We start from the raw sequence: 115343 nt of genomic DNA, 5'->3' as shown, positions 1-115343 counted from the left end.
TGGCCTCGCTACAGCATAAAGGCGTAACGGCCGTTCAGTATGGCAGCGAAGACGGAAGCGACAACGTGCTGTTTGCGTTCCTGCACAGCCAGATGCTGGGCGAACCGCTGCCGAGACTGCAGCTGACCGGACTGCAAGCCGATCAGTCGTATGCCATTGAGGGATTAACCGGCACATGGAGCGGCAGGGCACTCATGAACATCGGGATTGAGCTGCCGCTGCGCGGGGATTTCGACAGCTTGGTGTATCACATTCAGATCCAAAAATAGTTCGTATATCCCCTGGAACGGAGCGCGCCGCATTGTCTTATAGGCAATGCGGCGTTTTTTTGCCGTCGACTTCCACGTTAACGTCAATGTTATGACTGATATTAGATTACATCATGGACTTAAGGGAGGAACGAAATGTGGATCACCATTATGGGTTTAGCCTTGAGTATGCTAACCAATGTACAGTATCGAATGGCTCCATATTCGCCCTATGGAGGAGCGAGGAGGGGCATACACCATATATTAGGACTACAGCGCACCGTTACAGTCCACTACATATCCAGTCGTACTCGCAGCCAGCTGTCTGTGGTGGCCCTAGAGATGGGGATTACAAAAAGTGTGGTACAGACCAGACGATGCTGGAACGTTCAAAAAAGAAGATTGCAGATAATAAAGCAAACAGCCTTTTCCTTGTGGGTTAGGCCGTTTTTTTTACGCTCTGATATTCAATCTTTGTTTTCAAGTTTGCTAATGCGCTCTTCTAATAGATTTATTCGTTTGTTGAATCTATAAAAAGTTGGGGTAACTCCAATAATAATTAAGATAATAAACAATATATACATACCATACACAGAAAAAACCTCCAATTAATTTAAAAAGTTTCTAATTTCCAGAATAACAAATGTATAGCATTAAACTCAACTATTTACATAAAAAGAAAAAGTGTTAGGTAACATAGACGAGTAGTAATTTCAATATTCAAAATGAGTATCTAAAACATGCTGAAAGTATCGAAAGCGACCCCTAGGCAGGAGTTTTTATTTTGAAGTAGTGGGTTAGTTGTATGCCTAAATACTTCCATTTTATAGTATGATAAGTTATAGCTGTAGATGAAGATTGGGAATTTGAGTTGCTATTCAAACATTTCTCAGATGAGATGGAAGGCAAAATATTAGTTTCCAAATGACCGAGGAAGGAATAGAACATTCATGGACGATAGAAGTAAAGTTCGAAGCTACGTTAAATGATATGGAGTGCTATAGAAGGACAGAAGGATATATAGAAATAACGGATAACAAATTGTATATTGTTGATTATGATTGCCTGACTATGGCTGCGCAATTTAGCGATAATAAGATTCTTAGACGAAAATTGTGCAAACAATAGGATTGCATTGAAGAATGGGATGTATATGGTAGAGATTGTACAATTCTATAATGCTGATAATGACGAACATATTGGTGGCGATAAAATAAATATGTTAATGAATTCTAATGAAATATCAAATTTTGAAGCTAATGCAGATAAAGTAATTTGGTGCAGCTATATTCACTACATACTTCTAGATGATGATAAGGAGATGAGAGCATGACAACAAACACCACCGCGGAACAAATCCGAATTATCGAATATGACCCTTCCTACGCTGGGGCGCTCACTGATATGTGGAACCGCAGCAACGAAAGTTGGGGAGGCGGCACCAGGCAGAGAACGGAGGACGCTGTTCGCCGGGAGATGGAGATTTCGTCCAATCTTCATGCGTTTCTCGCCGTCGATGGTAAGGAGGTTGTCGGCTTCTGTAGTTTCGCCCACTACCGCCATGACGAAGGGGCCCTGTATGTGCCGCTGTTGAATGTTCGGCCCGATTATCACGGCTACAAGGTCGGCCGTAATCTGATCTTGAATGCCGTCCGCAAGACAGTTGAAGCGGGGTGGCCACGCCTAGATCTGTTTACCTGGGCAGGCAACACCAAAGCCGTGCCGATGTACAAGAAATGCGGGTTTTTCTGGGAAAAAAATGATGATTACGTCCACCTGATGAACTTCATTCCGACCATCTTGCAAACCGAAGCGCTCGCTCCTTATTTTGAGGAGCTGGATTGGTATGCAGACAGCACCCGCGAGCTCGTCATCGAGCCGGATGGCCGCCGGGAGCGCGGCTTCGATTTCTTTGAATACACCTGGGGTAAGGGAGATCTCTCCGTGCGAGCGGAATTCGAAAAGTCCGGTCGCGGGCTGACCGCTCTCGACACGCCTGATTATGCAATCTCCACCGAAATCGACGATCACGATCTTGTGTTCTGTTCTGCCTACAAGGTTCGCTATCGAATCAAGAACCGCTCGGCTTCCGAGCTGGCGATTGAGATCAATGGCCAGGACGACAAGAGTATCCGTTTTGCGCTGACTGCTGCACAAACGATCGCTCCGGGAGAGACGGTCATCGTGGAGGGGGAATTCGAGCTTAACCCGGTCCGGGAAGAACTGAATGACAAGAAGACCCATCCCGTTGTCAAGAGCCAATGGGTTATCGGTGGCAAGCGAGCCGAGTTCCGAATAGGCATCGCTCCGAAATTCCCGGTCAAGATGAAGACGGCGCTGCCAGTCAAGGAGCTTTATCCGGGCATTCCGGCCGAGCTGTATCTGAACGTGGAGAACCATTTTGCCTCGGAAGCGGAGTTCGCTTTTGAATGGCCAGAGGATGAATGCGTGGAATGGGCCGATCGTGTCGTACGCTTCACACTTCCAGCTAAAGGAAAAGCCTCTGTCCCGGTATCCTTCATCTTGCGGTCCTACGGACTCTACTCGCGAGAGGTTGGGGTGACGGCAGTTCCGGTTGATCAAAAGGCGGTTTCCTTCACAAGCAAGCTGTCCGTCCTGATGAAGGGAACACACGGCCGTTTCGGTGGGGAAGATGGTGAACAGTGGGTCGCCGTGAACGGTGCATTCTCCCTCCATCTGAGCAAGCATGATAATAACATGTGGATCGATTATCCAGGATCCCACCACAGTTTCTGGTGGAACTATCCGAAGCTGGGTAAGCCGTTTGCAGAAGAATTCTCCAAGAAGCAGGCCAAAGAAGTGAAGATTTACTCAGAAGGGGAGAGTCAGGTACTTGAAGCCCTTTACGAGTCGGAAGACTTCCCCGGCCTGGAGATAAAGTCGGTGGCCAAGCTGTTCGCAAGCGGCATCGCCGAGTTTTATCACGAAATCTGCAACACCAGCAGCAAAGGGCTGGAAGAGAACATGTATCTGCTGACGAATTTTGGTTTCTTCGGCAACAGGCTCATCCTGCCATACCAGGGCCATTATGTGGACATGGGCGATGCTTACTCCAGCGATCCGGATCATTGGGACAGCGCCCAGATCACGGAGAACTGGCTGTTCAGCAAGGAAGAGAACGTCGGTTGCGGCATCTGTTGGGACCCTTCCCTGAAGCTGCTTCGCCCAGAATACCCGCTTGGTCTGGAGCATGATCTTGGCCGAATTTCTGGCGGAGCTGTCGTACGAACGAAGACGACCGTGTTTGCTCTAAACACCTTCGCCAAGTGGTGGGATTTCCGCTGCTTCGCCCGGAAGCTGCGGAACCCGGTCGTACCGATGCTGGACGATCATCTCGAACTGGCGCTTGGCGGCGGAAATCCGTTCTTGGCTGGGCCGCTGAATGCAGAACTTATCGAAAGAAAGATGGTTCCGCTCGCCGGTAGCTTGGAACTGTATGTGCAAAACGGTGAGGAACCGGAGCGGAAGGTTGCCGACATGAAGTTGCAAAAGGAGCAGGACCTTCGTTCCGCGAGCTTTGAGTACTCCCCTGGGGAAAAGCAAGACCCGGAAAATGGCGAATCCGGTTGGAAGGCCCGTGCCGTTTATCGCGGCGAGGATTGGGTTCAGGAGCGGTCGGCTCTCTGGCTTCCCCAAACGGAAGCAGCCGTCGTTTGCGGGCTGGAGGAAGGAGCGGCAGGTCCCGTGTACACAGTGAGCAACGGGATTCTCTCCATAGCGGCTTCCCCTGGCTTTGGCAGCGTCGTGCATTCCCTGAAGCACCAAGGCGAAGAATGGTTGGACAGTTCGTATCCGGAAGCTGCCCCGCGTTCCTGGTGGAATCCCTGGTACGGCGGACTCGGCGTGGACATTCCCGGCATGAGTGGCTTCAGTCGACAGCAGGAGCCGAGAAGTGCGACATGGGCGGAGCTGATGGATGTGCACGGCAACGTCTGGAAGGGACTCCGAATGAGCACTGTCATCGAGAAGCAGGAAGCGAATCGGGGGATCACGATCGACCAGCATTACCTTATGCTGCCTGGTGTCCCTGTTCTCTGCGTGCTGCATTCGGTGACCAACGAAAGTGGCCTGGTTCTGCCGCATTATTCGCTCAGGGATGATAATTTCTTCAAGCCTTCACCAATCTTCTCCGAAGGATGGATGGAAATCCCTGGGGAAGGAAAGTTCCTTCTCGGGAAGCTGGAAGCCGAGCTTCATTTCAAGGGACTCTTGCGAATAGGCGCGGTTTCTCGTCAGAACATGCTGCATATAGTGAATAGTTATCACAATCAGAGTTCATCAGCGTATGTGAACAACAAGGTGTTTAGTCACGATGTGAATCACCATCTTTCACTTCTGAATGGGAAAACCGCCTGGACACAGCCGACTTTTCTGATCTTGGGTCGAATCGATCTGAATTCGGAGGATGTCCGTGACCTTCAGAAGCTGACCTTTACCAATCCTGCCGACGAAAAGGAGATCTTACATGCCGATCATTGACATTCATATTCATCTGTCGGACATCGACAGCTTTCATCAAACAGCGATTGATCAGTCCAAAGTCGATTACACCACTGCCGGACTTAAGGCGGAGTTTGACAAGAACGACGTCATTCTCGGTATTGGAATGGGCGTCACGGAGCAGACCAAGGGAGCCTTTCCTGATTCCAATTCACCTAATCCGATGGGTCTTGACCTGCAAGAAAGCGTTCCACCGTTCCTAATGGAATGCGTCGGCATCAATCCGAACATGCTCACCGGCAAGCACGCCCTAGAGGAGCTCGATAGGATTGAAGCTCGTCTGCAAGTTCCCGAGGTGGCGGGAATAAAGCTATATGCTGGGTACTACCATCATTACGTCTATGACAAAATCTACACGCCGATTTATGAGTTGGCTGCCAAGTACGGCATGCCCGTGGTGATTCATACCGGCGATACTTACTCCATGAACGGATTGCTGAAGTATTCGCATCCGCTTACCGTAGATGAATTGGCCTACCAGCAGCGCGGCGTGAACTTCATGATTTGCCATTTGGGTGATCCCTGGGTGATGGATGCCGCCGAAGTGGTGGCCAAGAACCCGAACGTCTACGCCGATTTGTCCGGACTTGTCGTCGGAGATCGGCCCCATTTTGAACGGTTCATGAACGAACCGCTGTTCATGGACCATTTTCGCCGGGCGCTGGTGTACTGTGATCATTACGAGAAAATGTTGTTCGGAACCGACTGGCCGCTCGCACCGATCGACCTGTATGCGGAATTCGTTCGCAGGCTCGTGCCTGAGCAGCATCATGAGAAGGTATTCTACCAGAATGCCATTGGACTATTTCCGCGTATCAGGCAGCGGATCGCGGCGCTCTGAAAGCATCGGCGACGGCAGTTAGCCCGTCCTACAGCGCGAAATTTCTCGAAACTACCGGATAGAGGCCGCTCTAGAAAGTGCAGTGAAAATGGAGACTACAGCGTGATGGAGCGCCTTCTTCTCGTTCTTTCTAGCCCCTACGCACACTCTCAAGAACAGGTTGATTGCTCCACACTACCTGCATTATCACCCCATCCTTACCGGACGATTTACGGTACTTGAAAACTTCATGTGAATCAATTGTTCTAGGAACTTTTACCGTCAGGGTAGTTTTTTTGTTTGGAAAGAAGATAGTTTATATACTGGGGATAGCCTCGATTATGTTTAACTGTAACCACAAAGGTCGCAGGCCATAATTCCAAACGATGATTTCTTTTTCTGCAACATTTTTTTTAATTATGGCATCAGCACGAAGCAGTGGAAAGGATGAAACGATTCCCGAGAAGCGAATGCGGTCGCCTTTGTCTCCGAATTTCTTCCTTGACGAGAACCAATTCAAGAAATTGGGGACAACACCGATGGTAGGAACGATTCGTACGTGGAGCGTCTCACAACACATAAAGAGGAGAAACCTACCCCTTCCGGGTATCTCGGTACTTGGAAGGGGATTTTCCCATGATTTTTTTGAACAACCGCGAGAAGTAGTAGGGATCTTGGAAGCCGAGACGGTGGCTGATCTCCTTGACGCTCTGGCCGGTCAGGTCCAGATGCTGGCAGGCCCGCTGGATTTTGAGGCGCAGATAGTAATCGATGGGGGAGTAACCCGTCGCTTCCTTGAACCGGAAGGTGAAGTGCGGAATCGACAGATTGGCGTAGGCCGCCAGCTCCTTCAGGCTCACATGGCCCTCCAGATGCTCGGTCATGTACAGAAGCGTCTGCTCCATATCATGTTTATTGTGCTGGTGCAGCCCCCGCTGCGGTTGGAGCCGGGCGAGGCGGATCACGGCCGCCAAGTGGCCGGCGAGCTGTGAGACATGGATGATATGGTTCAGCGTATACCCTTTTTGCAGCAGCTCGTAACTTTCCTGAAACAGCTCCACGATGCTCCTTGACTGGTCGACCGGAACGATGGCGGGTTCGGCTGCGTCGGTAAAGCCCTCGAACAATAAACCTGCATGCGTCCCCTTCATATGCCACCAGTAAATGCTCCAGGGATGAAGTTCCGAGGATGCATATTCATGCGGCGTATCCGGCGGGATGACAACCGCCTGCCCCTTGAGGAGAGAATAGGTTTTGCCGCCGTTCAATCGGTACCAGCCTTCACCTTCCACGCAGTAGATTAAGATGTACGCGCCGCTGCCCTCCGGGCGTTCCCGGTAGTGATGCAGCGCGCGCGGAAAGTATCCGATGTCGGTCACGTGCAGCGGTTCAACAAGCGGATGCCGGGCGGCCTCTTTCATAATATGCTCCGGGAGGACAGTGATTTTCTGGGACTCGAATCCGTCTGGTTTTCGTATGGTATCCATAGCTTTACTATGAATCGGAACGGAATTGTTGTCAATCGGATTGAGCGTCAATAATCAGAACATAATCCATCATCAGCATGATATCGTCAATGGCTCTTCGGCAGGCTGGCTTATAAGATAGAGACATAACGCAGCCAACGCGGATACTAATGGAGGGATGACGACTCATGACAAAACAACGGCAAGTGAGCGTACGGGAAGAGACCGTGGTGATTCCCACGTATGAAGTGGGGAAGCCGGATCTGAACCCGATGTTTTTGGAGAAACGGGTGTATCAGGGGAGCTCGGGGCGTGTCTATCCGCTGCCGGTCATCGATAAAATTTACGATGAGAAAGTAGTAAAGCCCTACCGGATCATTTTCCTTGAAAATGAGTACGTGCAGATTCAGATCATGCCGCAGATTGGCGGCCGCATCTACCGGGCCATCGATAAAACCAACAACTATGATTTTGTGTACCATAATCAAGTGATCAAGCCGGCTTTGGTTGGCCTTGCGGGTCCATGGATATCCGGGGGAATCGAGTTCAACTGGCCGCAGCATCACCGTCCGAACACCTATGGCGAGGTGGAGTGGAACTTAACGGATCACCCGGATGGCAGCAAGACGGTATGGGTCGGCGAGATCGACCGGATGTACGGCACGAAGGTGTCTACCGGCTTCACGCTGTATCCGGGCAAGGCGTATCTTGAAATTCAGGCACAAATGTACAATCGGACCTCGGAGCCGCAGACCTTTCTATGGTGGGCGAATCCGGCCGTAGCGGTCAACGACCATACCCAGTCCGTATTTCCGCCGGATGTTCACGCGGTGTTCGACCACGGGAAACGGGACGTGTCCAAATTTCCGATCGCAACCGGCACGTATTATAAGCAGGACTATTCGGCGGGCGTCGATATTTCCATGTACCGCAACATTCCCGTTCCGACATCCTATATGGCTTATCATTCGGATTACGATTTCGTGGGCGGATATGACCATGGCTTGAAAGCGGGGATTCTGCATGTCGCCAATAAACATATATCTCCCGGGAAAAAACAGTGGACATGGGGGCACGGCGAATTCGGCCAAGCCTGGGATCGCAACCTGACCGATGAAGACGGCCCGTACATCGAGCTGATGACCGGCGTGTATACCGATAACCAGCCTGACTTCACCTGGCTGGCGCCGTATGAGGAGAAAAGTTTCAAGCAGTACTTCATGCCCTATAAAGACATCGGGCTGGTGAAGAACGCGTCCATTGACGCCGCTGTAAATCTCGAAGTTCACGGTCGCAAGGCCGTTGTACATGCTTATGCCACCTCGGTTAGGGAAGAGGCTCGCATTCTGTTGACAGGAGCGGGACGCACCTATTTGGATCGAAAGGTCAAGCTGTCGCCAGCCGATACCTTCCAGGCCGTGATCGAACTAGACCCCAGTGTCAGAGAAGAAGATGTGCGGGTCGCGGTATTCGCTGCGGACGGCAGAGAGCTCATCTCTTACCAGCCCAAGCCGCGTATCTTGGAGCGAACGCCGGACCCTGCCACGGCGATTGGTAAGCCGGAGGACCTGAAGAATACCGAAGCGCTGTTCTTGGCGGGACAGCATCTGGAGCAGTACCGGCACGCGACCTATGAACCGGAAGCCTATTATATGGAAGGTCTTCGGCGCGATGCGGGAGACGTTAGGCTGAACAATGCTTACGGTTTGCTGCTGCTGCGCAGAGGCTGCCTCACGGAGAGTGAAGCTTATTTCAAAAAAGCCATCGAAACCTTGACCCGCCACAACGCCCGGCCATTTGACAGCGAACCGTTCTATCATTTGGGCAAAGCCTTGAAATGGCAAGGGCGTTTGGATGAAGCGTACGCTTATCTGTACAAGTCGGTCTGGTCGGGGGCTTGGCAAGGGGCCGGTTATCTGGCTTTGGCCCAGATTGCTTGCGAGAAGCGGGAATATGAGGAAGCGTTCGAGCTGATCGAACGATCCCTGGCTGCCCAGTACCGTAATTATAAGGCGCGGCATCTCAAGAGTTTCGTCTTAAGAAAGCTGGGGCGCTTAGCGGATGCGGCATCATGGCTTGAGGAAACGCTCAAGCTGGATCCCATGGATGCGGGCGCGATGAACGAGCTGGTAACCGTATATCAAGAACAGAAGCAAGAGGTTGAGAGCCGGCGGGCTTATGAATCGCTTGCCCAGCTCCTGCGCGATGATCCGCACAATTATATCGCCTTGGCTCAGGACTATGCGGATGCAGGCCAATTTGGCGACGCTTTGGATGTGCTGCAGCGCATCGAACGCCTTACGGCATCTGCCGTCTATCCGATGGTTTATTACTACCAGGGCAGTAATCTAATGAAGTTGAACCGGGCGGAAGAGGCATCCGCTTGCTACCGAATGGCCTCGGAAGCCGATCCGTCGTACTGTTTCCCGAATTCCCTGCATGACTACGCGACGCTTAAGCAGGCGATCGGCGTTCAGCGGCAGGATGCGAGAGCGTTGTACTACTTAGGGAATCTGCTGTACGACAAGAAACGTTACGAAGAAGCCATAAGCAGCTGGGAAGCTTCGGTCGCTCTGGATGGCAGCTTCGCTACGCCGCATCGGAATTTGGCGCTCGCTTACTATAACAAGAGGCAGGACCACGACAAAGCATTGACATTCCTGCAAACTGCCTTCTCGCTGAATCCGGCGGACGCCAGGGTCTTCTACGAGCTGGACCAATTGTATAAAAAGCTCGGTCATGCTCCGTCTGATCGCTTGAAAGCGATGAAGGAGCACATGGAGCTGGTCGAGCAGCGCGACGATTTATATCTGGAATATATGACGCTGCACAATACGCTGAATCGTTATGAGGAAGCATTGGCATTGATTCTGAAACGCAACTTTCACCCATGGGAAGGTGGCGAGGGCAAGGTTCCGGCCCAGTATGTAGTAGCCCGGGTGGAGCTTGCGAAGAAGCTGCTTCAGGATCATCGCTATGAGGATGCCGTAGAGCAGCTCCTTGCCGCCAAGCAATATCCGCTCAACATCAATGAAGGGAAGCTCACGGGAGCACAGGAGAATAACATCGATTATTACCTGGGCTGCGCATACGAGGGGCTCGGCCGGTCCGAAGAGGCGGAGGCGTACTTCCTGAAAGCTTCGGAGGGGCTGGATGAGCCCACCAGCGCGATGTATTACAACGATCAGCCGCCGCACATGATTTTTTATCAAGGGGCTGCGCTGCGGAGGTTGGGCCGAGACAATGAAGCTCGCAGCCGGTTTAACAAGCTGATCGATTACGGGGAGAAGCATATATTCGAGCCTCAGAGTATCGATTACTTTGCCGTTTCGCTCCCGGACTTTCTGGTGTTTGATGAAGATCTGGACCGAAGAAACGAAATTCATTGCCGCTACATGATGGGGCTTGGTCAACTTGGACTCGGTGACCGGCAGTCCGCGGAGAACCTGTTCGGGGAGGTGCTGCAGCTGGAGTCTCACCATCAAGGAGCTGCGTTGCATTTGGAGCTTTGCAAGACGTTGATCTAAGAGATCAACACTTTATTCTCAAGGGCCGTTATGAACGGTCCTTGAGAATTTGTGCATTCTGGGTGATGCGTTGACTAAAACGGAGGAGGATTACGATGATGATCTGGAGCAAAGGGATGTCGGATGGATATGAGGTTTGGACAGGGAGGACGGCGGCTATAGAGATGGTCGTGGTGCCTGAACTCGGAAGTAGGGTGATCTCGCTTCGCAATCGAATAACGGGTCGGGAGTGGCTGGTGCAGCCTGCTGGAGTTCTGGAAACGAACGGGTATGCTACCTCCTTCGGAAAGCGGGACGGCAGCGGCTGGGATGAAATGTTTCCTACGATCAATGTCTGCCGGTATCCCGCGTACCCATGGGAAGGAACGGAGCTTCCGGATCATGGCGAGGTATGGTCCATTCCATGGAAAACGCAAAGCGAGGAAGAACAGCTTCACTGCAGCGTGCAGGGAATCCAAATTCCATATCAGCTGCGCAAAACCTACTCCTTCCCTCGTGAAGATACCCTGCGGATCGATTATGCTGTTCATAATCCGAGCCCGTTCCCGTTCACATTTTTGTGGGCTGCCCATCCGTTATTTCAGATCAATGAAGGCATTGAGATCATCGTTCCCGACAAGTTGAGTGAGATCATCGTATCGTACTCGGCTAACGGTCGATTGGGAGAATTCGGCGATATTCGGAAATGGCCGCAGCCATGGGAGGAAAACCCCAATATCCGCTTAAATCGAACCGAGAGCAGGCTTGCGGCAACGGCAGAGAAATTTTATTTTGCCGGTGAGCTGCCGGAAGGGATGGCTTCCATCTACGATCCGGTTGCGGGGGAAGGACTCCGCATGATGTTTCCTACGGAGCAGGTGCCTTACCTAGCGATATGGGCGAATTACGGCGGCTATCAGGGACAGTATCATCTTGCGCTGGAACCCGCGACGGGACTGCTCGATGATCTCTCGTATGCCATGGATCGTCAGGCAGCGGCAGAAGTGCCGGCCGGCGGCACGTATACGTGGTACCTTGAGATGAGCTGGATTGATGAATCAAAGAAGTAGCCAGGTCTGGTTGACCGAAAGTGGACCGACAAATGATTAATCGTAAGCCAATTCACGAATGTGTTGATTGGGATTGTCCGTAAATAATCCGCCGTGATAACAGATCACGTTATGGATGTCATAGTGAGTGAGCTTCTGCAAGGAAAGCTGGGCTGACGCCATGTCATAAGTGGTTGCCGGATCCGGTCCGGCCAGTTGCCCCTCTCTGACGTTCAGCGCATCGGCGGCAATCAAGGTTTTGCTCGGTATGTGATATAAGCTGGTGTGGCCGGGGGTATGGCCAGGCGTATGGATCGCCATGATACCGCCGCCATACGGCAGCACCTCGCCGTCGCGCAAAATGCTGTCTACTCGCGCCGTGGGAGGGTTCTCAAGCGTATGCTTAAACGCGTTCCGCCACTCCGGGGGCACGGTCTCCGGCAGCGATGCCAGCGCTTGCGCGATAGCCTCGGGCGATAATTTGACAAGCCTTGTATCGCCTTCGATATAAGGCTTTTCGATTTCGCTGGCGAACACTTCCGGTTCTTGTTTGCAGTGCTGGATAACGGCAGGTAAACTGCCGATATGATCCAAATCCTGGTGTGTTATAATGATTCTGGTTATGTCCTGAACGGAAAAACCGCAGTCCGATAGTTGATCCTGAATCAGCGGGAACTGACCGGGATAGCCGGTATCGATGAGAACCATATCCTGCTGATCCCATAGGAATGTCGGATGGATCGTTACGATTCGTCCCATCATGGCTGCTGATATTTTCAGCATATGAATGCCTTGATCGATTAGCATGTTATATACCTCCACTATATGGGGATTTCTTCTCCCAAATTCAACTTCCAGAGAAGATTGAGCAGAAGTAGATTATCAAATCAGTAAACGAATGTAAATAGTGAAATATTATATCATAACACAAAAATAATTATTTGTCAATATAAAATTCATTGACTAGAACCCTCGTTACTATATGAAATGTCTGGCCCTGCATACATAGAATGATTCCAAGCCCTAGACTGATCACAAGGCTGGATATCATCTCACTATTGAGGAATATGTAATTGCTGGTATAATCCTTGAAAAGAGAAACGTAGTGACACAGCAGATTGAAGAAGGAGAGGGAGAAGCAATGAATACGATGATTGAACTGGATGACGTAACCTGGAGACGGGAGCAGAAGACCGTTCTTACCGGTGTGGATTGGACCGTACAGCAAGGGGAGCATTGGGCGGTGCTCGGACTGAACGGCTCCGGGAAGACAACCATTTTGAATATGATTAATGGTTACATCTGGCCGACCAGCGGCACAGTTTCGGTGCTCGGGCATCGTTTTGGCAGGGTGGATTTAAGAGAATTGCGTAAATCGATTGGCTGGGTCAGCTCCTCACTGCAGGAAAGAATCCGGCCGAGCGAATCGACGCTGGATGTCGTGATTAGCGGCAAACATGCCTCGATCGGCCTGTATCAGAAGGTGGATGAAGCAGACCGGGAACAGGCCGAGCAGCTTATGAAGGATTTTAATTGTATTCATCTGCTGGGTCGTACATATGAAACTTGTTCGCAGGGGGAGAAGCAGAAGCTGCTGATCGCTAGGGCTCTCATGGCTTCTCCAAGACTGTTGATTCTGGACGAGGCCTGTAACGGGCTGGATTTTCTGTCGAGGGAAGCGCTGCTGTCCAGCATTACGGCACTGGCTTCTAAGCCCGATGCCCCGACCCTGCTGTTCGTTACGCATCATATCGAAGAAATCCTGCCGATCTTCTCGCACTCCTTGCTGATCCGCCGGGGCACCGTCTTCGGGAAGGGGCGTTCCCGGGACATGCTGACCAGCGACAATTTGACCTCGTTTTTTGAGACGCCGGTCGAGGTGAGCTGGCAGAACGATCGGGCCTGGATGTCCATTCCGGACTTGAAATAAATGCTTTTCGCCCGACGATATTCATGGCCTTAGGAGAGTGGATAGGTGTGCTAAGTCAAACCATAGCGAATCAACGTCTCTTCAATCAGCGCATAACAGGTACGAAGCCTGAGAGTCCGGAGCAAGTCGTAAGAGGGCTCGGCGCTGTGCAGGCACAGGATTACCACCAAGCGGTATGGGGAATCGGTCTCCGTACGCAGTCCGCCAAGATATCCGATGTGGAGCGGGCCATGATCGATCGCAACATCGTGCTGACCTGGCCGATGCGGGGGACGATATTCTTTGTGCCTGCCGAGGATGCCAAGTGGATGCTGAAGCTGACGGAATCGCGCTTTCAAACGCATGATAAGAAGAAGCAGGTAGAACTTGAGCTTGACGAAGAAACTCTTGCTCGATGCAGCAGGATCATAGGCGAGGCGCTGTGTGACTGTACCCCTGTATCCCGTCCCAGACTGATGGAGCTGCTGGAGGAAGCAGGGATCAGCACCAAGAATGGTCGCGGTTATTATATTCTCGGATATTTGGGTCGGACCGGCATGATCTGTTTCGGCCCGCATGAAGGCAAACAGCAGAGTTTCGTGCTGCTCGATGAGTGGGTCCCGAATTCAAGGGAGCTGACGCTAGAAGAATCACTGGCGGAGCTGGCGCTTCGCTATTTTACAGGACACGGGCCTGCAACGATTCAGGATTTTGCATGGTGGGTCGGACTAACGCTCACAGACGCTAAACGAGGCTTCGATGCCGTCAAATCAGATCTTCGTTTAGATCTTGTCAACGGCACGGAATACTGGAGCTCTGTTACTACACCGGCCGCTTCTGCTGATACGAATACGGTGGTTCTGCTTCCGGGTTTTGATGAATATTACTTGGGTTACAAGGACCGCAGCGCGATCATAGAGTCCGAGCATGATGCCAAGATCGCTCCCCATCGCAACGGGGTATTTCAACCCATGATGGTCGCAGGAGGAGAAGTGGTGGGTATCTGGAAGCGGGAAATCAAACGCAGCGGCATCGAAATCACGTTTAGCTCGTTCTCGCCAATGAGTGGTCGAGAAGAGGAGATTATGGAAGCTGCCAAGCAATATAGCGATTTCATAGGACAGCCGATTACACGAATAGAATGGAATCTAGCTCTCTAAGCTATTGGCTGAGAGAAAGCTCTTAGGAGGAAGATAATGATGGAGCCGATCATGAAATTGGAATCATTGATTACCGAAATGACGGAGATTGTAACGGCGACGAGTGAGGTGGAATTCAATCTGAAGCTTGCGCCTGATAAATGGTCCAAGAAGGAGATCCTGGGCCATCTTTGCGATTCGGCGGTGAATAACCATATCCGGTTTGTAAAAATTTTGCTCTCCGATTATCCGATTGCCATTCAAGGGTATGCGCAGAACGATTGGGTCCTGGTGAACAATTACCAGGATCAATATGATCAATCGGAAGTGTTGTCGCTATGGCAGCAACTGAACCGGATGATTCTGCGTGTCATGCGCAAAGCTGACTCCTCTGATTTCCAGAAAAAATGTGTGCTGCCCGATAAAACCGAGGTCACGCTGGAGTGGTTGTTTAACGATTATGTTGATCATCTGATCCATCACCTGGAGCAAATCGAACTTTAATGTCTGCAGTAAAAATAGGTGTACGAAATGAAACGGAAGGTGTTCCTCCATGTTCAAAGTGTTGAATCTCGCCATCCGATTTATCTTGGAATTGATTTTATTATTTTCGATAGGTTACTGGGGCTTCCATTATGATACCGGACTCATGGTACAGGTCGTACTCGGTATTGGGCTTCCGCTGCTTGCAGCCGTCATCTGGGGCATGACTATCTCTCCGAAAGCAAGGATCAAGCTGCCGCTTGCCGTCGTGCTCCTTATTGAAATTCTCATATTTGCGACCGCGACTGCTTGCCTGATCGCCTCTGGTTTTGTTACGTTTGCCATCGTGTTTGCTCTTGTGGCACTGGCCAACCGCTTCATCGTGATAAAATGGAGGATGCAGCCGTAGAGATATATTGCAGATTTACATGGAGATTCCTTGTGGGAGGTGGATGAAACGGCTACCATCGGCCTTATTAGACACGGAATAACAGATTGGAATGTTCAGAATAGGGCCCAGGGTCGAAGCGATATTCCTCTTAATGCTGAGGGGAGGCAACAGGCTCAACGAATCGCTAAACGCTTAAAGAAAGCGCCTTGGGAGATCATCATCTCAAGTCCCCTGATCCGTGCAAGAGTTACCGCGCAGATCATTGCTGAAGAAATCTCTGTGCTTGATATCATGGAAGATCAACGAATCTGCGAGATTGATTGTGGACTAATTGAAGGAACCACAGAGGAAGAGAGAGTGGCGACTTGGGGACACTCCTGGCGAGATATGGACTTAGCTATGGAACGTTATGAGGATGTCGCCGAGCGAGGAACTCGGTTTTTGGAGGAAGTGATGCAAGCATATGAGAACAGGAATGTTCTCATTGTGAGTCATGGCGCAGTCATTGGATTATCCCTGCAAAAACTGCTACCCCAGCGGTTTAAAACAACCTATATGGATAACACTTCCTTAACTCTTCTAACCAAGTTCAACGGTGCATGGAATTGCTCCTTATACAACTGCACGAGGCATTTATAAGTCCGCTAAAAAGGCTGCCAGCGTCTGATAATCAGATGGAGGTGGTCTTTTTGTATGGAGTTCGGGTTTAGGTTAAAAGACGAATTAAAGTCACGTCCTTTAGTCGTTCAGGGTGATATGATGGTTGAAAGAAAAGCCTATGTTCCGGCTGTTGGATATCCTCAGTAACGTAGCGAATGGAAAAGCCAGCATGATCATCTAAAATCCTGTAGGAAAAGGAGAATAAACTTATGATTTTGAAGATCGGTATGATTGGTTTGGATACATCGCATGTCTCTATTTTCTCGAAAATGCTGCATGACAAAGCGCATCCCTATTACGTTCCAGGCGCACGGGTTACGGCGGCATTTCCCGGAGGATCACCGGACTTCGATCTCAGCATAAGCCGGGTGGAAGGGTATACGAAGGAACTCGTTGCATGGGGAACCGAAATATTGGATTCTCCGGAAGAAGTCGCCAAACAGGTCGATGCCGTCATGCTCGAAGCGGTCGACGGTAGATCACATCTGCCCTTATTTCGCGCGATTGCTCCTCATTGCCATATGGTATTTATCGATAAACCATTTGCAGTGAACAGTAAGGACGCAATGGAAATCGCCGAGCTGGCGGAGCAGTTTCAGGTTACCGTTATGAGCAGCTCGTCTCTTCGATATGCGCAAGGACTTCAGGAGGAACTGGCTCGCGGCGGAGTCGATGATATCATGGGTGTGGACTGCGCCGGACCGCTTCCCCTTCAACCTACGCAGCCGGGATTTTTCTGGTATGGGATCCACGCGGCGGAGATGCTTTACCGCGTTCTCGGACCCGGATGCCTAAGCGTACATGTCGCCGCGACCGAATTGCATGAGGTATTAACAGCGGTTTGGAATGACGGGAGAGTCGGGACGATTCGAGGCAACCGTGCAGGTAATGATCGCTTTGGGATGACGATTCATCGTACGGCGGCTAGCAGCTTTGTGGACATCATGGCGCATCCGAAACCCTATTATGCGAGTCTGCTGGAGCAGATCATGAAGATGTTCACGACAGGTGTCTCGGACGTTCCTTTATCAGAGACGCTGGAGATCATTCGTTTTCTGGAGGCGGCGAATGTCTCCCGTGAAACGGGTGAAACCCTGAAGTTGGAGGATAGCGATCTAACAGGAAGTAATAAGAATTAACGATATGTTTTGAGGGATGGAGGTTATCTGGGAGGTTGATGCGATCACCTGATAGCCTTTTTGTCCTGAAATTATACAAAATATTCCCATATGAGTGCCTTAAATAGTATGATAGACAGATCACGAAAGTTCAGCAGCTACTCATTAGCCGTGTGGAGAGGTGGTTTTTATGACGTATCATATTCGGGTGAGACCGACAGCGTTGGTGTTTCAGAATGAGCATGTGTTATTGGTCGAGTATGTTGATGAGAACGGATTGCATTACAACTTGCCAGGGGGCGGGGCAGAGCCGGGAGAGTCGATCGCAGAGGGTGCCTTGAGAGAATTGTATGAGGAAACCACGCTGGAAGCACAGACCGGACCCGTTGCATTTGTGTACGAGAATGCTCCGCATAAACAGTCTAGAGATAACATCTCGGGCATCCATACGTTATACATCGTGTTTGAATGTTATCCGCATGAAGGATCGTCCCCAAAACTTCCGGCTGCGCCAGATCCGAATCAAACCGATGTGAAGTGGATTCCGCTCGAGCAGCTGGACGACATTATTTTGTATCCGAATATTAAGAAACACATTATACAGTACGCGCAGGAACGTCGAAATATTGACATGATTGAGGATTATGTATTGGATAAATATGTGTGAATTAAACGGGTGACTAATCGAAGTCAATCTTGGAATAGGAGAAGACAATGGAGATTTTTAATATTGTAGAACTCGCACTTTCCGGACTTAGAAAGCGTTTGGATGAGAATAATATCATGCTAGTCCAAGGGCAACAAGGATATTGTGAGACAGCTCATTTTACGTTTGCAGGAGGTGCTGAGTCCGGGGAAATAAACGAATTTTTTCGTAGTTTAAATCTTTTTGCGCCATGGGACTATAAAGAGTTCCTGTTGAGGCATAACGGAGCCAGATTATTCGAACATCCCCAGTATGGGGGCGGCATTGAGCTGTTCAGCCTGGACGAAATCCGTCGGTACTATGTTAATTATGATTATATCAGCATGATTCCTAACGGATGGTATCCTATTGGTTCGGATAACGGAGATATGTTATTCATCGACTCGAATCAGTGTCATGATAGAACCTCTAATTATCTATACTGGACAGAAATGCTCTTTGTAGATAGTGCAATCGAAATTGAGATGAACTTTGAGCGCTGGTTTGAAAGGCTCTTGATTTGTAACGGGGCCCATTTCTGGGATTGGAAACGTGAAACATCCGAAAGCTATTACCGATATGTGAAGGGCTGTGTTGATAACTATAATACATATGAAGGGAAGAACATCACGCTTGATATAGAGAAAAAAGCTAGAGATTGAGAGGAGACCTTCATGAAATCGCGTGATAAAATGACCCCCTTGATCTTTCTCATCGGATATACCATGTTGCTCATTTACTGGATGATCTGGGGATTTGGGAGGACAACACAGGAGGAATTCAGTTATAATCTGATTCCATTCTCGACGATGGCAAACTATTTTCCCATTCGCAGCTTGGCTTCATTGATCAATATCGTTGGGAATATCGCTGTGTTTGTACCCTTTGGGTTGTTGATTCCTGTTGTATTTCGAATTCGATACGTTAAGATGCTGGGTTTCTTTTTAGTCGGGTTATTCGTGCTCGAAATGGCACAGTTGATCTCGCGGCGAGGAAGCCTGGATGTGGATGATTTTATTTTGAACACGATAGGTGTTACCATTGGCTATGGTTTACTTGGGGTCATCATGAAATTGAGGGGCAGATAACCGCATATTTCGATCATACATAAAATAGTTTATAACAGGCAGCAGAATGGCTTAACTACGATGTAGGGAAGTCATTCTGTTTTTTTTGTTTTTGGCTGATATGTTTTACGAAAGTTACATTCTCAACTTGGACTAGATGAAGTTGAAATGGGGAATTGTGGAAAAAATGTTGTTTGATCAGGAACCGAAGCTTACAATGATATGAGGGATTGGAAAATGTTGTGTGGAAAGGTGTGGTTTTAATGAGGGATTCCGTGTTTAGCAAGCTGACTCATGGCATAGAGTTTTCATATAACCTAAGGGATGATGTAGAATCTTTTCTCATCAAGCATGGAGAGCAGGAAACGTTCGTGCATATCATGAATGTAGTTCGAGAGGCGCTAGACACCCTATGAACAATAAAGCGATGGGCATTATTTTCATCTGTATTTCGGCTTTTTTGTACGGTATCCGGTATTTAACAGCAGCGATTGCGGGGATATACAGTCCTAGGATATTTAAGGACTTGTTATCGGAATTTGGAAAAGGACCGTTGATATTCAGCATCATCAGTTTGATTATTGGTATCTTATGCTTCATGGTTCCAATCATTCGTAAATGGCTAGAGGATGACCTGAACAAGATCAAGCATAACTGGGAGGAGCTTGACCAGCCAGATAACGCCGATAGGAGTCCATAATTGAAGATATCTTGATTTTTAAGGAGGTATATTGATGGGCGAAAACCAAGTGGCCGGCTTTTGGATCCGGCTAGGCGCCAATCTTCTGGATGGAATTATCGTGAGCCTTCCGTTATGGTTCATTGCAGGTTTGATCACTGGGAATTTTGAGAATGAGCCGATCAATAATTTGATTTACGGTTTGTATGCTATGTTGGTGCCCGTGTATTGGAATGGTTATACCATCGGCAAGCGTTTATGCGGGATTCGCATACGCAAATTCGATTTTCTTGAGCCGCCGGGCATAGGAACGATGCTGCTCCGCAACCTCGTAGCGGGAATTGTGTATACGTTAACGTTTGGAATTGGTCTCATCGTGAGTATCATTATGGTTGCGATGCGCGAGGATAAGCGTTCCCTTCACGATTTTATCGCCGGTACGGAAGTTGTGTATGATTAGGGATGAAGGGGTGTGTTCATTTTTTGCGACTACGCATCAACAGACGGCTGACGTTCACCATGATTGTTATGATGATATTGATTTCGGGTTGTTATAAGCAGAGAGTAGGCGACTCCTACGATGCGGAGCGTGTAACGGTAGAAGAAAGGGAAATCCGCGAGACAGACTATATTCAAGTTCCGTATGAGCAGCTTCTATATACCAAAACCGCCTCGGAATTTTCTTGGCAATCCCGTTCGGTTGAGCATCTTGATCCGGATATTCAACAGCTTTATGATGACAGCACAAATAGGGCTCCCGGCGGGTGGGTGCTTAAGGAAACGAGTCAGGAAATTTATATGTTGATTAGCGGAGGACAGCTTCCGTCGGCAAAAGGTTTTCGGATCGCATCCGTGAAGATGACCCGTAAACAGATAGGGGATCCAAAGAATCATCTATATATCACTTTAGCTTCACAAGCAGATGATGGCACGGAGGATTACCCTGGCCAGGCAAGCGTCACATCACTGATCCGAATACCCAAATCAGGCTTACCTCCTGGAGCCGCAATTCAAGGCATTTCCATGACTGGAGTTGATTGGATATCGCGTTTACAGTAAAAGGCATTGTCTTTGATATGGATAATACGCTGCTGCATTCCAGCATTGATTTTGGCGCAATGAAGAGGGACATATACGCTTTTCTAAGCCAACACAGAATCTTGCCTCAAGGTCTGTCCATGGACACCCATACCACCTCAACCATCATAGCTGAAGCAATGAATACGGGGCAGCTGACGGAAGAGCTGAGCTGCATGATGTGGGATATCGCCAAGGATCATGAGATCCAAGGGATGATAGGAGCAAAACTTGAAGATGGAGCTAAGGAGCTCGTCCAGCAATTACATGGACAGCTGCATCTGGCCATTGTGACGAATAATGCGGTAGAAGCAGCGATGACTGCATTGGAAGAGAACCGGATTGCTCATTACTTCGATCTCATTATCGGCAGGGAAGCCATGGGCTTATTAAAGCCTGCACCGGATGGATATATCGCGGTACTCCAGCATTTTTCGCACACTTCCCCAAAGGAGTGGCTGTCCGTGGGTGATGCCTGGGTGGATGGCAAAGCCTCGGAGAGCGCCGGAATCCCATTTATCGCGTATCGCGCGGATATCGCGAGAATGAACCACATGGGTGTTTTTCCGTTTGCCGAGATTCAGCATATACAAGAAGTCATAGGTTATCTTCAGCCGCGTATCACTAAATAAATCTCGGAGGTGCCGTCACTTGTGCTGAGTTTTATAAAAGAAATTCCAGAGGGTATACAGATTGGCAGTGTACACTGCGTTCCCCACAGAGCCGGTATTCTGTCGGGCATGTTGGCCGAGGTTACGTGATGAGATGGTATTTGTCCCATGTGTCTCTGACTTTATTTGTCTGCATCACCCTGATCACACTCTACAGCTTCATGTTTCCACCTGAGGCAGGCAGTCCCTTGCAGGGACTGTCGTATGCGTCGATTCTTCTGTTGTCGCCCGTTGGGATTCTGTTGGCACTCGTTAGCAAACATCGAGGTGAACTCTCGCGAATCCGTATTACAGCCATCGTAGGTCACTCCATGCTGCTATTATTTCTATTTCTATATATGACACTGGGATACCTGATCCTCGGTGTGTAGGAAACCGAGGGACAAGTTATGTCATATTAATGACTCTATAGAATACCTTTACCATCTCCCTTCTCAGAAGTTGTATAATCATGGAAGATGTCTAAATCATAATGACCCAGTCTTGGACCGAGCTGATCTAAGCCTGGGCTTTGTCACATACTGGACGGCTAAGGAGGCATTGCTTCTTGATGAAGAAAAGAGCATATATTACCGACCTGGATGGAACGCTTCTACGATCAGATCAGACACTTTCACCCTATACTAGGGATGTTATCGCGAATGCGCTGGAGCAGGACGTGGTTGTCACTTATGCCACTGCCCGGGGCTATATTAGCGCTCAAAGCGTCGTCTCGGATATCCCCTGGAAGTACCCGCTGATTCTATATAACGGCGCTTTGATATATGACGGGATGAATCGAACGGTAATCGATGGATCCTGGCTTGAACGGGACATCTCGAATGAGATTATCGACGTAGGGAGGAAGTTTGGTATTACTCCTTACTATTTTTCATTGGATGCGGATCATCGTGAGCGTGTTTTGCATGAGACGCTGCGGAGAGAGGGAGAGAAGGCTTTTTATCATAGTCGGCCTCATGATCCGCGATTTATGGAAGTGCAGACCCTGAACTGCCCGCCGAATTACCGGACGCTAGCTCTTACATACATTGGACATTATGAGGAATTGGAGCCGATACGGTGCGAGATTATGGAATTATTCGGTGATGTGATTCATGCTCATATGATGCCGGATTACTACATCCATAACCATTTTTTCCTGGAATTCAGTCATGCCAAAGCAAACAAAAGAGACGGACTCCAATTATGGTCCACCCATATGGGTATAGATCTGGAGAGCACGGTGGTCTTCGGTGACCACATCAATGATGTGGGGCTGTTTGAAGCCGGAGGCACCCGGATCGCGGTGCGAAACGCGCATGAAAGGATACGGCAGCTGGCTGACCATATTATCGACTCGAATGAACTTGATGGCGTTGCCCATTATATCCAGCGACAGATGGAACTGTCGGGAGAGAGTATCATCATATCCACTCCGGGAGGACAACTGTGATGTTGAGAACATCACAGTTCATAAACCCTCTGTCTTATCGAAGTTAACTTTAACCAGCTCGGCAAAAGCGGAAAATGCCTTGTTCCTGAACCGGTCATTGCGCCGGATCAGGCTTGTCGCGGTATGCCGGAAGGCTTCCGGGATCGAGAAGCTGCCCATATCCGCAAATTCTCCGCTCAAGACGGAGGTGGGCAGCAGCGTAGCTGCAAGACCTGATCGTACGATGCCTAATTGGGTCTCTAACGATGAGACTTCGATCATATTGGTCAGCGGAATTCCTTCGCTTAACAGCCAACCTTCGAGAATGCTTCGAAACGGGCAACCCGCCGGTGCAACGGCCCATTTGGTCACCGCCAGATCGGGAAAGGGCTGTTCCTTCGATTTGATCAGCAGCTTAACCTCGTCCTTTTCTACATAATCGGCGACCAGCTTCGGCGGTATGTTTCCTGTCACAAATGCCCCGTCCAACTGATAGTTTAACACTTGGGCAATCAGCTCCGAAGAGCTGCCAGTCAAGAGCGATAGCGCGACGTCCGGGTACATGGTTTGATAGTCTGACAAGGATTTAATGAAATGTCCGCAATGCACCGTATCCACGACGCCAATGGTTAAAGAACCGCTTGGATAAGGCGTTTCCTGTACAGCCCGTACTGCTTCTTCCGACAGATTGAGAATGGAACATGCATAGTCCCGGAACATGCGCCCTTTTTCCGTCAAGGTCACTCCATTGGAGTGTCGGTTAAATAAGGGAATTCCCAGTTCATTCTCGAGCTTTTTGACCCGGGCCGTAACATTGGACTGCACATATCCAAGCTGCTCCGCAGCGCGGGTGATATTCCCTTCATCGGCAATTTTCAGAAAAACCTTCAGATCGGTAAGCTCCATGCAAACCTCCCTCTCTCTCCTTCAGGCATCACTAAAAATGATGACATCATTATTATTTATCATTATACGGTATGCCATTTTTAGATTACAATCACAACGACATCATAAATATTTTCATGCAAATATAGAGTGGAAGGATGTTGGAGGATGAAAAAGGCATGGTGGCTCTTATTATTGGCGGGGGCACTGGAGGTTGTATGGGTATCCGGTTTGAAGCATTCCGATACCTGGTGGCAGTGGATCATTACCATCGCTTCGATTATATTCAGTTTTAAAGTTTTTCTGGACTCTGCGGCTAAACTTCCCATCGGTACGGTATATGTGATCTTCACAGGACTCGGGACAGCCGGTACGGTGCTGGTGGAGATTCTCGTGTTTGGCGAGCAGGCAAATCCAATCAAGCTGCTACTAATTGGCATGTTGGCTGCAGGGGTGTTGGGACTAAAACTGGTCACGAAAGATATGGATAATCAGGCGAAGGAGAGTGGTGCGTAATGGAATGGATCGCTCTGATCGCCGCAGGGTTATGTGAAGTGTTGGGTGTGATCGCATTAAGAAGGGTGAGCCTGACTCGCAGCTTGGGCTCCTACATTTTTTTAGCCTGTTCGCTTGGTTCGAGTTTCCTGCTACTGACGTACGCGATGGCCTTTATTTCCATGGGAACCGCTTATGCGATTTGGACGGGAATGGGGACGGCCGGCAGCACCCTGCTGGGGATGTTTGCGTTTGGAGAACCGAAGGAAGCCCGTCGGGTTTTCTTCATTGCTTTAATCCTGGCTTCAGCGATTGGTCTTAAGATTATTACGTAATCAATCGGGGCGTGTAGAATTTCATAGACCTGTGAAGGATATTGTGATTAGCATATAGAATTTAGATATAGTTTGGTGTTTTGAATCCATGCGATCAGACGCCAGGATGCATTTTTTATATGGGAAAGGACAGGTGTATCTTATGAAATTCAGCGAATATCGCTATGAACGCCCCGACGTAAAAGCTTTTGAGCAAAAGTTTAAAGAACAGCTTAACGCCTTCACCACCGCCAGCACATATGAGGAGCAGGATGAGGCGATGACCCGCATTAACAAACTCCGCAGTGAGATGGATACCCTGAGTCAACTGGTGTACATCCGTCACTCGATTGATACGAACGACGAGTTCTATAAGGCAGAGCAGGATTTCTTTGACGAGAATGGCCCGGTCATTCAGGAATACATAACGGATTATTATCGGGCCCTCGTAGATTCGAAATTTAGAGCTCAGCTTGAGGACAAATGGGGACGGCAGCTGTTCCAGCTGGCAGAGCTTTCCCTCAAAACCTTCAGTCCTGAGATAATCGAGGATTTGCAGCAGGAGAATAAACTGACAACGGAATATACGAAGCTGATCGCTTCCGCCAAAATTCAGTTCGAAGGCGAAGAGCGTACCCTGTCGCAATTGATTCCTTTCCAGCAATCGACGGATCGTAATATGCGTAAACGTGCTATGGAAGCGTCCAGCGGTTTCATGGCTGAGAACGAAGCGAACTTTGACCGTATCTATGATGATCTGGTTAAGGTGAGAACCAAGATTGCCAAGAAGCTAGGATTTAACAATTATGTAGAGCTTGGTTATGCCCGCATGGCCCGCACGGATTATAACGCGGAGATGGTCGCGAATTTCCGTAATCAGGTGCTGGAACACATCGTTCCCGTTGCAACCAAGCTGAAAGAACGTCAGCAGAAACGAATCGATGTGGATCAACTGCTGTACTACGATGAGAACTTCTCATTCAAATCGGGGAATGCAACACCGAAGGGTGATCCGGATTGGATCGTCAACCATGGCGCGAAGATGTATGAAGAATTATCACCGGAAACTCATGAATTCTTTACCTTCATGCAGGAGAACGGCCTCATGGATCTGGTTGCCAAGAAAGGCAAGCAGAGTGGTGGATACTGTACCTATATTAGCGAGTACGGCGCACCGTTTATTTTCTCCAACTTTAACGGGACTTCAGGTGATATTGATGTGCTGACGCACGAAGCCGGTCATGCGTTCCAAGTGTATGAGAGCAGAGGTTTCGAGGTACCGGAGTATGGGTTCCCAACCTATGAGGCGTGCGAAATCCATTCCATGAGTATGGAATTCTTCACATGGCCGTGGATGGACCGCTTCTTCGAGGATGAGGCGGATAAATACCGCTTCGACCATCTCGCAAGCGGACTTATCTTCATTCCTTACGGGGTCACGGTTGACGAATTCCAGCACTTTGTTTATGAGAATCCGGATGCTACGCCGGCTGAACGGAAACAAGCATGGCGTGAGATTGAGCGGAAATATCTGCCGCACCGGAATTATGATGACAATTCCTATCTGGAGCAAGGCGGGTTCTGGCATAAGCAGGGTCATATTTTTAGTTCGCCGTTCTATTATATCGATTATACGCTGGCTCAAATCTGTGCATTCCAGTTCTGGAAGAAGATGCATGAGAATCAATCCGCTGCATGGGCAGATTATCTGAACCTATGCCGTCAAGGTGGAAGCAAGTCCTTCACCGAACTGGTGAAGGTGGCAGGCTTGATCTCCCCATTCGAGGATGGCTGTGTCACTTCCGTCATTGGCAGCATCGAAGCTTGGCTCGACAGTGTGGATGATGCAGCTCTTTAAATCGTAAATAAGTATGGCTAAGACATGCAGGAGAACACGACTGAGTACTTTACTTAGGTGTTCTTCCTGCATGTTTTTAATAGAGAGCATCTCTATATATGCCTTACTCACTTATGGCTCATGAATTAGGAGGATTAAAGCATGATTACATACAAACCGTTAAGCGAGCTTCCGATTCGGGAAGTATCGGAGTTGTGGAATCACTCATTTGAAGGATATATGGTTAACGCCTCGATGCCGCTGGACCGCTTCATAGCCCGTATTGGAAATGATGGTCTGTGCATGGAGAGATCACTCGCTTGTTACATGGATGGCGTACCGGCCGGCATCGTCATGAACAGCTTCCAGGAGGAAGATGGCGTTAAGATTGCACGTAACGGCGGGACAGCGATAGCTCCCGATTTCCGGGGGAAAGGAATCGGCAAAAACATGATGGAGAAAAACGCCGAGCTCTACGAAGAACAAGGCGTCCATCGGGCCTATTTAGAGGCGATCAGCACGAATGCGCCAGCGATCCGTCTTTACGAAAGCGTTGGGTATGAAATCATCGATCGGCTTCTCATCATGACGAATGAACAGTCCATTGAAGAACAGCGTGCACAGGATGCGTCTTTAAGGTATACGCTCGTCAGAAGCCTAGCCGCGGAGGCTGCCTCCGTAGCTTTTTATCGATCCGGTGAAGTCTGGCAGACCGACGCTTCCAGTATCAAGGACGGCGAATGCGTTATTGTATATGAAGGGGAAGAACAGGTGGGTTACGGTTTGTTTAAGCGGGTGTTCGATGCCCAAGGTCGTTTGGCAGCCATTACGCTATTTCGCTGCGAGGCCGCTCCAGGACACCCCGATGCAGAAGCTGTAATGAGGACGGCGGTGCTGGAGATGATACAACCCGGTTATACCTGCAAGCGATCCGCATTTAACATTCGGACTTCGAATCAGGAACTGGTGAACGTGCTGCAGGAGTTTGGATTTACGATCTCGATGGAGCAGGTGCTTATGATTCATGAATACAGCGCTATATAGGTTGTATGAATATGTAAAGTTCGAAAGGAATTGCATGTTATGAGAAAAATCACCGATATGAGCCTGTACCCGACTCTCTCGGATGACATCCATTGGGGCGAAGTGCGAGCTAGGTTTGCCTTTGGCGAAGAAATCGAAGAATCGAAAGTCAGCAATGTCACCATTCTTCCATTTGACGGGGATCGCTGTATTGTTTTTCAGGTTGCGGACGGAAGCTGGGAGCTCCCCGGAGGAACCCTGGAACCCGGAGAGTCCTATATGGATGGACTTAGACGGGAAGTTCGAGAGGAGTTGGGTGCAGAACTCGAGTCGTATCGGGTCTTCGGCCAGTTTCGTTGTGAATCCAGCAGCAAGACCCCTTATCGGCCGCATATTCCCCATCCTCATTTTGTCCGATTGGTCGGTTACGGGGATGTACGCATTGTTGGAGAGCCGCTAAATCCCGAAGATGGCGAGCAGGTCATCGCGGTAGAGGCGGTTGATGTGGAGGAAGCCGTTAAGCGATTTGAAGCGACGGGCAGGCAGGATATTGCAGATCTGTACAAGCTGGCTTATGCCATACGTCAAGCAGATCGTTCGATTTAGCTAAAACGATAGGTTTCATATTAGGTTTAGGGAGGGAACGATTGATGAAAGAAACAACCACCATCTACCTCGTGAGACACGGACAGACCGAGTGGAATGTGCAACACCGATTTCAAGGACATTTGGATTCGCCGCTGACAAAGCTGGGCATTCAGCAGGCGGAATGGCTCGGTGAAGCCTTGCAGCATGACCCTATCGACCTCATTTACTCGAGTACCAGTAACAGAGCATTCCATACAGCCGAGATTATTAGAGGGAACCGAGATGTGTCGGTTACGGCTTGCGATGAATTCAAAGAAATTAATCTGGGCGTCTGGGAAGGACAGACGCAGGAACGGATCGGCGAATTATATCCTCAGCAGCTGGATCATTTCTGGAATCATCCGGAGCTGTTCGGCGCCCCGGGTAGCGAGACTTTTCATGAGGTCAGAGAACGTGCGGTGAACAAGCTTGTCGATATTGTCGCTTCGAATCCAGGCGCCAGCATTTTGCTGGTCACGCATACTGTGGTGGTCAAGCTGTTAATGGCTTATTTTGAAGGGAGAAGCATGGACCGACTGTGGGATCTGCCCTATATTCACCCGACATGCCTGAGCAAGATTGAACTGACCGATGAGGTGCCTTCCATCATCCTTCATGGGGATGTCAGTCATTACAGGGAAGAGCAGGGTGTGTAAGGATCGTTCGCTGGCATGCCGACATTGGATGAAGGAGTTGTGTCAAGACGCTCTATCAATTTATTGCATTGCCTTGCCAGCTGCCTGAGGCTGCCTGAGGTCTGCCTTAGATCCACTTATGTAAGTAGCACAGATGAATCATATGCTCCTTCTGACCTTGATAATATTCGCAACGTTAATAACTGACTTATTCTGGAGTGAAGTGAATGAACATAGGAAGGCTTGTACACGTGTTTTATGATCCCTCAAGGGGGGATTTTGACTCTAGCGATATGGGTAGGAGTATCATAATCAGTCTGTTTTATCCGGCAGAGACTAATGCAGAGAGTCCCGCGGTCTCATCGTACGCTCGATTGTTTGATCCCTGTGCTGAAATAGCACTCGCTAGCCTTAAAGAGATGGGTACGGATGAGGATCATATTAAATCGATAGGAATCCCGGTTGTGAATCAAGTCGAGCCCATATATACAGCAGAGAAACGCCCGGTTATTCTCTATGTTCCTGCCTTTGGGATTGTAAGAGATATGTACATGTTTCAAATCGAAAATTTAGTCAAGCAGGGATTTATCGTGGCAACGATTGGAGCGACTGACGAATCCATGTTTTCTATTTATCCTGATGGTCGCTTTTTCAGACAAGCGGAGAAGATGTCATCCATCGAAAGTACAGATACTGTTCTGTGGGACGAGCTGTTACAGGCAAGAGTGGAGGATATTTTGTATACGGCCGCTCATTTGCAAGAGCTGGAGTCTTGTTTTTCATCTCCATTGATGGATGTGGAACGGATCGGTCTGGTGGGACATTCCTTGGGTGGAGCAGCTGTATTTGAAGCTGTGAAGAGAAAAGCGGATTTCAGGGCAGCGGTTTTGCTGGATCCCAGCTTTCATCTTCTCCATCTGCAGAATAGAGTTGATATCGTAACCCCGTTTTTGGTGATGCGGCAAGAAAAATGTACGCATAAGGAACTCCAACCCCAATTTTCAGAAGCGATCTTGAATCCATTTGTCGATGGGTATAAAGGGTTGTATTATTATTTGTCTGGGTATAAGTCCTGTTTAAAGGTAGAGGGCGCTAATCACATGACCTTCAGTGATGTTCCCCTGTTGTTTAAAGAGGGTGAAGTATCACGGGTTCAAAGGACCATTAGTCTATACGTGACAGCATTCCTTCGTGAGTATGTATCGAATGAGTTACACGAATATGAGGGGCTGTTGCTGAGTGAGACCATGAGTCAGGATGGGGTTTATAAGATTGACCATAAGGGGAACGTGCTGGAAAAAAATGAGGTGTAGACATTGGAACACTTATTTCTGGAGCTGCTGCAGCATTATTTTCATGGACCTGTGCATTCGATCGAGACCGTGCCTTTCGGCATGACGAATGACTCCCGAATTGTCGTAATGAACCAAGGGAAATACGTCGCTAGAATATACAATCGTCATACGAAGAATGAAGAGAGATTGCGGTTTGAGGTTGAATTAACAGCTTATCTGGAGCGTTGTTCCTTATCGTTCGATGTTCCAGGTTTCGCCTCCAGTAAGGATGAAACGAAGTACGTGGTTCTGTCCGACGGTTCCCTGGGCTCCCTGACGCGGTTTATCGAAGGAGAGATCCCTGATCTATCCAGAACTTCCGATGTGATTAGTTACGGGTGGACAGTTGGGGAAATTTCTTATGCCCTTCAGCAATTCGAACCGGATTCCGTTGATGCGGTTTGTCGGGCAATGGTGTTCCATGATTTTTACAACCTTCATTCTCTATCCGATCAGAAGAAAATTGATGAGTTTTTGGCATGCCCTCCTTTTGAGATTGAAGCCGAACAGATAGCTTTACTACAGGGATACTATGAATCTGTGCTTAGCCATGCAGCTGAACTGAATGTACTGCCTAAGCAAATGGTCCATCATGATATCCTCGTTTTTAATCTCTTGATCGATCCCCAGTCCAGGGAGATGAGCGGTGTATTGGATTTTGATTTTGCGGCAAAGGACATCCGGATATGGGAACTATCCATCTGTTTGTAGATGAATATCGAAAAAATATGAGATTAACCCGTGTAGAGATCCAGTGGATTCCCTATATTATGCAGTTATATTATGTTTCATTATTAAGCATCTATATCGGACAGCATTTTGCCGGAAGGAACATCGCCTCCTATTTTCACCTGATGTTGAAGCAACTTCGGATCAGAAAAGAATGGATGGAACGGAACCAACATAAGTTTGTTGAATTGTTGTATTCGCAATGTTTATGAATAATGCTCACCCAAACAACTTCTAGGATGTGACTATGCTGTGAAATTACCTTATAAAATAGGATATGCCGTTACGTTGGTATGGCTGGTTTGGATTGTATACGGGTATGTGAATTACGATGATATGGCAGACCGCGGCCAGTACTTCATCGTCCTGCTGAGTGCCGTGATTGGCATGATCCTGCTTCCGATTTATTTTATATCCGTGCTGCTGTACTATGTTTACAAACGAGGTCCGAAAAAGAAGAAATAAGGGGGCGTAATTTTGAGAGAACGATATCTATATTTGCTCGGAGGACATTCCTTTCAAGCAGAGACGAACAGACAATTTATAGAGCAAGCGGGCGGTTCCAACGCTAGAATCGTTTTATGCATCATGAACAGACCGGGCTGGGAGGAATATGTTCCTCTTTTTCAGCAGATGTGGAAGGAATCGGGTGCCCAGGATGTGACGGTGATTGTCCCTGATGAGGATGGAAAGCTGGACATGGAACATGCCAAACAGGTGTTGACACAGGCTACAGGAATATTTATTGGCGGAGGCAACACGGAGAAATACCATCACTATTACGCGACCGGTCATTTTAAGGAGCTGCTAATCAACTGTTACGAGAACGGCGTTCCAATTGCGGGAAATTCGGCAGGTGCCTTGATTCTTCCGGAGATATGCCTCATATCGCCGCTGGATAATGAACAAAGCGTAATGCTGTTTAAGCAGGGGGTAGGGTTACTTTCGAATGTATTGATCAGCGTTCATTACATGGAGTGGAGCGACCAGTCCAATCTGCTGGAGGGTATGAGAACTAAGAAGGTGAAGCGCGGGATCGGCATCGATGAGCAGGCATGTGCCGTTTTTATCAATGGGCAGCTGGCGTATGCTCTGGGCGAATCCGTCCATGAAGTAATCTTCGAGAATTTTAATGCGGATCAGTATACGATTACAAAGGGGTAGCGGTTTGCATTGGCGTGGTTATACTGCCATTTTACAAAAACGGTTTCTTTTATTATGTCTAACGTATGTTTTCGCACAACGTAGCGGAGAGGACGAAACGATTCCGGACAAGCGAGAGCGGTCGCCTTTGTCCCCGAATTTCATCTTGCTTAGAACCATTCCAAGAAATTTGGGGACGACAGCGATGGGAGGAACGATTCGTACACGGAGCGTCTACGAAAAATAAGCAACTGGGGGAACGTAGGGCATGATCTATCATATGATTTCTAAGGAAGCCTGGAGGGTAGCACGAGAGAGTAGATTGTACAAGCCGCCGAGCTTACAGACGGACCGATTTATCCACTGCTCCACAGAGGAGCAAGTCAGCGGAGTAGCCAATATGTTCTATACAGGCAGGACGGATCTATTGGTGCTGGGTATTCAAGAAGATCAGGTGGATGCGGAGATTGTATATGAGGACTTATATAAGATGAACCAATTGTACCCGCATATTTATGGAGTGCTGAACCTGAATGCCGTCCAGAAGGTGTATCGTCTTGAGCCGGATGAAGATGGGGTATTTACGTTTCAGGCTTCTGCTGAGCTTGAATATAGAGGATAAAGGGATAGGAATATTAGCGTGATACCAAGGAGGGAATGCAATGATACTCGAAGTGGCCATGCTGCAGGTGAAACCAGGACTAACGGCAGATTTTGAACGAAATTTCCAAGTCGCCTCAGGGATCATCTCGAAGATGGAGGGTTATATTCAGCATGAGTTGAAAAGGTGTCTGGAGGATCCACATAAATATGTTCTAATGGTGAAATGGGAGACACTGGAGGATCACACGATAGGTTTTAGAGGATCCGCGGAATATCAGGAATGGAAGGAATTGCTGCACCACTTTTACGATCCATTCCCCGTCGTTGAACATTTTGAAGATGCATAAATAAAGCAACCGTTAAGGCAGGTGTTGGAGATGAGCCTGGAAGAGCTTATAACGGAGATTTACGGCAGTCCGCCGCTAAAGATCGAACTCATGTCGTTTGGCCATACCAATCAGGTATATCGTGTGACATTATCAGCCGAACAAATCATTCTCAGAACCAATCGCAAGCCCGGCGTCCTGGAACATACAGCGGACAATATTGCGATCCTCTCATCATTAGGCTTACCGGTACCGAGAGTAATCCGAACGGATGTATCTATGGAACAGGTTCCCTTTGCTTATATGATACTGGAGCACTTTCCCGGACGGGACCTCCGATATGAGCTTGAGGGAATGACGCATGAACAACTGGCCCAACTTGCCGAACAGATCATTTCATACCAACGCAGCGTGTCAGAGCTTCCCAGGGGCACCGGGTTCGGATGGGTTCCGATCGGGGAGCAGGGACCCTTCTCATCCTGGACGCAGATCATCGATCGTGATATCCGCAATCATATCAATCACATCATCGATGATGTTGCTCCGGAAACCATCGTCCAATTGCAAACCATGAAGCAGCGTTACACGCCGTATTTCGACCAAGTGGAGCCCAACTGTTTCCTTGATGATCTTACGATCAAGAATGTGATTGTAGCCGAAGGCAAGCTTCAGGGCATCGTTGATTTCGACTGGGTCTGCTACGGGGATCCGCTGTACATGATCGCCCTCACCCAGACGGCGGTGGTCTCCGATATTGGAGATCAGGGAATGCCCTACGTGGAGGCGTTATGCAGGCAGTGGGGAGCGAACCGAGAGCAGCGGGCGCTGATTGATTTCTACTCCGTTATTCATGCCCTGCAATTTATCGGCTTTCATCGGAGGGAGCAGAACGATGTCTGCAAACAGCGAATGATCTCATTCATATTAGAAAAAATAAACAGCGATACAAACGAGAACCGCATGAGCTAAGTTAGCCCATGCGGTTCTTGTTATCCGGTCAGGCAGTCGGCGTGAATCCGACCTTTGGTTTGTCTCGTTCCTTGGTATTCACCGAAACGTAACGGATTGCGGTTAACGGTACATACAGCATCTCGTATTCATCCTTGTACCGGATGAATTGTTCGCCTACTTCCTCAAGCGTGCCGCTCCGCACATAACTTCCATCCGTAAAATAAATGCTCACTTCCTGATTCAGCAAACTTTTCAGCATATACGGTCCACTCCTTGTGAATAAAATAAAGTATCGGGGCTAGCGGTGTTGGGCAAAATTTCGAATAGCGTCACAGTTTGGTGACGATATCGTCAATGATCCCGTATTCTTTCGCTTCTTCTGCCGACATAAAATAATCCCGCTCCATATCCTTTTCGACGCGTTCGACGGATTGACCTGTCCGCTCGGATATAATGTGCGCCAGCTTCTCGCGGGTTTTCAAGATGCGTTTAGCCGTAATGGCTATATCGGTGGCCTGCCCCTGTACACCGCCCAGCGGCTGATGGATCATGATCTCGCTGTTCGGCAGCGCGAGTCGTTTGCCTTTGGCCCCCGCCAGCAGCAGGATCGCACCGTAAGAAGCGGCGAAGCCCGTGCAGATGGTGTTGACTTGAGGTTTGATAATCTGCATGGTATCGTAAATGCCAAAGCCCGCAGAAACAGAGCCGCCCGGACTGTTAATGTACATGTGGATATCCTTCTCAGGATCCTCAGCCGCCAGAAACAGCAGCTGTGCAATAATACTGTTAGCGATGGCGTCATCGATGGCTGCACCCACAAACACGATTCGATCCTTCAGCAATCTGGAATAAATATCGTAAGATCGTTCACCCCGGTTGGTTTGTTCAACAACATAAGGAACAATATTCATGGTTTCATCCTCCATATTCGTTAGGTTTTCTGGTTTCAGCAAGTAAACGAAGAGGCAGCCGCAAAAGATACGGAGAAACCACGAAATAAAAATCGAAAATTAAAGTAACGAAATGATGAGTTCGTTCGTTTACATATAAGATATCTTACCGAGATGAGGAAAGGAGTTGGCTTCCGATGACGATATATCGACCGAGCTTCACCCCGCCGGCTGATCTGAGCCTGGAGGAAATGAATGCTACCCTGCACAGATATTGTCTGTCCCTTACAAACTCCTCATGGGATTCCGATGATCTGGTGCAGGACACTTGGATCAAGGCACTGGAGCATATGAAGCAGCGGAGCCATGTCAATCCCGAAGCGCTGCTGCTTCGGATTGCCAAGAATACATGGATTGACCGGGTTCGCCGGGATCAGACCTATAGACGAATCCTGGATGAGAAGCTGGAACACGTCTTACCTAGAGAAGAAGTTTCGAATGAGGACAGCAAACTGAACATCGAGTTCGCTTTTCAATGGCTGCTGGAACACTTGTCGCCCCTGCAGCGAACGGTGCTACTGCTTCGTGAAGTGTATGAATATTCGGTTTCGGAAACCGCGATTAAACTGAAAACGACGGAGGGAGCGGTGAAAGCGGCCCTTCATCGTGCCCACAAAGTGCTGCAATCGCTGGATCGAGAGGAAGAGGAACTTGTATTGGCTATGCCGGAAGAGGAGGAGATGACCCTGAACCTTCGGGCATTGGCAGAGGCATACCAATCCGGGGATGTTGAAGCGGTCGTTAGACTTATTCAATGGAATGGCAGTGAAGCATCAGCGATCGGTTGCATGGTTCCGATGCAGGTTCAAACCCCGAGCGCAAGTTATATGATGTACGGCGGATATTCGTCCGACATGAGAATGGCCGCGTAGAGCGAAGATTCGAGCAGGTTGATCATATACTTACCATAAAGACCAAAGCAGAAGATGCTATGGTCTTTTTCTGTATTGTGAACCTTCAGGCAACATCTTTTTTGGAAAAGATAGCGACCATCAAACACGCAGCGGTTGGTTGATACACGAAGTTGAAGGCTTTTGTAGCATAACAGAACAAAGTTTTTTTGATCAAAACTGTTGACAGCGCTTTCAAATTATTTTTATAATTAAGTTATATCATATTAAGGAATGGTGTTCCGTAATAAGGAACGAAATAAAAAGGGGGCCATGAATTGATTCAGTCAGTAACTAGGGCGCTGGATATACTGGAGTTTCTAAAATTGAATCCCGGAGGTTTAGGTGTTACAGAAATCGCCCAAAAGCTGGACGTAGCAAAGAGTACGGCACATCGGTTGTTAGCTTCGCTTGAAGAGCAGGATTATGTTCAGAAGACGGGAAAGGATAGCATCTACAGCCTGGGATTGAAGTTTATTGAAATGGCAGAGGTCGTTACCGAGAATCTAAAGATTGTGGATATCGCCAGACCATTGATCGAAAAATTAAGTAGAGATACGGGCGAAATCGTCCACCTTGTCATGCTTGATGGAAATGAAGTGTTATACATCGATAAGGTTGAAAACGCTTCAACTATCCGGATTTACTCACAAATCGGTCGCAGAGGCCCATTGTATTGCACAGGGGTTGGTAAAGCGATTTTGGCTTATTTACCGGAGGATGAGGTGGACCAGCTTCTTGCAGGAGTTACGATGCAGCCATTTACCGAGTATACCTTGACCACACCGGAAGAGCTAAAGCAAGAGTTTCAAACCATTCGGGCCAACGCATTTGCGTACGATAATGAAGAGCATGAGAGAGGGATACGCTGTGTTGCGGCACCTATCTTCGACCACACGCAAAAATCCCGTTATGCCATCAGCATTACGGGTCCCATCACCAGAATGTCGGATGATATTCTGCGTGAATACATTCCGTGGACTAAAGAAACAGCCCTGGCGATTTCAAGAAAAATGGGTTTCAATCCAACTAAATCATAAAAACAATAAAAGGGGAGTTCTTATGAAAAAGTACAAATTTGGTTTGATTTTACTGGCGATGTTCGTTGTTTTAACCGCATGCGGCGGGAATGATTCAGCAAAATCCGGCTCGGGTGATACCGGCAAAGGCAGCAACTTTCCGAGTAAACCTGTAGAACTCATTGTACCTTATGCCGCAGGAGGAGGAACGGATACCGTGGCTCGTTCCTTTGCAGATATGGCTAAAAATGACCTGGGCCAGTCCATTGCCGTTGTGAATATGGAAGGCGGCGGTGGAGCGGTTGGTATGCAGAACGGTGCCAAGGCAAAAGCAGATGGTTATAAGGTATCGATGGTAACCGTTGAATTGCTTACACTACCGCACTCCGGTTTGGCTCAATTTTCTCATACGGATTTCAAACCGATTGCGCTATTAAATGAAGATTCAGGGGCTATCACAGTAAAAGCAGATGCCCCATGGAATACGTTAGAAGAATTTATCGCAGCTACAAAAGAAAAAAAATTAAAGGTTGGGAACTCTGGAACGGGTGCGATCTGGCATCTGGCCGCCGCTGCTTTTGAGAAAGAAACGGGTGCCCAATTTAATCACATCCCATTTGAAGGAGCTGCTCCTGCAGTAACGGCCCTGCTGGGAGGACATGTGGATGCGGTTTCTGTAAGCCCTGCAGAAGTTGTTACACAAGTACAAGCAGGTGAGCTTAAAGTATTGGGTGTGATGGCTGAAGAACGTGTCGAGTCTCTACCGGATGTACCTACACTAAAAGAAAGCGGAATTGACCTTTCGATCGGCACATGGCGTGGACTGGCTGTTCCTAAGGATACGCCGGACGATGTTGTGAAAATTCTTGAGGAGTCATTCGGGAAGACAGCTCAAAGCGACGAATTTAAAGAGCAGATCAAAAAGATGAACCTGGGTTACCGTTACGAGAATGGAGAAGGATTCACGAAACTGTTGGAAGAGCAAGATCAGTTATTTGCAGATTTGATTCCGTCATTGAAATTGAATTAACATTCAACAAAAACGAATTGGATAGAAAGAGGCTAGTGATGACTAGCCTCTTCTATCACAAGAGGAGGTGCAGCCCATGACAATGGCCAATCGCGTGATTGGATTTGGATTATTGATCTTGTCGGTGTATGCATGGTTGACAGCAAATGCGTTTCCGTCTTCCAACAGTCTGGGACCTGGCCCTGACTATTTTCCAAAAATAGCTGCCAGCGTATTAGGTGTATTATCGATTCTGCTCATAGGCAGGAAAGAGAAACAAGATGGAGCGGTTTATGCTGTTTCAGGGAAGCCTGCGGTTTTATTGTTTGTAACCGGAATCATCGTCATGATGGTTTACGTCCTGTTCGTGCAGTGGCTGGGGTTCACTGTTTCGTCAGCTTTAGTCACATTTGCTTGGATGATATTGATGGGCATCCGGAAGTGGACGACATTGATTGTGGCGTCCGTTCTAATCAGCGCCGGAATTACTTACGTGTTTGAATTCTTGCTGAGCGTTCCGATTCCGCACGGTATTTTGTATTAAAGGAGGGCTTGGTGTATGGATTTACTGCTTCAAGGATTGGGAAATGTCTTTCAGCCGGAAGTGATTCTCCTTTTAATTGGTGGAGTTATTATCGGAATTATCATCGGTGCTCTTCCAGGATTAACTGCCACAATGGGGGTTGCGTTGTTTCTTCCGGTCACATTCGGCATGGACGCTGTAACCGGGGTTCTGCTGTTGATCGGAGTATACTTCGGCTCAATTTATGGGGGCTCCATTGCGGCTATTCTATTGAATACACCTGGTACGCCGGCTTCGGCCGCGACCGCGCTTGATGGACATGCAATGACGAAGCAAGGTAAAGCAGGTAAGGCTCTGGGGTATGCGGCCATTGCTTCAGGTGTGGGTGGGTTAATTAGTGTTCTCATGCTGATTCTGATAGCTCCTCAACTGGCCGGCGTAGCATTAAATTTCAGTGCTCCTGAAATGTTTGGACTTGCCTTGTTTGGACTCAGCATTATTTCCAGTGTATCGGGAGGCTCTGTTCTAAAAGGGTTGATCGCAGGGGTGTTTGGTATCCTGATTTCTACGATTGGGATGGATCCGATGACGAGCTATCCCCGTTTCACGTACGACCAGCTTTCTCTGTTAAACGGATTCTCCTTTATTCCCGTTATGATTGGACTTTTTGCCGTTTCCGAAGCTTTGGTCATTATGGAAGGTGAGATCGGCGGGGGAGACAAGATCAAGAAGATTATTGCCAATTATGTCCTTCCTAAATGGAATGAATTGAAAAGGCTTTGGTTCTCGATGATTCGATCCGGATTTATTGGAACAATTATTGGGATTATACCTGGCGCAGGGGCCGATATCGCTGCATTTGTTTCCTATAATGAAGGGAAGCGTTTTTTGAAAAAAGAAGAGAAAGAGACTTACGGTAAGGGAAATCCTAAAGGGATTGTTTCAGCTGAGGCCGCTAACAATGGTGTTACTGGTGGTGCCATGATTCCTTTATTGACGCTGGGGATTCCTGGGGATGCCGTTGCGGCAATTCTGCTTGGAGCACTTGTAGTTCAAGGTATTCAGCCAGGGCCACAGTTATTTGCCACCAGCGGTGAGTTGGTGTATACGTTGTTCGCCGGAATGATTATTGCGAATATTCTTATGGTGATTTTTGGGATTAGCGGTATCCGGTTATTTGTCAAAATTCTATTGGTTCCCAAGAAAATTCTGGCACCTTTAATTTTGATTCTTTCCACAATAGGTGCTTATGCGATCAGCAACAATATTTTTGACGTGTTTACGATGCTGGTTGCGGGTATTATCGGATATTTCATGAAAAAGTACGGTTTTCCTGCATCGCCAATCGTGTTGGCCTTGATTCTGGGACCTATGGCTGAAAGCGAATTCAGACGTTCGCTTGTTATGTCAGAAGGCAGTTACAGGATCTTTCTTGAAAGACCCATTGCACTCGGATTTATTATTGTTGCCGTCTTGTCGCTCATTCTGCCTCTCGTATGGGGCAAGCTGAAGAAAAATAAAAAGGTAGAAGCAGCATAAGAAAACCTTTAACGAGGCTATTCTAGGATGAGCGACCGCGATTCAACGGTAGGTTTTCTTGTGATGATAGAATTGTTCAGCATGGCAAGAAAACTTATAAATTCTCTAATCTAAAAAAAAGAAAAAATGATCACCTGGAGTGGAGGTCTACATTGTGTATCCTGAACTTGTAACCATTGGTGAAACCATGGTCGTATTTGAGTCAGCTGTCGATGGTCCTTTAAGATATACTTCCCAGTTTAACAAGCGCCATGGAGGGGCTGAGTCCAACGTAGCGATTGGAGTAGCCAGATTAGGGAAATCTGCCGGATGGATAAGCCAGGTAGGGGATGACGAGCTTGGAAAATATCTGGTATCTTCGATCCGAGGTGAAGGCGTGGATACCTCATGCGTTCGATATGATCGTCACTCTCCAACCGGGCTTTACATCAAAGAAAAGATTCGTGAAGGCTCCACACAGGTCTATTATTATCGCAGCGGATCTGCTGCCAGCCGCATGAAGAAAGAGGATATCGATTGGAATTACGTAAGGCAGGCAAAGATGATCCACTTGACGGGGATCACTCCATTTCTGAGCGAAAGCTGTCTGGATATTGTTTTTGAAGCGATTCGTATGGCTAAAGAGAACGGAATTCAACTCTCATTCGATCCGAATCTTCGCTTTAAATTAATGAAGCATGTACCGAATGCGAAGGAAATCGTGCTGGATATTGCCAGACAGGCTGATATTTTCATGCCGGGTGTAGATGAAGCGGAGTATTTAATTGGAACAAGTGATTATAAACAAATTGCTGACTATTTTTTACAGGCAGGGGTATCCAAGATAGTCATCAAGAATGGAAGCTCCGGCACTTATTACGACTCAGTGGATGAGGGAGCGGGATTTTGCCCCAGCCACAAGGTAGAACGGGTGACGGACCCGGTCGGTGCCGGTGACGGTTTTGCTGCCGGCTTGTTGGTCGGCCTGCTTGAGCAGAAGCCTCTTAAGGAATCGGTTGAGCTTGGTGCCATTATTGGCGCCATGGTAGTAACGGTAAGAGGTGATGTGGAAGGGCTTCCGGACCGTGCTGCTATTGAAAGCTTCAGCATGAACCAACATGATATTTTGAGATAGGGAGTGATAGGATGGGACAGGATCAACTCAAGAAGCTTTTACATTCCGGCATAATCGCGGTTGTACGGCGTGTGGACGAGGGTAAAGTAATGAATGTTATTTCCTCGCTTGTAGAAGGCGGGGTGACCGGAATTGAAATGACGATGGACTCTCCAAATGTTTTGCAAGTTATACATGATGCCAAGAAGAAATATGGGGAACAGGCTGTAATAGGGGCCGGAACCGTATTGGACGCAGAATCAGCGGGATCGGCGATTCAGGCCGGAGCCGAATTCATTTTTGCCCCAACCTTAAACGAAGGGACCATCAAGGCAGCCAAGCGCTACGGTAAAATTGCGATTCCGGGCGTCTTTACTCCAACGGAGATGCTGCAGGCACAGGAATGGGGTGCAGATGTTGTCAAAATATTCCCTGCTTCCGTACTAGGTCCTAAATTTATTAAAGATGTTAGCGGACCGTTAGGCCATATTAAAATGATGCCGACAGGCGGAATCGATCTGGATAACATTGAGGATTACATCCGGGCCGGCGCCGTTGCAGCCGGAATCGGCGGATCACTGATGAAACCGGCACTCATCGAAAATGAGCGTTGGGATGAATTAACTGCGCTTGCACGGCAATTCACATCCAGTGTGAAGAGAGCGAGAAAGCAAATGATTCAGTAATGGCTATCATGAAATCATATGAACGAGCAGATGTGCGAAGCTGCTCGTTTTTTTTTTGTGCTTGATTTCCCATTTCGTGTGGATTCCTGCTGAAAGATATAAATGAAGAATTTCAATGAACAGCTTCCGGTTGTATACTATAACCAAGTAGAATCGTTAGGAATGAGGGATTAGGTTGCAGAGCGAAGTGAAGTTGTACACCATGTGCATGATCCAAGACGGAAGCAGAATCCTGCTGATGAATAGACCGGATGCCAAAGGATTTCCCGGTTATATTGCGCCCGGCGGCAAAGTGGATTTTCCGGAAAGCATTGTGAACGGAGCGATTCGGGAGGTTCGGGAAGAAACCGGCTTGATTGTGAAGGACATCATCTATAAGGGCCTCGAGGAATCGTGTGAACCAAATACAGGTCTTCGGTATATGGTGTTTAATTATTTGGCCACTTCTTTTGAAGGGGAATTGCTGGAGAATCCCCCCGAAGGCGAGCTGGTATGGGTGGACCTGGAAGAGGCATTGAAACTGCCCATGCAGGATTGGTTTAAGCGTCGGTTTCCATTGTTTTTTGAAGAAGGCACATTTGAATTAAGCGAGATATGGGATGAGAAGACGGGGATTGTTCTGGATGAAACAATCAAGCAGTATCCGGCTAAAATGCCTCAGGCGGCAGGTGTCGTTGATTAACGAAGGGAGCTATGTTCATGGTGGTCAGAGCGGTGTTCTTCGATTTGTACGAGACGTTAATCACGGAGTTCGAAAAGGGCAAGCGGATATCTAAGAGGTCCTATGATTATATGAATAGTCTCGGGCTATCGGAAGCGGAGTTTAAACGGGAGTGGCGTATCCGGTTTGAGCGAAGAATGAATGGGCAATTTCCCAGTTATCACGCTGTTATCCGGGATATTCTGGAGTCCCGAAGTTTGCCCTATCACGAGGAACACGTCGAGTTTCTCTACCAATCGAGAGTAAGCGAGAAGAGAATCCCTTTCCATACGATATCGAATGAGATCTGCAGGATGCTGGAACTTTTGCGTGAAAGGGGTCTGAAGCTGGGCTTAATCAGCAATTGCTCGGAAGAAGAGGTGATTTCTTTTGGCCAGAGCGGATTGGCACCTTATTTCGATGACGTCATCTTCTCTTATAAGGTTGGGGTAGCCAAGCCGAATGAAGAAATCTATCGATTAGCTTGTGAGCGCTTATCCGTAACACCGCAGGATTCCCTGTTTATCGGGGATGGCGGCTCAGACGAACTGAGGGGCGCCAGCAATTCCGGTCTCACGCCATATCACGCCTATTGGTACAATACGTTTATTGAGAGTGAGTATGAGAAAATTCATCACCCGCTGCATGTGCTGGACATGATCGAATCTTTTAATGAAATGGAGCTGCCGGAACCATGAAACTGCAGGCCATTAACCATCTTTGCTTTTCTGTTTCGGAATTGGAACGGTCCATCGCTTTTTACAGGGACGTGTTTGAGGCCAAACTTCTGGTCAAGGGGAGAAAGCTGGCTTATTTCGATCTGAACGGACTGTGGATTGCTTTAAATGAAGAAGATGTCGACAGAAGCACCGCGAATAGAACGTATACGCATATTGCCTTTACCTTGGAAGAGGAGGATTATGAAACAACGCTGCTTCGTCTGCAAGCGCTCCAGGTGGAGATTCTGCCGGGTAGGTCAAGGGATGAGAAGGACAAGAAGTCGATCTACTTCCTGGACCCGGATGGGCATATGTTCGAGTTTCATACGGGCAGCTTGAAAGACAGGCTGGATTATTACCGCGCGGATAAAGAGCATATGATCTTTTGCGATGTCGAATAGTTAGGGGAACGGATGATTCCAATTGCAGATCGAGGAGATGAGCCGATGAACCTTGCCAACCGTATAACGATAGCCAGAATGCTGTTGATTCCATTATTTATTCTTTTTTTTGCAGAGTATCCATTATGGTTGACCGAGAATAGCAGCTTCTTCGGATTCATTCATGTTTATGGAACCTACGTCGCGCTGGGTATATTCCTTCTTGCTTCGGCTACGGACAAGCTGGATGGTTACATCGCGAGGAAATACAATCAAATTACGAATCTCGGAAAATTACTGGACCCGCTCGCGGATAAACTGCTCATATCGGTCGCCTTAATCATGATGGTTCAATCAGGGATGGTTGCGACATGGATAGCCGTTGTCATCATTGCGCGGGAATTTGTTATCACAGGGCTTAGAATGGTCGCATCCGAGCAGGGAATCGCATTGTCTGCTGACAGTCTCGGCAAATTGAAAATGGTGCTTCAGGTGATAGCCATTGCAGCGGTACTGCTGGATAATTATCCGTTTCAGCTCATCACTATGATTCAAGTGGACCAATGTCTCATGCTTGCCGCAGTAGCCTTGACGATATACTCGGGTACTCATTATCTGTTGAACAATTATAAACTCATTAAATTGAACTGATGGAGTAAGATGACCGTCACCCCGGATTGAGCTGATATGGGCAACTTTCCATTTCATCGAGCCGGGATTTTTTTCGTGATCCGGAGATGGTAATTTATCCTACTTTGTGCCTATTTTGGCGTCAGAAGGTAACGATTTAATCCGGGACTGTCGATATATCAGAGTAGACTGAAAAAAAGCCTGCGAGACAGAAGGTACAAAGGAGAGAAATAAATGAGCTTAAACAGAAAGACAACGAAGATGTTTCTTGTCGTTGTGATGATGTTGGCGATGGTTTTTCCAACCAGCGTATTCGCCGCCTCCGGGGACGTAACGTCGATTGAATTTGATACGAACGAGAGCAAAATTTACTTAACCGTTAATGAAACAACGGAACAACTTCGAGTATTGGCTAACATTGAAGGCTCTTCTACAAAGAAGGATGTAACCAATGAATCGACGTGGACTTCGTCCAACACAAGAATCGTAAAGGTTGACGGTGGACTCATTATTCCACTGGAGAAAGGTACGGCTCGAATTACGGCAAAATTCAAAGGCGCGATCAAAACGATTGATGTCGATGTCAAATTTGCCATTGACGAGTTTAAACTGGATCAGCCGGATAAAGTGGAACATAAGCTTGGAACGGAAGGTCTAACTGTCAAAGCGTTGGCTGACGGAACGAACGACGTAACAACAGAAGCGAAGTGGACCACTTCTGATGACAGCGTAGTAAAGGTAAGCAAAGGCGAACTGACCCTTGTAGGTTTGGGAAGCGCAACCGTGACCGCCGAATACAAAGCACGTAAGGCTTCCTTTACGGTCAAAGTCACTGCACCTTACCAAAAGCTTGCAATCGTCCCGGGCGAAGATCTGGAACTCTTAGTTGGCGATGCGCCGGTTGAGCTGAAAGTATTCGCCAAGCAGTCGGAGACCGATGCAGGTATGGATGTAACGGATAAGATAGAGCTGAAATCGTCCAATTCTTCCGTAGCTGCGATAGAGGATGGCAAGCTAAAACCGGTTGCGTTGGGTAAATCCACGATCAGCGTGAGCTATCTGGGTTCTACAGCCAAACTGGATGTGTATGTGCGCAATCCATATGAGGCTTTAATTCTGGATCAGACGGATTTCGTCAAGAATCCGGTGCTGTTTATGAATGATTCGATTACGGTACAAGCCAAGGTTCGCAACGCGGCTTCGCAATCCATTGACGTTGCCGGGGAATGGACCTCATCCAACCCGCTGGCTGTATCCGTTAATGGAGGCGTGATTACAGCTAGAGCTTCGGGAACCTCCAACATCAAGGTGAGCTACTTGGGAATCAGCAAAGAATTCACGGTAAAGGTTTATCCGACCGTGACCAAGTTTGAGGCAGCCGATACGGAAGTGGATGTGCTCAAAGGCGAATCCAAATCCTTCCCTAAAGTGACGGGAACGCTTCTGGACGACGAGAAAGAGGATTTCAGCAGCGCGGTTACCTGGACTTCCAGCGATGAGAAAGTGGTAACGACCGAAGACGGCAAAATCAAAGCCATTGAAGCCGGTACAGCAACAATCACCGGTAAGATTGGATCCAGAGAAGTGGCGACGGTGCCGGTTACCGTCAATGAAAAAGTGCTGGTGCTGCTGCCGGATGTAGAAGAGTATCAACTGGTTATGGGCAGAAGCATTGCACTGCCGAAAGTAAATGCTGTATTTGAAGATGGCAAGGAGAGCGATGTGACCTCCTCCGTTGAATGGTCACTGACAGGCTCGGCAGCTGTCATTAAGGACGGTACGCTTAAGGGATTAACCAAAGGTTCGACGACACTGAAAGGAACTTACTTGAATAAAGACATCAAGATTCCGGTAGTGGTTGAACAGGAAGTTGTGAAAATCGTTGTAGAGCCCGAGAAAATCGATCTCAACATCAAAAAATCCAAATCGATTAAAGTTACAGGCTACTACAGCAATGGCAAGACGGTTTCTCTCTCCTCCAAGATGAATTGGAGCTCATCGGACAGCGCGATTGTGACGGTATCCAAATCTTCTATTAAAGCGGTTGCGGAAGGTACGGCTACGATTACGGGTTCTTACCAAGGCAATGAGGTTACAGTCAAGGTAAACGTAGTTCCGAAATTGAAGAAATTGACGGCAAGCGAGAAGAAACTGAATCTGAAGCCCGGTGACGTTAAGACTGTAACGGTTACAGCTGAATTTGATACCGGCGCGAAAACAAATGTTGGAGACACCGCCGTTTGGACAACCAGCAACTCCAACGTTGCCAAAGTAACGAACGGACGTATTGAAGCGATCGCGAAGGGAACCGCCCGCATTAAAGGGCAGTACAATTCCAAGACCGTATCCATCACCGTCTCTGTCAAATAAATCCAATAGATTAGCAGCAGCCCGGCTCTTTAGATGCCGGGCTGCTGTCTTTTTAAGAGAAGCTTTGGAGTTATGCGGGAGGACAAAACACCAAGCTGCTATTTTTTAAGAAACCAGGCAAGCAGATATCCATTACATAATTCTAGCGATTTCACGTGAAAATCCGTCGCTTCCGATAGTACATACAATTCATCGATCGAATAATATTTCTTCTCTGCATCGATAAATCCATCACCGGTCTGATAGTAAGGCATATGGAAGAGATCCGGATCGGAATGAGCAGGAGCAAAATATCGTTTCCATGGCGTGGAGATGAGCAGGCTTCCGCCTGGCATCAATCTTTCATGTATTTTGCGGAAGACGGGTATGGGATTGTAGTTCATATGCTCAAGCACTTCCGTAAACAGAACGACATCGTATCGTTCGTTTCCCGGAATATCCTCAGCTTCAACATTGCATTGGCTCCATCGGATTCAATAATCCTGTTCCAACTCCACGGACCAATAATCCGCGATTCGATCCAGACCGTATGCTACCGGATATGCCTTGGGTTTGCAGCCAATCGTGTAGTTCTTCATTCGTAAGGCACCCTTGATTAAACAACACCGTCATATGATCTTGGGAGCGCTGAAGACTGCCCAGCGCCAGGCTTGCCATATATAGATCGTTCTCGGGTGAGTTCTCCCGAATGAATAATGGCAGTGTATGAATGATCCTCATATCCATCGCTTCCTTGCCTCCGGTATTCGTTATTCCACCCATTCAACCAGTGCAGGGGAATCATCCAGGATGGAGCTATACTGTTCCTTCCAGCCGAATTTCGCTTCTGGGTCAAGCTGCTGATAGCGCTTGTGTTTCTCAAGTCTGTATTCCGGTTTGGCCCAACCGTAATGTTTAAGACGAATGGCGGACAGATGATGGGGAAGTTCGAATACATTTGCCGGGAACCTTCCACAGTGCTGAGCCCTCTCTTTCCAGTAATAATTCACGTCGGGCCGGTAACGAAGAAGAAAAGGGCGATAATATTTATGCGAGCTCCAGTATTCATCCTCCCGGTAATGGGTTTCGTTCCAGAAGTCATAGAGCCGGAAGCAGAACAAATCGAAATCTTGTTGTTCAAGCATAGCGGGAAGCCCGCCCACAAATGCGGATTCGAACCATTCGTCTCCATCAAGATTCAAGATCCATTCCGGATGAACATTCAAGGTTTCACGCCACTGTAGTTGACGGAGCTCGATTTCATTGTGAAACAGGGAGGACTCGTTACGGATCAGTCGCAGCGGAACCCCCTTCAATGCTTCCATGCATATATCGAGCGTGTTGTCCGTGCTGGCATCATCAATAATAACGGCTTGATCAATATAGCGGCGATGCTGTTCAAGCACTTGTCGCAAATAGCGGTTGCCCTCATTCCGCAGTACCATCGTAAGGGTGAGTGATGGACGGGCAGTGTCAGTAGCAGCAGTAACTTGGCTAAGGCAGCTCTCTGCATGTTCTTCAAATTGACTAAGCGTAATCTTTGGGATGGAAGTAATCTCCTCTGTTGCCTGCAGAAACAGCTTGGCATTGTGAAGGTCACTTTCACGGTAAATATGATAGGCCGGATAGTGAGTATCTACATACAAGGTAAAGCCTAGCGCAGCGGCCCGGATGCTGAAATGCCGATCCTCTCCCCAAAAGGATAAATTGTAGATTCGTTTATAGTTAACTCCACGTATGAGTGCTTGACGATTGATTAAAGTGCAAGCTCCGAGCCCACCCACTTCATATACTCCCGGCTCCATTAACCGGCTGACAAACTGCTGGTAACGTTGCTCCTTCTGTGCTTCTTCCAACGTTTCACCTGCGCTTTGTTCGTATTGCGTATATTCATCTTTGAGCCACACCTGGGGTTGGGGCCGTGCGTCTGGCTGCCAACGTGTCCAGAAAATTTCCGAGATGATCTCTTTATCGGTTGCGATGAGATGGTTTAATGTTTGGGGTGCCAATAGCAGATCCGAATCGACGAGAAACAAATAGTCAAATTGTAAATCAAGCGCATATTGAATGATTTTGTTCTTATAATCAGCTACTTTCCAAATTAACGGTTCATTCCAATAATGGGTTGTCTCGTTACGGATATAATCGTAATCGTCGTTTTGAGCGCTATGGATAACAACATGGTTTGTCTCCCTCATAAATCGGCTCAATTGTGAGCTGGATTGCTCATCGTTGTTGTCATCAACAAAGAAGTAGCATACTTCCAGATGATTATGTTCCAGCCGGAGTAATGAAGACAGAAAATGCTCCAGGATTTCAGGCTTCTGCCGTATAGGACTGCCAATCAGAACACGTCTGCGTTCCTTGGCTATCATAAGCTCGGCCTCACCTGGTCACTTTCGAGTTCCTGCAGCTTGTTTCGGATATATTCTTGGTTAGCCAGCATCGTCTCATCGCCTGGACGATAGACAAGCGCTTTCTCATTATGATGATTAGCAAGAGCATGAGCTCCCAGCCGGTCGTAACAAACGGCTAATTGCAGGTGAGGTAGCCAGGTGGAGAAGGAAGGATTATGAAATCCCATGTAACCCGGAGGCAGCTCAAGCTCGGTTGCTAATTTATACCAGTAGATGGCTGTATCGTAGTTGTTTTTTAAGAAAAAATGGTAACCGATGCGGCAGCAGAATTCTGACCGTGGTGGCGCATAATGCAGGGATCTAATAGAGGATTCAAAAGAGGCCTGCCCGTTTCCGAGTTCGTGATGGCAGTCGGATAGCCTGCTGCAGGCGGTGAGGATATCCTCAATCCAACCTTTTTCCGTATGTAAAAATTGTTCGTAATAATCAATAGCCTTCTCGAATTGGCCGTGATCCTTTAATTCATTCGCATAATAGAATAAATCCCGTGGTGAAAACGATTCGCCAGCGGTCTCACGCTTCTCGTAGATTCTAAGGTTTCGGCCGGTATCGGGATCATGCTTCGAGCTGAGATGATTAACCGCGACATCGCTATTGATAATATTGCCGTAGACCTCTAAATACTCATGGACGGGTCCGATCCATCGGAAGCCTCGGTTTCGTTTCACAAGACGGTTGCGCCGGAGACTGAAGGTGACATTACCAAATTCGTCCGAACTTAAATGGTAGAGCATGGTAACGGAATCGATGTCGGACGTAAGATTTTCTTTTAGCGCTTTTAACTTGAGCTGGTCTTCTTCGAGCAGTATGTCGTCAGCATCGAGCCATAGGATATAGTCTTGGGTAGCCTTACTAAAAGCGAAATTTCGTGCAGCCGAGAAATCGTCAATCCACTCAAAATCATAGATGAACTCCGTAAAGGACTTAGCGATTTCTTTTGTACGATCGGTAGAACCTGTATCGACAATGATGATCTCATCCACGATGTCGGCAACACAGGATAAACAGCGATTTAAGACGAGTTCCTCGTTTTTTACGATCATGCATAGGCTGATTGTGGTCAATGAAATTACCCCCATGTATGGTTTTGATTCATAAGAATATGCCAGATATATATTCAAGTCAGCTTACGAAATGAACCGTATGAAAGAAGCTGTTTGTAAATTTGGTCTAGATTTAACAAATACCCAATGGTAAAATCTTCTCAAATTTCGATCGCAATTCCTAGACGATGCAGAAAGAAGGGTCAGAGAAACATGAAATTCATAAACGTACTTCATTATGATGCATTCTCGGTGCAGCCTAACAAGGGAAATCCTGCCGGTGTGGTCTTGAATGCAGATGAATTGACGGAGGAAGAGATGCAATCCATCGCCCGCAGCGTTGGATTCAATGAAACCACCTTTATCTTAAAGTCGGAGCAAGCAGATATTAGACTGAGATATTTTACTCCCGGTCATGAAATGAATTTGTGCGGCCATGCCACTATGGCATCCATGTATGCCTTGAAAACCAAGGGACTGCTGCCGGAAAAAGAAACCGTGTGGATTGAGACCAAAGTAGGTATTCTGCCCATAGAATTTCAAAATGCCGAGGACCAGTTAACCATGAAGATGAAGCAGGATCATCCTCAATTCATATCTTATGAGGGAGATGTTGACCGCTTGGCATCATCCATAGGTCTGAAACGTGACGATTTGGACTTAAGTATGCCCATCGTGTATGGAAGCACGGGGATCTGGACATTGTTGGTGCCCATAAAAGGGTTGGAGCATTTTGAACGGATGGTGCCTGATAATGCAGTGTTTCCGGACATTTTAATAGAAAATCCCAAAGCCTCACTGCATCCGTTTTGCCTGGAAACGATGGATGCGTCTTCGTTCATGCACGCGAGGCATTTCTCATCGCCGTACTCTGGCACCGTTGAAGATCCGGTAACTGGAACCGCATCGGGGGTAATGGGGGCTTATTATTTGACTTACCTGAACCCTGAGGTATCCTCCGCTCAATTTCATATTGAACAAGGTCAGGAAATGGGGAGAGACGGCAGAGTATATGTTCAAGTGGACCGTCGTAAAGAGACCATGGACGTCTATATATCCGGTACAGCGGTGTTCGTCAAGGAGTTCCAGGTTAGCTATTGATGATGACCAAGGAGGAGATCATGTTATGAAAACATTTAAGCCAGAGATGACGTTGGATATGGCGGTGAGTCATTTGAAGTTTATTGAAGGGGAATCGGTAATGAACGTCACCCCCATCGAGATGGGGGAACTGAGCAAGGTGTTCAGTTACCGCAAGGGTGATGCCGATTATGTCATTCATTTTAAGGATAATGGGGAGAGCCTTCATAAAGTGCTCAAAATCTACGATATGTACGGTGCGCAATCCTTGCCCATTCCCCGTATCCACAAGATAGGGAAAGTGGAGAATATTCATTTCTCCATTTCGGACAGAGTATCCGGTACGCCGATCAGTGCTCTTGAGCCGACGCAAATTCGAGCGCTTATCCCCGACATTGTACGTCAGTTCATGCTGATCCGTCAGGTACATATCGGAGAGTCCTGTGAAGGCTTCGGGTGGATTACTCCACAAGGCAAGGCTGCTTATCGTTCATGGCTGGACTTCCTGACCTCTGTTTTCGATGAGGAGCAAGAAGGCTTCTACCATGGATGGCACAATCTGTATGAGAACAGCTTTCTGGAAAAAGAGTTTTTTGAAGAAGTCTACCAAACGATGATCGAACTGGTTCGCTATTCGCCTCCGGAACGATATCTTGTGCATGGAGATTTCCATTTGGGTAATATGCTGGGCGAGAACGAGAACGTAACGGGGATCGTGGATTGGGAGATGGCCATGTTCGGCGACTTTATGCTAGATGTTTCTGTTCTTCACATGTGGTATCCGATGCTGGATTTTCCCAAAAGGCTGCAGCAAGCCCTGGAGCAGCAAGGCGTAAGTATTCCTTATTTTGAGGAGAGGCTATTAGGCCATCAACTGTTCAAAGCGCTGGACGGACTCCGTTTTTATGCAAAGAAGGATGATCCCCACAGTTATCAGTTCATGAAAAACCAAATCATGTCTCTATTAAATCAATAGATCCCTACGGGGATCTTTTTTATGAGAGAAATGTGTGAATCGGAATAGTTAACTGACGAGTCCAGAATGATTGGCCAAGAATACTGGACTAGGTTAAGTTGAAGGGTGGGAACGCCATGCATCATACCGATCGGGTGAGGAGCCGTGTCCAGGATGGCATTCTAATTAGGGGGTTGGATTCTGCTGTGTATTTGGTTGAGCATAGCAAGAAACGGCCCATTGGCGATATGGTGACATTCCATTCGTACGGATTCAACGCGAAAGGTATTGTGGTATTGGATGAGTTGGCACTCGAAGGAATGGAGATCGGCTCACCAGTAAACATATGTGGGGATTTCATCATGAATAGTCCTGAAACCCTTTTGCCGGAGAAGGAGAAGGCGATTTTGCTTAGGGGAACGCAGTTTGACAGATATGAGAAATTGGCAGATACCGAAGGAACCGGGAAGAAGAGAGAGATTGGTGTTTTTCTGAAATCATCCTACGATTACGCGAGTTCTATATGAATGGAACATCTTCTATGAGGAAGGTGTTTTCTTTTTTATTCTCTATTGAGGAAATGGTATATTGTAAGAAACAATGGATAAAAAAGAGAAATGAGCTGATTCTATTCTATGAAAAAAATCGTTTTGGCCGGTGGAACTGGTTTTATCGGAACTTATCTTACGAAAAAATTCACGAATGAGCAGCAAACACAAGTACTTATGATATCCCGACAGCAGGGCCATATCGCATGGAACGATCAAGAAGCTATCGTTGCTGCCCTGGAGGGGGCGGATATGCTGATTAATTTAGCAGGTAAATCGGTCAATTGCCGTTACGGTGAGAAAAATAAGGAGCTTATACTGAAATCAAGAATAGATACAACGAATATACTCGGCAGCGCCATCGAGGCATGCCATACTCCTCCAAGTACATGGTTTAATTCCAGTACGGCCACGATTTATCGCCATGCCGAAGATAAGCCGATGACGGAGGAGAAGGGCGAAATCGGCTCGGGCTTCTCCGTCGAGGTTGCCAAGGAATGGGAGCATGCTTTCTTCTCATTTTCGCTGCCTCAAACAAGACAAATCGCCTTGCGTATTGCCATCGTGCTGGGGCCGGGCGGCGGCGTCATGGCTCCTTATGTTAACTTGGTAAAATACGGACTTGGTGGCGTTCAAGGTACGGGCAAGCAAAAGTTCAGCTGGATCCACGTGGAGGATTTGTACCGCATGATTCTGTTTTTACAAGAGAGGGCAGAGCTGAGCGGGGTTTTCAACTGTGCGTCTCCATATCCGGTTACGAATAAGGAACTGATGGAGCAGCTTCGGCTTACATTGAATCGCAGAATGGGATTGCCGTCACCTAGATGGCTGCTTGAGCTGGGCGCCCGGCTTATTCAAACCGAAACGGAACTCGTGCTGAAGAGCCGTTGGGTTATTCCGGACAGACTCTGCAAGGCAGGTTTTCATTTTACATACGATACGCTGAATAAAGCACTGGCTGACATCTTGAAGCGATAAGGGGATTCTGACGCGCCTCGTGGTTTTCGCATCGTAAAAAATGATTGCATATGGAAACGGGACGGATAGAATGAGTTTATTAGATGAGAGAGGGAGTGTCCTTTAATGAACCCTGCGTTTTCCATAATAGAGGTCGATTCATTAGAAACCGACATGCATCATCAATTAACGGAATTATTGATTCGGGTAGTAGAAAATGGGGCATCGGTAGGATTTTTAGCTCCGCTGTCTTACGATGAAGCTTACGCTTACTGGGAGGATGTACTTGGCCCAGGGGTTACCCTGTGGGTTGCCGTGCAGGATGGGCAGACGATCGGCACGGTTCAGCTGCAGTACGCCATGAAGGCGAATGGTAGACACCGGGCAGAGGTAGCGAAACTAATGGTGGATCCTGCGTCCCGTCGCGGCGGCATCGGCAGAGCGTTGATGCTGCATCTGGAGCCGAAAGCCAAGCAAGAGGCTAGAACTTTGCTGGTCTTAGATACCCGGGAGGGGGACCCTTCCAACAAGCTGTATCAGTCTCTGGGTTACATCCAAGCTGGAGTCATACCTGATTTTGCCCTATCCTCTAACGGCGAACTGGACGGGACGGTGCTGTATTACAAACGTATCTGAGCCACGAAGCGGAGGAGTTGGATGGATCGAGAAGAGCGATTTTATCGTAAATGGACGGCGATTCGGGAGAAGGGAAAAGGCAAATTCGTGCTTTCCCGAGGACTGGCTCACGGCATGTTTTTATATGCTGTATGGGCTGCTGCGACCTGGCTCCTTGATCAGGACAAGTTTACGCCGGAACATTTTGTAGCGAGATACTATTATTATTTTCCAATCTATATGATTGTCGGTTTCATCATTTCTAGCGGAGCATGGAGAGGCCAAAACACCCGTTATGACAATTTGACCCGGTCTTATGAGAAACAGCGGAAGAAGAACTTGCCGTAGCGGCGAGTTCTTTTTTTTGAAGGTATGAGAAAATGGTATACTGTTTTTTAGCAGTAAATAGAGAAGGGATTGTGGTTATGGGTTACCAGCTGACCGAACGGGTGATCAAACTATTATGCGGAAAGACCTCCTACGATCGTGGCGGGGTTTTATATAGAGATGGACATGTAACGATGCTGAAACAAGATCCGGACACTCGAACATACAAGGCGGAAGTGACGGATCAGGAGTCGGGTATCGCCTATGCCGAGATTGACTCGAACGGGGATGTATTCACCGAATGCAGCTGTATCGATTATGGATTCTCCCGGAAGCGGTGCAGACATATTGCGGCTCTGCTCCTGAACATCCGTGATATTGAGCAAACGGTAGAAGCTCCAATGCGCCCCTATCCATCGTTATTACATCCTTCTGGTAGTGGAAATACAGAAGACGGGCAATTAACGCCGCGGTACTCCCCGGAGCATGAGAGAAGCTCGGACGAAGGGGAACAGGATGCGCGGCTCAGCAGCCAGCTGCTCGGATTGTTCTCTTATTCTGCTGGCCGGAGGGCTACGGCAGCGTCCAGGTTTGACACCCGAGAAGTTCTGGAGATGGAGTTCATCTTCAAGTTATATCCTTACGGAAATCGGAAATACTTGTTCGGCGTTGAACTGCGAATAGGGAAGAAACGATTGTACATTGTACAGCGGATTCGAGAGTTTCTGGCGTGTGTAAAACACGGCAAAACCTGCATGTTCACGAAGAATTTTACGTACGATCCGGAGCTGCACAGCTTTAAAAAGGAGGATGATGATATTCTTCAGGAGCTGATTCGTGTGTACGAGCATGAGAGCATGTTTAAACAGTCACTGGACATGTATGCTCCGCATGGCAAACTCGGAAGCGGTGACCGCATGCTGATTATTCCTCCCAATTTTTGGCCCCAAGTAAGGGAACGATTGTCCCATTCGAACCATTCCCTGTTGTCTTTGGACGGGATCCTCACGGATAAGCTGGAATTCGTTCAAGGTCCGATCCCCCTTCAATTCGAGTTTGATGAAGCCGGGGATGATCACTACCTGATGAAGATCGATGGACTGGAGCGAATGATCGTTCTGGAAGGTTACGGACTCGTCATTGTGGACGGTAAGCTCATTCATCTTGAATTGGATGCTTGCAGAAGACTCTCCGAGATGAAACAGCTGCTTGAGAATGCGAATAAACCGCATATCCGGATTCAACCTGAGATGATGGAATCCATTATGGAGCGGGTGGTTCCGGGACTGATGAAGCTTGGAAGTGTCCATGTGGCACAGACTGTATCTGATCGCATTGTCAAAACGCCTTTAAAAGCGAAGCTTTATCTGGACCGGGTGCGTGGCCGGCTTTTGGCCGGACTCGAATTTCAATACGGAGAAATCACCATTAATCCGTTGGAGGGACATCGCGCTATACGCAGCAGCAGCTCGATCCTCGTTCGCGACGGAGAGCAGGAGCAGCGGATTCTTGAGCTCATGGAGAACGCCTCCTTTGCCAAGACCGATGGCGGTTTTTTCATGAACGATGAGGATGCCGAATACGATTTCCTGTATCATACGATCCCGCAGCTGGAGAAGCTGCTGGTTGTTTATGCAACGACGGCTGTGAAGGAACGGGTACTTACTGAACCGATGGGAGCTAAGGTGCGGGTGGAGGTCGACGAACGGACGGACTGGCTTGAATTGAAGTTTGATATGGAGGGGATTCGGGAAGCTGAGATCCGGGAGATCGTCAAATCGCTTGAAGAAAAACGCAAATATCACCGGTTGCGAAACGGCGCGCTGCTTCCGCTGGAAAGCGCCGAGTTCCAGGCAATGGTTGCCTTAATGAACCGGGTAGGGCCTTGGTTATACGAAGGGGAGGGCAAGCCGTTCAAAATGCCGGCAGTCCAAGGACTTCAGCTGCTGGATTGGGAAGATTCGGGATCAACGGTCCAGCTTGGCCGATCCTTGCGCCGAATGCTGCAGCATGTGAAGAATCCGGATCATTTGGATTTTGCCGTGCCGCCGAGCCTCGAAACGGTCCTCCGGGATTATCAGAAGTTTGGTTTCCAATGGATGAAGACGATGGCCCACTACCGCTTCGGCGGCATCTTGGCCGATGATATGGGCCTCGGTAAAACGATTCAGAGCATTGCTTTCATTCTGTCCGTACTTCCGGAGATCAGAGAACGTAACGAACCTGCGCTCATCGTGGCGCCGGCCTCTCTGCTCTATAACTGGCATAATGAGCTCCAGAAGTTTGCGCCCGAGATCAAGGCCGTCATTGCCGATGGTACGCAGACCGAGCGGGCTAAAATCATACAGAATGCGGGGAACGCTGATGTGATCATTACTTCTTATCCGCTGCTCCGCAGGGACGTTGAGCGCTATGCGAAGCTGCCGTTTTTAACGTTAATACTGGATGAAGCCCAATTCTTCAAAAATTACACAACGCAAACGGCTCAGGTTGTCAAAACGCTGCACGCCCGTTATCGATTTGCGCTGACAGGTACCCCGGTCGAGAACCGACTGGAGGAACTATGGTCCATATATGATGCCGTTTTCCCGGCACTCTTTGGAGATCGAAAAGCGTTTCAGGAATTGCCGAAAGAAACCGTGGTGAGGCGGGTGCGTCCTTTCCTGCTTCGCAGGCTGAAATCGGATGTGCTCAAGGAGCTGCCGGAGAAGATCGAGACGGTTCAGGCATCGGGCCTACTGATCGAACAGAAGAAGCTGTATACCGCCTATCTTGCGAAGTTAAGGCAGGAGACGCTCAAGCATTTGGCGCAGGATGGCTTTCAGAAAAGCCGGATTCGCATCCTGGCGGGCATTACCCGTCTGCGCCAGATCTGCTGTCACCCGGCCCTTTTCGTGGAAGGCTATGAGGGCAGTTCGGCCAAGTTTGAGCAGCTACTGGAAACCATTGAAGAATGTCGTCTAGCGGGAAGACGGATGCTGGTCTTCTCCCAGTTTACGGGGATGCTGAATCTGATTGCTGGGGAGCTTGGATATCGGGGGATCCCATTTTTCTACTTGGATGGACAGACTCCGGCATCGGAGCGAGTGGAGCTGTGCGAACGCTTCAACGAGGGCGAACGGGAAGTGTTCCTCATCTCGCTGAAGGCAGGCGGAACGGGGCTGAACCTGACTGGGGCCGATACGGTGATCTTGTATGACCTGTGGTGGAATCCGGCTGTGGAGCAGCAGGCGATGGACCGGGCACATCGCATCGGACAGAAGAAGGTTGTGCAGGTGATACGGCTGGTGGCTCAGGATACCATCGAGGATAAAATGGTCGCCCTGCAGCAGAAGAAGAAGGATCTGATCGAGGAACTGGTTCAGCCGGGAGAAGAGTCGCTTCCAAGCTGGACCGAGGCGGAAATCCGGGAGCTGCTGACGCTTCAGGGTTAAGCCTCTAAGTGCGGATGGGCGCAGGGGATAAACGCTGATATAATAGCTGTATGTGATTTATGTAACGTATACTCCAGTTATAGAATAGGACGGTTTTCGGGATGATATCTTTTGTACTAACGTTAAAACGTCTCTTCAGCGGTCTGTTTCGAGCGTTTAAGCAGCGGTATTTTGTAGCACTGTTTGTACTGATTGTCATTATGCTGATATCGGGCACGATGTTTTATACCAGGCAGGAAGGGTTATCGGTGCTGGATGCTCTGTATTTCTGCGTAGTGACTTTGAGCACGGTAGGTCATCCGGATTTCGTGCCGCAGACACCGCTCGGTAAAACATTCACGATGGTCTATATTGTCGTCGGTACGGGTTTGTTCCTTGGGATGGCCGGACAATTGGCGTATGCCTTAATCCGAACGAATCAAAGGGATGAGAAGGACTGAAAGAATTCCTCATGGAAAAAAGGAACAGCTTTGCGTTTGAACGGGGACCCGATTTGGGGAAAGTTCATAGAAACCGTCCTGGAAATAGCCAGCAAGTTAGATGGCCTCGAATTCGTCGAGGTCATCTTTTTTATGTCCACTGATATCACTTTAGTTGAGCTGCTTCCCCTACTGGACTGTTAAGGCAAAATAAAAGCTGGCGCGTCCCTGCTCCAGAGGCCATGTACAATGAATTTCGTACAGGTACGAGCCGGGTTCTGTCGGTACGGTATATCCGTCGATATCAGGATCCGTCAGGTTTAGGATGGTGAAGCCATCTATTCCTTCGGGTGGCGTTGTCTGAATGTCGGTACCGCCTGTGACGGCAACCGGCGCCATATCCTCGAGCTTGGGCGGAGCCGCATCCGTTGTCACGCAGTTATTTCTGTTGCACCAGGAGTAACCACTACGCCGAAGCGGGATTTCTGTACCCTCGATCACCACCTTGGGCAACGGAGGTTCGGCAGATTTTACCCACAGGGTTTGGATGGCTTTGCGGGCATTTTCCTTTGAGATCGGTTTTGAATTCTCTGACCTCGATCCGACATAATAGCCCGTACCGAACACAACGATTAGCAGGATTACATATAGAACCGATCGGGTTTTCTTCATGTAATAAAGCCCCCTTAATATATCACTCGTCTCATAATCAGGCGGAAAATATGTTATAATTTTGAAATCAAACACTTCCATTATAAACCAATCGTGGGTAGCAGGCGTTATATATATGAGAAGAAATCGAAGAGGGATGAATCTATGACACTAAAATGGTTGGATTGGGCAAAAGAGATACAGGCGATCAGCCAGGCCGGACTGGAATATACGAGGGATGTCTATGACAAGGAACGGTTTGAGCAGCTAAGGGATCTCAGCATCAAGATCATGCAGGAGTATACCGAAGCAGGCGACGAGAAGATCCGTACGCTCTTTGCGAGTGAAACCGGATACCAAACGCCGAAGATGGACGTCCGTGGCGTTATTTTTCAAGAGGGGAAGCTACTTCTGGTGAAGGAAAAGGCCGACGGAGCTTGGGCATTGCCGGGAGGATGGGCGGACATCGGTCTATCGCCTGCCGAGGTTGTTGTGAAGGAAGTGAAGGAAGAAGCGGGTTATGAGGTACGCGCAACGAGATTACTGGCTGTATTGGATAAGAAGTTTCATAACCATCCGCCTTCGGCCTTCCATGTGTACAAAATGTTCATTCAGTGCGACATTACAGGCGGAACTGCAGGTGTGGGGACCGAGACGTCCGCGGTCGGTTTTTTCGCGCAGGACGAACTGCCTCCGCTGTCTGAGGAACGAAATACCAAGGAACAACTGCAGCGAATCTTCGAGTTCGAGAAACAGCCTCATCTGCCAACCTGGCTGGATTAAACCATATAACAAAGGAGCGTAGACAATGTGAAGGGTTTTAAAATTTATAAGGACGTACCGGATGAAGCGGAAATGAAACGCAGGTATAATGGACGGATTAATATTTTCTTTTTTACTGCATTTCTTATCTTTTGCGTGATCATCGTTCGCATGGCCATATTGCAGTTCGTTGAGGGACCTGAGCTGGCGAGTCAGGAAACCGGTGGAGAACAGAAGCACTTCCCGCTGCAGCCGATCCGGGGATCCATCATCGATGCGTCCGGCACCAAGCTTGCTTATTCTACGGCTTCAAACTCTTTATATATCACGCTCATGAAGGATTACAGCAAGAAGACGGACAAGGGAAAAGCGAACAGGCCGGAAGCCGAAGAGATGGCGAAGCGGATCGTCCAGGCGTTTAACAAGTATGGGGACCCCAAGGCGGAACCGATAACGGTGAAGAAAGTGATTGATGACCTGGATTTGGAATATAACAAGCAGCATGGTTATGAACCCAGACGCATCAAGACGGATTTGACGAAGGAAGAGATCGCTTATTTCATGGAGAACCGCGCCAAGTTCCCCGGCGTCCAGATTGTGGAGGAGAATGTAAGGCATTATGATCCGGATACGGTTGCCGTTCAGACGATCGGATACTTGCGGAAGTTCGGAGGCTCTAAATCCGTAAAGGATTATGAGGTTATCGATCAAAGCAATAAGGATCAGGATAATCCCGGCTTGATCTACACGGAAGAAGAGTCGGTGGGGTATGACGGATTGGAACGGATGTATCAAGAAGAACTGCGCGGCAAGAGCGGATATCTCAGCATTCCGATTAATCCGCAGAATATGGTGGATGGCGTTCCGACGATGGTTGCTCCCGAAAAAGGCCTCAATATCCATACCACGGTCCATAAAGACATTCAGCTTGCGACAGAGCAGGCCATTATGGATCAGCTTCAATATCTTCATACTCATCCGGTATCGGGTAAGCTGCATAAGGATGCCTTAACTGGATATGCGGTCGCCATGGAGGTGGATACCGGTAATGTAGTGGCGATGGCCAGCATGCCGGATTACGACCCGAATGAAGGGTTAGACATTGATGCGTCAGGAAACGGCACGATCACGATATACGGTTCAGGCAGATCGGGAAACGGGTTTGAATCGATGATTTTCCTCGGTTCTGTTATTAAACCGCTGACGGTGCTGATCGGGCTTAATGAGGGGTTATTTGGCATTAATGACACTTATCCTGATCAAGGGTACGCCACCATAGGTCGGGAAGGAAGCGAAACGAGAATTTCCAACTCGAGCGGTCATCGAAACGGACCCATCAAACCGCAGTTAGCGATTCAGCAATCCTCGAATGCTTTTATGATTGATATGATTGGCAAAAGGCTAGTCAGCAAGTATGGCGGGGAGAAGGGCGTTACGGTCTGGGATGAATATATGGAGAAGTTTGGTCTTGGCGTCGTAACGGGGAGCGGCTTGCCCAACGAGCATAAAGGACTGAAAAATTATACCGATACAAAAGCAGCGGGAAGTAATCTGGCGGCGTTAGCCTACGCTTCCTTCGGTCAGCAGGGTAAATACACCCCTCTACAGCTTGCTCAATACACCGTCATGCTGGCGAATGAAGGCAAGCGGGTCAAGCCGCAGCTAGTCAGCAAAGTCACGGATCAGGATGGCAACGTGGTCAAGGAATTCGGGCGCGAGGTCCTGAACGAGGTCGAATTTCCTAAAACATACTGGCAGACCATTAAGCGGGGGATGAATACGCAGGGGCTGGCCGCATTCGATGATTTTAAATATGACTTTGCCCGTAAAACGGGAACCTCCGAGCAGGAGGCTAAGGTAAATGGAAGATGGCAAAAGATTGATAACGGCGTCTTCATCGCCTTTGCTCCGCGAGATAATCCGAAGCTGGCAGTTGCCGTCGTTGTGCCGGAGGGCGGCTTCGGCTCGCAAAGCGCCGCGCCGATTGCGAGGAAGATATTCGACGCTTATGACGAAGTCTACGGACTTGATGGAACACCGCATCCGAAGAAGACAGAAGAGCAGAAGGACAGCACTCAAGACGAGACAGGAGACAATAGATAAGAAGTGTAGTCGCAGAATCGTGAAGATTAGCGATGGGAGTCGGAGCGATTAAACCAATGATATTGGATGAAAGTATATTGGGTGCAGTCGCTGCTAATCGATTATTTTTCAATACCATTCGCTTGTGAGATGCAAATAACAATAGGCAGGATGCAGAGGCAAACTTAATCCTCTCCAATCCTGCCTTTTTTTGTATGCATTTAATCAATAAGGATTGTCCTTGATCTTCAGCACTTCTGCGAGAAAGGTTAATGCCAGGCCTTGACCCCATCCTTGTATCCGCTTATCGGGCACACCTCTGTATCCCGCGGCGTCCTTCATGACGGCCGTTCCCGCGGAAACGCCGGTTACGGTTCCATCTTCGGTGATCTTGGACAAAATGCCGTCAATCGACTTCTGCGTGTATTTATTGTAGATACGTCCTTTGGTCAGAAGGGCGGCGGCGATGCCGGCTGAGCCGGACGTTTCCAGCGGAGATTGCGGATCGGTCGTAATCGTATGCCACAGACCGGATTCATGCTGCAGCCGGACCAGGGCGCTGAGTTGGTCGCGCAGCGAGCCTTCGATGATCATGAAGGACGGATGCGTGACCGGCACAAGCTCCAGGGCACGAGCCATCGTGATGGCGGCCCAGGCATTGCCCCGGCACCAGAACACGCCGGACATATGGTTGCCGGCGATGTTGTCCCAGCCGTGGTAATACAGATTCGTGACGGGATCCTGCAGGCAATCCTCATGGCCGTGATACTGCTTCAAACCATCCTCGAAATAATCCTCCCGGTCGAGCAGCACGCCGATCCGAAGCAGGAAGTAGCCTGCCATGAACATCGTATCGACCCACGCCTGCTCCGGAAATGTTATACGTTTCGGAGTTCACCGTATGCTGAAAGATGCCGCTGCCGAAACGCAGCGCATCATGCGTCAGAAACTCGGCCATTTCCTTGGCCGTTTCGATATACCGCTCGTCCTCATAGACCTCGTATAAGGTTAACAGAGAGTGGCCGATGGAGACGCCGTTGACGGACAGCTTGGGCAGTCCATCCTCCATATTTTCGTCGACCCAGGCTTTTAGCTGTTCCAGATACTCCTTCTTACCGGTGGCCTTGTAGGCTTCGCATACCCCGTAAAAAGCAACCCCGCCCGGCCAATCCCAGCTGAAATTCATGCGAAAGGTACGGTCAACCACGCGGTCTATGACAAACTCAATCTGTTGATCATCAAATACAAGTGCAGGCATTGTTAGAAACTCCCTTCATATTCAATTGCGTCAATGTGTTTGAACTACCCTTTCAAACCCGTCGTGCTGATCCCTTCCACGATGTATTTCTGGAAGATAAAGAAGACGATGACAACTGGAAGCAGCGATAAGGTAGCCATGGCAAACATGCCGCCCCAGTTATTAAGCGATTCCCCGTCAAGGAACAGCTTCAAGGCAAGTGACACCGGGTATTTCTCCGGATTGTTCAAGTAAATGAGCGGATTGATAAAGTCATCCCATCTCCAGTAGAAGGAGAAGATCGAACATGTAATGAGAGCGGGCACGATCAGCGGCACAACAACCCGGAAGAATATCCCGTACTTGCTGCATCCGTCAATTTTGGCGGCTTCGTCCAGTTCCTTCGGAATGGTGCGGATGAATTGCATGATCAGGAAGATAAAGAACGGAATGCCGAAGAATTGGGGAACAATTAACGGCTTAAAGGAAGACAGCCAGCCAAATTTGGCGAACATCACATATTGCGGAACGATCACAACATCATGGGGCAGCATCATCGTAATCATCATGCAGGCGAACCAGAACTGCTGGCCGAAGAACTTGGTCCGAGCCAGACCGAAGGCGACAAGCGCGGAGGAAGCAACGGCACCGATGGTGGATATGATGACAATGATAAAAGAATTTTTAAAGAAGGTACCGAAGGTAGTCCCGGCGAATCCCTTCCACCCTGTAGCATAATTTGAGAACTCCAGCCGACTCGGAATCAGGCTGTAAGCCGTCGTGAATATTTCATGGTTGGGTTTGAGCGAGCTTGCCACCAGCCATAGAATCGGATAGGTCATGCCGAGTGCGAACAATCCGACCAGCAAATGGTAGAGAACACGTCTGGATTTGGTCATAATCGTCAATCTCCTTTCGACTCGTAATGAACCCAGCGGGTGGATGATCTGAAGATGAGCAAGGTCAGGACACCAACGATAATGAGCATGATCCAGGCAAGCGCTGACGCGTAACCCATTTCAAAATGCGAGAACGCCTTGCGGTACAAGTAAAGCGAATAGAGCAGCGTTTGATCGAGCGGTCCGCCTTCGCCGCGCGAAATAATGTAGGCGGGGGTGAAGGTTAGGAACGCCGAAATCGTCTGAAGTGTCAGATTGAACAAAATAATCGGGCTGAGCATTGGCAGCGTAATTTTGAAAAAGCGATGGACCGCGTTCGCGCCGTCCACGCTGGCAGCTTCATAGTAATCTTTCGGGATATTTTTTAAACCAGCCAGAAAAATAATCATCGAGGAACCGAACTGCCAGATGGACAATGCGATCAACGTCCAAAGCGCCGTGCTCGGACTCCCGATCCAAGAGGTCGTGGAATGAATCCCGAAGAGGGACAGGGCAGAATTCACAAGTCCCTTGTCACCGAAGATCTGCTGCCACATGATAGCCACGGCCACACTTCCGCCGATAAGAGAAGGCAGGTAGAAGGCGGAGCGGTACAGTCCCACCGCCTTGGTTGCGGTATTCAGAATCATGGCAACAAAGAGAGCGAAGATGAGACGGAGAGGGACGCTGGCGAATACATAGGTGAATGTGACCTGAAACGACTTGCCGATCTTGTCGTCCTCCAGAAACAGCCGCTCATAATTCCCGAGGCCCAACCATCTTGGTGCCTCCATCAAATTGTAATTGGTGAACGAATAATACAGGGACGACAGGATTGGATATAAGGTAAAGATGAGAAAACCAAGAACGAACGGTGCTGAAAACACGTAACCGGTGATATGCTCGTTCTCACGGAGCCTCTTCATAGACTTCAACCCCTACGATTCAAATTTGGTTGCGCCCCGTGCAGGGGTCACGGATGTAAAAAGGCATCTCTCGCACGGGAAAGACGTGCTGGAGATGCCTTGTCTAGCCGTATCCTGGTTATTGCTGGGATCTGGCCAAGATGGCATTCGCTTCCTTGCGGAACTCGGCCGCGGCATCTTCGATCGAGATTTTCTTGAACAGAATACGTTCACTGAGATCTCGCAGCAGCTTCTCAATCTCCACCGCGCCAATCGGGTTAGGAGGATCGCCTGGCGTGCTGTTGGCCTCAGCCCAAGTGACATAGTCGAAAATTTTAGCTTCATTCTCCGAGAGGAGCGGCTTGAGCGCTTCCTTCACTTTGGCAGAGACAGGAACGCCGCGCTCGCCCTTAATCAGCTTGTTGGCTTCAATATCATTGATGAAGAAGCTGATGAATTTAGCGGCTTCCTCTTTGTGCTTGGAGGTTTCGGTGACCGAGAAGTACATCGAAGGTTTCAAGAAGAGACCGTCCTTCGTTCCAGGCCCGGGCATCGGATTAAGCTCCAATGGACGATCGGTGACCAGATTGGCCACAGCAAGGAACTGGTTGGACCAGCCGGTGCCCGATATGGAGTTCCCAAGGACGATTTCATCCTCTTCCGCTACGCCTTTTTTCTGAGCTTCCTTGTCCAGAGACAGGATATATCCGTTGTCGTACCATTTCTGGTAGCGGGTGAAATAATCGATAAAGGGCTGGTCGTCGCTGTATCCGATCGTTTTACCGTCAGCGCTGTACATCTTCTGGCCGATGGTTCTTAGGTAGTACGGAAAGAAGACGTCATGCCGGTAGGCAAAACCTCCGATTTGCAGGCCTTTTTCTTTGGCTTGGGCGCCCATTGTGTCCATGTCATCCCAAGTCCATTCCTTGGATGGAATATCGATGCCGTTCTTCTTCATCGTCTCAACGTCAAATGTGGTTTGGAGTGCGTTCACGCCGAGGTTCATGGCAACCAGCTTGCTGTTGACCTCTCCGCCGCTCAGCGCATTTTCGCTGACGTCAGCGACATCCAGCACGCCGCTCTCGCTGAACGGCTTCAAATCCGCCAGCTGATTCCGGCCTGCATATTGATTCAGATAGGAGATGTCCATTTGAATAATGTCCGGGAGTCCGCCAGCCACTGCTTGGGGAGCGAGCTTTTTCCAGTAGTCATCAAATGGGGCGTACTCAGGCTCAATCGTGACATGCGGATTCTGGGACTCGTACAATTCAATGACCTTCAAGGTATAATCATGCCGGGACTGGCCGCCCCACCAGGCAATGCGGAGTTTGACCGGATCCTTGCTATCGCTTGCAGCTGCTGGCGGTGTCTCCGTTCCGGTTCCGCTGCTGGCCGGTGGTTCGGCAGCGCCGCCACCCGAACAGCCGATCAAGCTTCCGATTAGGGAAAACATCAGAACCGCGTTTAACACTTTTTTCATTCCATTTCCTCCCCTTTGTTGATGGACCACAAATCATTGCTTCAAATGTTAGTGCTTACATTCCCAATTATCTTGTTTTCGCGGGGAAAGAGTAAGGAAAAAAACCGTGCAATTTGTTTAAAAAGCAGAGATGTACGTACAAGTTAATCACTCTTTTTCATATATTCGGAGGGTGTACACCCCATCTGTTTTTTGAATACCTGGCTGAAATATTGAGGATTATCGCCGAAACCGAGCCGTTCTGCCAATTCAAAAATCTTGATATCGGGATCGATCATCATCATTTCGGTTGCGCGCTTCATCCGCAGCTTCATCGTGTAATTGGAGAATTTCTCGCCAGTCTCCTTCTTGAACAGCTTGCCAAGATAGTCAGCGTTCATATACAGCATGTCGTTTGCCACCAGATTGAGCGTAAGCTCCGAGTTGTCCAGCTGCTCCTCGATAATCTTAATCACCTTGCGAACGATGGCATTATATTTGACTTTGTTTTGCTCGAAGTTTCGCAACGTGATTTCCCGTACTGTTTCTTCCAAGAAAGATTGAATGGCTTGAAGCGTACTCATCTCGGCGATCTCCGGAATCCGTCCATAGCGTTCTTGCATCTGATCCGGGTCGGTTAGACGGATAAGAGATACATACTGCTGAATGAGATAGGATTTGGTCATGTCGATACTCAGCTGTGCACGCTTCAACTCCTGAATGAATTCGGCCAGGGCAAGCTCCGCTTCGTTGCGGTGGCCGGATCGGACCGGCATGCAGAGACGTTCCTCATCGAGGACAAACGTTCCTTCCAAGCCGCCAGCATGAAGCGTATCTTCCGTGGTGATCATTCCGCTCTCATCCAGATAGAACCGGTAATTCAGACATTGCAGCGTATCCCGGTAGAGCTTCCGCGCCAGGGTAACAAGTCCAGGATCGCTGATCGCGATCGTGACGTCCATTTTGTAATACTGTTTAAAAGTGCAGCGGATATCCTGGAGCTGCTGATGAAGCCGCTGCTGATCATGGTGGTTCTCGATTAGCACCAGAACATGCTGCCCGATCGTCGTACTCAGCAGCGTGGTGTCCAACAGATCCTCGGCGATGTTCTTCACGGCGAATTGATGCTCGTATTCGACAATGCCCTCCAGTTGGAACAACAGCAGACGGACGGGCTGATCGAAATTATATTCGAACAGGCTGCGGTACTCCTCCAGGTCATGGCGTCCATAGGTTTTGTTGGTGACAAACTCTTTGAGCACCTGTTCTTTGACATGAGGGAGCACCTTGCGGAGACGGCCTTTCATCTCCTGGATAAATGATTCCTTGTTTTGGTTCAGGATCAGCTCGTCAGTGACCTCTTTCAGCGCTCCTCCAATCTTGACCTCGTCGGTCGGCTTGAGCAGGTAATGCTTGACTCCGTACTGCATGGCACGGTTTGCATACTCAAATTCGCCGAAACCGGACAGCAGCACGAATTTGATATGAGGATGGGAGGCATGGGTTTTGGCTACGAGCTCAAGCCCATCCAGTCCGGGCATGCGAATATCGCATACGACGATATCCGGGCTCTCCCTGACGATTTTTTCATACGCCTGAATTCCGTTCTGGGCGGTACCGGCCAGCTCGGTTCGGTATGCCGACCAATCCACCATCAGTGATATGCCGTCCAGAATAATTCGTTCATCGTCCACAAGCAGAACTTTATACATCCGAATCCCTCCGTTATTTAGGTAATGACAGCATCACCCGGGTCCCAAGCCCCGATCCGCTGTCGATGGTTAACCCGTAGTGCTCGCCAAAAGCCAGCTTGATCCGTTCATCGATATTTAACAGTCCGATCCCGTTACCGCTGGTGACCATTTCGCCGCTTCGCAATTGCATCAGGGTGTCCGGCGCCATGCCGGGACCGTCATCCTCCACGATAACGCAGAACGCGGAAGGGGTCTCCTTGCAGGACAACGTAATTCGGCAAGGGTTAACAGAAGGCTCCAGCGCATAATGAATCGCATTTTCGAGCAGGGGCTGAAGGGACAGCTTTGGAATTTTGCGCTGTAAATCCTGCTCCTTCACATCCATCGTGAAATCTAGGCGGTCTTCAAATCGGAATTTCTGAATAATGACGTAGTTCCTGACAATCTCCAGCTCTTCTCCCAGTGTCAGAATCGGCTCCTTCAAGCTGACGGAATTCCGAAGAAGGAAGGCTAAGGCTTGCACCATGTCGGAGATTTGGGTTTGCTTGTTCATCTTCGCCAGCCAGTTCACGGATTCCAGCGTGTTATACAGAAAGTGGGGGTTGATTTGCGCTTGCAGCGCTTTGAACTCGGTCTCTTTGATTAACAGCCGGTTCGAGTAGTTCTCGGTAATCAGCGCGTTGATTCTCTCGATCATGAGGCGGAATGTCCGATGCAGCAGTCCCAGCTCGTTCATGGCGACAGGGGCAGCGTCCAGAGGCAGCACGTTGGCTTCTGCAAAGTTTCCTTTTTCCGCGAGCTTCATCCGGGCGATGAGACTCTCGATGGGACGTGTCAGGCCTCGGCTGAATCGGATACCGAGCAGGATCGCAACCGCGAAAATAACGGTAAACACGATAATGACCAGCTCTTTGATGAATATGATTTGCTTGAAGGTTTGATTAAAGGGCGTGACATTCATATACGTCCATCCGGTATTGCCTGATCGGTTATGTGCGATGAAGTAGGTATGGCCATCCATTTCACGGGTGAGGTACCCGTTACCGGATGACAGGGAGGATTGAATGACAGCCGGATCGAAGTGCGGCGTTGCGGGATAGATGACATCCGTACCCGAAGTCACAATTAGGTCGCCTTCCCCACCGGCGGATTTCCGGACGATTTTGTCCATATTGATACGAATAATGATGGTTCCCAAGTAGTTAAGGTCGAATAAGGTTCCAGAGTAGGATCTTATTTCCCGGGAAAGTAGAAGAGCCGAATCCGTTTCGTCCGGGTATACCCAGCGTTCTTCTCCATCCGCATCTCTGGCAAGCTGTAGAATTAACTCCTTTTTAGTGGGATGAATCGGGACGACACTGCCAACGTCCTGCTGTTTATCGTAGGAATCGATCAGGTGGATCGAATAGAGCATCGCTCGGAGCCTACATAATTCAGGAGGCGGTCCACCAGATGCTGCCGCAGGATGAGGCGGTCATAATCGGAGTCGCTCCCGGCAATGGAACGTAACATATTTTGAATCTGGGTATCGGTAATGATGTTGAAGGATAACTGTTCGATCCGCTCGAGCTCTGACTCAATCGCAGAGGAGGACAGGTGTAAGACCTGGGATGATTTGAGGTACAACTGCTCGTCGTAAATGGAGAAGGCATACTGTTGGACGATGACGGCGAAGGTAAATGCCATGGCAACGATTAAGCTGATAAGAAGGGAAAGCTTGTTTTTGATTTTCATGTTTTTATAAATCGTTATCCATTTTTGCACAGCAACGTCTCCTTGCGCTGGTCCTAAAATGTTGTGTACACATTATGTACCGGGTTGTAAACGCTGTCAATACAAGCGCCGTTATTCCAACACCTGGAATAATGAATGAGACTTTGCTTATATAGTCGGTTATTTGAACGAGGAGAACGGTTATTTGATTTTACGTTCGGAGGCTCCTAATCCATAATGGATTAGACGAAATTTTAACCAGTTGGGTCCTGAAGGAACCAAACCGTGTTTGGGGGAGGGCAGGGGAGTTTCTTCTGTTTCCGCAGGGCGTCATGGACTCAATAGTGCGGTGCGATCCGATTGGCCGGCATAGTGGTTGGCGGTTGAAGGCGCTTGGACTCCAGCGGTTGTCTCTATTTCTACGCCAACATGAAGGGGCGGAACGTTAAAGGAACTTTCGGAGTCCATAGCGAATGTATTATTATTTAAGCACCCTAAATCATGAACTGGGAGGAGTGAAACGCATGTCAACAGGTGAAAAACAATGGATTATTCCGGACGGGTATATCCCTCCTGGAAGCAGCGGAGACTTAACCAGTCATGAATCCGTCTGTGTCTTGAATTTATCCGAGCAGGATGTTGTGGTTACGATTCATGCTTACTTTGAGGATCGAGACCCATTACTGGGAATGGAAACCATCGTACCAGCTAGAAGAACCAAACACATACGAACCAGCTCCCTTCGAACGGAGAACGGGCACGGTATTCCACCAGGTATTCCCTATGCGATGGAAGTTACGAGCACTGCACCCGTATTTGTTCAATACAGCCGTCTCGATTCGACTCAGGCCGAGAATGCCTTGATGAGTGTCATGGCGTATCCGGTAACCCGATCCTAAGGAAGGTGATTGTATGGCACAGAATGTAATATATACCTCAGAGCCGCCTGAGGATTTTCGTCAACTGGAAGTTTTGTATGCTTCGCTTGGTTGGAACTCTATTCATCTATCCGTTACCGAAGCGAACTCATTCATCGGCTGTCCCATAATCTTTGACCGTTATTTTCACCTCACACTTGATCGGAACCTCACTAAAGGTTTGATCCCAATCTTTTTTGACTGCTTTCCATACATGAGGATACTTAATTCTCAATTTGTTTCCGAAGCCGGCAACGTCCGTTCGGTATTCATGTTGAATTTTATCGAGTACGGTCTCTACTAGACGTTCCACATCTTCTTCAATCATTTTTTCCACTTTTTTCAAAAAGCTAGTTTCAATGGTTTTCTCCGAAACCACCCAATGCTCGGCAATTCTTCCTTCGGACTCGATTTTTAAATCAAACGAGATGTTGTTCCCATCCACATGAGGTTCAATTTTACTTTTCATTGACAAAACTTCGTATATAAGTGGCTCACCTGTCTTTTTATCAAAGCTTTTAACTAAACCGCCTTTCCCTTTTCCGGTTATCAACGTTATGCCCTGTATTTCTTTTTCATTCAAAAAACCACGTAGTTTTCTTGTTTTTCCTTCAATGACGGCTGCTCCACTAAATTTTGTTTCTCCATTCAGCGAGACAACATTTTGTAAAAGAAAGCTGGCTCCTGAATGCAGCTTCCCTTCTATTTTGGTAAGTGTAGTTGGAGGCAAAATCTTGGTGCTTCTTTCGTGCCCGTGTGTCATTTCAACGAGTCCAAATCCTGGAATATCCATCGGTTTTTTCGATTCTAATGTTTTACTCGCACCGTTTTGAGCGATGAGAAGGAGGGCGCTTGGTCTCATTTCCTGCTCCCTATTATAAAAATCCAAAATCCTTTGCAGATCCAAAGTACGTGCAAGATCCCCTCCAATGATGATCACTTTTGAATGTTCAGCAAAGGCTCGCTTGTCGATTCTTAATATCATATTACGTAAGGTCGGCAGGATCGCGTCTCCAGTTTCAGTAACGTTGATATAAGCTTTTTGATGTGATGAACTGCTTTTTGTTTCTTTACCTGTGGTCTCTGCGGTGACAAATTGATTGGTTATCGTAATTCGATCCCGTTGAGGATGCCAGCCTGCTTGTCCCGCTGACTCTTCCTGCGCCCCCTCCTGTTTTTCCAAATCCAATGAAGTGCCTACAATAAGGCCCAAATCTTCGATTTCTTTATTGCTCCAGCATCCTGTAAGAGGTAGGAGTATAAGAAGCAACAGCGTACTCATGAGGATCCGTATCGTGATTCGCTTCAAGCTTTTCCACCTCTCAATTTCGATACCAGAAGTAAGATTATTGGCAGTACAGCAAATAATAATAACGCGACATTGCCGATGAAATCCCCAAGCTTAAAGAGGTCATTGATATTTTTGGGAGTCATGGAAATGATGTAAATAACCGGGATCAAGCCATATATAAATGGATGAATCTTCTTTTTGAACAGCTGCGCCAGCCCTAGAGCAGCCGCATAGTAGGTGATGGTAAAGGTAGTGAATATTTGCATAATCCATATCACAAGCAGCAAAGATTCAAACCGTTCAAAGATCAGACCGGGGATTTCAAAACTACGCATTAGATCGAGTGTAGGCCATGTACTCGTGACCACTCCATCGATAGAAAGGGCTCCTATGACGATGACAACGGTGATGACGTAAAAGAGCAAAGGGATGGATAGTCCGATTAGAACAACTTTTACGGCTTTGTCCGGCTGTTTCATAAACGCTACAAGGAGCAGCATAATTTCGGGTCCTAAAAATGCTAGAGCAGTTGTCTTTATTCCTTTTAGCATGGGGCCAATGCCCAACCCTAATACGGGACGGAGATTATCAAGCTCAAATATGCCTAAACTCAAAAAGGCAACCAGTAAAAAAATGATGATCGTAATAGGGAATATGATTTCAAACAAACGGGCGATCGTGTTTAATCCGCCTATGATCAGATAGAGACCTATCCACATAAACGGCAGGATGATGGCCCAGGTGGGGGTAGCTTCCAGCAAAAAAAGGCCGGTTACTTCTGCCATGGTTCTAACTTCATATGCAGAAATGGTAAAAAAGTAGCCGATAACAAATAAACTAAGGAACCCGCCTACCCATTTTCCTACAATTTCTTGGTTATATTGATAAAAGGTTTTTTCAGGAAATCGCTTGTTTAATTTCACGATGATCACCCCTACGAGCATTGCGATCATCCCGCCCAAAATAACGGTGATCCACACATCGGGTGTTTTCACCTTCTCCACAGATGTGCGGGGGAGGGTGAGGATCCCGGCAGCAAGAATATAATTGACGAGGATAACCGCTGCTTGCGAAGTCGTAATTTGTTCTTTTGAACTACCTATCATGTTGGTTTATTTCCTTTCATAGGGAGCTATCCTTAGCTGATGGAATCTTTCTTATGTATCGCCTTCCGAAGGCGTTTCATCTTCAGAAGTGGCATACGAATCATAAAGTCTTTCCAATCACTTGCTCGATAAGGAACGATCGGAGTGATAAAGGGAACACCAAAACTCTTCAACCTTACTAAATGGCTGCAAAGGAAAAGGAAAAACAGAACGACCCCATATAATCCAAACACAGCAGCGAAAAACATGGCTACAAAACGAAGCATGCGAAACGTAATTCCAGCGCTGTATTGAGGGATGGCAAAGGAAGAAATGGCAGTTAACGCCACCACGATCACCATAATTGGGCTGACAATCCCCGCTCGTACGGCTGCTTCCCCTATGACCAATCCACCGACGATGCCCATGGCTGGACCAATGGGTTTCGGCAATCGCAGGCCACCCTCCCGCAGAATCTCGATCGCTACTTCCATGATCAGTGCTTCGATTATGGCGGGAAACGGTACGCCTTCTCTCGTGCCCATGATAGACAAGGCCAGTTTGGTTGGGATCATCCCCTGGTGAAACGAGACAAACGAAATATACAAGGAGGGTCCAAAAAGCGATATAAGGGCCGCGAAATAACGCAATAGGCGAATGAGAAAACTCGGTAACCAACGATCATAATAGTCCTCTGGTGTATGCAGCATCATACTTAATGAAACCGGAACGATCAAAGCGAAAGGCGTCCCATCTAACAAGATTGCAACTCGTCCTTCCATCAAGGCACTGTAAACGCGGTCGGGACGCTCCGTATTCTGTACTTGTGTAAAAGGACTGAGGTAATTATCCTCGATCAGCTGCTCTACATAGCCTGATTCCGGTACATCATCTATCTTTATTTTTTTGATTCTTTCCTGGACCTCTTCCACCAAAGCAGGGTCAGCCATATCTTTGATATAGGCGATGACAAGTTCTTTTTTTGAACGTAGTCCTACTTGAAACTTGATGATGGATAAGTTGTAGTTCTCACCATGCTGTCGTAAAAGGGCCGTATTATCACTTAACGATTCTGTGAAACCTACCCGTGGGCCTCTAACCAATGGTTCCGAAGAAGGTTCTTCAATATTGCGTGATTTGTCTTTGGTTGTACCGAGAATGAGTACATTCTGCACGCCATCCACTAGCAGTGCGGTTGAACCTGTCAATATTTTGGACACCAAATCTTTTACATGATGTGTTTCTGTTACTTCACTAATGGTAAGAACTTGATTTTTAATAAACTCTTTAGAAACGGTTCCTTGCACAAAAGATGGATCCTGATTATTTTTTTCGCAGAAGCCCACCATAAGAGATTTCATGATGTGTTTGTCGATAAGTTCTTTATTCGACAGTCCATCTACGAAAATGATGGCTGCGCAAATGCCCGTGCCTCCTATATGAAACTCCCTAAAGTGCACATCGGAGTTATGGCCGATTTCTTTTCTTACCAATTCAAGATCCAAGGCGAAATTCCCCGTAAAATGCTCTAATGAGGCTGGAGCAGAACTCAATGTTTTGGTTTTTTCATTCTCATGTTGTTTCATTGTTGATACCCGCCATTTCCTCAGTCTTCCTTTGAGTTATGAATCCATTTAAAAAACCTTGAGATCATATACGGAATTACAAATGCGATGAAACCCTGCATAAAAACTTTCCAATCCGGAAGGTAGGAAAGCACCATTTTCCACATGTTGATCCCCCTGTTAAGGCAACATTAACGTCGTTTAAACATAAGCCTCTATAGTTCCATTATGATCTAAGCAACAACCGTTTAAACTTAAAGCATCCACGATACGGGAGTACATTAGATCATTGAAAAGTTTGGCTTGGCCAAGTCGCTGGATACGGGGGAGGGAAATAATGTTAAAATAACATCAGCCGGGTAGCTTGATGTTATTTTGCGATTTTTAGTTATTTAGGAGGTGCCATAAGATGAAGACGTTATCAGTAGGAATCATAGGGACCGGATTTGGCGGTACCGTACATGTTCCCATTCTTCAGCTGCACCCGGGGATTGAGGTGAAATCCATTGCTAGTGTCCATCGACAACGTACGGAGGACCGCTCGTGGAATGGAATTCCGTATTACAAGAATTGGCGTGACATGCTGGAGAGTGAGCCGTTGGATCTAGTATCGATCGTATCGGCACCCGTCCATCATTATGAAATGACGATGCTCGCCTTGCAGTCCGGCCGCCATGTCCTGACGGAGAAACCTCTGGGCATGAATACGGAGCAAACATTACAAATGCTGAGAGAGTCGGAACGGGTGGAACGACAAGCTTTCGTTAATTTTCAATGGAGATGGACGCCGATTCGGCAACGAATAAAACAGATGCTGCAAGATAAAGAGCTGGGAGATATTCAGCATATCAAATATACAGGGAGCTTCGCCGGATACTCCGTACTGGCTAATTCTTACCGGGGATGGGAAGCCCGTCGCGAGGATGGCGGTGGATTCCTGTTTGCGATCGGTTCGCATATGGTAGATTCACTCTTATGGTGGATGGACGAAGAGATTACGGAAGTGTACGGTGACCTGAGAACCCAGATCCCGGCCTATAACGGAGATGCAGGGCTTGAGTTCAGGGACGCTGAGGATGCCTTTACCTTTTCGGGGCGTTTTAAGGGTGGAGCCTCTGTCCTTGCGGATGTATTTTTCCCGGGAATTCGCGGAGTCGGCTGGACGTTAGAGATCTACGGGGCCAAGGGGACACTGGTGATGCGTGATGACCAAACTCTCGAATGCAGCTTCGGCGGGGCGTTAGAGCCTATCCCGATTGAACCGTATGACCCTCCGGCTAACCTGGAGGCTCCGGCAGTGCACTATTATAACGGCTTCTATCAGATGATAGATGGGATATACCACAGCATAATTGCAAACAAATCAGTGTTGAATATGCCGAATTTCGTGGACGGCCACAAGGTACAAGCTGTTCTGGATGCGATTCGTCTTTCGTCCGTTACACACAGCCGAGTCAGCGTTGATTATGGATCCATGATTCGGCATGGATAAGAGGAAAGTCAAAGGAGGCAGCAAAGGCATGATTCCGAGGCGTTTACAGATAGGCATGTGGGATTGTTTTACGGAAGAACGATGGGATGAGCTTGCTGACAAGCATGTCAGCGGGATGGAAATATGCAGTTTTCCGAATCGGGAGGCATTATTGCAGGTCAGCGATTTTTGCTGCAGCCAGCGGATCTCTTTCGGTGTTCATGCCCCGATTCTCGGCGACGCTGGATTTCGATTGCCTCTAGTTAATGCTCCCAAGTCCGAGGAATTTCAGGAAGCACTTGAACAAATCTCGGCCGAGGTTCAGTTAGCTTCCAGTGTGGGCGCAGATTATATGCTGTTCCATTATCCATTCTATCCGGTCTTTCAGGAGCCCTTTACCCCGTATCCCAGACTTCCCGATCCCGCACATCGTTATAGCTACAACCAATTGAGCAAAACAAAATTTCGGGAAATTTCCAAGCGGTTATTTGAGTTTCTCTGTGAGCTGCAGCGCCGCTATGGGCAGCGTATTGTGCTGGAGCATGATTTTTTTGGTGACTACGAGGATGTGTTTGTGGATAGTTTTCACGCTTATCCTGAAATCGGGTTTGTGCTGGATACGGCCAGGCTTGATATAACCCGCAGGGCCTTTAACGGGTTTGACCCGTATCATTTTCTTGATCGGATGGCATCCCAGGTTTATTTGGTCCATTACAGTAACGTATTTTATGATGAGGACCAATTCACGCATCATCTGCCTGTCCTGCCGGAACAGGATCATGATGTGAATTATGGAGATGCCTACGCCTATTTGCGGTATCTTGCAGAACGTAATTCACGGTTTCATGTAACGTTTGAACACAAAGCCAGTCTCATCACTCGACAGCAGCTGCATCAGATTTATAGCCGGACGGCGTTGACGCTGGAAGAGCAGGGAGGGCACGTACTAATCCGATCGTAAATCGGATAGATATATAGAGTGGGCTAGAGCTTGCAGACTCAATGGGTGAGATAATACAGGGTACAGCGTTTGAACTGAACATCAGGTGGGGAGGAGCCCTCTATGATACAGAGCTTGATCGTTGTGTTTGTACTGACGATGATTATTCATACGGCGGAAACCTTATCATACTCCGCAAGATATGCTGGGGTGAAGCTAAACAAGATTGCTGTTGCATTATCGTTGACGGGGATCATTGTGCTGGTTTCCCGAACGTCCAACTTAGTTCAAGCCCCGCTGACGGCCAAGTTTGTTGATTATGCGAAAGTGGATCCTTCGTTTGACGTACTCTCTTATTTCAGGGCGATTTTGTTAGCGGCCTCGATCGGAACGATTGTCGCAATCGCGTTGTTTCCCACCTTCGTCAATCTGTTCAGCAGAGTCATCAGCAAGCTGGAGGTCGCCGGTTCGATTCCGAAGCTGGTATCCAGTGTGACCATTGGACAGCTCAAGAACACAAGGCATTACATAAGAAAGCCCAATTTGAAATGGAGTCAGTTTCGTTATTTAGGAGTACCCAAACGGTTTATTATGCTGAATATTGTGGTCACTGCTTTTTACACAGTAGGTGTCCTGTCATCCCTGTACGCAGCCCATCTCGTTCCTCAGTACAGCACCACGGCATCCCAAGCATCCGGACTAATTAACGGAATTGCAACTATTATTTTAACGATATTTATCGATCCCCAGCTTGGTTTGATTACCGACAAGGCGACTCGGAACGAGGAAGCGAGGGACCAGCTGGGCAAAGTATATACGATGCTGATGGTTTCAAGGTTCTTTGGGACCATGCTGGCACAGCTGGTGATCATTCCGGCCGCTTATGTGATCAGTCAGATTGTGAAGTGGATATAAGAACTGTGGTTGTGGTTAGAAAGCCAGAAGGAGAGAGGAGGAATCGTAATGACGCGTAAACGTATCGTGATGGAATCCGTGCTGTTTGCTGCAGCGATATACATAGGCTATTTTGTATTTATGATGCTGCAAGGCCTGGTGCTAACACAGAGACATGTGCGGGATCTGGATTTGACCAGGCAATATGAACGGGCGGAATCCCTGCAGGCTCAGGTAGCTTTTGGCATGATCGAGCGGAATAGCGAATGGCTTGCCGTGGCTGCAATTGGAGGTTTTATTCTGCTTGGCAGTTTATATGGATGTGTCAGATGGATGTTGGCAAAACGAAGACCGCAATCCTAACATTGGATTTTCGAGAGAGCATAAACCCTGTCATGGATTTCCGTCCGAAGCCAGGGTTATTTGCCTTGAAATCTATAGTCGATGTTGGTGATTCGAAGGTGATTGGGTCACCCAATTACCCGGTAAATGTCTTCATTCAGGCAATAAATACCTTCAATACGATGATGTAAGCGCTATTTTTATGCTTGACAGTCCTTTACGATGCGTTTATGCTAAACATGCGGTTAATTGGATCACCCAATTATCGTTTGCGCAAGTAGGGATAGAGAGGGTAGTCATATGACCATTAAGAAAATTAAATATCATCGGGTGTACGAGGATGTTATCGAACAAATCAAGAATCTGATTCTGGAAGGAAATCTGGCTCCGGGTGATGTTCTTCCGACTGAACGGGAGTTGGCCCAATCGTTTGGCATTAGCCGCGGGACATTGCGGGAAGCATTCCGCATTCTGGAGCGCGAAGGATTGATTGAAGCCAGACCCGGCGGCGGGCGCTTCCTGAGCAAAGCACTGGATGTTGCCGAGGATCGCAGCCGTATTTTGGATAATATCGAACGCGCGACCATCATTGAGTTGTTAGAGGCACGTGAATTGTTTGAGACGGGAATCGTGGAGCTGGCGGCCAAGCGTGCAACCGATGAGGATATCGCCGAGATTGAGGCAGCCTTCGCAACGTGGGGGCAGATCGATCAGAATGCGGAGGATCGCTCGAAGCCGGATCAGGCGTTTCACCTGTCAATTGCCAAAGCCACACATAACGTTGTTCTCGTCAATATGATTGAATTGCATATGGATTTGCTGCAGCGGACGCTGAGCAAAACAGCCCAGATTCCGGGTCGCAAGAGCGAGGTCTACGAAGAACATTTACTTATTTTGCAAGCCATTAAGGAACGCGATCCGGTAAAAGCGAAGCTGGCTTTGCTGAACCATCTCAGCCGGGTTAAAGAAAACATACAGAAAAACTACATTCATGTTTAAGAGGGGGAGAAACGTGCCCCTTTTAGCACAAATTGGATAATCCAATTATCCAATGGTCATGAATGAATATTTTGGTAAAGAGGGACTGCAGATGAATACAGACATTCGAATTCTATCCCCCTGCGGCATGCTGGGATATGGATTTCCTGAACAATCCTTCATGAACGGGATGGAGTTTGAACTTCACGGCATCGTCGTTGATGCGGGCTCAACGGATGGGGGACCGCATAAGCTGGGTGCCGGGGTATCGATCGTCAGTAAGCGGGCGGTTAAGAAAGACCTGGATATTATGCTCACGAACGGTTTGCCCCGAAAAATTCCTATCATCATCGGCTCGGCCGGCGGCTCGGGCGCACGGACCCATGTGAATTGGACACTCGACATCATTGATGAAATTTTGGATGAGCGGGGACTTCAGGCCAAGGTATCCGTCATATGGGCCGACTTCACCCGGGAGGAAATCCATCAGGCGAAGGAAGAAGGGCGGATTAAGGCACTAAGTCCGAATATTCCGCCACTCACCAGCGAGTTGATTGACTCCACCAACAGCATCGTTGCCCAGATGGGACATGAACCTATTGTGGAAGCGCTTCAACAGGGCGTGGACATCATCGTCTGCGGCCGGGCGTATGATCCTTCGCCTTTCGCCGCGATCGGGATCTACCACGGCAAGGACCCGGGGCTATCCTATCATCTGGGCAAAATATTGGAATGTGGTGCATTGTGCGCGGAACCGGGAACAACCAAGGACAGCATTCTTGGCACGATCAGCGACGATTCGTTTACCGTTCAGTCGCTTAACCCGGACCGGACGTGCAGCCCGACTAGCGTTGCGGCACATACCTTTTATGAGAAGGAACACCCTTATATTCTGCATGGTCCCGGATTTACGCTCGATTTGGAGAATTGCCGCTTCGAGGAAGAGGAGAAAGGCATCGTTCGCGTAACCGGCAGCCGGTTCCTTCCGGCAGAGAAATATTTCATTAAGCTGGAAGGCGCCAGGCGCGTCGCTTATCGGACCTTCGTGGTGGCGGGGATCCGGGATCCGATCCTGATCGGGAAGCTGGAAGAGGTTGAGGAATATGTTCGCAATCAGGCACGGGAATATTATCGGGAAATTCCGGAATCGGATTATCAGATTCAATTTTACAACTACGGCAAGAACGGTGTTCTCGGAAGCAAGGAGCCGGAGTCGTTCGCCGGACACGAGGTCGGCGTCATGTTCGAAGTAGTGGCCAAGACGCAGGAGTTAGCGAACAGCATCTGCGCCACGGTGCGTTCCACCTTCCTGCATTATGGATACGAAGGCCGTAAATCAACGGCAGGCAATCTGGCTTTTCCATTCGCGCCAAGCGATATCGAGTTCGGTCCTGTCTATGAATTCTCCGTCTACCATCTGATGGAAATGAACAATAATGCTTTTCGGATAGAGCATCGATAAGGAGGGACCATACCATGACTCAACTCGGCGATTTGGCGAAGGTGCTGCGAAGCAAAAACTCAGGCCCCTTCGAAATTACTTTAGACGTGTTGTTTGATTCCAAAGAGCAATATGACAAAGTGAAACAGTCCGGCATCATTACAAAACAGACGATATGTGAGCTGTATCAGATACGGGAGGAGCAGATTCATCACCTGGTATTCTTCGACCAGGCGCTGGGTTTCAAAATCACGATGTCGCGGGATATATCGTCCGGCAGTGTCGGCGACCGCGACGTGTACGGAGCCCAGCAGCATGCTCCCCTCATGAAATTATCCATTGAACATCTGGAGGAGGGGTAAGCCATGAAGGTGTTGAGACGCTTAAGGCAGGATTGGGTACTGTACGCAATGCTGTCGCTGCCTCTGCTCTACTTTTTTATCTTTCACATCATTCCGCTGTACGGCATGAAGCTTGCCTTTCAGGATTACCGGATTCTGGGGGATCATGTGTGGGTCGGGTGGAAGCACTTTAAGACGCTGTTCAGCTCGCCCGCTTTCACAAGCGTACTGCAGAATACCATCATCATCAGTTTAATGAAAATCGTATTCGTATTCCCGATTCCAATCATGTTATCACTGCTTATTAATGAAGTTCGAAGCTCGAAATATCGCAAATACGTGCAATCCGTAGTTTATTTGCCGCATTTTCTATCCTGGGTCGTTATTGCCGGGATCTGGATCAGCCTCTTGAATCCTGCCGAAGGCGGAGTCAATCTGATTGCGAATTTCTTTCAACTGCCGTCCGTTGATTACATGACCAGCAAAGAGCATATTCGTTGGGTGCTTGTATTTTCCGAAATCTGGCGAAGCGCCGGCTGGGACTCCATCATCTATCTGGCAGCCATCATGAAGATCAGCCCAGGATTGTATGAAGCAGCCAAGATTGACGGGGCGACCCGCCTGCAGCAGATGAGGTTCATTACGCTTCCTCATTTATACAGCACAGTTGTAACCGTCTTCATTCTGAATCTGGGCTTCTTCATGAATGCTGGTTTCGATCAGGTGTTTAACTTTATGAACGATTCCATCATCAGTGTGGTGGATATTCTGGACACGTATGTGTACCGAATCGGTATCGGGAACGGACAGTTTGCTTACGCAACCGCAGCGAGTCTGTTCAAGGGCGTTATCGGTATCATCCTCATCCTGGGCACGCATTTCATCTCGAAGCGCTTCTCGGGCAAGGGCGTCTGGTAAAGGAGGGATTTACGATGAGACGGCTGGAAATTTCGAAAATCGTTATTTATTTAATGTTGTTTGTGTTTACGCTCATGGTATTGGTTCCTCTCCTGAATCTGCTGGCGCTGTCCTTAACCGATCCCGGCAAAGCCCACTTGATGGGCGGACTGGACATTTTTCCGAAGGGATTCTCAACGATCAATTACCAACTGTTATTGTCCAATCCCTTGATTACGGGCAGTATTCTGAATTCGGTATGGATTACCGTGGCGGGTACCTTCCTAAATCTGCTGCTGACCTCCATGGCAGCGTACGTGCTGGCCAGAACCGAGTTTATCGGTAAAAAAGTCGTGTTGTTCTTTCTGATCGTCATTATGGTGTTTGAGCCGGGCATGATTCCCGAATACCTGCTGGTAAAGGATCTCGGACTGATGAATACGCTAACATCACTGATCCTGTACAAAGCGATCAACGTGTATTACCTCTTTATTCTTATGCGGTTTATTCAGGACATTCCGGAGGAGATTCTAGAGGCTTCCCGAATCGACGGCGCAGGTCATTTTCGCTTATATAGTCAGATCATACTGCCGCTGTCCAAACCGGGACTGGCGACATTGGGTTTGTTCTATGGGGTATACCACTGGAACGAATATTTCAGAGCCACGCTCTACATTTCGGACCCGACCAAATGGCCGCTGCAGGTTGTACTCAGACAATTTGTTGTCCGCAAGGATAATACGTCCTTGATCGGCAACCAAAACATGTTCGACAGCTCGATCAACTTTGATTTTGCTTCCCTGCAGGCAGGTACGATCATGATGGCGATTGTACCGCTGTTATTCCTATATCCGTTCATTCTGAAATATTACGCGAAAGGCGAACTGGAGGGCGGAGTGAAGGATTAATCGGGAAGGCGAAGGCAGCTAACTTATAAGGCATGAATGTTCAAATTCAAAAAAGGGGAGAAAGATGAACATGAAAAAATTAAGCCTGTTACTTATCGTTGCCATGCTGGTTATGGTCATGTCGGCATGTACATCGAAATCAAACACGCCGGGAGCAGGTCAAACTGAACCCGGAACCGCCCAGTCTGACGGGGCCGGGGATCCGGTTACGCTGAAGATCGTGTACAAGGATGAAGGAACGGCAAACCCCGTTTCGGTTAAATTCTTCGAGACCTTGGAGAAATCCCTGGCCGAAGACGAAGGCTTGAACGTGAAATTCGAGCTTGTGGATCTGGCACAAGGCAGTTATGCCGAGAACCTGAATCTGCTGCTGCTGGGCGGAACCATTCCGGATATCATCTATTTCCAGGGCGGTGACCAGCAAATTGCCGATCAAGGTCTGTTGGAAGATCTGACACCTTACATTGAAAATTCAACCTACATTAAAAATATGATGGAGCCGCACAACAAGACCCGGATGGCAAGTTATCCGTATCTGCTGTGGATCAAACCGCTCGCACCTAAAACACCGGTCATCCGGGCGGATTGGTTTAATGCCATGGAGAGCTCCAAGGCCTTGATGGAGAACCCGAGTGTCGACAATTATTATGCCTTCTTCAAGGAACTGGTGGAGAAGAAGCCGGGTGAAGGCAAGCCGAGCTACGCGCTGACGGCAGCAGGCGATATTGCCGAGATCAATTTTATTTTCAATACGGCTTTCGGTTTGGATACGACTTGGCTCAAGAAGGAAGACGGAACTTATGAGTATTCCAAGGTTTCTCAGAAAGAAAAAGAAAAGCTGACGTTCTACAATAAGCTCTACAAGGAAGGGCTGCTGGACCCGCAATTCATTACAAAGCAATGGGATACCAAGGAGGACGCCTTCTATAAAGGGGAAGCTGCCGTTATCACGGGCACAGCCGGCAAAATCATCGATTTGTATGATGGAAGAATGCAGGAACTGGGCGGAGATGACGCCAATCTGATTGTGCTCCCGCCGGCCAAGGGTGAAGCACAGGGCTTCGGAGCAACCGACGTGACGAAAGAGTCCAGAGGGCTTGCGATCTCTTCGCAGTCACCGCATAAAGACGTAGCGTTCAAGGTGTTCGATTATCTTGCAAGTCCGAAGGGGCAAATGCTGGACCGCCTCGGTTTCGAAGACGAGCATTATAAGGTGGTAGACGGCGAGATCGAGCTGAACGAGAAATATTACAGCGAATGGTATGCGCGTTTCTGGGAGCCGACCGAGATCAAATCCGAAACGCCTTTGAAAACGCCGCTCCTGGGTGAACCGGGTACCGAATCGCTGAAAATGGCTACCGAATTCTACACGGAAGACAACAATTTTATCATTCCTGAGCAGTTCATTGCGAACTGGGATGCGATGAACAACCTGTACAAGGAATATTCGACGGACTTTATTACAGGCAAGAAGGACTTGTCCCAATTCGACCAATTCGTCGAAGCCTGGAATGCTGCAGGCGGTACAGAGATTACGAAATACGCCAACGAAAACATCAAGTAAGGAGCTTATAACTATGACTTCGTTTCGTGACCGGGTGAGGGGCGTGGTGATTTCCACCGCGCTCGGAGACGCAATGGGAGCTCCAATCGAGAAGTTGACTTACGGGGAGATCAAGTCCAAATACGGACGCGTGGAATCCCTTATGACAAGATGGCATAAGATGGATCTGCCTGCCGATGTCCGGCTTGGACGAGTAAGGGGGGACGGGATTGTCACGGACGATACGCTGATGACCATTGCACTCATGAATGTGTATCTTACTGAAGGCCGGCATCTGGATGCCTATGATATGGGCAATGAATTCGTGAAGGAGATTGCGTTCCGCAAGACGTTTGTCCCGGAGCTGAATGAGGAGACGTTGATCATTGACCGGTTGTTCTATCCGGAAAAATACATCTTCATGCGTCATGTGCTGGCTAATTGCGATCCGAGAGAAGGCGGCATCGGGAATATGGTGAACTGCGGGGCGGCGATGTACATCGCCCCGATCGGGATCGTCAATGCGGGCAATCCCAAGGCGGCCTATGATGAGGCCATCCTGTTTGCGATGGGTCATCAGAGCAGCTACGGCCTGGAAGCCGCGGGCGTTCTGGCTGCTTGCGTGGCGAAGGCGTTTGAGCCGGGAGTAAGCGTGGACGACATTGTCCACACTGCGATTAGCCTGGCAAAAGACGGCACGAAAGCTGCCATTGTGGAAATGACGCAAGCTGCGCGCGATCTGCGGCAGGAGCGGGATGACATGGACAAAGTGATCGAGATGTTTCAGGCGATCATGCTCAAGTATTCGCCGATGGGCGATGACGTGAACCGTCATATCGACAAGGTTGGCATCCCAAGCAATCATTATACGCCGAGCCGTCTATGGTCGATTGAAGAACTGCCGATGGCACTAGCGTTTATCGTTCTCAACGACGGCGATTACTATCGTTCGATTCTGGACGGGGTTAACTCCGGGCGCGACACAGACTCGATCGGCGTTATGGCCGGGGTAATCCTGGGCGCCATGTACGGCGGTGAGGTTATCCGCAAGGAAGATATCGAGCAGCTGAATAAGGTGAACCGCTTGGACCTGTGTGCCATCGCGGACAGGTTCAGCGGCATTGCCGCGCAGATCATTGAGGATGATCTGCGGATCAACGAGATCCGAAAGCAAATTATGAATCGTTAGCTTTTCATGCGCAAGTATATGGTTTTAAGGCTAGGAGGGAGAGTTAATGATACCTGAACATTATCTGGAGACGGTATATGCAGGATTCATCGGTATGAACATTGGCATTAGACTCGGTGCCCCCATCGAACCGGTTGCTTGGACTTACGAACGCATTCAGGATGTGTACGGCGATATACGGGATTATGTGAAGCCGTACAAAACCTTTGCCGCCGACGATGACGCGAACGGACCGGTATTCTTTATTCGCGCGCTGTATGACGATGCGACGGACCGAGAGCTTGAACCGGAAGATGTTGGCAAGGCATGGCTCAACTACGCAAGGGAAGGGATCGGCATGTTTTGGTGGGGCGGCGAGGATATTAGTACCGAGCACCGCGCTTATGTCAATCTGCGCAAAGGCATTTCTGCCCCGCGCTCCGGTTCGATTGAGGTCAACGGCACGGAGATGGCGGAGCAGATCGGCGGCCAGATCTTCATCGATTCCTGGGGCCTGCTGTTCCCGGGTCAGGCGGAGAAAGCGGCGGATTATGCGGAAAAAGCCGCCAGTGTCTCGCACGACGGGAACGGGCTGTACGGCGCCCGCTTCATGGCTGCTTGCATAGCCAAGGCCTTTGATGCTTCATCCATGGATGAGATTATCGCGGAAGGACTTCGCATGATTCCGGATGACTCCACCTATGCGCGCGTGGTCCATGCGGTCATGGACTTCCACCGGGAGCATCCAGCGGATTTCCGCGCTTGCCGTCAATATTTGGAGGATCACTGGGGATACGATAAGTATACTGGCGTATGCCACATTATCCCGAATGCGGGCGTGTGTGTGCTTGCCCTTCTGTATGGCGGGGGGGATTTTGCGCGCACGGTTGAGATCGCATCGATGTGTGGCTGGGACACCGATTGCAACGCAGGAAACGTGGGAACGATCCTTGGCGTTTACGGCGGTCTGGCGGGGATTCCAGATCATTATCGCAAGCCGATCAATGACTTCATCGTGGCTTCCAGTGTATCCGGTTATTTGAATCTGGTGGATTTTCCGACATTCGCCAAAGAGCTTGCCCTACTTGGCTATCGTCTCAATGGAGAGAAGGCACCCGAAGATTTGGTGTCGCGGGTGAAGCAAGGCGAGGTGTATTTCGATTTCGATCTGCCGGGGTCCACGCACGGCTTTCGGACAAGCAATTCGTTCAAGACGCCTGTCTTGCGCCATACAACCAAGAATACGTATGATGGCAGAGGATCCTTGGAAGTGGTCTTTGACCGACTGGTAGAAGGCGACAGCAGCAAAATCTACTATAAACCGTTCTATCGCCGGGCGGAGTTTAACGATGAGAAATATAAGCCGACCTTTGCCCCCTTGGCCTATAGCGGGCAGACCGTATCCGCCCAAATTTATGTGGATCAGTGGGAAGGCGAACCGGTAACCTTGACTCCGTATGTGCGCAATACTTATACGCAGGAGGAAGTACGTTTGGCAACGGTTACTCCAGCGTGCGGAGAGTGGAACGCGGTTGAATTCGTCATTCCGGATACCGAAGGCGCCATGATCGATGAGATCGGCTGGATACTCGAGAGCCCTTCGCCGCTCTTGAACCGCGCTATCGGCAGTTTGTTCTTCGGACAATTCCGCATCACGGGAGCGGCGGATTATACGATCGATTTTGCCAAGCAGGCCAAAGAGTTCGCTTCTGTCACTCCATTCTCTCATCATCGAGGAAAATGGGAGCTGCGTGGCGGGGCATTGCATTGTATATCTGAAGGAGATACCTCATCCTTTTCCGGCAATTACTATGCAGGAGATATGGAGATTGAAGCGACCATTAGACCGATATCAGGCACCAGCCATTGTCTGATTACAAGGGCGCAAGGGGTCATGCGGCATTATCTGGCCGGGTTCGACGGTCCGAATTCCGTATCGTTTATCAAACAGGACTTCGGGATCAAGCGTCTGATTACGGCAAGATACGATTGGGAATGGGGGAAAGAATACCGCCTGAAGCTGGTGTCCGAAAAGGATCGGTTCATCTTGCATATTAATGGAGACAATGTGCTAGAATGCAAGGAAACCGCCTATGGTCATGGCATGTTCGGCTTTGGCTGCTTGGAGGATGGCGAGAATGAGATCAAGGATGTTCGCGTCCGTACATCAGAGCCGAAGTCGGTTTAAGAGAAGGGAGCAGGTTATCTTTGCGCAAGCTAGTTGTCATTGGAAGCATTAATATGGATGTTGTGAGTAATGTAGAGCAGTTTCCCCGGCCGGGAGAAACGATTCATAGCAGGGGCACATCTTTTTTTCCTGGGGGTAAAGGGGCGAATCAGGCTGTAGCAGCAGCCTTGGCAGGTGCGGATTGTGCCATGGTCGGCGCAGTTGGTCTTGATCCTTTTGGGAATACCCTGGTTGCTTCCTTGGAGGAGCGCGGGGTTGGCGTTACATCCGTCCTCTCCAAGACAGGCACCTCGGGAATGGCGATCATCACGGTCAATGAGGCGGGCGAGAATTATATCGTGTTGTCGGAAGGAGCCAATGGGCGGTTGACCGAAGAAGATGTTGCGAATGAGGTGAAGTGGGATGGAGTATATGCGGTGCTGCTGCAGAATGAAATTCCGTGGCAGACGACGCAGTATGTTATCCAATCGGCCAACAAGGCAGGCGTTCGCGTCTGGCTGAATCCGGCACCTGCGCGAAAGATCCCTCATGTTGTGTTGCCGCTGATCGATACATTGATTGTGAACGAGACGGAAGCCGAAGTGGTAAGCGGCCTGAAGGTGGAGGACACTGCTTCAGCGGATGCGGCTGCAGCGTTGATAATCGGCAGAGGCACCTCCAACGTGATCATCACCCTTGGCGAGCAAGGCTGCTTCTACGGGAATGCACGAGGTGAGCGTTTCACCGTTCCAGCTTTCCGCGTCAGACCCGTGGATACCACGGCAGCAGGAGATACCTTCATCGGTGCTTATGCGGCAGCTTGCACGGAGGGACTGGAAACGGAAGAAGCACTTCAGTTTGCAACTGCAGCGGCTGCACTGACGGTGACCCGGCCAGGCGCGCAAGCCTCCATACCGTCCAAGGAAGAGATTCTGGCTTTTATAAATATGTAATTCGTTGCACAAGCGGGAGGGCGTCTTCGTTGCCTTCTCGCTTTTATTATTTTACCCACTCGCATTTCGAATGTGCGACGGCGGCGTCCATGACGGCGATCCACCATCTATCGCGGATCTGATGAGGTTGTAATGGGGGTGAGCCAGATTATGTGAGATCTAAATGGAGCTGCCCGACATGTTCTGCCGAACCCTTTCATATATGTAAGAGTGATAATAATGAATCTATGAAATGGGGTATCTGACCAATGGCAAAACAAAAAAGAGGCAAATCCTTGTGGAACCTACCCACTCGCGCGCGCGGTACATGTCCGGTGTGCAAGAGTACCCGAACTAAATTGTTGTATCCCCGAACCAAATCGGACGGGACTGCCCTGAAAGTGTGCAAGCGCTGCGACGGCGCTTCGCAGGAGCGGGTGGACGCTGCTGTGTAGCTAACACCACTGGCCTTGGTTGTTGTGACAGTGGGATTATTTCGTGCATGACTGTCCGAGATCCGGCTTATAAGCTTCCTCACAGGAGCATACTGAAGTCAATCTGGCTCAAGGTGTAGCTGTAAGGGCGCATGCTCAGATTTCTGTCCAACATGCAGCTCGGGTATCACCCGCTGCGTCCCAGAATCCCTGCTTTCGCTTGCCGTTCAGGGATTATCTGGAATATAATAGTTATATCTATGAGTGTGCATAGACCGTTTTCTTCGTGAAGCGGTCTATGCTTTTTTAAGAGATCAGAAAGTATAAACATCCGAGGCTTAGCATCCTGATCTCGCAAGAAAAACTTCCGCTAAATGCGGTCTGTCTTCTGAGAAAGTACGTCGATAGACGTTTTTCTTACACGAATACAAGATTTTAGAGTCGCGCTCTTATTCAAGTTGCAGCTAACTAATGTAAGAACCGGTGGAAGTTGAAATGTAAGAGAGCGGAGAAGAACATCAAGTCATTGGTGGTGGATGGTATGTTAGAGGAACGGTTAAAGGAGTACATAAGCCAGCATAAGCAATTGATGACGGATTTGGGCAGCGTTCACGACTTAGGGCTGCCGCAATGCTATATTGCTGCAGGCTACATTCGAAATTATGTGTGGGACTTGCTTCATGGGTCAGAAGGGACGGACCGGCATACGGATATCGATGTTGTATACTTCGATCCGGAGGATGTTTCTGAAGCGCGGGATATTCGATTGGAAGAGCTTCTAAGAACAACAACGGGGAACCCGAAATGGTCGGTCAAGAATCAGGCCAGAATGCATGCGAAGAATGGAGATGAGCCCTATCACTCGACTCATGATGCGTTAGCTCATTGGACGGAGACGGCTACCGCAGTCGGGGCAAGGCTGAACGCCGAAGGAGAGCTTGAACTTTGCTGTCCTTACGGACTGGAGGATTTATTTGCGCTTCGGGTTCGCAGAAGCCCTAACTTTCATAAGCGACGCTATTATTTGGAGCGGGTTGGGAAGAAGCAATGGAAGGATCAGTGGCCGCAGCTAACGATAAGCGAAGATTAGAAAAAGATAGAAAAAGGTATCCTAGCAGGAGTTGCAGTGAGCAAGGAAATAGGCTTGTCCGTATGGAATTTATAGAGTGATTTATAACGGCCAGAACAAGGGGATATAGCATGGACATTTTCAACCGCGCACGTGAAAAGGAAGTATCGTATCACGAGACATTGTATGAAGAAGCCGTACTGTTTCAACCTGGGAGCTGGTTAGCCAAGCCCGTTCAGACGGTCCTGGATCATTTGGAATTATTGTCGTTTCGTGAGATGCGGGTACTGGATCTAGGCTGTGGCGTCGGGCGTAACAGCATCCCGGTTGCGGAGCGGATCCAAGCGGTGAACGGGAAGGTCATCTGCGTGGATCTGCTGCCATCGGCAGTTGATAAGCTGCAGCAGTATGCCGAATTGTATGGGGTAAACTCAAATCTTGAGGCACTTGTGGCAGACGTAGAACACTATGAAATTGCCGAGGATACTTATCATTACGTCATCGCATGCTCATGTCTGGAGCATATGAGCTCCGAGGAAGCCTTTGTATCCAAGATCAAACAGATGCAGGCTGGAACCGTGGAGCAGGGCATACATTGCATATTGATGAGCACAGAGGTGAAGGAAATCGATCAGGAAACGGGCTTGGAGGAGAGAGGCTTAATCGAGTTGAATCTATCCACAGGCAGAGCCTTCTCCATCCTTGATGAGCTGTATTCGGAATGGGAGATCTTAACGAGGCGGCAGGTGCAGCAGGATATTCAGGAAGTGAAGGATGGGAGAGACGTACTTTTCCGAAGTCAATGGATTACCTTCACTGCAAGAAAAGGAGTGTGTTGACCGTGGTGAAACATACGCATCTCGGCGTTTATGGAGTACTGATTCAGTATGATCATATCCTGTTGATCCAGAAAGCGAGAGGACCGCACAAGGGGAAGTGGGATTTACCGGGCGGCTCCATTGAGTTCGGAGAAGAGCCGGAGCATACGCTGCAGCGCGAATTTTTAGAGGAAACCGGGCTTTCTCCAATAAAGGGGAGCATTCGGACGGCTGTATCTTACACGATCGTATATCAGTATGAAGCGAATCAGATGGAAGAGCTGCATCACATCGGCATCATGTATGATGTCGAGCTGTTGGATCTTCAAGCTGTTATCAAAACGGACGGTGACGGCCAAGACTCATTAGGAGCCAAATGGATTCCTTTGGAGTCATTGGAGTTGTTGCCGTTAACACCGTTTGTAGAGATGATGATGGAGCCCGTATTAAAGGGTGAGGCTCATAAAAAAGCAGAGGTTGAAGGATGACGACTATCTATTTTGTGAGACATGCGGAAGCTCCCTTTATCGATGGGAAGGAGAGGTCGCGGGGATTGTCCGCGGAGGGTTCCCACGCTGCGGTTCGAGTCAAGGAATTGCTCCTGGGAGAAGGGATTGATGCTATCCTTGCAAGCCCCTATCAGCGAGCCAAGGACACGGTCCAACCATTGGCGGATGCTTTAGGACTCCCGATTGCGGAGCAAGAGGACTTAAGGGAACGGAAGGTCGGAGATTTTCAGGGGCATTCCTTCCTCGAGGCCAAAAAGATACTGTTTCAGGATCCAACCACGCCTTTCCCCGGAGGGGAATCCAGCAAAATCGCACAAAGCCGAGCAGTCCAGGTGCTAGAGGAAATCTTGAATACGCATATAGGAAAGCGTGTTGTGATTGGCACGCACGGCGACATTATGACACTTATGCTGCGGCATTATGATCAACGGTTCGATTATCTTTTCTGGCAAGGAACGACGCTGCCCGATATATACCGAGTCGAGTTTGAAGAAGGGCGGCTTGTGAATATCGCGCGGTTATGGAGCGAGCAATAATGCAGGTGTACTTTACATGATACATAAGGGAGCTGTCCTACATGAAGGGTCTGCTCAGACGGACGATTCGTCAGATTAAAAATGTGTCCAATGAAGAAATGGCTGTGCTCAGGATGGTATCCTTGCACAGCCATTTTTTGCATTTTCGGTTCGTTGCCGCTTCGAAAGCAGTAGACATGATGTAGGCCGTACCCTACTTAAAATTTGAAAATGTTGATCGTTTTTTGCAGCTGGAAGACGGCATTATTCATCGCTTCTGCTTCCTCGGCCATCTTCTGCATCGAAGAGATGCCTTCATTCATGGATGCCGACACCTGCTCCGTTCCTGCGGCGGATTGCTGCGTGATCGCCGATATGTTCTGAATGGCGGAAGAAATACTCTTCGCACTTTCCAGCATGGATTCGCTCTCTTTGGAGAAAGCGGCGATCTGTTCCGAAATATACTGCACACTGTTTACAATCTCCATGAACACCAGCTCAGCTTCACGGATCATTTCGGTTTGCTGTCTGACGACCTCTTCATTAATTTTTATGTTCTGAGTCGCATGTTTGACATCCGATTCGATGCTCCTTACGAGATTGAATACTTCCCGCGTTGATGATGTGGATTCCTCAGCCAATTTACGCACCTCTTGTGCGACAACGGCAAAGCCAGCGCCATGCTCGCCTGCCCTTGCCGCTTCAATGGATGCGTTTAAGGATAACAAGTTGGTCTGATCGGCAAGTTCCGAGATCGTCTCCGTGATCTGCGTAATTCCCCTGGCGCTCTTAGCCAGCGCATCAATGGATTCCGAGACCTTGGCCGTTGCGTCAATATTACGCTGCATCCCTGCAGACTGCTTGGCAACGGAGTCCCTTCCTTGCTCCACCAGTCCCAGCGTTTCGATCGAACGGGTATTCATTTCCTGGGTTGAATGCGTATAATTGCTGACCTTCTCTTCGATCTCACCGATGGAATGCGTCATTTCGGCTACATCTTCCGAAATTTCGTTAGCGCCGACGGCCAGCTCATTGGAGGATATGGAGACTTGATTCATCACTTGAATGAGCTCCTGGTTCTTAATCGAGATGTTGGAGCTTGACGACATGACCTGGCGGGTGATATCCGAGGTTTCCTGCAATATTTTTCGAAGCTTGTCCACCATGCTGTTGAACGTTCGGCTGAGATCGTTCATGCCCCCAACCTCTTCTACCTGGAAGGTGAAATCGCCTTTGGCGATTTTGGCGGAAACGCTGGAGATTTCCGCAAAGGAATTGGTAAGCGTTTTCTCAATAAGACGAGAAAGAGGAAAAGTAAGACCGGTTAGTGCCACGACGATGACCACGCCAATGATTGCTTTACCCATCAGAATAAATGCAAGCAGCATTGGAACCGCAAACAAAGCGGCAATGAGAAAACAGGCTGCGGTAATTTTTCGCGAGATAGGGAGTCTGTTGAACCATGCCATAAGAATGAGTCCTCCTCAACAACATAGGATATATTTACCATGATTATAGCATCGACAGGCAAAACTAGATATAACGAATTGACAAAAAGTGTTGGATTAGGTCGAAAGAACTGAAATTGAGGAGGGAGAGGGGAGACGCATCAAATATGCGAATCCCCACTTGATGCACAGATATGAAGTGGTTTTATTTTACAGCTCGGAATAAGGCGGAAGCGAGATAATCGGTATTATCCAGGATCATGCGGTCATGCTTGAACAGCGTTTCCCAGAGCGCCACATCGAACAGGAGTCCTTTATCGCGCTGTTCAAATGTATCCAGATGACGTGTTTGCTCTTCCTTTAACTGCTCATTGAAGTGGTTATACTCCAGAATTTCTTCCTGTTTAAACCCGCAAGCCAAGAGGGAGTCTGCCCATTCTTCCCGCATCATGAGATTAGGAATTCCGAAGAATTCGAGCAGTTCCTGAAGTTTTGCCTCCGGCATGGGTTTATCAAGCAGCAATTCTCTATCCTGCAGGACGCCTCCATGATCCAGAACGCGGTAATATTCGGGCAGCGATTTCGAAGTATCCGTAAATACGGTAACGGACTCGGCCATGATTAGGTCGAATTGGTTGTCCTCGAAAGGCAATGCGCATACATCCGCTTGTTGGAACTGCACGTCGATTTCCATCGCTTCGGCTCTTGCACGGGCTTTTTTGATCATATTTTCGTTCAGGTCAATGGCCGTTACTTGATACCCCATCTCCGAAAGATGGCATGCGGTTCTGCCCGTTCCACACCCGACCTCCAGAATTCGGCTGCCCGGTTGAATAGGATAATTCTTCAGCATTCGGAGGGTTGCCTCGAATCCTCCCGGGTGGGCACTACCCATACCTAATTTGGAGAGCATATGAATATAGTTCATCTCATCTATCCCTTCTTCCTTGTCATCAACATGAGGGTAATCGTTTATTTACCATATGATTCAGGTACGTTTAGGGTTTTAGCTGAATTAGATATTTTGAGCCCTTTTTTCGGGAGGATCAGAATCATAATGGAGGAAACGTCATGAGGATGGAACCGGTAGAAGCAGCGGAACGCATCATTCAACACGATTATCCCCACTGTTTGCTAGCTGTGCTTGGCGGCAGCGCGAGCAGAGGCGAATATAATGAACAATCCGATTTGGACATCATGGTCATTGAGCGAGATAGTTATGATTTCAGGAGGAAGACGATAGAGGTACATGGGTGGATCGCGGAAATATTTATATTGTCTTTATCCTCCTATCGCGAATATTTCGACGAGGGAGTGAGCGCGGCGAATCCTTCATTGCAGCGGATGGTCGTAGAAGGGACGGTGCTGCGTGCGCTGCCTGAGGGGGAAGAGGTGCGGGCGGAAGCCCGAAGCGACTTGAATTACGGACCCATGCCCTTGACGCTAAACGACATTGACGAGTACCGTTATATGCTAACCGAGTACATGCTGGATTTGAACAGTCCCCGAAGGGATGGCGAAAAATGGTTTACGGTGCACAAAATAGCGGCGATTCTCTGTGATTTTGTACTTAGGGTGAACCGGGAGTGGACCGGTGAAGGGAAAACACTGTTCCGCCTGTTCAACTGCTATGACTCGATCTTGGGAGAACGATTGGAAGCAGCGCTCGCGGCGATGTATCGCCAGGATGATCCTTCAGTTCTAATCGCATTCACCGAGGAAATGCTCCGTCCGTACGGAGGCAAGCTTCTCATCGGTTATGAGGAATAAAATTTCCTTGCCAATATAAAAAAGAGGGGTACATTAGCCGTGACGCTAGCACGACGCGGGCAATACTTTAATAGTGTGATTACATCACTTCATTCTTTAAATCCAGGAGGGGATTTTCATGAGCGGAGTATATGGCGGCGGTGGATGGAACAATTCTGTAGGAATTATTTTGGTTCTCTTTATCCTGCTCGTAATCATCTTGAGTGCTTGGGTTTAAACCGTCAAGCTTCTTGGCAGTAGTGACAGGAAGCCCGGTGCTTGCCGGGCTTTTGTCTGCCTCAATAGAACTCAATTCGATGCGGCTTTGACCGAAGGGCTGTGTGCGGACACAACTGCAGTCATGACCAAATGGCTGCTGTCGGATTGAATCGCATGTAAAAACGCCTCTTTAAGCGCTCCAAACACCTGGGCCAGTGCCCCGTCCAATCGGCTGGCGTAATGAACGCTTCCGGCGAATGTCCCAGCTGCCTTCGCACGATGAACTTCATCGTAGATGACATCCATGTAGTTATCGGTACCCATGGGGTAAAGAGCGAATTGGCAGGCAGTCTCAATATCGGCATGTTCCCCGATGTCGCTGTTTAAGAGAGTCGAATCCTCAGTCATATATACATCGGCGTCCGTATCTCCAGGGCAACCGATGGAATAAGTACCATTAAAAACGGTGTGCACGCCACTCGCCGCAGCATGGGCGAATATCGCCCTTGTAACATCAAAAACATGCTCTGCACGTCCGCGAATACAGGTGCTCACATCATCTGTCTGAACCCACACCTTCCCCGTATCCACGGATTGTAGCGCGCCCATGATGACCTCCACAAACCGGTCCGTCATGGGAAATACCGAGAACCGGCACCCGACGATCCGACTGGTTCCGCATACAAGCTCATTCATTGTTATTTCCTCCCTATGATATAAGTCCACACGCAAAAAAACCGCACCCCATGAAGAAAGTGCAGTTATGCCTATGAAAAGAAATAAACATAAATGCTACACTTCCCCACGCTAGTATGACCTAGATCGGGTGTTAAGGGTTAACGGCAAAACGCCGTCTCTCAGCACATGGCACCCCTAGTACAGCCAACATCCTATGTAGTTGAGTTGGTTATCGCAAGTTTGCCCGGAGCTTCTATTATCTTAGAAGTTCGAGGGTTCTTACCTGACTAATTGTATCGTTTAGTGATCGATTTTTCAATCTTTGCCCTTATAAAAAGACCGCCTATCCAAGTTACTGGAACTTAGGGAGGCGGCCTTTTTCATCTATTTAATTAGTTGTATACTTTTACGCGATCTTCAAGTGGTGCAAATTCTTTTTCGCCTGGTTCAGCAACCGGCTTACCGAAAGGCATTTGAGCAAGCAGCTTCCAGTTTTCCGGGATGTTCCATTCGGATTTTACTTTTTCGTCGATCAGCGGGTTGTAGTGCTGCAGGGATGCACCCAGACCTTCTGCTTCAAGGGATGTCCATACTACAAATTGCAGCATGCCGTTGGATTGGTTGGACCAAACCGGGAAGTTGTCGGCATAAGCGGCAAAGTTTTGTTGCAGACCGGCAATGACGTTGTTGTCCTCGAAGAACAATACCGTACCGTAACCAGCGCGGAATGCGCCCATTTTGTCGGCAGTGGATTTGAATGCTTCTTCATCGCCAACGACTTCCTTCAGAATGCCTTCCGTGATGTTCCACAATTTATCGTGCTGTTCGCCAAGCAATACAACGACGCGTGCACTTTGGGAGTTGAAAGAAGACGGGGTATACTTAACCGCTTCGTTTACGATTTCCTGAATACGTTCGTCCGAGATTACGGATTCTTTGCTAATCCCGTAATAAGAACGGCGATTTTTGAGTGCAGCTGAGAAATCTTTAGACATTGAAAAAAAACCTCCTGGTGTAATCGAATTTGCATACGCCTGATAAAAAGATGTCCTCTCCTTCAAGCAAATATGCAATTTGCTTATTAGCAATATTTTTAATTATCATTCCACATTAACTTACGTTTAGTTAGGAATAATATTTATGTTAGTATGTTAATATAACTTAGAGTAATTGTCAACGACTTTTGAATACATATTATTTTCCTAAACTATTTCATATGAATTGAATCCGTCTGGTTTCTAGAGAAGCTTCATTATATGGAGGTTTAAACGAAAGGAGTGCTTCCTGCCTGAGGACATTAGCTTATGTCTTCTCGAAACTTCACATTATGAACAATTCATGAACAAAATATACAAGTATGAACAAATTAATTGATTTTGATTCTCAATTACACTTGTCGAGCCAGAATGAGGATGATATAATGCATATCAGAGCGCGATTGATAATCAATCTCAATGAGAATGGTGTTGGAAATTGCGAGATCCCGGATATTTAGAGACATACGCATAGAAGGAAGAGCCATGAAGATTAGATACTTATTTGCAGCCGTTGTGGTACTCTCGATAATCTCATTATTTATTGGAGTTAAAGATATCTCGCCACTGCAACTGTTCTCGATGACAGAACAACAACAGCATATTATGCTTGTAAGCCGGATTCCTAGGCTTGTCAGTCTCATATTGGCGGGTGTCAGCATGAGTATCTGCGGATTGATCATGCAGCAGCTCAGCCGCAATAAGTTCGTATCGCCGACCACGGCAGGTACGATGGACTCTGCCAGATTGGGGATTTTGGTAGCCATGCTCGTCTTCACGACAAGCGGTCCGCTTACCAAAATGCTGGTGGCATTTGTATTCGCTCTGGCAGGAACCTTTATCTTCATGAAGATACTGGATCGGATTAAGTTCAAGGATGCGATCTTCATCCCGCTCGTAGGGCTGATGTTTGGTAATATCGTCAGTTCGATAGCCACCTTCTTTGCTTACAAATATGATCTTATTCAGAATATGTCCGCATGGCTTCAGGGTGATTTTTCCATGATCATGAAGGGCCAGTATGAAATGCTCTATATTAGTATCCCGCTTTTGATTCTGGCGTATCTGTTCGCCAACAAGTTTACGGTGGCCGGAATGGGAGAGGAGTTTGCAACTAACCTGGGTCTTCACTACCGGAGAGTTGTGAATCTGGGATTGGTCATCGTGGCGCTGGTTACGGCATCTGTCGTGCTGACGGTCGGCGTGATTCCGTTTCTTGGTCTGATCATACCTAATATTGTCAGTTTGTACTTAGGAGACCACTTGAAAAAAAGCCTTTCGCATACCGCGCTGCTGGGGGCCGGGTTCGTACTGTTCTGTGACATCCTGGGCCGGATCATTATTTATCCCTATGAAATTCCGATTAGTCTAACCGTGGGCGTACTCGGAAGCGGTATATTCATTTTCTTACTGATGAGGAGAAAGGCTTATGACTTATAAAGCCAAACTCGGCCTGTTGGCCGCAGCGGCAATCATCCTGGTGGCAGTCTTTCTGTTCATTGATCTTGGCGGCAATTGGGATTACGCGCTTCCAAGAAGAATCAAGAAGGTGCTTGCCATTATTCTGACCGGCGGAGCGATTGCTCTGTCTACCACGGTGTTTCAAACGGTCACGAATAACCGGATACTGACGCCAAGCGTTATGGGATTAGATTCCTTATATGTACTGATCCAGACCACCGTCATTTTCGTCTTCGGATCCTTCACACTGTATAAACTGGGCAGCAACGTTAACTTTCTGATCAACGTCGGCGGGATGATCCTGTTTGCCGGAGTCTTATACAAGATCCTGTTCAAAAGGGAAGGAAACAACATTTACTTCCTGCTGCTAATCGGCATGATTTTTGGAACCCTGTTCTCCAGCATGTCTTCCTTTATGGAGGTACTGATTGACCCGAACGAGTTCCAGTTTGTGGCCGACAAGATGTTTGCCAGCTTTAACAATGTGAAGACCGAGCTTCTGGTCCTTTCCGTCATTGTCGTTGTGCTGACATTGCTGTACTTTGCCCGATTTGCCAAGTACCTGAACGTGCTGGCACTTGGCCGTGAGCAGGCGATCAATCTCGGTGTGAATTATGATTATGTTGTGAAGCGGCTTCTGATTGTGGTTGCCGTTCTAATCTCGGTGGCTACCGCTTTGGTAGGGCCGATCACATTCCTCGGGCTCCTGGTTGTCAATGTTGCGTACGAAGTTATGAAGACATACAGGCATTCGTATTTAATTGCAGCATCCATACTGATTAGCATTATTGCATTGGTAGGCGGTCAATTGGTTGTAGAGCGGGTGTTTACGTTCTCTACCACGCTCAGCGTCATTATCAACTTCATCGGCGGTGTCTACTTCATATACCTGCTACTAAAGGAGAGTAAAGCATGATCCAGGTTACGAACGTATCGAAAGTCTATGGCGGCAAAAAAGTCGTTGATAACGTGTCGGTTACGATCCCGAAAGGTCAAATCACTTCCTTTATCGGCCCGAATGGTGCCGGCAAGAGTACCTTGCTGTCCATGATTAGCAGATTAACAGGGAAGGACAGCGGACAAATTACGGTGGACGGTAAAGAGGTTAGCCAATGGAAGAGCGGCGATCTGGCGAAGAAGGTTTCCATCCTGAAACAATCCAACCATATCAGCCTCCGTCTGACGGTGCGTGAGCTTGTATCCTTCGGTCGTTTTCCTTACTCTCAGGGCAGATTGAACGCGGAAGATGAGAAATACGTAGATGAGGCGATATCTTATATGGAGCTTGGGGATATGCAGCATAAATATCTTCATCAGCTCAGCGGCGGTCAGACCCAGCGTGCTTACATTGCGATGGTAATCGCCCAGAATACAGAATATATCCTGCTGGATGAGCCTCTGAACAATCTGGACATGAAACATTCCGTACAGATTATGAAGATTCTTAGAAAGCTTGTCGCTGATCTGAACAAGACGATTGTAATCGTGATTCATGACATCAACTTCGCTTCCTTCTATTCGGATTACATCGTGGCATTGAAGGATGGAGCCATTGAAAGCGAAGGGAAGACCGAGAACATCATTCAAAGCAATGTGCTTCGCGGAATCTATGACATGGACATTGAGATCGAAGAGATTAATGACAATCGGGTATGCGTCTACTATGGCTAGGGGACATGGTAGTAGTGAGAGGGGATAAGGATTCTGGGGGAACAGAAGCACGGAATCCTTAATCATATACAAGGACAGGGCTGCCTTGGTTACAGGACGGCATGGTTTAGTCTGTTCGCATTAAATTACATATTCAACCACAAATTCAAATATATGTTGAATTATGAAAGCTTTTAAATATAAAAATGGGGTGTAAAATAATGAAAAAATGGTTGGCTTTATTTATGGTAGCAATGTTCACGCTTGTACTCGCGGCTTGTGGTCAAGACGATAAAACAAGCGGCGCAGGCGGCGGAGATGCAGCTGGAGATACACCGGCTGCAACCGATGAAATCACGATTACCCATCAACTGGGCAAAACACCAGTGAAGAAGAATCCTTCCCGCGTCGTTGTTTTCGATTTTGGTATTCTGGACTCTGTCGATAAACTGGGCGTTGAGGTTCTGGGCGTACCCCAAGCAAATGTCCCGGCCTACCTGTCCAAATTCGAAGACAAGAAATATGAGAATGTGGGCAGCTTGAAAGAGCCTGACTTCGAGAAAATCAACAGCATTAAACCGGATCTGATCATCATTTCCGGCAGACAGCAAGATGCGTATGATGAACTCAGCAAAATTGCCCCAACCATCTTCCTGGGTGTGGATACAAGCAAATACATGGAATCCTTTAAAGCAAACATGAACACGCTGGGTCAAATCTTTGGTAAAGAAGCAGAAGTTGAAAAAGAGCTTGCTACAATTGACGAGAACATCAAAGCTTTGAATGAAAAAGCTACAGCAACCGGCAAGAAGGCATTGATCATCCTGGCTAATGAAGGCAAAATCAGTGCATACGGACCAGGTTCCCGCTTTGGCCTTCTGCACGACGTGTTCGGTTTCGGAGCTGTAGATCCTAACATTGAAGTCAGCACACATGGTAAAGACATTTCGAATGAGTACATCGTTGAGATGAACCCGGATTATCTCTTTGTTGTCGATCGTGGTGCAGCGGTTGCCACAGGCGAAGGGGATTCAGGCGCTAAAGCGGTCGTTGAGAACGAGCTTGTGAATACAACAAACGCGGCGAAAGAGGGTAACATCGTTTACTTGAATCCGGATTTCTGGTATCTTTCCGGTGGCGGCCTGACGTCCGTATCCGAGATGATCACGGAAGTAGACGCAGCGATTAAATAAGTTAGCGAAGTCGTTATGAATATAGGAACACTGGAGCTTTCACATGAGCTCCGGTGTTTTATTTTTTTGCATTAGGGTAAGTGGGTAACGGATAATAAGAAGGACGATTCGTAACCTTACAAGATGATAATCAACAGACACTTGCAGCCATGAAGAGACGATGAGGAGGTCTTTACTATGTTTCGAAATCAAATCTATATTGCTGGAGAATGGATTCAGACCAAAGAACAGATGGATGTATATAATCCGGCGGATGGCAAGGCGATAGCTACCGTGTCCAAGGCCGGCAAGAAGGAAGCTGCCCTGGCCGTCGATGCGGCAGCCGATGCTTTTCCGGCATGGTCCCGCAGAACGGCGAATGAGCGAGGGGAACTGCTGCGCCGCTGGCACCAGCTCATAGCGGAGCATACGGATGAATTGGCGCGGATTATGACCACAGAGCAGGGGAAACCGCTGAAGGAAGCTGCGGGCGAGATACAATATGCCAACAGCTTTGTGTCCTGGTATGCGGAGGAAGGCAAACGAATCTACGGTGAGACCATACCCGGATCATCCAGCCGCCAACGCATCATTGTAACGAAGCAGCCCGTTGGCGTCGTAGCAGCAATTACGCCGTGGAACTTTCCGGCCTCCATGATTACCCGTAAGGTGGCGCCTGCACTGGCCGCCGGCTGTACTGTGGTGATCAAGCCATCCGGTGAGACGCCATTCACGGCCATCAAGCTGGTGGAGCTTGCCGATCAGGCCGGTATTCCTGCCGGGGTCATTAACATCGTAACTGGATCTTCAAGCGACATTTCCGGCGTGTGGCAGGCGGACAGCCGCGTAAGAAAACTGTCTTTTACGGGATCAACCGAGGTGGGGAAACAGCTGATGGCCGGAGCTGCCGCTAACGTCAAGAAAATATCGCTGGAGCTTGGCGGTCATGCACCGTTTATTGTGACGGATCAGGCTGACCTGAACCAAGCAGCTGTCGGATTAATCTCCTCTAAATTCCGCAATGGGGGACAGACCTGCGTGTGTGCCAACCGTGTATATGTTCAGGAAGGCATTGCACAGGAATTTGCCGCGAAGTTTGCTGAGCTAGTCAAACAATTGAAGGTAGGAAATGGACTGGAGAATGGCGTTGATATCGGTCCTTTGATTAACCGGGACGCTGTGGATAAAGTCGTAAGACAGATCAAGGACGCGGAAGAGAAGGGCGGAGTCATACTGGCAGGAGGTCAAGCATTATCTGAGCTGGGTCGCAATTATATTGAGCCGACGGTCATCATGAACGCAACCGATGACATGGAGTGTATGAACGAGGAAACCTTCGGCCCCCTTGCGCCGATTACCACTTTCCGGACGATAGACGAAGCGGTGCAGCGTGCCAATAACAGTCCTTATGGCTTAGCCGCCTATGTATTTACACAGAATCTAGGCGAAGCGGTTCACATAGCGGAATCGCTGGATTACGGGATTGTGGGTGTCAATGATCCAGTACCTTCGACGGCGCAAGCGCCATTCGGCGGATTCAAAGAGAGTGGGCTCGGCCGAGAAGGCGGGCACTACGGAATGGATGAGTTCCTGGAGGTGAAGTATATTTCGCTTGGTTTATAAGAGCGGGGCGAGTATATCTTTGCACAAGAACGCGAAACGGGTGGATTGACAGCATATATCTTACTGCGCTACTCCATGCCAATTCAAAATTAAGGGGCATGCTCAAGGTATTCAGACCATGAGTATGCCCCTTTTTTATTATGGTTGCAGGATGATGGGTTTGCCAGTTTCCGCGGATTCATCGGCGGCAAGCGTCACTTCCAGCGTCTTGAAGCCGTCTTCATAAGATGCCAGGACTAGGCTCGGATCGTTGTTACGAATGGCGTCAATCAAGGCGTTGGTTAGGTTCTTGTAAAAGTCCGTTTTGCTGCGGTACACGATTTCCTTCTCCTTGTCTACAATGGAGAGCGTGGTTCCGTCCAGCACGACGCGGAAGTCGCGGCCCATGATCTCGATTCCGCTGCGGTGATCGAACTGGATAAATCCAGTTTGCATATGGCCGACGGCTCCGGAATCCAACACGAATTGGATGGCGCCCACATCCGGAATGTCGAGGTCCGGAATGTCGTCTACCAGCAGCAGCTTCATATCGGCATACAGGCGGGTGATATCGCCGCACAGGTAGCGAACCAGATCCATGGTGTGCGTGGATTGCTCAACCAGCTGTCCGCCGGATAATGCCTTCTTCCGCCACCAAGGAGTCGGTACAGGCGTTGTTATGTAGTGGGCGCGAACCATGCCGATCTTCTTGTCCTTGAGAAAATCTTTGGCGATTGCAACGGTGTCCAGGTACCGAAGACAGTAGCCGGAAGCTGCAATGATTCCGCTTTCAGCAATGACCCTGGCTTTGTGGCGGACGGACTGGGCGTCCAGTCCCAGCGGCTTCTCCACCATCAGGTGAATACCCTTTGCGGCTGCCTGTTCTTCGATATCACCATGGCAAAATGGCGGAATGCATACATACAGCACATCCAGCTGCTCTTGCTCCAGCATCGTGCTGCCGTCTGTATAATAAGCTGTGCCGTACAGTTCGGCCTGCTGCTGCGCTAACGCTTCATTGGTATCGCATATTGCAGCCAGCTGAACGTGTTCGTTCCCGTGAAGGTTTTTGATATGGACGGCGCCCATGCCTCCCGCTCCTAGCACGCCTGCTTTAATCATAGGTTGCCTCACTCCTGATCGTATAAGATGATGGTTACATATTCCGGTAACTCGATTACTCACACGTGATTATAGCCCCGCTATCCATATTATTCAAGCATTCATTTGAACCTAGATTGACGGACCCGCAATGATAAAAAGCACAGAAGACCTCCTCAAATACCACGAGTACGCCTTCTGTGCCGCTGTTTCGAATAAAGCATAGGCCTGTACGCCATGTCTGTCCGCTAACTCTGCTGCGCTTCCTCCACCCGGATCGGATATCCGCAATGCCGGCAAAAGCCCGGGATCGAAGCATAGGCAGCACCATGGATTCTTTCTAGGGTGCCTGCTCCAATAACTAACCCTGTAACATTTCCGTCCACTCTTTTTTCTGCATGGTTCGTGCTTTCCGAGTTCTATCCCTTAATCCCGTTCATGGCAATGCCTTCAATGAAGTAACGCTGCAGGAAGATAAACAGAATGATGATGGGAAGGGTAGCCATTAGGGCGCCTGCCATCAGCAGCGGGTAATCGGTGGAATGCTGTCCCTGGAAGCTGGATATCCCGATCGAAAGCACGCGCATCTCCTCAGAGCTCGTCATGATGAGCGGCCACAGAAGATCGTTCCATGAGGCTAATATGGTGAAGATCGCCAGGGAGACGAGAGCCGCCTTGGATAAAGGCAAGTAAATATTCCAGTAAATCCGGAAGTAACTGCAGCCGTCAATTTTGGCGGCTTCTTCCAGATCCTTCGGCAGCGTCATAAAGAACTGTCTCAGTAAGAATGTACCGAAGGCACTGAATATGCCGGGTATGATCAGTACATAGAATGTGTCCAGCCAATTGAACTCGCGCATGATGACAAAGCTCGGAATCATAACGACCTGGGAAGGGACCATCAACACGGCCAGGAGCGCGAGAAAGATGGCGTTCTTGAAAGGGAATCTCAAGCTGGCAAACGCATAGGCTGCAAGGGAGCACAGAATGAGTTGGCCAGCCGTTCGTCCCACCGTCACGATAATGGTGTTCAAGTAGTAGGTACCGAAGTCGATGGTTTGGATGACCCGCAGGTAGTTGTCCGGGTGCCAGTCCACAGGCAGCCATTTGGGCGGAACGGACATGGAGTCCGCAAAGGACTTGAAGGATGTGGATATCATCCACAGAAACGGCATAATCATGAGCAGCGCCCCGACAGCTAACAGGATGTGGGCCGCCAGACGGCTTGCTTTTCCCGTATTGGTTGAAGTATTCACGTCTACACACCTCCTGTTATTGGTAGTGGACCCAGCGTTTCTGAATATACATCTGGACCATGGTGATGATCAGAATAACGATAAACAGAATGAAGGCCTGCGCTGAAGCATAACCCATGTTGAAGTATTTGAAGCCGTCTTCCCAGATGCTGTATACAACCGTTCGAGTGGATTCCAGCATCGTGGTCTGTTGATCCATCATGATGAAGATCAGGTCAAACACCTGGAACGAATTGATGAAGGACATGACCAAGACAAAGAATAAGCTGGGCGTGAGCAGAGGAAGTGTAATTCGGAAAAACTTATACAACGTCCCCGCTCCGTCAAGCGAAGCCGCTTCATAATAGCTGCCGGAGATGCCCTGCAGACCGGACAGCAGAATGACGGCATTGTATCCGATGCTGCTCCAGACACTGACAAGCACGATGGAGAACAAGGCGAATCGCTCATCGAACAGCCAGTTGGGCTGCGGCAGGTTCATGACGCCCAGCACATGGTTGATCAATCCGAATTCGGAGTTGTATAACCATTTCCATACCATGCCGACCGCGATCGGCATGGTGATGACGGGAATGAAATAAAGGGTGCGGTAGAATACCATACCTTTGATCTTCTGGTTCAAGAGCACGGCTAGCACCGTTGCGAGTGCAACGGATAATGGCACCGTACCGACGGTATACAGCATTGTGTTGAGCAAGGAACCGGTGAATTTGTCGTCCTTCATCAAATTTGCGAAGTTATCGAATCCGATGAACTGAGGTGAAGTTAGTCCATCCCACGACGTAAACGACAGGAATAGAGATGCTGCGGAAGGTGCCATGTAGAACAGACCGAGGCCCAGTACAACTGGAAGAATGAAAATATACCCCCAGACAGCTTCGTGTACGGCAAGTTTCCCAACCTTTCGCTTGGTTGTCGTTTTAGGAGGTTCTGTGGTCACAGTGATGGGAGAGCTCACAGGCTGCACCGTCCTTTCTTAATTTCCGTATTGGGAGCGGCTGCTCATCATTTCGTTTCTGTCGCAAGGATCGCATTCATCTGTTCGCCGGCATTTTTCAGTGCTTCTTCAAACGATTTCTTTCCGAGGAAAGCCGCCTGAATTTCCTTCACTTCAGCGTCCTGCCACTCTGCGGTTTTCTGGGATACGGGATAAGGTACGGCGAACTCCAGGCTGTCTACGAACACCTGCAGATCAATAGATGGAATGGACTTCAGCCAGCCGCCCTCCGTTCCTTTGTACGCAGGCATCGAGAAGCCTGATTCGGCGAGTAATTCCTGGCCTTCCTTGCCGGAAAGAATCTGAATCAGCTCCCAGGATTCCTGCTCGACCTTGGTCTTGCCGTTGATGGCCCAGCTGAGTCCATGAACGATTGATGCCTTTTCCTTGCCGGCAGGAAGTTCAGCGACACCGAGTTTGTCGCCGAGAAGCTTGTACAACTCGGGGGAGTTAACCGAAATCCCTGGGAATATAGCGGCCTTGCCGGAGCCGAACAATTGGCGGGACTTCGTTTCAAGCTGCTGCTGGGCGCTTGGGGAATACCCTTTTTCAATCAAGCTCTGCTCCCACTGGAAGGCCGATAGTGCTTCGGGTGTATCGAATCCGGATGATTTCTTATCGTCCGAGATGACGTATCCGCCCGCTTGGGCAATGAAGTTGTAATATCCGATTTGGCTGTCGATCGGTGCGATGAAGCCGTATATGCCGTTAGATTTATCCGTCAGCTTGGCTGCGTTCTCCTCGACGGTTTGCCAGGTCCAGCTTTTGTCGGGATATGGCAGACCTGCTTGGTCAAACAATTCTTTATTGTAAAAAAGTCCAACGGAATCCTGGAAGTAAGGGAGTCCGTGAAGTTTACCCTGATAGGTGTACATATCGACGAGCGCTTCGGTATAAACCGAGGTGTCTAGACCGCTTTGTTCAATTAGGGGGGACAGGTCTTTGATCAGACCGGAGGAGGCATAGGAATGAAAGTTAGGACCGTTCATCCAGTAGACGTCAGGACCGCTGTTACCGGCGAGGCTGGTTTTCAGCTTGGTCCAATAATCGGCCCATGGGGTGTAAGTCACTTTCACTTCAACATTCGGGTGCTTCTCATTGAAAATTTTAATGGACTTGTCCAGCGTGTCCCGCACATTTTCGTCCCATAGAGCGACGCTGATGACTTTCTTGCCGTTTTCTCCTCCAGAGGCATTGCCGCCTCCGCAAGCAGACAGTAACGCGGTGAACACGAATAATACCGAAATCAGGACAGACATTCTTTTTTTCATCAGATAACCCTCCTTGAATTCACATGATTTTTGATCAAGCGTGGTTGGTCGTACGGCTTGTTCGAAGTGAATCGGACCCCATATGCGCCCCCTTTATGTAAGTGATGTAAAAAGCGATAGTTATTCCATAAGTCGAAAAAAGTTAACGTCGATATGCTATCTTTCTTGACAGAACAACCAGCTTCTGTTGCGAAAGATTATATAATCCCCTCCATTATTTTTCAAGATAGCGATTTCAAAACCGTTTAAATTCTTTTTTTCACAATATGAGCGAATTCGCATGAGATCAAAAGCGACTACTTATTTTGGATGATGGAATAAGTTTTTATTCGTTTCTGGAACATGTTATAGTGATTCTATCCTCATTTTTCCGATACAGAAAGTCGCACTATGCGAAGAAACGATAGAGAGGTTGAGCTTGCTTGAACAATATGAAAAAAGGTGACCATAAGCTGATTCAGGCATTAAACCGGTCCATGGTGCTGAACAAGATCCGCACAGAGGGACCCATCTCCAGAATCGATCTGGCCAAAAAAAACAGGCTGAGTCCCTCCACGGTCGCCTCAGCCGTACAGGAGCTCATCAAGGAAGGCTACGTTTCCGAGATTGGAACGGGTTCCTCCAGCGGAGGAAGAAAACCCATTCTGCTTAAATTCAATCCGGATAATCATTATTTGTTCGCTGTAGCGATAACGAATTCGGTCATGATGCTGGCCCGAATGAATCTGGAGGCGAAGGTGCTCCAGAAGGAAACGCATCCTCTAACCGGACTCCAAGGAGAAGCCGTTATCGAACGACTGCTGAGCCGGATGGATGATTTCATGACAGGACAAGAAGACTTGGAGCGGTGTGTCGGGATTTCCGTTACCGTGCCGGGCATTGTGAGTGATAGTCAGGGCATGGTGCGCTATAACACGAAACTTCGCATGACCGATGTTCCGTTGAAACGGATTATGGAAGAGCGCTATGGGCTGCGGACCTGGGTGGAGAACGATATGAATTCCGTTGTACTGGCTGAACGCCGTTTTGGAGATTACACATTTGCGAACCTGATTTATATCTCCATTGGCGACGGGCTTGGTTCCGGTATTTTGATTAACGATCATCTCCTAAGGGGCAAGCATGGCGGTGCTGGCGAATTTGGGCATACGAGCGTAAACCGCAGCGGCATCCGCTGCGAATGCGGCAATGTAGGCTGCTTGGACAGTTACATCAGTTGGATGGCCGTGTATTCGCGAATGATTACGGCAATCGCAACGGGGAGACCGACGCTAATCCAGGAGCTGAGCGGGGGAGATTACAGTAAAATCGTTCCGTCCGTATTCAAGGAAGCTCTTCGCAGAGGGGACAAGCTGGCAAGGGATCTGAATGAGGAAGTGGCGGAGCTTCTGGGAGCAGCCATCGTCAATCTGGTCAATATGTTTAATCCCGAAGCGCTAATCCTGGGCGGGGATATGGCGCATGGAAATCCGAATTTGCTGGAAATGGTTCGCAGCTATATAGACCGGCATGCGCTGCCGATTCTGAAGGAGGACATGGTATTCGGTTTGGCCTCCCTTGGCGAGGAAGACAAGCTAATGGGTGCGGCCTCAGTCCTGCTGCAGGACTTGCTAGGTTTCTCCCTAACGGAATAATGGATTTGACAACGTTTCCACCTGCACGTTATCTTTGGTTAAATGCATATGCGGAAGGGGAGAAGTTGATTGGTGCAGTACATTCTGGCGCTTGATCAAGGAACAACAAGCTCGCGCGCGATTCTGTTCAACAAGGAAGGAGAAATCGTGCACTCGGCTCATAAGGAGTTCCCGCAGTATTTTCCCAAGCCGGGCTGGGTGGAGCAGAATGCCAATGAAATATGGGGCTCCATTCTTGCGGTCATTGCGACCTGCTTATCCGAAGCGGGCGTGAAGGCGGATCAGATTGCCGGAATCGGAATTACGAATCAGCGGGAGACGGCCGTAGTATGGGACCGGAATAGCGGCGAACCGATATACCACGCCATTGTCTGGCAATCCCGCCAGACGGCGGACATCTGCGAGGAGCTGATTGCCGCCGGACATGACGGGATGGTTCGGGAGAAGACCGGACTGTTGATTGATCCTTATTTCTCGGGAACGAAGATCAAATGGATCCTCGATCATGTAGACGGTGCGCGTGAGAGGGCCGAGCGCGGAGACATTATATTGGGGACCATCGATACCTGGCTGATCTGGAAGCTGTCCGGAGGCCAGGCGCACGTGACCGATTATTCCAACGCATCGCGTACGATGCTCTATAACATTCATGAATTGAAATGGGATGAGGAACTCCTGCAGCTCCTAGATATCCCTATGGCCATGCTGCCCGAAGTCAGGCCTTCTTCCGAGATATATTCTAATACCGTTTCCTATCATTTCTTCGGTCGCGAGGTTCCAATTGCCGGAGCAGCCGGCGATCAGCAGGCGGCGCTGTTCGGGCAGACCTGCTTCTCGGAAGGCATGGTGAAGACAACCTACGGAACCGGCAGCTTTATGCTGATGAATACCGGCGACCAGCCGGTAAAATCCGAGCATGGGCTGATCACGACGATCGCCTGGGGACTGGATGGCCGCGTACAGTATGCGCTCGAGGGCAGCGTGTTCGTGGCCGGCTCGGCGATCCAGTGGCTGCGCGACGGGCTTCGGATGTTCCGCGAAGCGAAGGACAGCGAGCCTTATGCGCGCCGGGTCAACTCGACGGAGGGCGTGTACGTGGTGCCGGCTTTTGTTGGACTTGGCAGCCCATACTGGAACAGCGATGTTCGAGGGGCTGTCTTCGGCCTGACACGAGGCACGTCGAAAGAGCATTTCATCCGTGCAACCCTGGAGTCGCTTGCCTATCAAACACGGGATGTTCTATCCGTGATGGAAGAGGATTCGGGTTATAGCATCACATCCCTGCGGGTGGATGGAGGGGCTGTATCCAACACGTTTCTCATGGAATTCCAAAGCGATATTCTGAATGTTCCGGTGGAACGGCCGGACATTACGGAGACAACGGCACTCGGTGCCGCCTACCTGGCGGGGCTCGCTGTCGGCTTCTGGAAGGATCAGGAGGAAATCTGCAGTAAATGGAGCATGGGGCAAAGCTTCAAGCCAACTATGGGGGAAGACGTAAGGGAACAATTATACAGCGGCTGGAAAAAAGCCGTTTATGCGGCAATGGCTTTTCATTAGCATTTTCTATGGTATAATGATCATTAAGTGAATACATGTCTGGAGACTTGGAGAGACCACTAGGCGCGGAATACCTCATGATATGGGGTTTGTTACTGCGTGTTTCGTGGTCTCTTTTTTGCTGCCATTTTTCATTGGAAGGGTAAGGATAGATAAAAACAGGGTAAATCATACTGGGAGGGATTCATTGTGAAGCAGGCACAGTCGTTTTCAAGTTTGGAACGCAGGCATCGATTTCAAGAAATTGCAGAGGCAACCTTTGATCTGATTGTAATCGGCGGCGGTATAACCGGTGCGGGGATTGCGCTGGATGCGGTCACGCGCGGGATGTCGGTTTTATTGGTCGAGATGCAGGATTTTGCCGCAGGAACGAGCAGCCGTTCAACCAAGCTGGTGCATGGCGGACTGCGATACCTGAAGCAGTTTGAAGTCGGCATGGTGGCCGAGGTTGGGAAAGAACGGGCCGTTGTGTATGAGAATGGGCCGCATGTTACCACGCCGGAGTGGATGCTCCTGCCGATACACCGTGGTGGCACCTTTGGGAGGTTCAGCACCTCCATCGGGCTGATGGTGTATGATTTCCTGGCTGGTGTAAAGCGGGGAGAGCGGCGTTCCATGCTGTCTGCATCCGAGACGCTGAAGCGGGAGCCGCTTCTGAAAGAGGAAGGCCTTAAGGGCGGCGGTTATTATGTGGAATACCGGACGGACGATGCCAGGCTGACGCTGGAGGTCATGAAGGAGGCAGCCTCCAGAGGGGCGGTTCTGTTCAATTACGCAAAGGCCGAATCGTTGAATTATGATGCGGATGGACGAATCACCGGCATCACCGTGCGGGATATGCTGGGTGGCGGGACCAAGCCTGTATCCGGAACCAAAATCGTAAATGCGGCAGGGCCCTGGGTGGATCAGGTGCGCGAAATGGATAAGTCCAAGAAGGGGAAAATGCTTCAGCTGACCAAAGGGGTTCATCTGGTCATCGATCAATCCAAGTTCCCGCTGCGTCAAGCGGTGTACTTTGATACACCTGACGGCCGAATGGTGTTTGCTATTCCCCGTGACGGGAAGACCTATGTGGGAACAACCGATACGGTCTACAAGGCTGATCCTGTACGTCCCTTGATCACAGTGGAGGACCGGGATTATATATTGAAAGCCATTCATTACATGTTCCCTGGCGTGAAGCTAAGTCCGGCAGACGTTGAATCGGGATGGGCGGGAGTCCGGCCCCTTATACTGGAGGAAGGCAAAAGCCCGTCCGAAATTTCACGCAAGGATGAAATTTGGGAGTCCCCGTCCGGCCTGATTACCATTGCCGGAGGGAAGCTGACCGGCTATCGCAAAATGGCCGCCACCGTCGTCGATCTGGTTGCAAAACGGATCCAAGAGAATGGCGGGAAAGCGTATGGTGCCTGCGTAACGAAAAATCTGCCGATTTCCGGCGGTCAGGTTGGCGGCTCCGGCCAATTCCCTGATTTTGTCCGCAAGCAGGCGGAGATCGGCGCCACGCAAGGAATTGACCGTAAGCTCGCCGAGCAGTGGGCGCGAATGTACGGCTCCAACGTGTCGGAATTGTTCCGCTTGGCCAAGGAGGGCTCCGAACAGGCGGAAGCAGCGGCGCTTCCGGTATCGGTGCTGGTTCCGCTGATGTATGCGATTCAGCATGAGATGGCAGCAAAGCCGGCCGACTTTTTCATCCGTCGCACGGGTTCCTTGTTATTTCATATCGATTGGACGAGAAAATGGAAAATGCCCGTGATTGATTATATGGCTACCTTACTGGATTGGAGCGAGCAGCAGACCCTCGAATACACGAAGGAACTGGATGAGGAGCTGGTCTCGGCCACACAACCGGCAGCAAGCGAACAATCGGCCCCGGCTCCAATTCCGCAAAACCCTTCTAAAACGAAACTTTCGTCTTAATTGTCATGTGATTTTAAACGGACGAAGTGAGGGGGGAAGGGATGACTCGGGATGACGAGCCCCCCTCAAATATAGAAGTAAAGGCACTGGTATGATAATCTATATACGTTCACACACGAGAGGAGAGATCACCCGATGAACCACAAAGCGTATGAAGGATCATATCACGGAGAGCGCGCGGTTTGGCTTCAGCACGGCCCTTACGAAGCGGCGATATTGCCTGAAATCGGAGGCAATCTCATCGCTTTTAGGGATAACGAAAGCGGTTACCGGTTCCTTCGCGAACCGGAAGCAGACGAAATGGAAGCATTCAAATCCAATCCTGGCGTTCACGGCATTCCTGTTCTCTTTCCGCCTAACCGTTATGAGGACGGCCGGTTTCCATGGAATGGACAAACCTATCAGTTTCCGATCAACGAAGAAGCGACGGGCAATCACCTCCATGGCTTTTTACATACGATCCCTTGGAGCGTCGAGGATTTTGGCAGCAGCGAGGCTGAAAGCTATGTGGTGGTGTCGGTCACCATTGATGAGAATCATCCCGTATATGCCATGCTTCCGCACCAGTTCACGTTCCGGCTTCGCTATACACTGAATCAGGATGGATTGGCCCAGCATGTGTTTATTCGTAATCTGGGTACTAGCAGCATGCCGTGCCTGCTAGCCTTCCATACGGCAATCAACGCTCCGTTTGCACCCGAGAGCACAGCGGATGATTGCGTTGTGAGAATTACCATGGGCGAGCGGTGGGAAATGAGTGAGCGGATGCTGCCGACAGGCAAGTTCCAGACTCAGACGCCAGAAGAAGAGCTGCTTCGGACAAGCGGCGTAAATCCTTATTTCGATTCGATGGACAACCATTACACGGCCGTCCCGCAAAACGGCAGAAACCGCATGGAATTGACGGATACCAAGCTTGGTAAAACGTTCGTTTACGATGTCGGCAACTCGTATAAGCAGTGGATGGTATGGAACAACAAGGCGAGCCGGAAGTTCTTCTGTCCCGAGCCGCAGATTAACCTGGTGAATGCACCGAACGTGGACTTGCCTGCGGACGATATCGGTCTGTTCGGTTTGGCTCCAGGCGAAATTTGGGAAGCAACCTCAAGGCTGTATCTCAAGGATTAGAAGTAAGACTTTTCCCACAAAAAGCGTATGGATTTTGGCACCCGGATACACAGGGCGTTTATCATCCATACGCTTTATATTTTATGAGCCCTTCTTCAACTGCCATTTGAAGAAAAAGACGTTTGTTCCTGTTTACGGCGGCGACTGCGTTTCAAGCCATCCGGAATGGCAAAAAAGGCGATATACATAAGGATAAACAGCGCGAGTGCAATGAGCTCCTCAAAGAGGATGTATATGGGATGCGGTCCCAGCAGGTCCAGCAGCGAAGCGGTGTCCGGCTTGCGCATCAGGAACATATAATTCGAGCCGACAGCGAGGTTGACCAGACCGACAACAACTGCGGATACGTTCAGGAAGACCATCGTCCAGGCGATGGATTTCCAGGTTGGACGGTATCCTCGGACCCATGTCATGTACAATGCCGTCAATAGGATCGCGATATGGACAATGAAGAAATGAAAGAACCGGAAATGTGGGAAAGGGTAACCCAGATTGGGTGTTAATATAGCCTGCAAGGCCCCTCCGATTCCGGCAAAGTAAACCAACGGATATAGACGGCGTTCATCCGTAAGCAGGATGGCGATGGAGAGAAACAGGGTCAAACTGCACAATTCCAATGGAAGCGAAGTGGCGGGGTCCCATATTCCCGTTGACGTATACCAGATATGAAGGGAGGCTTCGGGTAACGAAAGTGCACCAAGCAGCCCCCATCTCACGGTCTTTTGCAGAGAAGGCTTGGAGGCGATGGCGGTCCTAAACAGGTACAATAATAAGCCAAGGGCGATAAACACCAAAATAGCTATCCCATGTTCGATGGAGAAAGCTGTGAAAACTTCCGGATATCTCGGATCAAAATAGGGACCGATGTGTGATCATCCTCTCTATATTCATAAGCCTTTGATTTGATATTACTATAATATGGAGTTTATTAGGGATATATTGCATTATTGGGGCAACAAGGACAGCAATCAAGCCAGCAGCATTACGATTACATTGATTGCCGACTGAAAGCCACGGTTTTAAAGACGGCTTTGCCAGAACATCCCTTCATGGGTTGGGAAGGGCAAACACATAGCACGTGTGCGTGTGCTTTTCTTTTTGTCCAATCGTTGCAGTTGTGTAGTTTAACTGATACAATTGTTTTATGGGACTAGAATATAGACGTACAGCTACAACAGTATCTCTCATTAACTATCATTTTGTTTTCTGCCCTCGTTATCGAAGAAAAGTGTTAGTAAAACAAGTGGAAATTCGATTCAAGGAACTATTAGCTGAAATATGCCATCAGAATAACTGGATTATTGTGGCGATGGAAGTGATGCCCGATCATGTCCACCTGTTCCTGAACTGTCTTCCCACCGATTCTCCATCAGACGTTATGGCAAAAGTGAAAGGAGTGACCTCTCGAATATTAAGGCAGGAGTTTGAGCATCTTGCTCATTTGCCTAGTCTGTGGACACGTTCTTTTTTCGTTAGTACAGCTGGAAACGTATCAAGTGAAACCGTAAAGCGTTATGTTGAAGAACAAAAGAAAAGGGGGTGAACACATGCAAGTTTTAACCGTTAAGATACGCATATTTCCTGATCAACCAGCCATTCTCGGTCAATTGGGAAAGGAGTACATTCGGGTAGTCAATCAACTAACCGAACGGGCTGAACAACTGGGGGCATTTCCGAAAATGACTACAAAAGATGTAGAAACCATTCTTCCGTCTGCCGTTTGTAATCAAGCGATTCGTGATGCCAAAAGTATTTTCAGTAAAATCAAGAAAC

116 protein-coding genes, 2 pseudogenes and 1 riboswitch (1 of these 119 running past the window's edge) are annotated in these 115343 nt (G+C 48.7%); of the genes and pseudogenes, 89 read left to right on the top strand and 29 right to left on the bottom strand.

The window, feature by feature from the left end:
- The 4 genes from ABEW73_RS00590 to ABEW73_RS00575 all read left to right on the top strand — a co-directional run.
- A protein-coding gene (locus tag ABEW73_RS00590) for an alpha-galactosidase (RefSeq protein WP_430172737.1) crosses the window boundary here: on the top strand, positions 1-269 show its final stretch. Its footprint begins 1843 nt before the window's first position; 269 of the gene's 2112 nt are visible here — the last part of the coding sequence; its start codon lies off the left edge, out of view; it ends in the stop codon at positions 267-269.
- A 1132-nt stretch (positions 270-1401) separates the two neighbouring features.
- Complete coding sequence (locus ABEW73_RS00585) at positions 1402-1581, top strand: hypothetical protein (RefSeq protein WP_430172739.1); 180 nt, start codon at positions 1402-1404, stop codon at positions 1579-1581.
- Positions 1578-4748 carry a GNAT family N-acetyltransferase gene (locus ABEW73_RS00580; protein WP_430172741.1) on the top strand — a complete coding sequence of 1057 codons (3171 nt, stop codon included), beginning with the start codon at positions 1578-1580 and terminating at the stop codon, positions 4746-4748. Before ABEW73_RS00585 ends, ABEW73_RS00580 begins: the two co-directional genes overlap by 4 nt.
- A complete protein-coding gene (locus ABEW73_RS00575) occupies positions 4735-5610 on the top strand; it encodes an amidohydrolase family protein (protein WP_090907997.1) in 876 nt (291 codons plus the stop codon). Before ABEW73_RS00580 ends, ABEW73_RS00575 begins: the two co-directional genes overlap by 14 nt.
- A gap of 572 nt (positions 5611-6182) precedes the next feature.
- On the opposite strand, the gene ABEW73_RS00570 is transcribed toward ABEW73_RS00575, so the two are convergent.
- On the bottom strand, positions 6183-7127 hold the full coding sequence (locus ABEW73_RS00570) for a helix-turn-helix domain-containing protein (RefSeq protein WP_430172744.1): 945 nt from the start codon (positions 7125-7127) through the stop codon (positions 6183-6185).
- A 116-nt stretch (positions 7128-7243) separates the two neighbouring features.
- Between ABEW73_RS00570 and ABEW73_RS00565 the strand changes: the two genes are divergently transcribed.
- Both ABEW73_RS00565 and ABEW73_RS00560 read left to right on the top strand, forming a co-directional pair.
- Complete coding sequence (locus ABEW73_RS00565; protein ID WP_430172746.1) at positions 7244-10582, top strand: DUF5107 domain-containing protein; 3339 nt, start codon at positions 7244-7246, stop codon at positions 10580-10582.
- A gap of 98 nt (positions 10583-10680) precedes the next feature.
- A complete protein-coding gene (locus ABEW73_RS00560) occupies positions 10681-11631 on the top strand; it encodes a hypothetical protein (protein WP_430172946.1) in 951 nt (316 codons plus the stop codon).
- A gap of 36 nt (positions 11632-11667) precedes the next feature.
- Here ABEW73_RS00560 and ABEW73_RS00555 read toward each other — a convergent pair whose 3' ends face one another.
- Positions 11668-12417: an MBL fold metallo-hydrolase gene (locus ABEW73_RS00555; protein WP_430172748.1), complete on the bottom strand. Its 750-nt coding sequence runs from the start codon at positions 12415-12417 to the stop codon at positions 11668-11670.
- Positions 12418-12751: 334 nt separating this feature from the next.
- Between ABEW73_RS00555 and ABEW73_RS00550 the strand changes: the two genes are divergently transcribed.
- The 15 genes from ABEW73_RS00550 to ABEW73_RS00480 all read left to right on the top strand — a co-directional run bounded on the left by ABEW73_RS00550 (position 12752) and on the right by ABEW73_RS00480 (position 22921).
- The gene (locus tag ABEW73_RS00550; protein WP_015736501.1) at positions 12752-13540 is read left to right on the top strand and encodes an ABC transporter ATP-binding protein; all 789 of its coding nucleotides are present in this window, start codon (positions 12752-12754) and stop codon (positions 13538-13540) included.
- A 47-nt stretch (positions 13541-13587) separates the two neighbouring features.
- The gene (locus tag ABEW73_RS00545; protein ID WP_430172750.1) at positions 13588-14679 is read left to right on the top strand and encodes a winged helix DNA-binding domain-containing protein; all 1092 of its coding nucleotides are present in this window, start codon (positions 13588-13590) and stop codon (positions 14677-14679) included.
- A 36-nt stretch (positions 14680-14715) separates the two neighbouring features.
- On the top strand, positions 14716-15162 hold the full coding sequence (locus ABEW73_RS00540; RefSeq protein WP_430172752.1) for a DinB family protein: 447 nt from the start codon (positions 14716-14718) through the stop codon (positions 15160-15162).
- A 49-nt stretch (positions 15163-15211) separates the two neighbouring features.
- Complete coding sequence (locus ABEW73_RS00535) at positions 15212-15550, top strand: YrdB family protein (RefSeq protein ID WP_430172754.1); 339 nt, start codon at positions 15212-15214, stop codon at positions 15548-15550.
- A 39-nt stretch (positions 15551-15589) separates the two neighbouring features.
- On the top strand, positions 15590-16171 hold the full coding sequence (locus ABEW73_RS00530; RefSeq protein ID WP_430172756.1) for a histidine phosphatase family protein: 582 nt from the start codon (positions 15590-15592) through the stop codon (positions 16169-16171).
- 230 nt (positions 16172-16401) lie between these two features.
- Entirely contained in the window at positions 16402-17331 is a 930-nt protein-coding gene (locus ABEW73_RS00525) for a Gfo/Idh/MocA family protein (RefSeq protein WP_430172758.1), read from the top strand.
- Between the two features lie 169 nt (positions 17332-17500).
- Positions 17501-17977: an NUDIX domain-containing protein gene (locus ABEW73_RS00520; RefSeq protein WP_430172760.1), complete on the top strand. Its 477-nt coding sequence runs from the start codon at positions 17501-17503 to the stop codon at positions 17975-17977.
- Positions 17978-18024: 47 nt separating this feature from the next.
- Positions 18025-18657: an SMI1/KNR4 family protein gene (locus tag ABEW73_RS00515; protein WP_430172763.1), complete on the top strand. Its 633-nt coding sequence runs from the start codon at positions 18025-18027 to the stop codon at positions 18655-18657.
- 12 nt (positions 18658-18669) lie between these two features.
- A complete protein-coding gene (locus ABEW73_RS00510; protein WP_430172765.1) occupies positions 18670-19083 on the top strand; it encodes a VanZ family protein in 414 nt (137 codons plus the stop codon).
- Positions 19084-19474: 391 nt separating this feature from the next.
- Positions 19475-19762, top strand: coding sequence for a hypothetical protein (locus ABEW73_RS00505; RefSeq protein ID WP_430172767.1), 288 nt, complete (start codon positions 19475-19477; stop codon positions 19760-19762).
- Positions 19763-19796: 34 nt separating this feature from the next.
- Positions 19797-20201 carry an RDD family protein gene (locus tag ABEW73_RS00500; protein WP_430172769.1) on the top strand — a complete coding sequence of 135 codons (405 nt, stop codon included), beginning with the start codon at positions 19797-19799 and terminating at the stop codon, positions 20199-20201.
- 23 nt (positions 20202-20224) lie between these two features.
- Positions 20225-20800 (top strand): hypothetical protein, encoded by a 576-nt coding sequence (locus ABEW73_RS00495; protein ID WP_430172770.1) that lies wholly within the window; start codon positions 20225-20227, stop codon positions 20798-20800.
- A gap of 17 nt (positions 20801-20817) precedes the next feature.
- On the top strand, positions 20818-21450 hold the full coding sequence (locus ABEW73_RS00490) for an HAD family hydrolase (protein WP_430172772.1): 633 nt from the start codon (positions 20818-20820) through the stop codon (positions 21448-21450).
- 128 nt (positions 21451-21578) lie between these two features.
- Complete coding sequence (locus ABEW73_RS00485; protein WP_430172773.1) at positions 21579-21860, top strand: hypothetical protein; 282 nt, start codon at positions 21579-21581, stop codon at positions 21858-21860.
- Between the two features lie 179 nt (positions 21861-22039).
- Positions 22040-22921, top strand: a complete 882-nt coding sequence (locus ABEW73_RS00480) for a Cof-type HAD-IIB family hydrolase (RefSeq protein WP_430172774.1) — start codon at positions 22040-22042, stop codon at positions 22919-22921.
- Positions 22922-22939: 18 nt separating this feature from the next.
- Here ABEW73_RS00480 and ABEW73_RS00475 read toward each other — a convergent pair whose 3' ends face one another.
- Complete coding sequence (locus ABEW73_RS00475) at positions 22940-23806, bottom strand: LysR family transcriptional regulator (RefSeq protein ID WP_430172776.1); 867 nt, start codon at positions 23804-23806, stop codon at positions 22940-22942.
- Positions 23807-23953: 147 nt separating this feature from the next.
- On the opposite strand from ABEW73_RS00475, the gene ABEW73_RS00470 reads away from it, so the two are divergent.
- From ABEW73_RS00470 to ABEW73_RS00410, 13 genes are all read left to right on the top strand, one after another.
- The gene (locus ABEW73_RS00470) at positions 23954-24301 is read left to right on the top strand and encodes a DMT family transporter (RefSeq protein ID WP_430172778.1); all 348 of its coding nucleotides are present in this window, start codon (positions 23954-23956) and stop codon (positions 24299-24301) included.
- Positions 24301-24615 (top strand): DMT family transporter, encoded by a 315-nt coding sequence (locus ABEW73_RS00465; protein ID WP_215163136.1) that lies wholly within the window; start codon positions 24301-24303, stop codon positions 24613-24615. The genes ABEW73_RS00470 and ABEW73_RS00465 overlap by 1 nt, the downstream gene beginning before the upstream one ends.
- Positions 24616-24757: 142 nt before the next feature.
- Positions 24758-26452: a M3 family oligoendopeptidase gene (locus ABEW73_RS00460; protein WP_430172779.1), complete on the top strand. Its 1695-nt coding sequence runs from the start codon at positions 24758-24760 to the stop codon at positions 26450-26452.
- Between the two features lie 141 nt (positions 26453-26593).
- The gene (locus ABEW73_RS00455) at positions 26594-27475 is read left to right on the top strand and encodes a GNAT family N-acetyltransferase (RefSeq protein ID WP_430172781.1); all 882 of its coding nucleotides are present in this window, start codon (positions 26594-26596) and stop codon (positions 27473-27475) included.
- Positions 27476-27514: 39 nt separating this feature from the next.
- Positions 27515-28060, top strand: a complete 546-nt coding sequence (locus ABEW73_RS00450) for an NUDIX hydrolase (RefSeq protein WP_430172783.1) — start codon at positions 27515-27517, stop codon at positions 28058-28060.
- A gap of 44 nt (positions 28061-28104) precedes the next feature.
- Positions 28105-28737 carry a histidine phosphatase family protein gene (locus ABEW73_RS00445; RefSeq protein WP_430172785.1) on the top strand — a complete coding sequence of 211 codons (633 nt, stop codon included), beginning with the start codon at positions 28105-28107 and terminating at the stop codon, positions 28735-28737.
- Between the two features lie 206 nt (positions 28738-28943).
- Positions 28944-30029, top strand: coding sequence for a dienelactone hydrolase family protein (locus tag ABEW73_RS00440; protein ID WP_430206360.1), 1086 nt, complete (start codon positions 28944-28946; stop codon positions 30027-30029).
- A gap of 3 nt (positions 30030-30032) precedes the next feature.
- The gene (locus tag ABEW73_RS00435; protein WP_430172787.1) at positions 30033-30761 is read left to right on the top strand and encodes a phosphotransferase enzyme family protein; all 729 of its coding nucleotides are present in this window, start codon (positions 30033-30035) and stop codon (positions 30759-30761) included.
- Positions 30762-31031: 270 nt separating this feature from the next.
- Complete coding sequence (locus ABEW73_RS00430; protein WP_430172789.1) at positions 31032-31244, top strand: hypothetical protein; 213 nt, start codon at positions 31032-31034, stop codon at positions 31242-31244.
- Positions 31245-31256: 12 nt separating this feature from the next.
- A complete protein-coding gene (locus ABEW73_RS00425; RefSeq protein WP_430172791.1) occupies positions 31257-31943 on the top strand; it encodes a Type 1 glutamine amidotransferase-like domain-containing protein in 687 nt (228 codons plus the stop codon).
- 247 nt (positions 31944-32190) lie between these two features.
- Positions 32191-32544, top strand: coding sequence for a DUF952 domain-containing protein (locus tag ABEW73_RS00420; RefSeq protein WP_430172793.1), 354 nt, complete (start codon positions 32191-32193; stop codon positions 32542-32544).
- 40 nt (positions 32545-32584) lie between these two features.
- Complete coding sequence (locus ABEW73_RS00415) at positions 32585-32872, top strand: antibiotic biosynthesis monooxygenase family protein (protein ID WP_430172795.1); 288 nt, start codon at positions 32585-32587, stop codon at positions 32870-32872.
- 30 nt (positions 32873-32902) lie between these two features.
- On the top strand, positions 32903-33820 hold the full coding sequence (locus ABEW73_RS00410) for a phosphotransferase family protein (RefSeq protein ID WP_430172797.1): 918 nt from the start codon (positions 32903-32905) through the stop codon (positions 33818-33820).
- Between the two features lie 28 nt (positions 33821-33848).
- On the opposite strand, the gene ABEW73_RS00405 is transcribed toward ABEW73_RS00410, so the two are convergent.
- Entirely contained in the window at positions 33849-34061 is a 213-nt protein-coding gene (locus tag ABEW73_RS00405; protein ID WP_076325135.1) for a hypothetical protein, read from the bottom strand.
- Between the two features lie 70 nt (positions 34062-34131).
- Entirely contained in the window at positions 34132-34728 is a 597-nt protein-coding gene (clpP, locus tag ABEW73_RS00400) for an ATP-dependent Clp endopeptidase proteolytic subunit ClpP (RefSeq protein ID WP_015736473.1), read from the bottom strand.
- A 161-nt stretch (positions 34729-34889) separates the two neighbouring features.
- Between clpP and ABEW73_RS00395 the strand changes: the two genes are divergently transcribed.
- The 12 genes from ABEW73_RS00395 (at position 34890) to ABEW73_RS00340 (ending at position 46310) form a co-directional block, all read left to right on the top strand.
- A complete protein-coding gene (locus ABEW73_RS00395; RefSeq protein WP_430172799.1) occupies positions 34890-35624 on the top strand; it encodes an RNA polymerase sigma factor in 735 nt (244 codons plus the stop codon).
- A gap of 296 nt (positions 35625-35920) precedes the next feature.
- Positions 35921-36682 (top strand): IclR family transcriptional regulator, encoded by a 762-nt coding sequence (locus ABEW73_RS00390; RefSeq protein WP_430172801.1) that lies wholly within the window; start codon positions 35921-35923, stop codon positions 36680-36682.
- Between the two features lie 22 nt (positions 36683-36704).
- Positions 36705-37691, top strand: coding sequence for a tripartite tricarboxylate transporter substrate-binding protein (locus ABEW73_RS00385; RefSeq protein ID WP_430172803.1), 987 nt, complete (start codon positions 36705-36707; stop codon positions 37689-37691).
- 76 nt (positions 37692-37767) lie between these two features.
- Positions 37768-38214, top strand: a complete 447-nt coding sequence (locus ABEW73_RS00380) for a tripartite tricarboxylate transporter TctB family protein (protein ID WP_430172805.1) — start codon at positions 37768-37770, stop codon at positions 38212-38214.
- Between the two features lie 15 nt (positions 38215-38229).
- Positions 38230-39732, top strand: coding sequence for a tripartite tricarboxylate transporter permease (locus ABEW73_RS00375; RefSeq protein ID WP_430172808.1), 1503 nt, complete (start codon positions 38230-38232; stop codon positions 39730-39732).
- Positions 39733-39886: 154 nt separating this feature from the next.
- On the top strand, positions 39887-40846 hold the full coding sequence (locus ABEW73_RS00370) for a sugar kinase (protein WP_430172810.1): 960 nt from the start codon (positions 39887-39889) through the stop codon (positions 40844-40846).
- Positions 40847-40857: 11 nt separating this feature from the next.
- Positions 40858-41511 carry a bifunctional 4-hydroxy-2-oxoglutarate aldolase/2-dehydro-3-deoxy-phosphogluconate aldolase gene (locus tag ABEW73_RS00365; RefSeq protein ID WP_430172812.1) on the top strand — a complete coding sequence of 218 codons (654 nt, stop codon included), beginning with the start codon at positions 40858-40860 and terminating at the stop codon, positions 41509-41511.
- A gap of 202 nt (positions 41512-41713) precedes the next feature.
- Entirely contained in the window at positions 41714-42193 is a 480-nt protein-coding gene (locus ABEW73_RS00360; protein ID WP_430172949.1) for an 8-oxo-dGTP diphosphatase, read from the top strand.
- 17 nt (positions 42194-42210) lie between these two features.
- Entirely contained in the window at positions 42211-42909 is a 699-nt protein-coding gene (locus ABEW73_RS00355; RefSeq protein ID WP_430172814.1) for an HAD family hydrolase, read from the top strand.
- The gene (fosB, locus tag ABEW73_RS00350) at positions 42906-43331 is read left to right on the top strand and encodes a metallothiol transferase FosB (RefSeq protein ID WP_430172816.1); all 426 of its coding nucleotides are present in this window, start codon (positions 42906-42908) and stop codon (positions 43329-43331) included. Before ABEW73_RS00355 ends, fosB begins: the two co-directional genes overlap by 4 nt.
- A 45-nt stretch (positions 43332-43376) precedes the next feature.
- Entirely contained in the window at positions 43377-43961 is a 585-nt protein-coding gene (pgsA, locus tag ABEW73_RS00345) for a CDP-diacylglycerol--glycerol-3-phosphate 3-phosphatidyltransferase (RefSeq protein ID WP_430172951.1), read from the top strand.
- 213 nt (positions 43962-44174) lie between these two features.
- On the top strand, positions 44175-46310 hold the full coding sequence (locus tag ABEW73_RS00340; protein ID WP_430172818.1) for an Ig-like domain-containing protein: 2136 nt from the start codon (positions 44175-44177) through the stop codon (positions 46308-46310).
- 98 nt (positions 46311-46408) lie between these two features.
- Here ABEW73_RS00340 and ABEW73_RS00335 read toward each other — a convergent pair whose 3' ends face one another.
- Genes ABEW73_RS00335 through ABEW73_RS00320 form a run of 4 tightly spaced genes read right to left on the bottom strand, consistent with a single transcriptional unit; the run spans position 46409 to position 49770 of the window.
- Positions 46409-46747: a class I SAM-dependent methyltransferase gene (locus ABEW73_RS00335; protein ID WP_430206376.1), complete on the bottom strand. Its 339-nt coding sequence runs from the start codon at positions 46745-46747 to the stop codon at positions 46409-46411.
- A 10-nt stretch (positions 46748-46757) separates the two neighbouring features.
- The gene (locus ABEW73_RS00330) at positions 46758-47030 is read right to left on the bottom strand and encodes a hypothetical protein (protein ID WP_430172820.1); all 273 of its coding nucleotides are present in this window, start codon (positions 47028-47030) and stop codon (positions 46758-46760) included.
- A 29-nt stretch (positions 47031-47059) separates the two neighbouring features.
- The gene (locus tag ABEW73_RS00325; RefSeq protein ID WP_430172821.1) at positions 47060-48664 is read right to left on the bottom strand and encodes a glycosyltransferase; all 1605 of its coding nucleotides are present in this window, start codon (positions 48662-48664) and stop codon (positions 47060-47062) included.
- Positions 48661-49770: a glycosyltransferase gene (locus tag ABEW73_RS00320; protein WP_430172823.1), complete on the bottom strand. Its 1110-nt coding sequence runs from the start codon at positions 49768-49770 to the stop codon at positions 48661-48663. The genes ABEW73_RS00325 and ABEW73_RS00320 overlap by 4 nt, the downstream gene beginning before the upstream one ends.
- A gap of 192 nt (positions 49771-49962) precedes the next feature.
- Between ABEW73_RS00320 and ABEW73_RS00315 the strand changes: the two genes are divergently transcribed.
- The 8 genes from ABEW73_RS00315 (at position 49963) to ABEW73_RS00280 (ending at position 58105) form a co-directional block, all read left to right on the top strand.
- A complete protein-coding gene (locus ABEW73_RS00315) occupies positions 49963-50850 on the top strand; it encodes a PhzF family phenazine biosynthesis protein (protein ID WP_430172825.1) in 888 nt (295 codons plus the stop codon).
- A 25-nt stretch (positions 50851-50875) separates the two neighbouring features.
- Positions 50876-51805: a phosphotransferase family protein gene (locus ABEW73_RS00310; protein ID WP_430172827.1), complete on the top strand. Its 930-nt coding sequence runs from the start codon at positions 50876-50878 to the stop codon at positions 51803-51805.
- 116 nt (positions 51806-51921) lie between these two features.
- Positions 51922-52311: a hypothetical protein gene (locus tag ABEW73_RS00305; protein ID WP_430172828.1), complete on the top strand. Its 390-nt coding sequence runs from the start codon at positions 51922-51924 to the stop codon at positions 52309-52311.
- A 108-nt stretch (positions 52312-52419) separates the two neighbouring features.
- Positions 52420-53310, top strand: coding sequence for a TIGR01777 family oxidoreductase (locus ABEW73_RS00300; RefSeq protein ID WP_430172829.1), 891 nt, complete (start codon positions 52420-52422; stop codon positions 53308-53310).
- Positions 53311-53415: 105 nt separating this feature from the next.
- Positions 53416-53925 carry an N-acetyltransferase family protein gene (locus ABEW73_RS00295; RefSeq protein WP_430172832.1) on the top strand — a complete coding sequence of 170 codons (510 nt, stop codon included), beginning with the start codon at positions 53416-53418 and terminating at the stop codon, positions 53923-53925.
- A gap of 21 nt (positions 53926-53946) precedes the next feature.
- Positions 53947-54252 carry a hypothetical protein gene (locus ABEW73_RS00290; protein ID WP_430172834.1) on the top strand — a complete coding sequence of 102 codons (306 nt, stop codon included), beginning with the start codon at positions 53947-53949 and terminating at the stop codon, positions 54250-54252.
- Between the two features lie 77 nt (positions 54253-54329).
- Entirely contained in the window at positions 54330-57665 is a 3336-nt protein-coding gene (locus tag ABEW73_RS00285; RefSeq protein WP_430172836.1) for an SNF2 helicase associated domain-containing protein, read from the top strand.
- Between the two features lie 101 nt (positions 57666-57766).
- A complete protein-coding gene (locus ABEW73_RS00280; RefSeq protein ID WP_430172838.1) occupies positions 57767-58105 on the top strand; it encodes a potassium channel family protein in 339 nt (112 codons plus the stop codon).
- Positions 58106-58273: 168 nt separating this feature from the next.
- Here the strand turns inward: ABEW73_RS00280 and ABEW73_RS00275 are convergent, their stop codons facing one another.
- Positions 58274-58756 carry a hypothetical protein gene (locus ABEW73_RS00275; RefSeq protein WP_430172840.1) on the bottom strand — a complete coding sequence of 161 codons (483 nt, stop codon included), beginning with the start codon at positions 58754-58756 and terminating at the stop codon, positions 58274-58276.
- 144 nt (positions 58757-58900) lie between these two features.
- Between ABEW73_RS00275 and ABEW73_RS00270 the strand changes: the two genes are divergently transcribed.
- Entirely contained in the window at positions 58901-59518 is a 618-nt protein-coding gene (locus tag ABEW73_RS00270; protein ID WP_430172842.1) for an NUDIX hydrolase, read from the top strand.
- A gap of 27 nt (positions 59519-59545) precedes the next feature.
- Positions 59546-61600 (top strand): peptidoglycan D,D-transpeptidase FtsI family protein, encoded by a 2055-nt coding sequence (locus ABEW73_RS00265; RefSeq protein WP_430172844.1) that lies wholly within the window; start codon positions 59546-59548, stop codon positions 61598-61600.
- 204 nt (positions 61601-61804) lie between these two features.
- On the opposite strand, the pseudogene ABEW73_RS00260 reads toward ABEW73_RS00265, so the two are convergent.
- The 7 genes and pseudogenes from ABEW73_RS00260 to ABEW73_RS00230 all read right to left on the bottom strand — a co-directional run bounded on the left by ABEW73_RS00260 (position 61805) and on the right by ABEW73_RS00230 (position 69516).
- A pseudogene (locus ABEW73_RS00260) lies at positions 61805-62837 on the bottom strand (glycoside hydrolase family 88/105 protein).
- A gap of 44 nt (positions 62838-62881) precedes the next feature.
- Positions 62882-63715, bottom strand: a complete 834-nt coding sequence (locus ABEW73_RS00255) for a carbohydrate ABC transporter permease (protein ID WP_430172846.1) — start codon at positions 63713-63715, stop codon at positions 62882-62884.
- 5 nt (positions 63716-63720) lie between these two features.
- The gene (locus tag ABEW73_RS00250; protein WP_430172848.1) at positions 63721-64620 is read right to left on the bottom strand and encodes a carbohydrate ABC transporter permease; all 900 of its coding nucleotides are present in this window, start codon (positions 64618-64620) and stop codon (positions 63721-63723) included.
- 118 nt (positions 64621-64738) lie between these two features.
- The gene (locus tag ABEW73_RS00245; protein WP_430172850.1) at positions 64739-66079 is read right to left on the bottom strand and encodes an ABC transporter substrate-binding protein; all 1341 of its coding nucleotides are present in this window, start codon (positions 66077-66079) and stop codon (positions 64739-64741) included.
- Positions 66080-66222: 143 nt separating this feature from the next.
- Entirely contained in the window at positions 66223-67770 is a 1548-nt protein-coding gene (locus ABEW73_RS00240; RefSeq protein ID WP_430172852.1) for a response regulator transcription factor, read from the bottom strand.
- A 13-nt stretch (positions 67771-67783) separates the two neighbouring features.
- Positions 67784-69166 carry a sensor histidine kinase gene (locus tag ABEW73_RS00235; protein WP_430172854.1) on the bottom strand — a complete coding sequence of 461 codons (1383 nt, stop codon included), beginning with the start codon at positions 69164-69166 and terminating at the stop codon, positions 67784-67786.
- Positions 69145-69516: a hypothetical protein gene (locus ABEW73_RS00230; protein WP_430172856.1), complete on the bottom strand. Its 372-nt coding sequence runs from the start codon at positions 69514-69516 to the stop codon at positions 69145-69147. Before ABEW73_RS00230 ends, ABEW73_RS00235 begins: the two co-directional genes overlap by 22 nt.
- Positions 69517-69989: 473 nt before the next feature.
- On the opposite strand from ABEW73_RS00230, the gene ABEW73_RS00225 reads away from it, so the two are divergent.
- The gene (locus ABEW73_RS00225; protein ID WP_430172858.1) at positions 69990-70364 is read left to right on the top strand and encodes a sensory rhodopsin transducer; all 375 of its coding nucleotides are present in this window, start codon (positions 69990-69992) and stop codon (positions 70362-70364) included.
- 127 nt (positions 70365-70491) lie between these two features.
- On the opposite strand, the gene ABEW73_RS00220 is transcribed toward ABEW73_RS00225, so the two are convergent.
- The 3 genes from ABEW73_RS00220 to ABEW73_RS00210 are packed head-to-tail and all read right to left on the bottom strand — an operon-like array spanning position 70492 to position 74344.
- Positions 70492-71691: a Ger(x)C family spore germination protein gene (locus tag ABEW73_RS00220; protein ID WP_430172860.1), complete on the bottom strand. Its 1200-nt coding sequence runs from the start codon at positions 71689-71691 to the stop codon at positions 70492-70494.
- A complete protein-coding gene (locus ABEW73_RS00215; protein WP_430172862.1) occupies positions 71688-72779 on the bottom strand; it encodes a spore germination protein in 1092 nt (363 codons plus the stop codon). The genes ABEW73_RS00220 and ABEW73_RS00215 overlap by 4 nt, the downstream gene beginning before the upstream one ends.
- Positions 72780-72811: 32 nt before the next feature.
- Positions 72812-74344 (bottom strand): spore germination protein, encoded by a 1533-nt coding sequence (locus tag ABEW73_RS00210; RefSeq protein WP_430172864.1) that lies wholly within the window; start codon positions 74342-74344, stop codon positions 72812-72814.
- A gap of 388 nt (positions 74345-74732) precedes the next feature.
- Between ABEW73_RS00210 and ABEW73_RS00205 the strand changes: the two genes are divergently transcribed.
- From ABEW73_RS00205 to ABEW73_RS00115, 19 genes are all read left to right on the top strand, one after another.
- Positions 74733-75815, top strand: coding sequence for a Gfo/Idh/MocA family protein (locus tag ABEW73_RS00205; RefSeq protein WP_430172866.1), 1083 nt, complete (start codon positions 74733-74735; stop codon positions 75813-75815).
- Positions 75816-75843: 28 nt separating this feature from the next.
- Entirely contained in the window at positions 75844-76755 is a 912-nt protein-coding gene (locus ABEW73_RS00200) for a sugar phosphate isomerase/epimerase (RefSeq protein ID WP_430172868.1), read from the top strand.
- A gap of 102 nt (positions 76756-76857) precedes the next feature.
- Complete coding sequence (locus tag ABEW73_RS00195; protein ID WP_430172870.1) at positions 76858-77649, top strand: lipid II flippase Amj family protein; 792 nt, start codon at positions 76858-76860, stop codon at positions 77647-77649.
- Between the two features lie 48 nt (positions 77650-77697).
- Positions 77698-77991 (top strand): hypothetical protein, encoded by a 294-nt coding sequence (locus ABEW73_RS00190; protein WP_430172872.1) that lies wholly within the window; start codon positions 77698-77700, stop codon positions 77989-77991.
- A 279-nt stretch (positions 77992-78270) separates the two neighbouring features.
- A complete protein-coding gene (locus tag ABEW73_RS00185) occupies positions 78271-78969 on the top strand; it encodes a FadR/GntR family transcriptional regulator (protein ID WP_430172874.1) in 699 nt (232 codons plus the stop codon).
- Between the two features lie 91 nt (positions 78970-79060).
- Positions 79061-80410, top strand: coding sequence for an acyclic terpene utilization AtuA family protein (locus ABEW73_RS00180; RefSeq protein WP_430172875.1), 1350 nt, complete (start codon positions 79061-79063; stop codon positions 80408-80410).
- A 14-nt stretch (positions 80411-80424) separates the two neighbouring features.
- Positions 80425-80751, top strand: coding sequence for a DUF4387 domain-containing protein (locus ABEW73_RS00175; RefSeq protein WP_430172877.1), 327 nt, complete (start codon positions 80425-80427; stop codon positions 80749-80751).
- A 3-nt stretch (positions 80752-80754) separates the two neighbouring features.
- Positions 80755-81648: an ABC transporter permease gene (locus ABEW73_RS00170; RefSeq protein WP_083659788.1), complete on the top strand. Its 894-nt coding sequence runs from the start codon at positions 80755-80757 to the stop codon at positions 81646-81648.
- A 14-nt stretch (positions 81649-81662) separates the two neighbouring features.
- Positions 81663-82535, top strand: a complete 873-nt coding sequence (locus ABEW73_RS00165) for a carbohydrate ABC transporter permease (protein ID WP_430172879.1) — start codon at positions 81663-81665, stop codon at positions 82533-82535.
- Positions 82536-82605: 70 nt separating this feature from the next.
- Positions 82606-84099, top strand: a complete 1494-nt coding sequence (locus ABEW73_RS00160; RefSeq protein WP_430172881.1) for an extracellular solute-binding protein — start codon at positions 82606-82608, stop codon at positions 84097-84099.
- A 13-nt stretch (positions 84100-84112) separates the two neighbouring features.
- Positions 84113-85267 (top strand): ADP-ribosylglycohydrolase family protein, encoded by a 1155-nt coding sequence (locus ABEW73_RS00155; protein WP_430172883.1) that lies wholly within the window; start codon positions 84113-84115, stop codon positions 85265-85267.
- 46 nt (positions 85268-85313) lie between these two features.
- Positions 85314-87434: an ADP-ribosylglycohydrolase family protein gene (locus ABEW73_RS00150; RefSeq protein ID WP_430172884.1), complete on the top strand. Its 2121-nt coding sequence runs from the start codon at positions 85314-85316 to the stop codon at positions 87432-87434.
- A gap of 20 nt (positions 87435-87454) precedes the next feature.
- On the top strand, positions 87455-88366 hold the full coding sequence (rbsK, locus tag ABEW73_RS00145; RefSeq protein ID WP_430172886.1) for a ribokinase: 912 nt from the start codon (positions 87455-87457) through the stop codon (positions 88364-88366).
- A 248-nt stretch (positions 88367-88614) separates the two neighbouring features.
- Positions 88615-88800, top strand: a complete 186-nt coding sequence (locus ABEW73_RS00140; protein WP_074961828.1) for a hypothetical protein — start codon at positions 88615-88617, stop codon at positions 88798-88800.
- Positions 88801-89320: 520 nt separating this feature from the next.
- Positions 89321-89869 (top strand): nucleotidyltransferase family protein, encoded by a 549-nt coding sequence (locus ABEW73_RS00135; protein ID WP_430172888.1) that lies wholly within the window; start codon positions 89321-89323, stop codon positions 89867-89869.
- A 110-nt stretch (positions 89870-89979) separates the two neighbouring features.
- Positions 89980-90687, top strand: a complete 708-nt coding sequence (locus ABEW73_RS00130; protein WP_430172890.1) for a class I SAM-dependent methyltransferase — start codon at positions 89980-89982, stop codon at positions 90685-90687.
- A 2-nt stretch (positions 90688-90689) separates the two neighbouring features.
- Positions 90690-91154, top strand: a complete 465-nt coding sequence (locus ABEW73_RS00125; protein WP_430172893.1) for an NUDIX hydrolase — start codon at positions 90690-90692, stop codon at positions 91152-91154.
- Complete coding sequence (locus ABEW73_RS00120; RefSeq protein ID WP_430172895.1) at positions 91151-91711, top strand: histidine phosphatase family protein; 561 nt, start codon at positions 91151-91153, stop codon at positions 91709-91711. The genes ABEW73_RS00125 and ABEW73_RS00120 overlap by 4 nt, the downstream gene beginning before the upstream one ends.
- Before the next feature lie 41 nt (positions 91712-91752).
- A complete protein-coding gene (locus ABEW73_RS00115) occupies positions 91753-91896 on the top strand; it encodes a hypothetical protein (RefSeq protein ID WP_430172897.1) in 144 nt (47 codons plus the stop codon).
- Positions 91897-91908: 12 nt separating this feature from the next.
- Here the strand turns inward: ABEW73_RS00115 and ABEW73_RS00110 are convergent, their stop codons facing one another.
- Together ABEW73_RS00110 and ABEW73_RS00105 are read right to left on the bottom strand one after the other, a co-directional pair.
- Positions 91909-93159 (bottom strand): methyl-accepting chemotaxis protein, encoded by a 1251-nt coding sequence (locus tag ABEW73_RS00110; protein WP_430172899.1) that lies wholly within the window; start codon positions 93157-93159, stop codon positions 91909-91911.
- Between the two features lie 184 nt (positions 93160-93343).
- Positions 93344-94066 carry a class I SAM-dependent methyltransferase gene (locus ABEW73_RS00105; protein ID WP_430172900.1) on the bottom strand — a complete coding sequence of 241 codons (723 nt, stop codon included), beginning with the start codon at positions 94064-94066 and terminating at the stop codon, positions 93344-93346.
- Between the two features lie 143 nt (positions 94067-94209).
- Between ABEW73_RS00105 and ABEW73_RS00100 the strand changes: the two genes are divergently transcribed.
- Together ABEW73_RS00100 and ABEW73_RS00095 are read left to right on the top strand one after the other, a co-directional pair.
- Entirely contained in the window at positions 94210-94908 is a 699-nt protein-coding gene (locus ABEW73_RS00100) for a nucleotidyltransferase domain-containing protein (RefSeq protein ID WP_430172902.1), read from the top strand.
- A 118-nt stretch (positions 94909-95026) separates the two neighbouring features.
- Positions 95027-95125, top strand: a complete 99-nt coding sequence (locus tag ABEW73_RS00095) for a sporulation protein YjcZ (protein ID WP_076325078.1) — start codon at positions 95027-95029, stop codon at positions 95123-95125.
- 71 nt (positions 95126-95196) lie between these two features.
- Here the strand turns inward: ABEW73_RS00095 and ABEW73_RS00090 are convergent, their stop codons facing one another.
- Together ABEW73_RS00090 and ABEW73_RS00085 are read right to left on the bottom strand one after the other, a co-directional pair.
- The gene (locus ABEW73_RS00090) at positions 95197-95802 is read right to left on the bottom strand and encodes a YkoF family thiamine/hydroxymethylpyrimidine-binding protein (RefSeq protein ID WP_430172904.1); all 606 of its coding nucleotides are present in this window, start codon (positions 95800-95802) and stop codon (positions 95197-95199) included.
- Positions 95803-95888: 86 nt separating this feature from the next.
- Positions 95889-95991: riboswitch (TPP riboswitch) on the bottom strand.
- A 185-nt stretch (positions 95992-96176) separates the two neighbouring features.
- A complete protein-coding gene (locus ABEW73_RS00085; protein ID WP_430172906.1) occupies positions 96177-96779 on the bottom strand; it encodes a nitroreductase family protein in 603 nt (200 codons plus the stop codon).
- 525 nt (positions 96780-97304) lie between these two features.
- On the opposite strand from ABEW73_RS00085, the gene ABEW73_RS00080 reads away from it, so the two are divergent.
- The 5 genes from ABEW73_RS00080 (at position 97305) to ABEW73_RS00060 (ending at position 102724) form a co-directional block, all read left to right on the top strand.
- Positions 97305-98258 carry an ABC transporter permease gene (locus tag ABEW73_RS00080; RefSeq protein ID WP_430172908.1) on the top strand — a complete coding sequence of 318 codons (954 nt, stop codon included), beginning with the start codon at positions 97305-97307 and terminating at the stop codon, positions 98256-98258.
- A complete protein-coding gene (locus ABEW73_RS00075) occupies positions 98248-99195 on the top strand; it encodes an iron chelate uptake ABC transporter family permease subunit (protein ID WP_098747217.1) in 948 nt (315 codons plus the stop codon). The genes ABEW73_RS00080 and ABEW73_RS00075 overlap by 11 nt, the downstream gene beginning before the upstream one ends.
- Positions 99192-99950, top strand: a complete 759-nt coding sequence (locus tag ABEW73_RS00070) for an ABC transporter ATP-binding protein (RefSeq protein WP_076325073.1) — start codon at positions 99192-99194, stop codon at positions 99948-99950. The genes ABEW73_RS00075 and ABEW73_RS00070 overlap by 4 nt, the downstream gene beginning before the upstream one ends.
- Before the next feature lie 200 nt (positions 99951-100150).
- Positions 100151-101122 (top strand): siderophore ABC transporter substrate-binding protein, encoded by a 972-nt coding sequence (locus tag ABEW73_RS00065; protein WP_430172910.1) that lies wholly within the window; start codon positions 100151-100153, stop codon positions 101120-101122.
- A gap of 177 nt (positions 101123-101299) precedes the next feature.
- A complete protein-coding gene (locus tag ABEW73_RS00060; protein WP_430172911.1) occupies positions 101300-102724 on the top strand; it encodes an NAD-dependent succinate-semialdehyde dehydrogenase in 1425 nt (474 codons plus the stop codon).
- A gap of 138 nt (positions 102725-102862) precedes the next feature.
- Here ABEW73_RS00060 and ABEW73_RS00055 read toward each other — a convergent pair whose 3' ends face one another.
- From ABEW73_RS00055 to ABEW73_RS00040, 4 genes are all read right to left on the bottom strand, one after another.
- A complete protein-coding gene (locus ABEW73_RS00055; protein WP_430172912.1) occupies positions 102863-103825 on the bottom strand; it encodes a Gfo/Idh/MocA family protein in 963 nt (320 codons plus the stop codon).
- A gap of 398 nt (positions 103826-104223) precedes the next feature.
- A complete protein-coding gene (locus ABEW73_RS00050; protein ID WP_430172914.1) occupies positions 104224-105060 on the bottom strand; it encodes a carbohydrate ABC transporter permease in 837 nt (278 codons plus the stop codon).
- 16 nt (positions 105061-105076) lie between these two features.
- Positions 105077-106018: a carbohydrate ABC transporter permease gene (locus tag ABEW73_RS00045; RefSeq protein WP_076325068.1), complete on the bottom strand. Its 942-nt coding sequence runs from the start codon at positions 106016-106018 to the stop codon at positions 105077-105079.
- A gap of 47 nt (positions 106019-106065) precedes the next feature.
- On the bottom strand, positions 106066-107328 hold the full coding sequence (locus tag ABEW73_RS00040) for an ABC transporter substrate-binding protein (protein ID WP_430172915.1): 1263 nt from the start codon (positions 107326-107328) through the stop codon (positions 106066-106068).
- 431 nt (positions 107329-107759) lie between these two features.
- Between ABEW73_RS00040 and ABEW73_RS00035 the strand changes: the two genes are divergently transcribed.
- The 4 genes from ABEW73_RS00035 to ABEW73_RS00020 all read left to right on the top strand — a co-directional run bounded on the left by ABEW73_RS00035 (position 107760) and on the right by ABEW73_RS00020 (position 113570).
- Entirely contained in the window at positions 107760-108962 is a 1203-nt protein-coding gene (locus ABEW73_RS00035) for an ROK family transcriptional regulator (RefSeq protein WP_430172955.1), read from the top strand.
- Between the two features lie 69 nt (positions 108963-109031).
- Positions 109032-110522 carry a glycerol kinase GlpK gene (gene glpK, locus ABEW73_RS00030; RefSeq protein WP_430172917.1) on the top strand — a complete coding sequence of 497 codons (1491 nt, stop codon included), beginning with the start codon at positions 109032-109034 and terminating at the stop codon, positions 110520-110522.
- Between the two features lie 189 nt (positions 110523-110711).
- The gene (locus ABEW73_RS00025) at positions 110712-112442 is read left to right on the top strand and encodes a glycerol-3-phosphate dehydrogenase/oxidase (RefSeq protein ID WP_430172918.1); all 1731 of its coding nucleotides are present in this window, start codon (positions 110712-110714) and stop codon (positions 112440-112442) included.
- A gap of 135 nt (positions 112443-112577) precedes the next feature.
- Positions 112578-113570: an aldose 1-epimerase gene (locus ABEW73_RS00020; RefSeq protein ID WP_430172920.1), complete on the top strand. Its 993-nt coding sequence runs from the start codon at positions 112578-112580 to the stop codon at positions 113568-113570.
- A 95-nt stretch (positions 113571-113665) separates the two neighbouring features.
- Here the strand turns inward: ABEW73_RS00020 and ABEW73_RS00015 are convergent, their stop codons facing one another.
- Positions 113666-114361: a TIGR02206 family membrane protein gene (locus tag ABEW73_RS00015; RefSeq protein WP_430172957.1), complete on the bottom strand. Its 696-nt coding sequence runs from the start codon at positions 114359-114361 to the stop codon at positions 113666-113668.
- Positions 114362-114714: 353 nt separating this feature from the next.
- Between ABEW73_RS00015 and tnpA the strand changes: the two genes are divergently transcribed.
- Together tnpA and ABEW73_RS00005 are read left to right on the top strand one after the other, a co-directional pair.
- Positions 114715-115113 carry an IS200/IS605 family transposase gene (tnpA, locus tag ABEW73_RS00010; protein WP_430172922.1) on the top strand — a complete coding sequence of 133 codons (399 nt, stop codon included), beginning with the start codon at positions 114715-114717 and terminating at the stop codon, positions 115111-115113.
- Positions 115114-115117: 4 nt separating this feature from the next.
- Positions 115118-115343: pseudogene (locus ABEW73_RS00005) on the top strand (RNA-guided endonuclease TnpB family protein); the annotation flags it as partial.

The sequence above is a fragment of the Paenibacillus lautus genome, from assembly GCF_050482385.1.
Taxonomy (GTDB): Bacteria; Bacillota; Bacilli; order Paenibacillales; family Paenibacillaceae; genus Paenibacillus_AQ; species Paenibacillus_AQ lautus_B.
Note: the sequence above shows the minus strand (reverse complement) of the source record. Positions and strands in the feature narration are given on the sequence as shown.

Bases quoted from the DNA above. Each gene is read 5' to 3' on its own strand.
- ABEW73_RS00360 (WP_430172949.1), top strand. From the start codon at position 41,714: ATGTGCATGATCCAAGACGGAAGCAGAATCCTGCTGATGAATAGACCG.
- ABEW73_RS00460 (WP_430172779.1), top strand. From the start codon at position 24,758: ATGAAATTCAGCGAATATCGCTATGAACGCCCCGACGTAAAAGCTTTT.
- ABEW73_RS00080 (WP_430172908.1), top strand. From the start codon at position 97,305: ATGAAGATTAGATACTTATTTGCAGCCGTTGTGGTACTCTCGATAATC.
- ABEW73_RS00385 (WP_430172803.1), top strand. From the start codon at position 36,705: ATGAAAAAGTACAAATTTGGTTTGATTTTACTGGCGATGTTCGTTGTT.
- ABEW73_RS00490 (WP_430172772.1), top strand. From the start codon at position 20,818: ATGGATAATACGCTGCTGCATTCCAGCATTGATTTTGGCGCAATGAAG.
- ABEW73_RS00500 (WP_430172769.1), top strand. From the start codon at position 19,797: ATGGGCGAAAACCAAGTGGCCGGCTTTTGGATCCGGCTAGGCGCCAAT.
- ABEW73_RS00130 (WP_430172890.1), top strand. From the start codon at position 89,980: ATGGACATTTTCAACCGCGCACGTGAAAAGGAAGTATCGTATCACGAG.
- ABEW73_RS00195 (WP_430172870.1), top strand. From the start codon at position 76,858: ATGATACAGAGCTTGATCGTTGTGTTTGTACTGACGATGATTATTCAT.
- fosB (WP_430172816.1), top strand. From the start codon at position 42,906: ATGAAACTGCAGGCCATTAACCATCTTTGCTTTTCTGTTTCGGAATTG.
- ABEW73_RS00240 (WP_430172852.1), bottom strand. From the start codon at position 67,770: ATGTATAAAGTTCTGCTTGTGGACGATGAACGAATTATTCTGGACGGC.
- ABEW73_RS00540 (WP_430172752.1), top strand. From the start codon at position 14,716: ATGATGGAGCCGATCATGAAATTGGAATCATTGATTACCGAAATGACG.
- ABEW73_RS00340 (WP_430172818.1), top strand. From the start codon at position 44,175: ATGAGCTTAAACAGAAAGACAACGAAGATGTTTCTTGTCGTTGTGATG.
- ABEW73_RS00415 (WP_430172795.1), top strand. From the start codon at position 32,585: ATGATACTCGAAGTGGCCATGCTGCAGGTGAAACCAGGACTAACGGCA.
- ABEW73_RS00470 (WP_430172778.1), top strand. From the start codon at position 23,954: ATGAAAAAGGCATGGTGGCTCTTATTATTGGCGGGGGCACTGGAGGTT.
- ABEW73_RS00535 (WP_430172754.1), top strand. From the start codon at position 15,212: ATGTTCAAAGTGTTGAATCTCGCCATCCGATTTATCTTGGAATTGATT.
- ABEW73_RS00565 (WP_430172746.1), top strand. From the start codon at position 7,244: ATGACAAAACAACGGCAAGTGAGCGTACGGGAAGAGACCGTGGTGATT.
- ABEW73_RS00180 (WP_430172875.1), top strand. From the start codon at position 79,061: ATGAATACAGACATTCGAATTCTATCCCCCTGCGGCATGCTGGGATAT.
- ABEW73_RS00355 (WP_430172814.1), top strand. From the start codon at position 42,211: ATGGTGGTCAGAGCGGTGTTCTTCGATTTGTACGAGACGTTAATCACG.
- ABEW73_RS00330 (WP_430172820.1), bottom strand. From the start codon at position 47,030: ATGAGGATCATTCATACACTGCCATTATTCATTCGGGAGAACTCACCC.
- ABEW73_RS00075 (WP_098747217.1), top strand. From the start codon at position 98,248: ATGACTTATAAAGCCAAACTCGGCCTGTTGGCCGCAGCGGCAATCATC.
- ABEW73_RS00105 (WP_430172900.1), bottom strand. From the start codon at position 94,066: ATGAACTATATTCATATGCTCTCCAAATTAGGTATGGGTAGTGCCCAC.
- ABEW73_RS00175 (WP_430172877.1), top strand. From the start codon at position 80,425: ATGACTCAACTCGGCGATTTGGCGAAGGTGCTGCGAAGCAAAAACTCA.
- ABEW73_RS00305 (WP_430172828.1), top strand. From the start codon at position 51,922: ATGCATCATACCGATCGGGTGAGGAGCCGTGTCCAGGATGGCATTCTA.
- ABEW73_RS00525 (WP_430172758.1), top strand. From the start codon at position 16,402: ATGATTTTGAAGATCGGTATGATTGGTTTGGATACATCGCATGTCTCT.
- ABEW73_RS00205 (WP_430172866.1), top strand. From the start codon at position 74,733: ATGAAGACGTTATCAGTAGGAATCATAGGGACCGGATTTGGCGGTACC.
- ABEW73_RS00555 (WP_430172748.1), bottom strand. From the start codon at position 12,417: ATGCTAATCGATCAAGGCATTCATATGCTGAAAATATCAGCAGCCATG.
- ABEW73_RS00185 (WP_430172874.1), top strand. From the start codon at position 78,271: ATGACCATTAAGAAAATTAAATATCATCGGGTGTACGAGGATGTTATC.
- ABEW73_RS00210 (WP_430172864.1), bottom strand. From the start codon at position 74,344: ATGAAACAACATGAGAATGAAAAAACCAAAACATTGAGTTCTGCTCCA.
- ABEW73_RS00060 (WP_430172911.1), top strand. From the start codon at position 101,300: ATGTTTCGAAATCAAATCTATATTGCTGGAGAATGGATTCAGACCAAA.
- ABEW73_RS00155 (WP_430172883.1), top strand. From the start codon at position 84,113: ATGACTTCGTTTCGTGACCGGGTGAGGGGCGTGGTGATTTCCACCGCG.
- ABEW73_RS00485 (WP_430172773.1), top strand. From the start codon at position 21,579: ATGAGATGGTATTTGTCCCATGTGTCTCTGACTTTATTTGTCTGCATC.
- ABEW73_RS00250 (WP_430172848.1), bottom strand. From the start codon at position 64,620: ATGAAGAGGCTCCGTGAGAACGAGCATATCACCGGTTACGTGTTTTCA.
- ABEW73_RS00325 (WP_430172821.1), bottom strand. From the start codon at position 48,664: ATGATAGCCAAGGAACGCAGACGTGTTCTGATTGGCAGTCCTATACGG.
- ABEW73_RS00365 (WP_430172812.1), top strand. From the start codon at position 40,858: ATGGGACAGGATCAACTCAAGAAGCTTTTACATTCCGGCATAATCGCG.
- ABEW73_RS00395 (WP_430172799.1), top strand. From the start codon at position 34,890: ATGACGATATATCGACCGAGCTTCACCCCGCCGGCTGATCTGAGCCTG.
- ABEW73_RS00235 (WP_430172854.1), bottom strand. From the start codon at position 69,166: ATGCTCTATTCGATCCACCTGATCGATTCCTACGATAAACAGCAGGAC.
- ABEW73_RS00020 (WP_430172920.1), top strand. From the start codon at position 112,578: ATGAACCACAAAGCGTATGAAGGATCATATCACGGAGAGCGCGCGGTT.
- ABEW73_RS00410 (WP_430172797.1), top strand. From the start codon at position 32,903: ATGAGCCTGGAAGAGCTTATAACGGAGATTTACGGCAGTCCGCCGCTA.
- ABEW73_RS00255 (WP_430172846.1), bottom strand. From the start codon at position 63,715: ATGACCAAATCCAGACGTGTTCTCTACCATTTGCTGGTCGGATTGTTC.
- ABEW73_RS00445 (WP_430172785.1), top strand. From the start codon at position 28,105: ATGAAAGAAACAACCACCATCTACCTCGTGAGACACGGACAGACCGAG.
- ABEW73_RS00090 (WP_430172904.1), bottom strand. From the start codon at position 95,802: ATGAATGAGCTTGTATGCGGAACCAGTCGGATCGTCGGGTGCCGGTTC.
- ABEW73_RS00225 (WP_430172858.1), top strand. From the start codon at position 69,990: ATGTCAACAGGTGAAAAACAATGGATTATTCCGGACGGGTATATCCCT.
- ABEW73_RS00505 (WP_430172767.1), top strand. From the start codon at position 19,475: ATGAACAATAAAGCGATGGGCATTATTTTCATCTGTATTTCGGCTTTT.
- ABEW73_RS00140 (WP_074961828.1), top strand. From the start codon at position 88,615: ATGGCAAAACAAAAAAGAGGCAAATCCTTGTGGAACCTACCCACTCGC.
- ABEW73_RS00070 (WP_076325073.1), top strand. From the start codon at position 99,192: ATGATCCAGGTTACGAACGTATCGAAAGTCTATGGCGGCAAAAAAGTC.
- ABEW73_RS00455 (WP_430172781.1), top strand. From the start codon at position 26,594: ATGATTACATACAAACCGTTAAGCGAGCTTCCGATTCGGGAAGTATCG.
- ABEW73_RS00190 (WP_430172872.1), top strand. From the start codon at position 77,698: ATGACGCGTAAACGTATCGTGATGGAATCCGTGCTGTTTGCTGCAGCG.
- ABEW73_RS00420 (WP_430172793.1), top strand. From the start codon at position 32,191: ATGATCTATCATATGATTTCTAAGGAAGCCTGGAGGGTAGCACGAGAG.
- ABEW73_RS00300 (WP_430172829.1), top strand. From the start codon at position 52,420: ATGAAAAAAATCGTTTTGGCCGGTGGAACTGGTTTTATCGGAACTTAT.
- ABEW73_RS00290 (WP_430172834.1), top strand. From the start codon at position 53,947: ATGGATCGAGAAGAGCGATTTTATCGTAAATGGACGGCGATTCGGGAG.
- ABEW73_RS00160 (WP_430172881.1), top strand. From the start codon at position 82,606: ATGAAAAAATTAAGCCTGTTACTTATCGTTGCCATGCTGGTTATGGTC.
- ABEW73_RS00150 (WP_430172884.1), top strand. From the start codon at position 85,314: ATGATACCTGAACATTATCTGGAGACGGTATATGCAGGATTCATCGGT.
- ABEW73_RS00065 (WP_430172910.1), top strand. From the start codon at position 100,151: ATGAAAAAATGGTTGGCTTTATTTATGGTAGCAATGTTCACGCTTGTA.
- ABEW73_RS00380 (WP_430172805.1), top strand. From the start codon at position 37,768: ATGACAATGGCCAATCGCGTGATTGGATTTGGATTATTGATCTTGTCG.
- ABEW73_RS00475 (WP_430172776.1), bottom strand. From the start codon at position 23,806: ATGGAGCTTACCGATCTGAAGGTTTTTCTGAAAATTGCCGATGAAGGG.
- ABEW73_RS00295 (WP_430172832.1), top strand. From the start codon at position 53,416: ATGAACCCTGCGTTTTCCATAATAGAGGTCGATTCATTAGAAACCGAC.
- ABEW73_RS00270 (WP_430172842.1), top strand. From the start codon at position 58,901: ATGACACTAAAATGGTTGGATTGGGCAAAAGAGATACAGGCGATCAGC.
- ABEW73_RS00095 (WP_076325078.1), top strand. From the start codon at position 95,027: ATGAGCGGAGTATATGGCGGCGGTGGATGGAACAATTCTGTAGGAATT.
- ABEW73_RS00585 (WP_430172739.1), top strand. From the start codon at position 1,402: ATGGTAGAGATTGTACAATTCTATAATGCTGATAATGACGAACATATT.
- ABEW73_RS00280 (WP_430172838.1), top strand. From the start codon at position 57,767: ATGATATCTTTTGTACTAACGTTAAAACGTCTCTTCAGCGGTCTGTTT.
- ABEW73_RS00580 (WP_430172741.1), top strand. From the start codon at position 1,578: ATGACAACAAACACCACCGCGGAACAAATCCGAATTATCGAATATGAC.
- tnpA (WP_430172922.1), top strand. From the start codon at position 114,715: ATGGGACTAGAATATAGACGTACAGCTACAACAGTATCTCTCATTAAC.
- ABEW73_RS00200 (WP_430172868.1), top strand. From the start codon at position 75,844: ATGATTCCGAGGCGTTTACAGATAGGCATGTGGGATTGTTTTACGGAA.
- ABEW73_RS00315 (WP_430172825.1), top strand. From the start codon at position 49,963: ATGAAATTCATAAACGTACTTCATTATGATGCATTCTCGGTGCAGCCT.
- ABEW73_RS00215 (WP_430172862.1), bottom strand. From the start codon at position 72,779: ATGATAGGTAGTTCAAAAGAACAAATTACGACTTCGCAAGCAGCGGTT.
- ABEW73_RS00510 (WP_430172765.1), top strand. From the start codon at position 18,670: ATGAAATCGCGTGATAAAATGACCCCCTTGATCTTTCTCATCGGATAT.
- ABEW73_RS00575 (WP_090907997.1), top strand. From the start codon at position 4,735: ATGCCGATCATTGACATTCATATTCATCTGTCGGACATCGACAGCTTT.
- ABEW73_RS00245 (WP_430172850.1), bottom strand. From the start codon at position 66,079: ATGAAAAAAGTGTTAAACGCGGTTCTGATGTTTTCCCTAATCGGAAGC.
- ABEW73_RS00055 (WP_430172912.1), bottom strand. From the start codon at position 103,825: ATGATTAAAGCAGGCGTGCTAGGAGCGGGAGGCATGGGCGCCGTCCAT.
- ABEW73_RS00085 (WP_430172906.1), bottom strand. From the start codon at position 96,779: ATGTCTAAAGATTTCTCAGCTGCACTCAAAAATCGCCGTTCTTATTAC.
- ABEW73_RS00520 (WP_430172760.1), top strand. From the start codon at position 17,501: ATGACGTATCATATTCGGGTGAGACCGACAGCGTTGGTGTTTCAGAAT.
- ABEW73_RS00550 (WP_015736501.1), top strand. From the start codon at position 12,752: ATGAATACGATGATTGAACTGGATGACGTAACCTGGAGACGGGAGCAG.
- ABEW73_RS00375 (WP_430172808.1), top strand. From the start codon at position 38,230: ATGGATTTACTGCTTCAAGGATTGGGAAATGTCTTTCAGCCGGAAGTG.
- ABEW73_RS00480 (WP_430172774.1), top strand. From the start codon at position 22,040: ATGAAGAAAAGAGCATATATTACCGACCTGGATGGAACGCTTCTACGA.
- ABEW73_RS00115 (WP_430172897.1), top strand. From the start codon at position 91,753: ATGAAGGGTCTGCTCAGACGGACGATTCGTCAGATTAAAAATGTGTCC.
- ABEW73_RS00275 (WP_430172840.1), bottom strand. From the start codon at position 58,756: ATGAAGAAAACCCGATCGGTTCTATATGTAATCCTGCTAATCGTTGTG.
- ABEW73_RS00110 (WP_430172899.1), bottom strand. From the start codon at position 93,159: ATGGCATGGTTCAACAGACTCCCTATCTCGCGAAAAATTACCGCAGCC.
- ABEW73_RS00450 (WP_430172783.1), top strand. From the start codon at position 27,515: ATGAGAAAAATCACCGATATGAGCCTGTACCCGACTCTCTCGGATGAC.
- ABEW73_RS00165 (WP_430172879.1), top strand. From the start codon at position 81,663: ATGAGACGGCTGGAAATTTCGAAAATCGTTATTTATTTAATGTTGTTT.
- ABEW73_RS00170 (WP_083659788.1), top strand. From the start codon at position 80,755: ATGAAGGTGTTGAGACGCTTAAGGCAGGATTGGGTACTGTACGCAATG.
- ABEW73_RS00135 (WP_430172888.1), top strand. From the start codon at position 89,321: ATGTTAGAGGAACGGTTAAAGGAGTACATAAGCCAGCATAAGCAATTG.
- ABEW73_RS00100 (WP_430172902.1), top strand. From the start codon at position 94,210: ATGAGGATGGAACCGGTAGAAGCAGCGGAACGCATCATTCAACACGAT.
- ABEW73_RS00560 (WP_430172946.1), top strand. From the start codon at position 10,681: ATGATCTGGAGCAAAGGGATGTCGGATGGATATGAGGTTTGGACAGGG.
- ABEW73_RS00465 (WP_215163136.1), top strand. From the start codon at position 24,301: ATGGAATGGATCGCTCTGATCGCCGCAGGGTTATGTGAAGTGTTGGGT.
- clpP (WP_015736473.1), bottom strand. From the start codon at position 34,728: ATGGAGGATGAAACCATGAATATTGTTCCTTATGTTGTTGAACAAACC.
- ABEW73_RS00515 (WP_430172763.1), top strand. From the start codon at position 18,025: ATGGAGATTTTTAATATTGTAGAACTCGCACTTTCCGGACTTAGAAAG.
- ABEW73_RS00405 (WP_076325135.1), bottom strand. From the start codon at position 34,061: ATGCTGAAAAGTTTGCTGAATCAGGAAGTGAGCATTTATTTTACGGAT.
- ABEW73_RS00040 (WP_430172915.1), bottom strand. From the start codon at position 107,328: ATGAAAAAAAGAATGTCTGTCCTGATTTCGGTATTATTCGTGTTCACC.
- ABEW73_RS00035 (WP_430172955.1), top strand. From the start codon at position 107,760: ATGAAAAAAGGTGACCATAAGCTGATTCAGGCATTAAACCGGTCCATG.
- ABEW73_RS00310 (WP_430172827.1), top strand. From the start codon at position 50,876: ATGAAAACATTTAAGCCAGAGATGACGTTGGATATGGCGGTGAGTCAT.
- ABEW73_RS00120 (WP_430172895.1), top strand. From the start codon at position 91,151: ATGACGACTATCTATTTTGTGAGACATGCGGAAGCTCCCTTTATCGAT.
- pgsA (WP_430172951.1), top strand. From the start codon at position 43,377: ATGAACCTTGCCAACCGTATAACGATAGCCAGAATGCTGTTGATTCCA.
- ABEW73_RS00285 (WP_430172836.1), top strand. From the start codon at position 54,330: ATGGGTTACCAGCTGACCGAACGGGTGATCAAACTATTATGCGGAAAG.
- ABEW73_RS00440 (WP_430206360.1), top strand. From the start codon at position 28,944: ATGAACATAGGAAGGCTTGTACACGTGTTTTATGATCCCTCAAGGGGG.